This window comes from Bradyrhizobium sp. SZCCHNS3016 (assembly GCF_032484535.1).
GTDB lineage: Bacteria > Pseudomonadota > Alphaproteobacteria > Rhizobiales > Xanthobacteraceae > Bradyrhizobium.
This window is the reverse complement of sequence record NZ_JAUETE010000001.1, coordinates 341038-456380: the sequence shown is the minus strand read 5'-3', so window position 1 is coordinate 456380 and position 115343 is coordinate 341038. Positions and strand designations below refer to the sequence as shown.

The 115343-nt window shown below is 66.4% G+C and carries 98 protein-coding genes and 1 other RNA gene (2 of these 99 only partly in view); 32 read left to right on the top strand and 67 right to left on the bottom strand.

The annotated features are described in order from the left end of the window. Positions 1 to 472, bottom strand: the 5' portion of a protein-coding gene (locus QW881_RS02110; RefSeq protein WP_315755115.1) for a helix-turn-helix domain-containing protein. 1067 nt of this gene lie to the left of the window's left edge; only the first 472 of its 1539 coding nucleotides appear in the window; the start codon lies at positions 470 to 472; its stop codon lies off the left edge, out of view. Positions 473 to 631: 159 nt separating this feature from the next. On the opposite strand from QW881_RS02110, the gene QW881_RS02105 reads away from it, so the two are divergent. Next, positions 632 to 1471 (top strand): class I SAM-dependent methyltransferase, encoded by an 840-nt coding sequence (locus QW881_RS02105; protein WP_315755114.1) that lies wholly within the window; start codon positions 632 to 634, stop codon positions 1469 to 1471. A 5-nt stretch (positions 1472 to 1476) separates the two neighbouring features. Here the strand turns inward: QW881_RS02105 and QW881_RS02100 are convergent, their stop codons facing one another. Next, positions 1477 to 2976, bottom strand: coding sequence for an amidase (locus QW881_RS02100; protein WP_315755113.1), 1500 nt, complete (start codon positions 2974 to 2976; stop codon positions 1477 to 1479). 262 nt (positions 2977 to 3238) lie between these two features. Between QW881_RS02100 and QW881_RS02095 the strand changes: the two genes are divergently transcribed. Genes QW881_RS02095 through QW881_RS02080 form a run of 4 tightly spaced genes read left to right on the top strand, consistent with a single transcriptional unit; the run spans position 3239 to position 6310 of the window. After that, positions 3239 to 4081, top strand: coding sequence for a roadblock/LC7 domain-containing protein (locus QW881_RS02095; RefSeq protein ID WP_315755112.1), 843 nt, complete (start codon positions 3239 to 3241; stop codon positions 4079 to 4081). Positions 4082 to 4141: 60 nt separating this feature from the next. Continuing rightward, positions 4142 to 4903 carry an MBL fold metallo-hydrolase gene (locus tag QW881_RS02090; RefSeq protein ID WP_315736828.1) on the top strand — a complete coding sequence of 254 codons (762 nt, stop codon included), beginning with the start codon at positions 4142 to 4144 and terminating at the stop codon, positions 4901 to 4903. A 1-nt stretch (position 4904) separates the two neighbouring features. After that, on the top strand, positions 4905 to 5669 hold the full coding sequence (locus tag QW881_RS02085; protein WP_315755111.1) for an OmpA family protein: 765 nt from the start codon (positions 4905 to 4907) through the stop codon (positions 5667 to 5669). Continuing rightward, positions 5666 to 6310: a hypothetical protein gene (locus QW881_RS02080; RefSeq protein WP_315713402.1), complete on the top strand. Its 645-nt coding sequence runs from the start codon at positions 5666 to 5668 to the stop codon at positions 6308 to 6310. Before QW881_RS02085 ends, QW881_RS02080 begins: the two co-directional genes overlap by 4 nt. A gap of 84 nt (positions 6311 to 6394) precedes the next feature. Here QW881_RS02080 and QW881_RS02075 read toward each other — a convergent pair whose 3' ends face one another. Then, positions 6395 to 6568 (bottom strand): DUF1328 domain-containing protein, encoded by a 174-nt coding sequence (locus QW881_RS02075; protein WP_006614063.1) that lies wholly within the window; start codon positions 6566 to 6568, stop codon positions 6395 to 6397. Positions 6569 to 6859: 291 nt separating this feature from the next. Here QW881_RS02075 and QW881_RS02070 point away from each other — a divergent pair, with 291 nt between their 5' ends. The 6 genes from QW881_RS02070 to QW881_RS02045 all read left to right on the top strand — a co-directional run bounded on the left by QW881_RS02070 (position 6860) and on the right by QW881_RS02045 (position 13121). After that, positions 6860 to 9430: an ATP-dependent helicase gene (locus QW881_RS02070; RefSeq protein WP_315755110.1), complete on the top strand. Its 2571-nt coding sequence runs from the start codon at positions 6860 to 6862 to the stop codon at positions 9428 to 9430. Positions 9431 to 9544: 114 nt separating this feature from the next. After that, positions 9545 to 9961, top strand: coding sequence for a hypothetical protein (locus tag QW881_RS02065; protein WP_315736821.1), 417 nt, complete (start codon positions 9545 to 9547; stop codon positions 9959 to 9961). Then, the gene (locus QW881_RS02060) at positions 9961 to 10632 is read left to right on the top strand and encodes an OmpA family protein (RefSeq protein ID WP_315755109.1); all 672 of its coding nucleotides are present in this window, start codon (positions 9961 to 9963) and stop codon (positions 10630 to 10632) included. Before QW881_RS02065 ends, QW881_RS02060 begins: the two co-directional genes overlap by 1 nt. A 244-nt stretch (positions 10633 to 10876) precedes the next feature. Then, on the top strand, positions 10877 to 11428 hold the full coding sequence (locus QW881_RS02055) for an Mpo1-like protein (protein WP_315755155.1): 552 nt from the start codon (positions 10877 to 10879) through the stop codon (positions 11426 to 11428). After that, a complete protein-coding gene (locus QW881_RS02050) occupies positions 11428 to 12456 on the top strand; it encodes an NAD-dependent epimerase/dehydratase family protein (RefSeq protein ID WP_315755108.1) in 1029 nt (342 codons plus the stop codon). Before QW881_RS02055 ends, QW881_RS02050 begins: the two co-directional genes overlap by 1 nt. Positions 12457 to 12497: 41 nt before the next feature. Further along, complete coding sequence (locus QW881_RS02045; RefSeq protein WP_315755106.1) at positions 12498 to 13121, top strand: isoprenylcysteine carboxylmethyltransferase family protein; 624 nt, start codon at positions 12498 to 12500, stop codon at positions 13119 to 13121. A gap of 5 nt (positions 13122 to 13126) precedes the next feature. On the opposite strand, the gene QW881_RS02040 is transcribed toward QW881_RS02045, so the two are convergent. Then, the gene (locus QW881_RS02040; protein ID WP_315755105.1) at positions 13127 to 14173 is read right to left on the bottom strand and encodes an alpha/beta fold hydrolase; all 1047 of its coding nucleotides are present in this window, start codon (positions 14171 to 14173) and stop codon (positions 13127 to 13129) included. Positions 14174 to 14293: 120 nt separating this feature from the next. Beyond that, entirely contained in the window at positions 14294 to 15028 is a 735-nt protein-coding gene (locus QW881_RS02035; protein WP_315755103.1) for a hypothetical protein, read from the bottom strand. A gap of 290 nt (positions 15029 to 15318) precedes the next feature. On the opposite strand from QW881_RS02035, the gene QW881_RS02030 reads away from it, so the two are divergent. Beyond that, complete coding sequence (locus QW881_RS02030; RefSeq protein WP_315755102.1) at positions 15319 to 16239, top strand: ABC transporter ATP-binding protein; 921 nt, start codon at positions 15319 to 15321, stop codon at positions 16237 to 16239. Next, positions 16236 to 16997: an ABC transporter permease gene (locus QW881_RS02025; RefSeq protein ID WP_315736810.1), complete on the top strand. Its 762-nt coding sequence runs from the start codon at positions 16236 to 16238 to the stop codon at positions 16995 to 16997. The genes QW881_RS02030 and QW881_RS02025 overlap by 4 nt, the downstream gene beginning before the upstream one ends. 26 nt (positions 16998 to 17023) lie before the next feature. Here QW881_RS02025 and QW881_RS02020 read toward each other — a convergent pair whose 3' ends face one another. Further along, positions 17024 to 17374: a hypothetical protein gene (locus QW881_RS02020; RefSeq protein WP_315755101.1), complete on the bottom strand. Its 351-nt coding sequence runs from the start codon at positions 17372 to 17374 to the stop codon at positions 17024 to 17026. A gap of 320 nt (positions 17375 to 17694) precedes the next feature. On the opposite strand from QW881_RS02020, the gene QW881_RS02015 reads away from it, so the two are divergent. Continuing rightward, positions 17695 to 18483, top strand: coding sequence for a L,D-transpeptidase (locus tag QW881_RS02015; protein ID WP_315755100.1), 789 nt, complete (start codon positions 17695 to 17697; stop codon positions 18481 to 18483). Positions 18484 to 18536: 53 nt separating this feature from the next. Here the strand turns inward: QW881_RS02015 and QW881_RS02010 are convergent, their stop codons facing one another. From QW881_RS02010 to QW881_RS01995, 4 genes are all read right to left on the bottom strand, one after another. Continuing rightward, positions 18537 to 19562, bottom strand: coding sequence for an ABC transporter permease (locus QW881_RS02010; RefSeq protein ID WP_315755099.1), 1026 nt, complete (start codon positions 19560 to 19562; stop codon positions 18537 to 18539). A gap of 12 nt (positions 19563 to 19574) precedes the next feature. Beyond that, entirely contained in the window at positions 19575 to 21077 is a 1503-nt protein-coding gene (locus tag QW881_RS02005) for a sugar ABC transporter ATP-binding protein (RefSeq protein ID WP_315755098.1), read from the bottom strand. A gap of 13 nt (positions 21078 to 21090) precedes the next feature. Beyond that, the gene (locus QW881_RS02000; RefSeq protein WP_316178606.1) at positions 21091 to 22044 is read right to left on the bottom strand and encodes a sugar-binding protein; all 954 of its coding nucleotides are present in this window, start codon (positions 22042 to 22044) and stop codon (positions 21091 to 21093) included. A gap of 517 nt (positions 22045 to 22561) precedes the next feature. Then, on the bottom strand, positions 22562 to 24841 hold the full coding sequence (locus QW881_RS01995) for a fused MFS/spermidine synthase (protein WP_315755097.1): 2280 nt from the start codon (positions 24839 to 24841) through the stop codon (positions 22562 to 22564). 200 nt (positions 24842 to 25041) lie between these two features. Here QW881_RS01995 and QW881_RS01990 point away from each other — a divergent pair, with 200 nt between their 5' ends. Further along, positions 25042 to 26643 (top strand): NAD(P)/FAD-dependent oxidoreductase, encoded by a 1602-nt coding sequence (locus tag QW881_RS01990; RefSeq protein ID WP_315755096.1) that lies wholly within the window; start codon positions 25042 to 25044, stop codon positions 26641 to 26643. 189 nt (positions 26644 to 26832) lie between these two features. On the opposite strand, the gene QW881_RS01985 is transcribed toward QW881_RS01990, so the two are convergent. Continuing rightward, positions 26833 to 26997 carry a Flp family type IVb pilin gene (locus tag QW881_RS01985; protein ID WP_315736801.1) on the bottom strand — a complete coding sequence of 55 codons (165 nt, stop codon included), beginning with the start codon at positions 26995 to 26997 and terminating at the stop codon, positions 26833 to 26835. A 268-nt stretch (positions 26998 to 27265) separates the two neighbouring features. On the opposite strand from QW881_RS01985, the gene QW881_RS01980 reads away from it, so the two are divergent. The 3 genes from QW881_RS01980 to QW881_RS01970 all read left to right on the top strand — a co-directional run bounded on the left by QW881_RS01980 (position 27266) and on the right by QW881_RS01970 (position 31862). Continuing rightward, complete coding sequence (locus QW881_RS01980) at positions 27266 to 28162, top strand: 50S ribosomal protein L11 methyltransferase (RefSeq protein WP_315755095.1); 897 nt, start codon at positions 27266 to 27268, stop codon at positions 28160 to 28162. A gap of 479 nt (positions 28163 to 28641) precedes the next feature. Then, positions 28642 to 30465: an aminopeptidase P family protein gene (locus QW881_RS01975; protein ID WP_315755094.1), complete on the top strand. Its 1824-nt coding sequence runs from the start codon at positions 28642 to 28644 to the stop codon at positions 30463 to 30465. 119 nt (positions 30466 to 30584) lie between these two features. Continuing rightward, entirely contained in the window at positions 30585 to 31862 is a 1278-nt protein-coding gene (locus tag QW881_RS01970) for a multidrug effflux MFS transporter (protein ID WP_315755093.1), read from the top strand. Positions 31863 to 32060: 198 nt separating this feature from the next. Here QW881_RS01970 and ligA read toward each other — a convergent pair whose 3' ends face one another. From ligA to murC, 10 genes are all read right to left on the bottom strand, one after another. Then, positions 32061 to 34208 (bottom strand): NAD-dependent DNA ligase LigA, encoded by a 2148-nt coding sequence (gene ligA, locus QW881_RS01965; RefSeq protein ID WP_315755092.1) that lies wholly within the window; start codon positions 34206 to 34208, stop codon positions 32061 to 32063. 109 nt (positions 34209 to 34317) lie between these two features. After that, complete coding sequence (gene recN, locus QW881_RS01960; protein WP_315755091.1) at positions 34318 to 35991, bottom strand: DNA repair protein RecN; 1674 nt, start codon at positions 35989 to 35991, stop codon at positions 34318 to 34320. Between the two features lie 125 nt (positions 35992 to 36116). Further along, positions 36117 to 37007, bottom strand: a complete 891-nt coding sequence (locus QW881_RS01955; protein WP_315755090.1) for an outer membrane protein assembly factor BamD — start codon at positions 37005 to 37007, stop codon at positions 36117 to 36119. Between the two features lie 400 nt (positions 37008 to 37407). Continuing rightward, entirely contained in the window at positions 37408 to 38367 is a 960-nt protein-coding gene (gene lpxC / locus QW881_RS01950; RefSeq protein WP_315755089.1) for a UDP-3-O-acyl-N-acetylglucosamine deacetylase, read from the bottom strand. A 345-nt stretch (positions 38368 to 38712) separates the two neighbouring features. Beyond that, positions 38713 to 40551, bottom strand: a complete 1839-nt coding sequence (ftsZ, locus tag QW881_RS01945) for a cell division protein FtsZ (RefSeq protein WP_315755088.1) — start codon at positions 40549 to 40551, stop codon at positions 38713 to 38715. Between the two features lie 90 nt (positions 40552 to 40641). Further along, positions 40642 to 41961, bottom strand: a complete 1320-nt coding sequence (ftsA, locus tag QW881_RS01940) for a cell division protein FtsA (protein WP_315713429.1) — start codon at positions 41959 to 41961, stop codon at positions 40642 to 40644. Next, on the bottom strand, positions 41958 to 43013 hold the full coding sequence (locus QW881_RS01935; RefSeq protein WP_315755087.1) for a cell division protein FtsQ/DivIB: 1056 nt from the start codon (positions 43011 to 43013) through the stop codon (positions 41958 to 41960). Before QW881_RS01935 ends, ftsA begins: the two co-directional genes overlap by 4 nt. A gap of 289 nt (positions 43014 to 43302) precedes the next feature. Continuing rightward, complete coding sequence (locus QW881_RS01930) at positions 43303 to 44304, bottom strand: D-alanine--D-alanine ligase (protein WP_315755086.1); 1002 nt, start codon at positions 44302 to 44304, stop codon at positions 43303 to 43305. A gap of 70 nt (positions 44305 to 44374) precedes the next feature. Continuing rightward, complete coding sequence (gene murB, locus QW881_RS01925; RefSeq protein WP_315755085.1) at positions 44375 to 45298, bottom strand: UDP-N-acetylmuramate dehydrogenase; 924 nt, start codon at positions 45296 to 45298, stop codon at positions 44375 to 44377. Positions 45299 to 45502: 204 nt separating this feature from the next. Continuing rightward, positions 45503 to 46909: a UDP-N-acetylmuramate--L-alanine ligase gene (gene murC, locus QW881_RS01920; protein WP_315755084.1), complete on the bottom strand. Its 1407-nt coding sequence runs from the start codon at positions 46907 to 46909 to the stop codon at positions 45503 to 45505. A 76-nt stretch (positions 46910 to 46985) separates the two neighbouring features. Between murC and QW881_RS01915 the strand changes: the two genes are divergently transcribed. Beyond that, positions 46986 to 47210: a hypothetical protein gene (locus QW881_RS01915; RefSeq protein WP_315755083.1), complete on the top strand. Its 225-nt coding sequence runs from the start codon at positions 46986 to 46988 to the stop codon at positions 47208 to 47210. Positions 47211 to 47268: 58 nt separating this feature from the next. Further along, the gene (locus QW881_RS01910; RefSeq protein ID WP_315755081.1) at positions 47269 to 48006 is read left to right on the top strand and encodes a carbonic anhydrase; all 738 of its coding nucleotides are present in this window, start codon (positions 47269 to 47271) and stop codon (positions 48004 to 48006) included. A gap of 4 nt (positions 48007 to 48010) precedes the next feature. Here the strand turns inward: QW881_RS01910 and QW881_RS01905 are convergent, their stop codons facing one another. The 10 genes from QW881_RS01905 to rsmH form a co-directional block, all read right to left on the bottom strand. Continuing rightward, entirely contained in the window at positions 48011 to 48871 is an 861-nt protein-coding gene (locus tag QW881_RS01905) for a helix-turn-helix domain-containing protein (RefSeq protein ID WP_315755080.1), read from the bottom strand. Positions 48872 to 48894: 23 nt separating this feature from the next. Next, entirely contained in the window at positions 48895 to 49998 is a 1104-nt protein-coding gene (gene murG / locus QW881_RS01900) for an undecaprenyldiphospho-muramoylpentapeptide beta-N-acetylglucosaminyltransferase (RefSeq protein WP_315755079.1), read from the bottom strand. 44 nt (positions 49999 to 50042) lie between these two features. After that, the gene (ftsW, locus tag QW881_RS01895; protein WP_315736776.1) at positions 50043 to 51194 is read right to left on the bottom strand and encodes a putative lipid II flippase FtsW; all 1152 of its coding nucleotides are present in this window, start codon (positions 51192 to 51194) and stop codon (positions 50043 to 50045) included. 346 nt (positions 51195 to 51540) lie between these two features. Beyond that, positions 51541 to 52941 carry a UDP-N-acetylmuramoyl-L-alanine--D-glutamate ligase gene (gene murD, locus QW881_RS01890; RefSeq protein ID WP_315755077.1) on the bottom strand — a complete coding sequence of 467 codons (1401 nt, stop codon included), beginning with the start codon at positions 52939 to 52941 and terminating at the stop codon, positions 51541 to 51543. A gap of 109 nt (positions 52942 to 53050) precedes the next feature. Beyond that, entirely contained in the window at positions 53051 to 54157 is a 1107-nt protein-coding gene (gene mraY / locus QW881_RS01885) for a phospho-N-acetylmuramoyl-pentapeptide-transferase (protein WP_315755076.1), read from the bottom strand. A 196-nt stretch (positions 54158 to 54353) separates the two neighbouring features. Then, entirely contained in the window at positions 54354 to 55730 is a 1377-nt protein-coding gene (gene murF / locus QW881_RS01880) for a UDP-N-acetylmuramoyl-tripeptide--D-alanyl-D-alanine ligase (RefSeq protein ID WP_315755074.1), read from the bottom strand. Beyond that, positions 55727 to 57187 (bottom strand): UDP-N-acetylmuramoyl-L-alanyl-D-glutamate--2,6-diaminopimelate ligase, encoded by a 1461-nt coding sequence (locus QW881_RS01875; protein WP_315755073.1) that lies wholly within the window; start codon positions 57185 to 57187, stop codon positions 55727 to 55729. Before QW881_RS01875 ends, murF begins: the two co-directional genes overlap by 4 nt. A gap of 70 nt (positions 57188 to 57257) precedes the next feature. Continuing rightward, the gene (locus QW881_RS01870) at positions 57258 to 59006 is read right to left on the bottom strand and encodes a penicillin-binding protein 2 (RefSeq protein WP_315755072.1); all 1749 of its coding nucleotides are present in this window, start codon (positions 59004 to 59006) and stop codon (positions 57258 to 57260) included. Next, a complete protein-coding gene (locus QW881_RS01865; RefSeq protein ID WP_315713444.1) occupies positions 59003 to 59395 on the bottom strand; it encodes a hypothetical protein in 393 nt (130 codons plus the stop codon). The genes QW881_RS01870 and QW881_RS01865 overlap by 4 nt, the downstream gene beginning before the upstream one ends. A 3-nt stretch (positions 59396 to 59398) precedes the next feature. Further along, entirely contained in the window at positions 59399 to 60394 is a 996-nt protein-coding gene (gene rsmH, locus QW881_RS01860) for a 16S rRNA (cytosine(1402)-N(4))-methyltransferase RsmH (protein ID WP_315755071.1), read from the bottom strand. A 554-nt stretch (positions 60395 to 60948) separates the two neighbouring features. Between rsmH and QW881_RS01855 the strand changes: the two genes are divergently transcribed. Further along, positions 60949 to 61800, top strand: a complete 852-nt coding sequence (locus QW881_RS01855; protein WP_315736768.1) for an N-acetylmuramoyl-L-alanine amidase — start codon at positions 60949 to 60951, stop codon at positions 61798 to 61800. Positions 61801 to 61804: 4 nt separating this feature from the next. On the opposite strand, the gene QW881_RS01850 is transcribed toward QW881_RS01855, so the two are convergent. Beyond that, on the bottom strand, positions 61805 to 63049 hold the full coding sequence (locus tag QW881_RS01850; protein WP_315755070.1) for an RNA polymerase sigma factor: 1245 nt from the start codon (positions 63047 to 63049) through the stop codon (positions 61805 to 61807). 33 nt (positions 63050 to 63082) lie between these two features. After that, the gene (locus QW881_RS01845; RefSeq protein WP_315755069.1) at positions 63083 to 63436 is read right to left on the bottom strand and encodes a YciI family protein; all 354 of its coding nucleotides are present in this window, start codon (positions 63434 to 63436) and stop codon (positions 63083 to 63085) included. Between the two features lie 139 nt (positions 63437 to 63575). Between QW881_RS01845 and rnpB the strand changes: the two genes are divergently transcribed. Further along, an RNA gene (rnpB, locus tag QW881_RS01840) (RNase P RNA component class A) lies at positions 63576 to 64016 on the top strand. A gap of 48 nt (positions 64017 to 64064) precedes the next feature. On the opposite strand, the gene QW881_RS01835 is transcribed toward rnpB, so the two are convergent. From QW881_RS01835 to QW881_RS01825, 3 genes are all read right to left on the bottom strand, one after another. Continuing rightward, positions 64065 to 65882: an ABC transporter ATP-binding protein gene (locus QW881_RS01835; protein ID WP_315755068.1), complete on the bottom strand. Its 1818-nt coding sequence runs from the start codon at positions 65880 to 65882 to the stop codon at positions 64065 to 64067. A gap of 275 nt (positions 65883 to 66157) precedes the next feature. Further along, positions 66158 to 67738 (bottom strand): DHA2 family efflux MFS transporter permease subunit, encoded by a 1581-nt coding sequence (locus QW881_RS01830; protein WP_315755066.1) that lies wholly within the window; start codon positions 67736 to 67738, stop codon positions 66158 to 66160. Positions 67739 to 67944: 206 nt separating this feature from the next. Beyond that, entirely contained in the window at positions 67945 to 69276 is a 1332-nt protein-coding gene (locus tag QW881_RS01825; RefSeq protein ID WP_315755065.1) for an HlyD family efflux transporter periplasmic adaptor subunit, read from the bottom strand. Between the two features lie 194 nt (positions 69277 to 69470). Here QW881_RS01825 and QW881_RS01820 point away from each other — a divergent pair, with 194 nt between their 5' ends. Next, positions 69471 to 70109 (top strand): TetR/AcrR family transcriptional regulator, encoded by a 639-nt coding sequence (locus QW881_RS01820; RefSeq protein WP_315755063.1) that lies wholly within the window; start codon positions 69471 to 69473, stop codon positions 70107 to 70109. Positions 70110 to 71017: 908 nt separating this feature from the next. Here the strand turns inward: QW881_RS01820 and QW881_RS01815 are convergent. Further along, complete coding sequence (locus QW881_RS01815) at positions 71018 to 71317, bottom strand: hypothetical protein (RefSeq protein WP_315755061.1); 300 nt, start codon at positions 71315 to 71317, stop codon at positions 71018 to 71020. Positions 71318 to 72401: 1084 nt separating this feature from the next. After that, on the bottom strand, positions 72402 to 72893 hold the full coding sequence (nikR, locus tag QW881_RS01810; protein WP_315755059.1) for a nickel-responsive transcriptional regulator NikR: 492 nt from the start codon (positions 72891 to 72893) through the stop codon (positions 72402 to 72404). 198 nt (positions 72894 to 73091) lie between these two features. On the opposite strand from nikR, the gene QW881_RS01805 reads away from it, so the two are divergent. Together QW881_RS01805 and QW881_RS01800 are read left to right on the top strand one after the other, a co-directional pair. Further along, positions 73092 to 75434, top strand: coding sequence for a TonB-dependent receptor (locus QW881_RS01805; RefSeq protein WP_315755057.1), 2343 nt, complete (start codon positions 73092 to 73094; stop codon positions 75432 to 75434). A 347-nt stretch (positions 75435 to 75781) separates the two neighbouring features. Next, entirely contained in the window at positions 75782 to 76396 is a 615-nt protein-coding gene (locus QW881_RS01800; protein WP_315755055.1) for a class I SAM-dependent methyltransferase, read from the top strand. Here the strand turns inward: QW881_RS01800 and QW881_RS01795 are convergent, their stop codons facing one another. Both QW881_RS01795 and QW881_RS01790 read right to left on the bottom strand, forming a co-directional pair. Beyond that, entirely contained in the window at positions 76397 to 76663 is a 267-nt protein-coding gene (locus QW881_RS01795; protein WP_315755053.1) for a hypothetical protein, read from the bottom strand. A 280-nt stretch (positions 76664 to 76943) separates the two neighbouring features. After that, a complete protein-coding gene (locus tag QW881_RS01790) occupies positions 76944 to 78128 on the bottom strand; it encodes an extensin family protein (RefSeq protein WP_315755051.1) in 1185 nt (394 codons plus the stop codon). A 489-nt stretch (positions 78129 to 78617) separates the two neighbouring features. Here QW881_RS01790 and QW881_RS01785 point away from each other — a divergent pair, with 489 nt between their 5' ends. After that, entirely contained in the window at positions 78618 to 79364 is a 747-nt protein-coding gene (locus tag QW881_RS01785; RefSeq protein ID WP_315755049.1) for a DUF2147 domain-containing protein, read from the top strand. Between the two features lie 78 nt (positions 79365 to 79442). Here the strand turns inward: QW881_RS01785 and QW881_RS01780 are convergent, their stop codons facing one another. Together QW881_RS01780 and QW881_RS01775 are read right to left on the bottom strand one after the other, a co-directional pair. Next, positions 79443 to 80810, bottom strand: a complete 1368-nt coding sequence (locus QW881_RS01780) for an ATP-binding protein (protein WP_315755047.1) — start codon at positions 80808 to 80810, stop codon at positions 79443 to 79445. Next, a complete protein-coding gene (locus QW881_RS01775) occupies positions 80800 to 81567 on the bottom strand; it encodes a response regulator (RefSeq protein ID WP_315736751.1) in 768 nt (255 codons plus the stop codon). Before QW881_RS01775 ends, QW881_RS01780 begins: the two co-directional genes overlap by 11 nt. Before the next feature lie 230 nt (positions 81568 to 81797). Between QW881_RS01775 and QW881_RS01770 the strand changes: the two genes are divergently transcribed. The 3 genes from QW881_RS01770 to QW881_RS01760 are packed head-to-tail and all read left to right on the top strand — an operon-like array spanning position 81798 to position 86559. Continuing rightward, the gene (locus tag QW881_RS01770; protein WP_316158053.1) at positions 81798 to 83273 is read left to right on the top strand and encodes an efflux transporter outer membrane subunit; all 1476 of its coding nucleotides are present in this window, start codon (positions 81798 to 81800) and stop codon (positions 83271 to 83273) included. A gap of 41 nt (positions 83274 to 83314) precedes the next feature. Further along, the gene (locus QW881_RS01765; protein ID WP_316158054.1) at positions 83315 to 84598 is read left to right on the top strand and encodes an efflux RND transporter periplasmic adaptor subunit; all 1284 of its coding nucleotides are present in this window, start codon (positions 83315 to 83317) and stop codon (positions 84596 to 84598) included. Continuing rightward, the gene (locus QW881_RS01760; RefSeq protein WP_315755041.1) at positions 84598 to 86559 is read left to right on the top strand and encodes a MacB family efflux pump subunit; all 1962 of its coding nucleotides are present in this window, start codon (positions 84598 to 84600) and stop codon (positions 86557 to 86559) included. Before QW881_RS01765 ends, QW881_RS01760 begins: the two co-directional genes overlap by 1 nt. A gap of 46 nt (positions 86560 to 86605) precedes the next feature. Here QW881_RS01760 and QW881_RS01755 read toward each other — a convergent pair whose 3' ends face one another. The 7 genes from QW881_RS01755 to cyoA are packed head-to-tail and all read right to left on the bottom strand — an operon-like array spanning position 86606 to position 93544. After that, positions 86606 to 87139, bottom strand: a complete 534-nt coding sequence (locus QW881_RS01755; RefSeq protein WP_315713466.1) for a response regulator transcription factor — start codon at positions 87137 to 87139, stop codon at positions 86606 to 86608. Continuing rightward, positions 87129 to 88481 (bottom strand): ATP-binding protein, encoded by a 1353-nt coding sequence (locus QW881_RS01750; RefSeq protein ID WP_315755039.1) that lies wholly within the window; start codon positions 88479 to 88481, stop codon positions 87129 to 87131. The genes QW881_RS01755 and QW881_RS01750 overlap by 11 nt, the downstream gene beginning before the upstream one ends. Positions 88482 to 88527: 46 nt before the next feature. After that, positions 88528 to 89361, bottom strand: coding sequence for an SURF1 family protein (locus tag QW881_RS01745; protein ID WP_315755037.1), 834 nt, complete (start codon positions 89359 to 89361; stop codon positions 88528 to 88530). Beyond that, a complete protein-coding gene (cyoD, locus tag QW881_RS01740; RefSeq protein ID WP_315755034.1) occupies positions 89361 to 89726 on the bottom strand; it encodes a cytochrome o ubiquinol oxidase subunit IV in 366 nt (121 codons plus the stop codon). Before cyoD ends, QW881_RS01745 begins: the two co-directional genes overlap by 1 nt. Continuing rightward, positions 89723 to 90352 (bottom strand): cytochrome o ubiquinol oxidase subunit III, encoded by a 630-nt coding sequence (cyoC, locus tag QW881_RS01735; RefSeq protein ID WP_315755030.1) that lies wholly within the window; start codon positions 90350 to 90352, stop codon positions 89723 to 89725. The genes cyoD and cyoC overlap by 4 nt, the downstream gene beginning before the upstream one ends. Beyond that, a complete protein-coding gene (cyoB, locus tag QW881_RS01730) occupies positions 90349 to 92358 on the bottom strand; it encodes a cytochrome o ubiquinol oxidase subunit I (protein WP_316158055.1) in 2010 nt (669 codons plus the stop codon). The genes cyoC and cyoB overlap by 4 nt, the downstream gene beginning before the upstream one ends. Before the next feature lie 10 nt (positions 92359 to 92368). Continuing rightward, complete coding sequence (gene cyoA / locus QW881_RS01725; protein WP_316158056.1) at positions 92369 to 93544, bottom strand: ubiquinol oxidase subunit II; 1176 nt, start codon at positions 93542 to 93544, stop codon at positions 92369 to 92371. Between the two features lie 153 nt (positions 93545 to 93697). Here cyoA and QW881_RS01720 point away from each other — a divergent pair, with 153 nt between their 5' ends. Beyond that, entirely contained in the window at positions 93698 to 95008 is a 1311-nt protein-coding gene (locus tag QW881_RS01720; RefSeq protein ID WP_316158057.1) for an MFS transporter, read from the top strand. Positions 95009 to 95012: 4 nt separating this feature from the next. On the opposite strand, the gene QW881_RS01715 is transcribed toward QW881_RS01720, so the two are convergent. From QW881_RS01715 to QW881_RS01685, 7 genes are all read right to left on the bottom strand, one after another. Next, entirely contained in the window at positions 95013 to 96725 is a 1713-nt protein-coding gene (locus QW881_RS01715; protein WP_316158058.1) for a thiamine pyrophosphate-binding protein, read from the bottom strand. A gap of 28 nt (positions 96726 to 96753) precedes the next feature. Beyond that, entirely contained in the window at positions 96754 to 97692 is a 939-nt protein-coding gene (locus QW881_RS01710) for an AEC family transporter (protein ID WP_315755020.1), read from the bottom strand. A 37-nt stretch (positions 97693 to 97729) separates the two neighbouring features. Next, positions 97730 to 99283: an AMP-binding protein gene (locus QW881_RS01705; RefSeq protein WP_316158059.1), complete on the bottom strand. Its 1554-nt coding sequence runs from the start codon at positions 99281 to 99283 to the stop codon at positions 97730 to 97732. Positions 99284 to 99364: 81 nt separating this feature from the next. After that, positions 99365 to 99997 (bottom strand): hypothetical protein, encoded by a 633-nt coding sequence (locus QW881_RS01700; protein ID WP_316158060.1) that lies wholly within the window; start codon positions 99995 to 99997, stop codon positions 99365 to 99367. Next, a complete protein-coding gene (locus QW881_RS01695; RefSeq protein ID WP_315755013.1) occupies positions 99994 to 100524 on the bottom strand; it encodes a c-type cytochrome in 531 nt (176 codons plus the stop codon). The genes QW881_RS01700 and QW881_RS01695 overlap by 4 nt, the downstream gene beginning before the upstream one ends. A gap of 66 nt (positions 100525 to 100590) precedes the next feature. Further along, on the bottom strand, positions 100591 to 102369 hold the full coding sequence (locus QW881_RS01690; RefSeq protein ID WP_315755011.1) for a PQQ-dependent dehydrogenase, methanol/ethanol family: 1779 nt from the start codon (positions 102367 to 102369) through the stop codon (positions 100591 to 100593). A 91-nt stretch (positions 102370 to 102460) separates the two neighbouring features. Beyond that, entirely contained in the window at positions 102461 to 102985 is a 525-nt protein-coding gene (locus QW881_RS01685; RefSeq protein ID WP_315755009.1) for a copper chaperone PCu(A)C, read from the bottom strand. Positions 102986 to 103121: 136 nt separating this feature from the next. Between QW881_RS01685 and QW881_RS01680 the strand changes: the two genes are divergently transcribed. Both QW881_RS01680 and QW881_RS01675 read left to right on the top strand, forming a co-directional pair. Beyond that, positions 103122 to 103835 carry a GntR family transcriptional regulator gene (locus QW881_RS01680; protein ID WP_316158061.1) on the top strand — a complete coding sequence of 238 codons (714 nt, stop codon included), beginning with the start codon at positions 103122 to 103124 and terminating at the stop codon, positions 103833 to 103835. A 100-nt stretch (positions 103836 to 103935) separates the two neighbouring features. After that, positions 103936 to 104622, top strand: coding sequence for a GntR family transcriptional regulator (locus tag QW881_RS01675; protein ID WP_315755005.1), 687 nt, complete (start codon positions 103936 to 103938; stop codon positions 104620 to 104622). A 121-nt stretch (positions 104623 to 104743) separates the two neighbouring features. Here the strand turns inward: QW881_RS01675 and QW881_RS01670 are convergent, their stop codons facing one another. The 11 genes in view from QW881_RS01670 to QW881_RS01620 are tightly spaced (at most 8 nt apart) and all read right to left on the bottom strand, a layout consistent with a single transcriptional unit that may run on beyond the window. Further along, positions 104744 to 106111, bottom strand: a complete 1368-nt coding sequence (locus QW881_RS01670) for a sensor histidine kinase (RefSeq protein WP_316158062.1) — start codon at positions 106109 to 106111, stop codon at positions 104744 to 104746. Further along, complete coding sequence (locus tag QW881_RS01665; protein ID WP_316158063.1) at positions 106086 to 107543, bottom strand: sigma-54 dependent transcriptional regulator; 1458 nt, start codon at positions 107541 to 107543, stop codon at positions 106086 to 106088. Before QW881_RS01665 ends, QW881_RS01670 begins: the two co-directional genes overlap by 26 nt. Before the next feature lie 8 nt (positions 107544 to 107551). After that, positions 107552 to 108592, bottom strand: coding sequence for a hydrogenase expression/formation protein HypE (hypE, locus tag QW881_RS01660; RefSeq protein ID WP_315754999.1), 1041 nt, complete (start codon positions 108590 to 108592; stop codon positions 107552 to 107554). Then, positions 108589 to 109716 carry a hydrogenase formation protein HypD gene (gene hypD, locus QW881_RS01655; RefSeq protein WP_315754996.1) on the bottom strand — a complete coding sequence of 376 codons (1128 nt, stop codon included), beginning with the start codon at positions 109714 to 109716 and terminating at the stop codon, positions 108589 to 108591. The genes hypE and hypD overlap by 4 nt, the downstream gene beginning before the upstream one ends. After that, positions 109713 to 109949, bottom strand: coding sequence for a HypC/HybG/HupF family hydrogenase formation chaperone (locus tag QW881_RS01650; RefSeq protein ID WP_315754994.1), 237 nt, complete (start codon positions 109947 to 109949; stop codon positions 109713 to 109715). The genes hypD and QW881_RS01650 overlap by 4 nt, the downstream gene beginning before the upstream one ends. Then, a complete protein-coding gene (gene hypF, locus QW881_RS01645; protein WP_315754992.1) occupies positions 109949 to 112216 on the bottom strand; it encodes a carbamoyltransferase HypF in 2268 nt (755 codons plus the stop codon). Before hypF ends, QW881_RS01650 begins: the two co-directional genes overlap by 1 nt. Beyond that, positions 112213 to 113199 (bottom strand): hydrogenase nickel incorporation protein HypB, encoded by a 987-nt coding sequence (gene hypB, locus QW881_RS01640; protein WP_315754990.1) that lies wholly within the window; start codon positions 113197 to 113199, stop codon positions 112213 to 112215. Before hypB ends, hypF begins: the two co-directional genes overlap by 4 nt. Continuing rightward, complete coding sequence (gene hypA / locus QW881_RS01635; protein ID WP_315754988.1) at positions 113199 to 113540, bottom strand: hydrogenase maturation nickel metallochaperone HypA; 342 nt, start codon at positions 113538 to 113540, stop codon at positions 113199 to 113201. The genes hypB and hypA overlap by 1 nt, the downstream gene beginning before the upstream one ends. Then, positions 113533 to 114639, bottom strand: coding sequence for a nickel-dependent hydrogenase large subunit (locus QW881_RS01630; RefSeq protein ID WP_315754987.1), 1107 nt, complete (start codon positions 114637 to 114639; stop codon positions 113533 to 113535). Before QW881_RS01630 ends, hypA begins: the two co-directional genes overlap by 8 nt. Further along, complete coding sequence (gene hybE / locus QW881_RS01625; protein WP_315754984.1) at positions 114636 to 115139, bottom strand: [NiFe]-hydrogenase assembly chaperone HybE; 504 nt, start codon at positions 115137 to 115139, stop codon at positions 114636 to 114638. The genes QW881_RS01630 and hybE overlap by 4 nt, the downstream gene beginning before the upstream one ends. Continuing rightward, a protein-coding gene (locus QW881_RS01620) for a rubredoxin (RefSeq protein WP_315754982.1) crosses the window boundary here: on the bottom strand, positions 115136 to 115343 show its 3' portion. The gene runs 5 nt beyond the window's last position; only the last 208 of its 213 coding nucleotides appear in the window; its start codon lies beyond the right edge, outside the window; the stop codon is at positions 115136 to 115138. The genes hybE and QW881_RS01620 overlap by 4 nt, the downstream gene beginning before the upstream one ends.

The window sequence follows — 115343 nt, the reverse complement described above, 5'->3', positions numbered from 1 at the left end:
GCTCGCGCGCGCTCGGATCGGTGGCGATCATGGCGAAGGCGATGGTCGGCCGGTCGCGTACCTGCGCAATGGTGGTGCGCGACGCGGCGAGCTGCGCCATCAAGACCGCCTGCCGCCTCAGGGTTTCCGACGGCGTCTCGCCGTGGCAGCGACGATAGCCGGCGGCGAAGCGGCCGTAATGCGGGAAGCCGCAGCGCAGCGCGACGTCCATCACCTTCTCGCCGGCGCGCCCCTGCAGAAACTCGACACGGGCGCGCGCGTAGCCGAGCTCCTGCCGGACCATTTGCGGCGACCGGCCGATCGACCTGACGAACTGGCGCTGCAAGGTCCGTCCGGAAACGCCGGCAATCTTCGCCAGATCGGCCAGCGTCCAGCGCCGCCCGAGGTCGTCATGCATCGCTTCGAGCGCGCGGCGTACGCTACGTGGCAAAGGCTGCCGCGCCGCCAGGGGAACCTGATCTCCGTCCATCATGCGACGATGTCCAATTGCCTATGGGTCATCGGCGGCGCTCGAAAAGTTCATGATCCGGATGGCCGTGTCGCGATCTGGATAGCGCTGCCCGAAGCCTGCCGCGTACGTCTCCACACACCAGCGCGCGCAACAGCGCTGCATTCTCCGGAGGAGACCATCATGACCGCATCAGCTGCAATTCAGGCCGGCGTGACCGCAGAGCCCGATTTCACCGCGCTCAAGGCACGCCAGCACAGCGCGTGGTCGTCCGGCGACTACGCCATCGTCGGCAACACGCTGCAGATCGTCGGCGAGGAACTCTGCGAGGCGCTTGACATCCGCGCCGGCCAGAAGGTGCTCGACGTGGCCGCCGGCAACGGCAACGTCACATTGGCTGCGGCGCGGCGCTGGTGTAACGTCGTCTCGACCGACTACGTGCCTGCCCTGCTCGACCGCGGTCGCCAGCGTGCCGCCGCCGACGGCCTGTCCGTGCAGTTCCAAGAGGCCGATGCCGAGGCGCTTCCATTCGGCGATGGCACTTTCGACGTGGTGGTCTCGACATTCGGCGTGATGTTCACGCCCCGGCAGGAGCGCGCCGCCGCCGAACTCACCCGGGTGTGCCGCAGCGGCGGCAAGATCGGCCTGGCCAATTGGACCCCCGACGGCTTCATCGGCCAGTTGTTCAAGACGCTCGGCAAACATCTGCCGCCGCCCGCCGGCGCCAAATCGCCGGCGCTCTGGGGCACCGAGGCACGCATCCGAGAGATGTTCGCCGATGCCGCCGACATTCGCTGCCATCGGCGTCATTTCGCGATGCGCTACCGCTCGCCTGAGCATTTCGTCGACGTGTTCAAGACCTACTATGGTCCGGTGCTCAAGGCCTTCGCTGCGCTTGATGGCGACCGGCAGGCCGATCTCAAGCGCGACATGCTGGCCCTGATCGGGACGCTCAATCGCGCCGAGGACGGCACGATGGTGGTGCCGTCGGAGTATCTCGAAGTGGTCATCATCAAACGCTGAGATCGTCAGCTCTGCACCACCCAGTCGGGCAAGCGGTCGAACCAGGGCTGCACCTGCTCGAGCTGGCGGGCAAGTTGCAACAGCCGTGTCTCGTCGCCGAGCCGGCCCGTGAACTGCACGCCGAGCGGCAGGCCGTCGGCGGTCCAGTGCAGCGGCACGCTCATCGCCGGCGTGCCCGTGAGATTGGCGAGCTGCGTGAACGGGACGTATTGCAGGCTGTCGCGGGCGATCTTGTCGATCATGCCGTCGAGCACGCCCCAGCGCGTCAACAGCCCGAGCAGGCCGATGCGGTCGAGCATGTCGAGCAAGGTCTGCTCGGCGGTCGAGGGATCGCCCTGGCCGTGCCGGATCGGCGGATGCGCGAGCGTCGGCGTCAGCAGCAGATCGTAGCACAGATGGAAGCGGGCAAGCGCGCGCGCGAAGCCGTTCCATTTCAGCAGCTGCGCGGTCAGCGCGCCCGCCGAGATCGCGCCGCCCAGCGTCGACAGCACCCGCGTCAGCAGCTCGAACTCCTCGCGCTTCGCGCCCTTGCCGCGCGCATCGGCCACCAGCGCCGCGACCTGGCCGAAATAGATGTGCAGGAACGAGGTCGCGAGCGCGGCGCCGTCGATGTCAGGGGTGGCCTCCTCGACCTCGTGACCGAGGCCCTGCAGCAGCTTCACCGCGTTGTCGACCGCGAGCTTCGCTTCGGCATGCACCTCCGTGCCGATCGGCGACGCCGTCGTGTAGCCGATGCGCAGGCGGCCGGGATCGTGGGCAACCGCATTGGCGTAGACCACGCCGGGCTCGGCGGTGAGAAAAGGATCGCCCGGCTCACTGCCCGCGATGACGTCGAGCGCGAGCGCGGTGTCGCGCACGCTGCGCGAGAGCACGCCTTCACAGGAGGCGCCGAACCAGTACTCGCCGAAGCCCGGGCCCGACGAGACCAGGCCGCGCGACGGCTTCAGCCCGAACAGGCCACAGCAGGCGGCGGGAATGCGGATCGAACCGCCGCCGTCATTGCCGGCGGCCATCGGCACGACGCCCGAAGCGACCGCCGCCGCAGCGCCGCCGCTGGAGCCGCCCGGCGTGTGTGCGGGATTCCAGGGGTTGCTGACGCGGCCGAAGGCGCGGGAGTCGCTGACGCCCTTCAGCGCGAGCTCCGGCAGGTTGGTCTTGCCGAAGATCACGAGGCCGGCTTCGAGATACCGCCTGACGACCGAGGCATGCTCGCCGGCGACGAAACCGGACAGCGCCTTGCTGCCATAGGCCGTCGGAAGGCCCGCATAGTCCTGGGCGCAGTCCTTGATCAGGAACGGCACGCCGGTGAGCGGGCCGTTGGCAGGCTTGGCGAGCTGCGCACGGGCCTCGCGCTCCATCAGCCTGCAGACGGCGTTGGTCCTCGGCTGGGCCCGCTCGTGCTGCGCCAGCGCGAGCTGCAGCAGCTCCGCCGCATTGGTCTCGCCGCCCTTCACCGCGGCGGCAAGCGCCGTCGCATCGCGCCGCACATAGTCCCGGACGTTCACATTGCCCTCCCCCGTACTGCAATTCGCCGCCGTCATCGTAGCTGATTCTGGTTGCAACAGAGGCGCAGTTGCGCCGAACGCGGCATCAATCGGGCGCAACGGCGGCAATCGTGGCGGCACGATGGTCGACCTCGGTCGACCTGACGGCCGGATTGCGCAGCTTGGTCCCGAATTTAGTTAATTTGATTCAGATCATTCGTCGCGTCTCTTGTGCCGACCTAACCTTACGCATCGTTAGTTGCGTAGAGTTGACGAGAGAGCGATGGGACGCCTCGCAAGCCTGCTGAGCCGAGCGCACGGTCCGCATGAGGATGCGGCAGCCGTTCCTGTGACCACCGCCGACTACTTCATCCTGCTGTCGCGCGCGATGGAGAGCCTGCCGGATTCCTCCCCCGAGCGCCGCGCCGAAGTCTACCAGTCGGCACGCCAGGCGCTGGTGACCCAGTTGCAGGCGATGGATCCGCCGGTCTCGCGCTCACGCATCAAGGCCGAGCAGCGCGCGCTCGACGATGCGGTTGATACGATCGAAACGCGCGCGCTGACGGCGCCGGACGGCAGTCCGGAACAAACGACGACGTTGGTCCCGGATGACCCGCTGCATCCCTCCTCCTCCTTTACTGCACACCCCGACATTCCGACCGCTTCCGTTTCAACAGCTCAAGATGACACCCAGGATCCCGCCATGGCTCAAAGTCAGTTTCATTCCAAGTTTGCCCCGCGCGCCGTCGAGGAGAAGCCGATGTCACGACTCGATGAAATCAACCGGGTGCTGCGCAAGCTGCAGAGCGACTCGTTCGGGGTCGAGGCCTGCGCGCTGATCTCGGAGGACGGGCTGATGATCGCGAGCGTGCTCGCGGCCGACATGGAGGAGACGCGGGTCGCCGGCATGACCGCGACCTTGCTGTCGCTCGGCGGCCGCGCCGCCATGGAGCTCGGCCGCAGCCATCTGCAGGAGGTCATCATCCGCGGCGAGTCCGGCTATGCCGTACTGGTCAGCGCCGGCCGCGGCGCGCTGCTGCTCGCGCTCACCAACGAGAACAGCAAGCTCGGGCTCACCTTCTTCGACATGCGCGAAGCCGTCCGGTCGCTGCAGAAGGTGCTGTAGCGCACCGTCGTCCAATGAGCCGGCGCGCGGCGACGACGCGGCGCCGACGGGAGTAGTTTCATGGCCAATACCGTCCTCTATGACGACGGCGTTCACAAGAACATCCTGCTGGAGGATTTCGGCGCCGGCGATCTCGCGGTGCAGGCGAACCAGCATCTCATCATCCACGACCGCGTCGGCATGCTGCTCGATCCCGGCGGCCACAAGGTCTATTCGAGGGTGCTCAGCGAGACCTTCAGCCAGCTCTCGGGCGGGCGGCTGAAATATCTGTTTCTGTCGCACCAGGACCCCGACATCGTCGCGGCGATCAACGGCTGGCTGATGACGACCGATGCCGACGCCTACATCTCCGAGCTATGGACCCGCTTCGTGCCGCATTTCGGCTTCGACCACATCGTCGCCCACCGACTGAAGCCGATTCCCGACGAGGGCATGGTGTTCGATCTCGCAGGCAGCAGGCTCTACGCGCTGCCGGCGCACTTCCTGCACAGCGAGGGCAATTTCCAGCTCTACGATCCGATCTCGAAGATCCTCTACAGCGGCGACCTCGGCGCCTCGATCGGCGTCGACTACACCGTCGTGCGTGACTTCAAGGCGCATACGCGCTTCATGGAAGGCTTTCACCGGCGCTACATGGTCTCCAACCGCGTCATGAAGGCGTGGGCGCAGATGGTCAGCACGCTCGACATCGAGATCATCGCCCCGCAGCACGGCGCGCTGTTTCCGGATGCGACGATGTCGCGCCAGTTCATCGCGTGGTGCGCGGGGCTCGAATGCGGCATCGACCTGATCACGCCGAAATTCAAGGTGCCTGTGGGCTGACATGCTGGCGCCTTCCCCGAACTCCGTTCCGCCGTCGCCCGCAATGCGCGTCGATGCGTGCGCCGTGGCCGGCGAGGAGGCACCGGTCTGGCTCGCCGCGGCCTTCGCCGTCGCCGGCACCCTGATCGCCGTCATGTCCGCAGCGCTCTGGCAGCAAGGCACCGCCACGCCGCCGACCGCGACGGCCGCAATGCCGGTGACGGCCGTGCCGCAGCGCGACGACCGCATTGCCGACGCGGCGCCCAAGCGACGGGAGGCGCGGATCGTCGAACCGGCGCCGATCATCGCGCCGCCGACGCCGCCCGCAATCGCTCCCGTCGTGATCGCGCCACCAACTCCGCCAGTCGCCCCGGCAGCGCCCCCGGAGCCCCAGAGCACCGCGAAGGTCTCCGCCGAGTGCTTCGCCCCGCTGGCGGTCGGCTTCGAGCGCGGCAGCGCGCGACCGAACCCTGCCGACATGAAGCGGTCGCTGGCGATCCTGCAACGCGCGCTCGCGCGCCACGGTGAGGCGACCATCATCATCGAGGGCCATACCGACGCCAGCGGCACCGAGGATCTGAACGTGCTGCTGAGCTATTCGCGCGCCAAGGAGATCGCGGCCCAGTTGAAGCGCGAGGGGCTCTCCGCGCAGCGGATGTCGGTGCGCGCGGCCGGCGCCGGCGAGGCGCGCGGCGATGCCCAGGCGGTCGCGGGCGACCGCAAGGCCGTGCTGCGCATTGCGGGCGTCGACGATTGCAGTCAACTCACAGCGACGAAGCGACCATGACGATCTATGCCATCGTGAGCGGCCTCGGCGCCGCCATTCTGCTGCTCACCTCGGGCTATTTGTTCGGCGCCCGCCAGGGCGCGCTGTCCCGCGAGCTGTTGCGGCGGCAGGTGCAAATGCAGGCGGCCAGCCTCGACCAGTTGCAGGAGCAGAGCAGCCACGACGCCATCGAGCGGGAGACCAGCCTGCGCAGCGCGATCGAGGACGTGCTGGCGCCGCTGGTCGAGCGTGAGCGCATCTCGCTGGATCTGGCGCAGCTCGCGAGCCGGCCCGGCCGGCGCCGCGAGCTGGTGCCGCTGCTCGACCGCATCGCCGAAGTCGGCCGCTTCCAGACCGTGCTGCTCACCAACGAGGAAGGCCTGCCGCTTGCGGCCAATACGACTGCCCACCGCACCGAGCAGCTTGCGGCAGCGGCGACGCGGCTTGCGCTGGTGGCGGAGAAGATCGCCGACGAGACCCACATCGCGCCGTTGTCGGTGATGCTGCGCGACGCCTCCGAGGCGACGACGCTGTGCCGGATCTTCCGCGTGCAGGACCAGACGCTCACTCTGACTGCGCTCTCCAACGATACGCGCCTCGCCTCTGTTGCGCTCGATCCCGCGCTCGCCAAGGTGCAGGTCGCGCTGACTGCGCCGGCCTGACACCTCCCCAAAACGCAAAGGGCGCAGCACCCTCTTGCGAGGCACTGCGCCCTTCGCCGACCTCATTGTCAGGGATGAGGCCGACTACACGCGGCTGCGGCCGCGGGCGAGGCCCACGACGGCCGACACCAGAAACAGCACGATGGCGATGAAGAAGATGATCTTGGCGATCTCGATCGACGCACCGGCGATGCCGCCGAAGCCGAGGATGCCGGCGATCAATGCGATAACCAGGAAGGTGACAACCCAGCCTAACATGACACGACCTCTGTCTCTCGATTGCGGTTCAAAGCGACGCGGAGCTTGCGCCGTTGCCAGGACAATCGTGGCTCGGAACAAGGGTTCCGGGCGCGCGGGCCGCTAAAAATTCGCGATTTGCCGGAACAAACGCCCATCGAAGCTGGAGCGGCGTCCGTCTGCCCCGAATTAGGGCTGTAAAATGCCCCCGCCGGCCCCATATAGCCGTCAATCCCTGCTATGAGGGCTCCTTCCTGCAGACCTCGTGATGCCGTCGTATGATGCCATCAGAGGGACGAGACTGATTCGCTGATGACCGAGCCCAACCGCGTGAGCCCTTTTCCTGCGCCCGACCACCAGCCCGTCGCCGGCGGCATTGCCGCGCGCGCCCGCGCCGCCGCGACCGGTGGGGCGCGCTATCTGGCGGGCCTCAATCCGGAGCAGCGCGAAGCGGTCGAGACGCTCGATGGTCCCGTGCTGGTGCTCGCCGGCGCAGGCACCGGCAAGACCCGGGTGCTGACGACGCGCATCGCGCATATCCTGAGCCAGGGCCGCGCACGGCCGAGCGAGATCCTGTCGGTGACCTTCACCAACAAGGCCGCGCGCGAGATGAAGACGCGGCTTGCCGAGATGCTCGGACAGGCGGTCGAGGGCATGCCGTGGCTCGGCACTTTCCACTCGATCTCCGGCCGCATCCTGCGCAGCCATGCCGAGCTGGTGCAGCTCAAGTCCAACTTCACCGTGCTCGACGTCGACGACCAGATCCGCCTGCTCAAGCAGTTGCTGCAGGCCGAGAACGTCGACGACAAGCGCTGGCCGGCGCGCATGCTGGCCGGCCTGATCGACGGCTGGAAGAACCGCGGCCTGGCGCCGTCCCAGGTGCCTTCGGGCGAGGCCGCCGTGTTCGCCAACGGCAAGGGCGGCAAGCTCTATGCGAGCTATCAGGAACGGCTGAAGATCCTCAACGCCGCCGATTTCGGCGACCTGCTGCTGGAGAGCATCCGGCTGTTCCGCGAGAACCCGGACGTGCTGCGGCAATATCAGAGCCGGTTCAAGTTCATCCTGGTCGACGAGTATCAGGACACCAACGTCGCGCAATATCTGTGGCTGCGGCTGCTGTCGCAGGCGCCGTCGTCCCCTGGTTCGTCATTGCCGGGCTCGACCCGGCAATCCATCGCGTCTTCGGAAGAAGATGGATCACCGGGTCACGACGCTGCGCGTCGGCCCGGTGATGACGAGACGGGTGTTGCTGCGCCCAGCCCCGCGTCTCCTCCCAAAAACATTTGCTGCGTCGGCGACGACGATCAGTCGATCTATGGCTGGCGCGGCGCCGAGGTCGACAACATCCTGCGCTTCGAGCACGACTTCCCCGGCGCCAAGGTCATTCGCCTGGAGCGCAACTACCGCTCCACGGGGCACATCCTCGCCGCCGCCTCGCATCTGATCACGCACAACGAAGGCCGGCTCGGCAAGACGCTGCACACCGAGGACGTCGAGGGCGAGAAGGTCACCGTCACTGGCGCCTGGGATTCCGAGGAGGAAGCGCGGGGCATCGGCGAGGAGATCGAGGAGCTGCAGCGCCAGGGCGAGCATCTCAACGACATCGCGATCCTGGTGCGCGCCTCCTACCAGATGCGCGAGTTCGAGGACCGCTTCGTCACGCTCGGCCTGCCCTATCGCGTCATCGGCGGTCCGCGCTTCTACGAGCGCGCCGAGATCCGCGATGCGCTGGCTTACTTGCGCGTCATCAACTCGCCGGCCGACGATCTCGCCTTCGAGCGCATCGTCAACGTGCCCAAGCGCGGGCTCGGCGACGCCACCGTGCAGATGCTGCACGACCACGCGCGCAAGCGCCGCATCCCGCTGTTCGAGGCGGCGCGCGCGGTGGTCGAGACCGACGAGCTGAAGCCGAAGGCACGCGGCTCGCTGCGCGGGCTGATCCTGCAGTTCGAGCGCTGGCGCGCCCAGCGCGAGGTCACGTCGCACACCGAGCTCGCCGAGATCGTGCTCGACGAGAGCGGCTACACCGAGATGTGGCAGAAGGACCGCTCGGCCGATGCGGCCGGGCGACTGGACAACCTCAAGGAACTCGTCCGCTCGATGGAGGAGTTCGAGAACCTGCACGGCTTCCTCGAGCACATCTCGCTGGTGATGGACCGCGAGGGCGCCGCCGACGAGGAAGCGGTGTCGCTGATGACCTTGCACTCGGCCAAGGGGCTGGAGTTCGACAACGTGTTCCTGCCGGGCTGGGAGGAAGGGCTATTCCCGAGCCAGCGCACGCTCGACGAGCAGGGCCGCGCCGGGCTGGAAGAGGAGCGCCGCCTCGCCCATGTCGGCCTGACCCGCGCGCGGCGTCGCGCCAAGATCTATTTCGCCACGAATCGCCGCATCCACGGCACCTGGACCACCACGATCCCGTCGCGCTTTCTCGACGAGCTGCCCGCGGCGAGCGTCGAGATCACCGAATCGAAGGGGGGCTCGGGCTGGGGCGGTGCGGGCGGCTACGGCCCGTCGCGCTTCGACAACGTGGAATCGTTCGGATCGAGCTATTCCACGCCGGGCTGGCAGCGCGCGCAGGCACGTCGGCCGGGCGCAGCGCGCGGTTCGTCGGAGGGCGGCTTCAAGGAAGAGCCATCGCCGTTCTCGGGCCGTGATCCGTTCGGCGGTCATTTCGGCCGCGGCAAGCGCGGACCGATGACCATCGAGGGCGAGCTGGTGGCGAAATCCACCGGCACGACGTCGGAATTCACGCTCGACGACCGCGTCTTCCATCAGAAGTTCGGCTATGGCCGCGTCGTCAAGATCGACGGCAACAAGCTGACCATCGCCTTCGACAAGGCCGGCGAGAAGCACGTCGTCGACAGCTTCGTCCAGCGGGCGTGATCTGGCGCGACGGCCGCGCCGCCGGGCGGCCGTTGCCGCGCGTCGCAATCGAGCTTCACACTTCGCCGTTGTTTGGCCTTGACCATGGCAGCGTGCATCGTATGAGATGCAATCATGGTCCGAGGATACATTCTGTTGAGTGTTGCGGTCGCGCTGTGTGTGCCCTCGCTGGCGGCGGCGCAGACGATGAGCTTTGGCGACTCCGCGGGGCTGATCGCGTCCAGTTGCGGCGCTGACATCACCGCCAATTGCCGCGGCGTCAACCTCGACTCCAACCGGCTCAAGGAATGCCTGTCGCGCAACCAGGACGTGGTCTCCGCGCAGTGCAAGGCGACCTATTTCAAGGCGTTCGAGGCGATCCAGAAGCGCATCGCCGCGCGGGTCACGGTCGCCAATGCCTGCCAACGCGAGATCGTCAAGCTGTGCGGCGGCTCCACGAAGGAGACCAGCAAATCGATCCCGTGCCTGATGACGACCAACGGTGTGAGCGCGCGGTGTCAGCAGGCGATGGGCGAAGCGGGGTATCGCTGATGCGGCGGGCAGCGAGATCACTGCTGTCAGGGCTGATCGCGGCTTCGCTGGCGGCCGCGAGCGCGCCCGTATGGTCGCAGGAGGTGAGTCGCGAGGACATCGTGCGCCAGCTCGGCCGCTTCGAAACCGCGCCCACGCTGGATCTGCCGGCGCTGAAGCAGCAGACCCAGGAGCGCTCCAGGATGCGCGGGCGCAACGAGCCGCCGCCGCAGAAGCGTCCGCCGATCGCGCCGGAGCTGATGAATCTGCCGGCCTTGAACGTCGACATCCAATTCGACGTGGACACGCCGATCGTGCGTCCGGAATCGTATCAGACCGTCGGGCGGATCGCCGATGCGATGGTGTATTCCGACCTCCTACCCTACACGTTCCTGATCGTCGGCCATGTCGAAGCCAACGGCAAGCGCGAGTCGAACGTCATCCTGAGCCAGCGCCGCGCCGACGCGATCCGCGACATCCTGGCGAACACCTTCAAGATCTCGGTCAAGCGGCTGCAGTCGATCGGACTTGGCGAGGAGCAGTTGCTCGACCCGTCCAAGCCGACCGCTGCCGTCAATCAGCAGATCCAGATCATCCCGATCGCAAGAACCGTCGAAGAGGCCGCAGCGCCGCCTCCGCCCCCTGCTCCGGCGACGCCCAGCAGGCAGGGCCCCCGCAAGCATCGCAATTGATGCAATTGGGCCCTGCGCGGAGGCCATGAACCCGGAGCGCTGCCGGTGCGACTGTTGTTTCAGCAGGTTGCCGATGCGCTCTCCGGCCGGCGCGAATGGAACCCGTTTTCAAGTCGGCGCTCTGCCCGGCGATGCGGCCGGGCCGCGATTGCCGGGTTTGTCGATGCAGCCGCTTGATGGTATAGCCCCATCTTTGCGGCCGTCGATTGAGCGGCGGTCGATCTCATTGACGAGCGAGCCAGCCATGAACGCCATGTTCCGACGCCAGATGGTCGACTACGTCGAATATCATCGCGATCCGCGCAACGGCCTGATGCATGTGTTCGGGATCATCCTGTTGTTCATGGGCGCCGTGTTGCCCCTGAGCTTGTGGCATTTCGACGCGTTCGGCATCCGGATCGGCCTCGGCGCCGTGCTGGCACTGCCCGTCCTGCTTTACTGGCTGCTGCTCGATGCCGCACTCGGGGCCGGCATCCTGGCCTTCGCCGTGCTGTTCCTTGCTGCAGCCATGATGATCGCTGATCACGTCCATGGTGTCGCCTTCTGGGCGCTGTTTGCCGCGCTCATCATCTTCGGCTTCGTCTCGCAGACCGTGGGGCACAAGGTGTTCGAGCGCAACAATCCGTCTCTGCTGGATCATCCGGCGCATCTCTTTCTCGGTCCGATGTTCGTGATGGCGAAATTGTATATGGCGTTGGGTCTGCGGCCTTCGGTGGCCGACCTCATCGCGCCGAACTGGTCGCCGGATCGGCTCGCATCGGACCGGCTTCAAGGCGATCAGCACCCGCGTCCCTAATGAAAGTCCTCGTCACCGGCGGCAGCGGTTTCATCGGCCATCACCTCGTCTCTGCGCTCGCGACGCGGGGCGCCGAGGTGCGTGTGCTCGATATTCGCTGCCCCAGCCACATGATCGCTGACGTCGAGTACATCGAAGGCTCGGTGCTCGATGCGGGCCTGGTGAAGCAGGCGGTCGCCGGCGTCGATCAGGTCTATCATCTGGCCGGACTGCCCGGCATGTGGATGCCGGACCGCGAGGACTTCTATCGCGTCAACTGCATCGGCACGGAAACGGTGCTGGCGGCCGCGCGTGCCGGCCGGGTGCGCCGGTTCCTGCACTGCTCGACGGAATCCATCCTGTTCGACTATCCGGGCTCGATCGGCGCCGCATCGGCGCCGACCGCACCGCCGGCCGAGGCTATGCCGGGCGCCTATACGCGTTCCAAGGCGCTGGCGGAGGCCCGCGCCATGGCGGCCGCCGCGGACGGCTTCCCCGTCGTGGTGGGCACGCCGACAATGCCGATCGGGTCGCACGACAGCAATCTGACACCACCGTCGCAGATGCTGCGGCACTTCCTGGACAGCCGGGTCCAGCTCTATCTCGACTTCATCGTCAACCTGGTCGACGTTCGCGACGTCGCGGCGGGCCTGATCCTGGCCATGGAGCGCGGCAAGGTCGGCGGCCGCTACGTGTTCGGCGGCGAGAGCCTGCGCCTCAGCCGCATCCTCGATCTGATGGCGGCGATCAGCGGCCGCAAGCATGTCGCGGTCGCCGTGCCCGGCCGGCTGGCCGAGCTGTCGGCGGGCATGCTCGAATTCGTCTCCGATCACCTCACCAAGCGCTGCCCGTCCGGCACCGCCGAGGGGGTGCGGATCGCCCGCGCGGCCTCGGATCTGTCGATCGACGACAGGGCCAAGCGCGAGCTCGGCTACGTCCCGCGCCCGATCGAGCCGACCTTGCGCGAGACGATCGTCTTTCTGCTCGATTCCGAGCCGGGAAAGCGGCTCCACGACAAACAACGCCCTTTTCGCACCGCGGCCGAATAGCTAAGAGCAGCCGGTCCCAGGTCTCATAACGGTTCCAAGACATGTCCGGCGATGCCAGCCCCATCTCGTCGTTTGCGTTCAGCGGATGGACCACCACCTGGCCCACTTCGCTGCTGGCCATCATCTGGCTGATCTGGCTCGCGAGCTGGGTCGGCGCCTCGTTCTGGTCGGGGCAGACCCGCAAGCATGTGACGGTGATCAAGACCAGCCGCTATCACGCGCTGATCGTGCTCGGCGGCATCCTGTTCACGCCGTGGACCTCGCGCCTGCTCGGCGAGAAGCCGTTCTGGAATCCCGGCGAGACCGGCGTCTACCTGCTGACCGTCGTGACCCTGGCCGGCATCGCCTTCACCTGGTGGGCGCGCATCCACCTCGGCCGCTTCTGGTCCAACGCGATCACCCACAAGGAAGGCCACAAGGTGATCGATACCGGCCCCTACGGCATGGTCCGTCACCCCATCTATACCGGGCTGATCCTCGGCATGATCGCCACCGGCATCGCGGTGGGCACGGTGACCGCCGTGCTCGGCGCCGTCCTGATCTCGCTTGGGATGGCCTGGAAGGCGAAGATGGAAGAGGTCTTCCTCGCTCAGGAGCTCGGGCCGGATTACGTCACCTACCGGCAGCGCGTGCCGATGATCATTCCGTTCCTGCCGCCGGGCTGAAGCGCTCAGCGCCTGACCTGGGCTTCTGACGGCAGCTGCGGCGGCTGGCTTGCCACCTGCGGCAGCAGATGGCGCGGCAGGATGATGCGCTGGCCGGGGATCAGCGGCTGGGCGGCGAGGCCGCGATTGGACTGCTGCAGCGCCCAGAGCGGAACGCGATAATTGGTGGCGATCTGGTCCAGGGTCTCGCCCGGCCGCACTGCCAGTGCAGTGCCGCTGTCCCACAACTCCACGGAGGCTTTCGGCGGCACCAAGTAGCGCAGCGGCACCGGGTCGGCCTCGGCAGTGGCCGAGGTCTGCGACAACTGGCTGATCATGGTGACCAATTGGGCGTGCACGTCCTCCATCTTGTCGATGTTGATGTGCGTGACCTCGTCATGATCCTTCATGTCGAAGCTCGCATAATGACCGCGAAAGCCGGGCTCGGGCTTGACGTCGCCGCCGCCGAGAATGTTGTCGGACAGGAACAGGTTGATGAAGCGATGCACGTTGGGCGGCACACTCTTGGTCGCATGCGCCGGATCGACGGTGACGACGAGGGCAACCGGGATGTTCTGCTCCTGCAGCGTGATCGCGATGCGGACGCTGCACAGCCCGCCCATCGAATGGCCAATCAGCACGATCGGGCCCGGCTCCTGGCGGTAGTTCTTGGCCACCTGGAGCGCGATCAGGTCGCACAGCGTGAATTCATAGACACTGGCCCGGTAGCCGGCCTGCTCGATCTTTTCGGCCAGACGGTCCATCCCGGTCGAGAACAGCGGCCCGAGCGCGCCGCGGAACAGGTACACCCGCGGCGGCGGCAGCGGCTGGCTGATCTCGGGCGGCGCGGTGGGTACGGCGCGGATCGCCGCGGGGGTTGCTGCCGGGGATGCCTTGGCTGATCTGGTCGGCGCGGGGGCGGAAGCAGCGCCGGGCTGGGCGGCCTGCGAGATGCTCGGGGCGGCAAGCCCGGCAAGGAGAGGTGCGGTGACGAGGAACGCGAGCAGTCTCCTGCCGGCTGCCGCCTTGGCTGGGCCGAGCCACCGCCTCGCGATTCGCGCCACGCTGGTCATTCGCGCTCCCGGGAAAGCTCTCAAGCTCAGATCAAGCAGGGTCATCTCCCCCCTGCCATACCGCTTGTCGCCGCCGAATGGGAGCATTTTGGGGCGCGCGCCCAGTGGCGCGGCCGCCGATTACCGGTAACCGGTAACGTTGGCTGCGCGCTGCGGGGCGGCCATGCGGGTCGGCGGCGCCGCCGCCGGGCGGCCCCGACCGCCGAACACCACCGCGTCGATGGCGCCGATCACCTTCTGCTGCATGACCTGGTTCTTTTCGATCGTGACGTGGCCGACACCAGGAACCGACTGAACGTCGACATTCTCGAGCTTGCCGCGGAAGCCATCGTCACGGCGGACCGGCTCGCCAGCACCGCTGGCGATGTAGAAATTGATGTACCGCTCGGCGTTGCCGCCGACGAGCTTGGTCTTGAACACCGAGTCGAGCCCGATCGCGAGCTTCACGGGCACGCCGAGCTGGCCGAGCTTGTTGATCATGTCAGGCAGCGCCGTCGCGCCCGAGGAATGGCCCACCAGGATGATGGTCTTGATCCGGCCGGCGCGATAGGCGGCCGCCGCCTCGTCGGCGAGCGACGACCACGACACGAAATTGGCGACCGTGTTCGGAATGCCCTGCGAATCCAGCTTGGCGGCGATGTCGTCCAGCCCGAGCGAAAAGATGTTGAGCACGCCGCGCAGCAGATAGACATGCGTGGTGCTGGCGGCACTCGCGGCCGCCGGGCTCGGCGCCGCCCGGACCGATCCGGTGCCGAGCGGCAGAGCCAGCGCAACGGCCAGCGCCACCATGCCAAAGCAGCGCGCCGAGAGGCTGCGCTTGCAGGTGGGTCGAACGGTGCTGGCGCGTGGCGTCATCGGTCCTTCTCCGCAGCGGAAATGTCGAGACGGCGCGACCGTACCCAAGATGCTCGCGGACGCAACATCGTCGGACATTGCGGGGCGCGTTCCTCCCCCAGACGTGGCTGCGCAGCAACACTCACCGGCGTCGGCCACGGAAAAGCCCAACAAGCGACACGATCGAGAGCGGCGCGCGCGATTGCGGTAACGCACCGCCGTTCCTATCTGAGCGCTTCGCCCGCGCCTGCGCCCCCTCCTTCGCGCAGCTCCCTGCTCTTTTCGAATCCCCCGGATCGAATTCCCTCGTGATGCCTCCCGTCATTTCCGTTACCGGCCTGTCGAAGACCTATTCCTCGGGCTTCACCTCACTCAACAATGTCGATCTCGCGATCGAGCGGGGCGAAATCTTCGCGCTGCTCGGGCCCAACGGCGCCGGCAAGACGACGCTGATCAGCATCATCTGCGGCATCGTCAATGCGTCTACGGGCAAGGTCGCGGTCGGCGGCCACGACATCAACCGCGACTATCGCGCCGCCCGGGCGCTGATCGGGCTGGTGCCGCAGGAGCTGCACACCGATTCGTTCGAGACCGTATGGGCCACGGTCAGCTTCAGCCGCGGACTGTTCGGCAAGCCGAACAACCCTGCCCTGATCGAGAAGATCCTCAAGGACCTGTCGCTCTGGGACAAGAAAGACGCCAAGATCATCACGCTGTCCGGCGGCATGAAGCGCCGCGTGATGATCGCGAAAGCGCTGTCGCACGAGCCGCAGGTGCTGTTCCTGGACGAGCCGACCGCGGGCGTCGACGTCGAACTGCGCAAGGGCATGTGGGACGTCGTGCGCGAGCTCAAGGCCGCTGGCGTCACCATCATTCTCACCACGCACTATATCGAGGAAGCCGAGGAGATGGCCGATCGCGTCGGCGTCATCAACAAGGGCGAGATCGTCCTGGTCGAGGACAAGGCCAAGCTGATGGCGAAGCTCGGCCGGAAGCGGCTGAGCCTGCATCTGCAGCACCGGATCGAGGCCGTCCCCGAGGCGCTCGCGCCCTATGATCTCGCGCTGTCGGACGACGGCTGGCGGCTCGCCTATGACTACGATACCAAGGGCGAGCGCACCGGCATCACCAGCCTGCTCGGCGATCTCAGGACCGCCGGCATTCGCTTCGTCGATCTCGAGACCAAGCAATCATCCCTGGAAGACATCTTCGTGAGCCTGGTGCGGCAATGAATTTTCGCGCGGTCGCGGCAATCTACAAGTTCGAAATGGCACGCACCTGGCGCACGCTGCTGCAGAGCATCGTGTCGCCCGTCGTGTCGACCTCACTCTACTTCGTCGTGTTCGGCGCCGCGATCGGCTCGCGCATCAGCCAGGTCGAGGGCGTCAGCTACGGCACCTTCATCGTGCCCGGCCTCGTGATGCTGTCGGTGCTGACCCAGAGCATCTCCAACGCCTCGTTCGGAATCTACTTCCCGAAATTCATCGGCACGATCTACGAGATCCTCTCGGCGCCGATCTCGCATTTCGAGATCGTGCTCGGCTATGTCGGCGCGGCCGCGACGAAATCCATCATTCTCGGGCTGATCATCCTCGCCACCGCCGGCCTGTTCGTACCGCTGCACATCCAGCACCCGGTGTGGATGCTGGCGTTCCTGGTGCTGACGGCCGTGACCTTCAGCCTGTTCGGCTTCATCATCGGCATCTGGGCCGACGGCTTCGAGAAGCTGCAGATGGTCCCGATGCTGGTGGTGACGCCGCTGACCTTCCTCGGCGGCAGCTTCTACTCGGTGAACATGCTGCCGCCGACATGGCATTCGATCGCGCTGCTCAACCCGGTGGTCTACCTGATCTCCGGCTTTCGCTGGAGCTTCTACGAGATCGCCGACGTCAGGGTGGAAATCAGCGTCGGCGTGACGCTGCTGTTCCTGGCGATCTGCATGGCGATCATCTGGTGGATCTTCAAGACCGGATACCGGCTCAAGCATTGAGCCGGCATCGGGGGCGGCGTTCCAGCTCAGCGGTAGCAGTGGAAGCGGCCGTAGCCATCGCGGTATCCCCGGCAGTGATAGTGCCGGTGGTAATAGGAGCGGTGTGGAATGCCGAGCACGCCCTCGACGGCGCCCACGGCTCCGCCGACACCCGCACCGACCGCGCCTCCGACGACGCCGCCGACCGGGCCTCCGATGCGGTTGCCTTCGTGGGCCCCTTCATGGGCGCCACGGATGATGCCCTGGGCATGGGCGAATTGCGGCAGCGCCAGCCAGGCCAGCGCCAGGATGACCAGCGCGAGCGCGGCGAGCAGATAGGTCAGCTTCTGCGGCGCGCGATCGTCGAGCACCGCCGTCTTGGCCTTCATTGTCAGCATTTTGAATCCTGGAAACCGCATGGAGGAATCCTTGAAACGCGGATGCGGCCAAAAAGTTGCGCGGTCGTGACGAATTGGACCGATTAGAGAGGTCCTAAGCGCCGGAATGAAAGGCCATCCGCGGGTCGCGAAAATGTCAGCGCCGATGAACGCCGGGGAGCCTTTGTCCGGTCCCTGCCCGCCATTAAGGTTGAGGGTGCCCTCGGCTGGAACAAAGCCCGCAATTCCGACATAGTGCAGGCCGAGGCGATGACCTGGGCGTTGTCGAAGTCCCGTTTGAGGTCTCTCCACAGTCGAGGGCCCTGGAGGCCAGAGGTTAGATGCGTACCATCCTTTTTGCAGTTGCCGGCTTCGCCTTTCTGTCGGCCACGCCAGCTCTGGCCAAGATCGACATCACCGTCGACAAGAACAACCAGATCATGACGGTCGCGGTCGATGGCGTCGAGCGCTACCGGTGGCCGGTCTCGACCGGCATTCCCTCGCGCGAAACGCCCAATGGCTCGTTCCGCGCATTCCGCATGGAAGCCGATCATTTTTCCAAGGAGTTCGACGACGCGCCGATGCCGCACTCGATCTTCTTCACCAAGGTCGGCCACGCCATTCACGGCACCGATTCGGAGGGCCGGCTCGGCACCCCCGCGTCTCACGGCTGCGTCCGGCTGTCGAAGGCGAATGCCACGACGCTCTACGACCTGGTGCAAAAGGACGGCGTGCTCAACACCACGGTGACCCTGACCGGCTCGGCCGAGGTGGCGCTGGCGCGCAATCCACGCCGCGGCACCGCTGTTGCCCGCCGCGACGTGCCGCAGCAGTATGACGACAGTGGCGAGCCGGTCGTGCTGACGCCGCAGCCACAGATGCTGCCGGGACGCCAGGTCGTTCCGCAGCAGCGGCCCGATGACGGCTACATCTATCCCGCCGACGGCAGCGACAACGGCGTGCGCTATCCGGCGCCGCGCGGCACGGCCCGGCGCGTCTACGACGCGCAGGCCTATCCGCAGCAGCAGCAGTACGATTACCAAAACGGCAATCCGAGCTATGCGCAGCCGCGCTATTACCAGCCGCGCTCTTATTATCAGCCGCGCGGCTACTACACCTATCAGGACTGATTGCGCATTGATCCTCGCGGCCGGGCGCTGTTACGCAGCGCATCGGCGCCTCCTCACTCGGCGTTGACCCGCTCGAGCGAGGCGGACGCGCGATCGGCGCTGGCCTGCCCGCGGGCCGTCGGCATGCGCGTGCGCCGCTGCACGAAATACTGATCGGCCAGCACGCCGATCAGGATCACCGTGCCCATCACGGCGAAATTGAGCGAGCTCGGGATGCCCAGCAGATTGACCAGGTTCTGCAGCATCTGCAGCAGGATCGTGCCGAGCACGACGCCGATGACCGAGCCCTCGCCGCCGCGCAGCGAACAGCCCCCGAGCACCGCCGCGGCGATCGCATAGAGCTCGTAGAACGAGCCGTGTACCGCCGGCGAGATCGAGCGGGTGTACATCGCGAGCAGGACCGCGGCCAGCGCTGTCAGCCCGCCGCAGATCACATAGGCCGCGATCGTGACCCGATCGGACCGGATGCCGGAGTAGCGCGCCGCCTCCTCGTTCTTGCCGACCGCGTAGAAATAACGGCCGTACACCGAGCGGTGCAGCACCAGCCAGGCGATGCCGGCCACGATGACGAGCGCCACGACGCTATGCGGCAGCGGAAAGCCGAGGACATCGGTGCGGCCGGCGGCCAGCCATTCCAGCGCCGGGAAGCTTGCGCCATAGCCGAAGCCGGCGGTGGCATCCTCGGTGTAGTAGCGCGCCGCGCCGCGATAGATCAGCAGCCCGCACAGGGTCACCACGAAGGGCTGGATGCGCATCTTGGTGACCAGCGTGCCATGGACCAAGCCGATGGCGATGCCGCCGGCGAGGATGAGGAACAAGGCGGCGATCCAGTCGACGTCCCGGTTGACGATGAGGTCGATGAACAGCACGCCGAGCAACGCGATCACCGAGCCGACGGCGAGCTCGATGCCGCCGACGATGATCACGAAGGCCTCCGCGATCGAGAAGATCCCGAACATGCCGACCTGGTTGGCGGTATTGGAGAGGTTGCCGACCAGCAGGAAGCGCGGGTTGATGAAGGCCACGACGGCGCCGACCACCAGGATCAGGATCAGCAGGCTGAGATCTTTCTTCTGCACGGGCGCCCTCGCTCAGACGGTATGGCCGACGGCGAGCTGAAGCACGTTGTGCTCGCTGAACTCGTTGCGGGCCAGGAAGCCCGAAATCATGCCTTCGTGCATTACGGCGATCCGGTCGCTCACCCCGATCACCTCCTCCATGTCGCTCGAGATCATCAGGATCGCGACTCCGGAATCCGCCAGACGCCGCAGCATGTCGTAGATCTCCTGCTTCGCGCCGACATCGATGCCCCGGGTCGGCTCGTCGAAGATCAGGACCTTTGGCCGCATCGACAGCCATTTGGCGAGCACGACCTTCTGCTGGTTGCCGCCGGACAAGGTGCCGACCGAGACCTTGACGTCGGACGCCCGGATATTGAGCCGTTCGCGCTGCCGATCGGCATTCTCGGTCTCACGCCTGATGTCGACAAGTCCAAAGCTGAGATAGGAGGCGAGATCCGGCAGCGAGATGTTCTCGGCGATCGACAGGTCGAGCAGCAGGCCGCAGGCCTTGCGGTCCTCCGGAATGAGATAGATGCCGCGATCGATCGCCGAGCGCGGCGTCGAGATGCGGATCGGCTCGCCCTCCAGGCTGATGCCCCCGGCCAGCAGCAGCTCGACGCCGAAGATGGCGCGCGCGAGTTCGGTGCGGCCGGAGCCGACGAGACCTGCAAGCCCGAGGATCTCGCCGCGCCGGAGCTGCAGGCTGACGGCCCGGTTGGGATAGGTCGCGGTCACGGCCTCCACCACGTCGAGCACGGCTTCGCCGGGCGGCGCGGCCGGCGGCACGTAGAGCGACCGCAGGTCCCGGCCTATCATCAGCCGGATCATCGCGGCAGGACTGAGCTCGTCTCGCGTCAGCGCGCCGACCATGCGGCCGTCGCGCAGCACGATGGCGCGATCGGCGCATTGCATGACTTCGTTCAGGCGATGCGTGATGAAGATGACGCTGACCCCGTCCGCCTTCAGGCCGGCGATGACCTGCATCAGCCGCTCGGTTTCCGACAGCGTCAGGCTGGAGGTCGGCTCGTCCATGATGACGCAGCGCGCGTCGAGCGACAAAGCCTTGATGATCTCGACCAGCTGGCGCTGCGCCAAGGACAGCTCGGCGAGCGGCGTATCCGGCTCGAAATCAGCGGCGAGGCGCGCGATCAGCGGACGCACCTTGGCCCGCAGCGTCTTGCGGTCGATCAGCCGCAGCGGGCCGCCATAGACCGGCTCGCGGCCGATGAAGACGTTGCCTGCGACATCGAGATTGTCGAACAGGTTCAGCTCCTGGTGGACGAAGGCGATGCCGGACGCCATCGCGTCCGCCACCGTGTAGCTGGTCCGCGCCACGCCATCGATCCGGATCGTGCCGCTGCTCGGCTCCACCACGCCGCCGAGCACGCGCATCAAGGTCGACTTGCCGGCGCCGTTCTCGCCGACCAGCGCGATCACCTCGCCGGGCGCGACCGACAGGCTGGCGTGGTCGAGCGCGACCACGCCAGGATAGGTCTTGCCGATGTCGATCAGCTCGAGGAAGGGCTCGCGCACGCCGGCCGTCGCGTCACTTCTTCAGCATCTGCTTCATCTGCGCCATGAAGTCGTCGACGTTGGACTTCTCGATCACCTTGCCGGGCACGATGATGATGCCGTTGGCCGGAACGCCGGACTTGTCGCCCTGCACGACCTTCGCCATCAGCTTCATGCCCTGATAGCCCCACTCGAACGGCTGCTGCACCACCGTGCCCTCGATCGCGCCGTCCTTCACGCCGCCGAGCGTGATCGGATCCTCGTCGAAGCCGATGACCTTGATCTTGCCGAGCTTGCCGGCCTCCTTCAGCACCTCGTAGATGCGCGGCGTGTTGTAGGAATAGAAGCCGACCAGGCAGCTGACGTCCGGCATCGCTGCCAGGATGTCCTCGACATTGCGCTTGGCCCGGGTCTGGTCGATCTCGTCGCCGCGTACGTCGACCAGTTCGACCTTCGATCCCTTGATGGTCGCCTTCACGCCTTCGATGCGCTCGCGGGCGTTGTCAGCCCCGAGCAGGCCGACGAAACCGACGCACTTGCCGCCATTCGGCAGTGCCTTCAGCATCAGCTTGCCGGCATCCTTGCCGAGCTCGGTATTGGAGGAGCCGATATAGGCGATGCGCTTCGATTGCGGAGCGTCGCTGTCGGTGGTGAAGAGCACCGTCTGTGCGGCAATCTTGTTGAGGTGCTCAGTCTGGTTCTTCGGATCGACGGCGCTCACCATGATTCCGGCGGCCCCGGCCGCGACGAGGTCATCCAGCATCCGCTGCTGCACGGCGGCTGCCGCCTGCTCGGGATATTTGAGCTGCAGGTTGTAATTGGGCAGCTCGCCTTGCGCCTTCTTGACGCCGGCTTCGGCGATCTTCCAGAAGTCGGACGCGCCGTTGACGACGAAGGCGAGGACCTTCTTGTCCGCGGCTCCCGCGGAGCCGAGACCGAGCGCCATCGACAACAAGGCAGACGCGCCGGCAATCCAAAGACGCTTCATTGAACCCCTCCCATGTGAAGCCGGCCTGCTTTGATGCGGCCGCCATTTTGTAGTCGAACGATATCTAGTCGCGAACAATCATCTCTCGTCCGAACCGCTGGCTCCGCCCGGACGAACAGCACCTCGATCTGGACAGCGTCCGCACGATCGTTCGCTCAGGGCGAGACGACCAGACCGGTCCCTCACCGCTCAGTTTGCGATCCAGCTCGACTGCGCGTGCGTGCCCCAACCCACCCATTCGAAGACGCGCAAAGTACCGACTTCAAATGAGGGGCGCACCTCAAGGTAGCATGGTCATGACGGGCACGCAACAGAGGCTCGCGCAGAAAGCGATAAAGCGCTGCGTTTTGCGATGCGATACAGCAGATCTGGAGATGAGGTGCTCGGGAAATCAATGCGGCAATGCAACCAAGGTCCGCCGTTGACGAGGCACGCACCTCTTGGCACCGGGACCACTCTCACGGCGATATAGGTCATGGCCCAAACCGGACGGTATCCATCCGGTGCCCCTGCCCTGTTACTCGCCGTCGCGCAGCCGCCGATACACGGCGCCGAGAATGTTCGAGTAATCGTCGGTCCAGACCCGCTCGCCGTCGGTCGGCTCGGTTTCGGTCCACTTGTCCGAGGAGGCCAGCGTGCCGACGTCGGCGTCTTCGCGCGCGCTGATGACGACGTCGGTGGAGAAGATGTACTCGTCGTCGCGGCCGGAGTCCTCGTTGTAGACCCAGCTCTTCAGGTCGTTGGCGTCGGCGATGCCGACGACGACGCTCTCCAGCTCCAGATGCCGATTGGAGACGTGCATCACGACGGCGCCCTGCGGCGCCAGCTTGGCCTTGTAGATCGCCATCGCCTCCTCCGTCGCCAGATGGATTGGAATCGCATCCGAGGAATAGGCATCGACGATGATGAGATCGTAGGCGCCGTCCGGCTCCTTGGCGAAGGTCAGCCTGGCATCGCCGATGACAGGCTTGAAGTCCGGCGCGCAGTTCCTGATGTAGCTGAAATATTTCGGGTCGCTGGCCGTATCGACCATGGTCTGGTCGATCTCGAAGAATTTCCAGCTCTCGCCGGGCTCGGCTGCGCAAGTGAGCGTGCCGGCGCCAACGCCGATCACGGCGACCTTGAGCGGCGCGCCCTTGCGCTCCCGGATCGCGGTGATGGCGCGGCCGATGCCGCCGTCCTTGTGATAGTAGGTGATCGGCTCGGGCCGCCCCGTCACCTTGGAGCCGTCGGCGTTGAGATATTTCTGCGCGCCGTGGATGGTCGTGCCATGCATCAGCACGTGATAGTGCCCGTCCGAGGTCACCACGATCTTGTGCACGCCGAAGAAGCTGCGCACCGTCTCGACGCGGCCGTCATCGGCCGGATAGGCGCGGATCAGGACGAGCGCGAGCGCGGCCGTCGCGAACACCTTCCAGCGGCCCCCGTTCAGCAGCAGAGCGAGCAGCACGGCGAGCACGCCCACGGCGCCCGCGACATAGACGCGATGGTCCTCGAGATAGGTCGTGAGCTTGCCGGTCATTCCGGCGGGCACCAGCAGCGCGAGGGCAATGACCGCGAGCAGGAGCCAGTACCAGCGCGTGATCCGTGGCAAGCGCTCATTGGCCGCCGGCCGGCACAGCGCCGCCAGCGCCAGCAGGATCGGATATTCGGCGACCCATGAGAAGGTGAAGGGGGCGATCAGGCCGGCGAACAGGCCGCCGACCATGCCGCCGAACGACAGCGCGACGTAGAAGCCGGTGAGATACCTGGCGGGCGGGCGCGTGCGCGCGAGCTCGCCATGGCAGGCCATGGCGATGATGAGGAAGCAGAGCTGATGGCCGCCGAGCGTGAGCGCGAGATTCTGCTCGCCGCCAAAAGCGAGCAGGACGACGACGCCGGCGATCGCAAGCGGCTGCAGCGCCAGCATCCATTTGTGCGGCAGCAGCGGCCGCGACTGGAACACCAGCACCCAGGTCAGCAGATAGAGCGACAGCGGCAGCACCCACAGCAAGGGCGCGGCCGCGACATCGGTGGAGATATGCGCAGTCACCGCAATCAGCAGGCCGGAGGGCACCGCGGCGAGGAAGATCCAGCGCAGACGCAGCAGCCAGCGTGGCGCCGGGGCATTGCTGTCCCCGGTGTGCAGCAGGCTCGTGACGATCACCGGCGACCGCAGCAGCAGGACGCCGCAGCCGGCGATCAGCGCGATCAGGACGCCATAGCCGCCGGTCCAGATCAGGTTCTGCACGCGCAGGCTGAAGATCGGCTCGATCAGCAGAGGATAGGACAACAGCGCCAGGAAGCTGCCGATGTTCGACGATGCATAGAGGAAATACGGGTCGGGCGCGGCCGGATGACCTGAGCGCACGAACCACGCCTGCAGCAGCGGATTGTTGGCAGCGAGCGCGAAGAACGGCAGGCCGATCGACACGGTGAACAGGCCGAGCAGCCAAAGCCCGTAACCGGAGCTGGGCGGGTCGCCCCAGCTGCTCGCGATCGACAGCGGCAACGTCAGGATGGCGAAACCGAGCAGCAGCAGATGAATCGCGATCGGGAGCACCCGGCTGGGCAACTGGGTAAGAAAATGTGCATAGGCATAACCCGCGAGCAGCAAGGTCTGGAAGAACACCATTGCCACCGACCACACCGCCGGCGAGCCGCCGAGCCGCGGCAGCACCATCTTGGTGAACAGCGGCTGCACCGAGAACAGCAGCAGCGCGCTGACGAAAATTGCGGCGGTATAGACGACGAGCACCAGCCGGTTGCGTGCGGCAGAGGGCTGAGCGACGGCGGCGGGCGAGGCGATTGAGGTCATGACAACTCCGGCAGCGGCGCGGCCGGCATCAGATGCCAAGACCGGACCGCGATGAGCAGACGAGACATAGCGGATCGCAGGGCGGTATGGCGAGGAGCTGAGGCAAAATGGAGTTCCCCTTGACGTCGCAGCCGTCCGGCGCGACAGCACCAGCCGAGGTTCCCGGTGCGGGTCATTAAACAGGGCTTTTTGAAGCTGACATGAATGAAACCGAGGTCATCATCATCGGTGCTGGCCATAATGGCCTGACCTGTGCGGCCTACCTCGCGATGGCGGGCCTGCGCGTGCATGTGGTCGAGCGCCGCAAGGTGGTCGGCGGCGCCGCGGTCACCGAGGAGTTTCATCCGGGCTTCCGCAACTCCGTCGCGTCCTACACCGTGAGCCTGCTCAATTCGCGCGTCATCTCCGACCTGAAGCTTCACGAGCACGGGCTGGAGATCGTCGAACGCCGGGCGCAGAACTTTCTGCCCTCGCCCGACGGTCGCTATCTGCTGACGGGCGAGGGTCGCACGCTGGCTTCGGTTGCGCGACTGAGCCAGCGCGACGCCGACGCGATCGGCCCGTTCTCGGCACGGCTCGAGGCCATCGCGGACGTGCTGCGCAGCCTCGTGCTGCGGGCGCCACCAAACCTGGTCGCCCAGTTCGGGCTGTCGGCGATCCGCGAGGCCTTCAACGCGCTCGGCACGGCCAACACCCTGCGCGCGCTGTCGCTGGAGCAGCAGCGCGATCTGCTCGACCTGTTCACGCGCTCCGCCGGCGAGATGCTCGACGAGATCTTCGAGACCGACCTGGTGAAGGCGCTGTTCGGCTTCGATGCCATCGTCGGCAACTATGCCAGCCCCTACGCCGCCGGCTCGGCCTATGTGATGCTGCATCACGCCTTCGGCGAGGTGAACGGCAAGAAGGGCGTCTGGGGCCATGCGATCGGCGGCATGGGGGCGATCACGCAGGCGATGGCCGGGTACCTGAAGGAGCTGGGCACGCTGATCGAGGTCGAGGCCGGCGTGCGCGAGGTGATCGTCGAGCGCGACCGCGCGGTCGGCGTCGTGCTCGAGGATGGCCGCACCATCCGCGCCCGCCATGTCGTCGCCAACGTGAACCCGAAGCTGCTCTATACGCGCCTGGTGCCGGCCGGCGCCGTGCCCGCGTCGTTCCTGAGCCGCATCAGGAACTGGCGCTGCGGTTCGGGCACGTTCCGCATGAACGTGGCGCTCGACCGGCTGCCCTCGTTCAGCGCGCTGCCGGGCGACGGCGATCATCTGTCCGCCGGGATCATCCTCGGCCCGAGCCTCGGCTACATGGACCAGGCCTATCTCGACGCGCGGGCGCATGGCTGGAGCCGCGATCCCGTGGTCGAGCTGCTGATTCCCTCCACCCTCGACCCGACGCTGGCGCCCGCAGGGCAGCACGTCGCCAGCCTGTTCTGCCAGCATGTCGCGCCCGAGCTGCCGGACGGCCGTTCCTGGGACAATCATCGCGACGAGGTCGCCGACCTCATGATCGCGACCGTGGACCGTTATGCACCGGGCTTTGCGGCCAGCGTGCTCGGCCGGCAAGTGCTGTCACCGCTCGACCTCGAGCGCCAGTTCGGGCTGATCGGGGGCGACATCTTCCACGGCGCGCTGACCCTGAACCAGTTGTTCTCGGCCCGCCCCATGCTCGGTCACGCCGATTATCGCTCGCCGCTGAAAGGGCTCTACCATTGCGGCTCGGGCAGCCACCCCGGCGGCGGCGTCACCGGCGCCCCCGGCCACAATGCGGCCCAGGCGATCCTGTCCGACCATCGCGCCCTGTTCGGCTGAGGATAAGGGGTGGAAAGGCGGGTGGGCGTCCGTGTGGACAAGCTGTGGACCCGCAGTGGATCAACGGCCCAATAAGCAGTGCACGGCCGTGTGGGTATGCTGTGGACCTGCTTTCGAGATTCCCCCACCCCAAAAGCAGAAAAACCGGGCGCTGAGGCCCGGTTCTTCGAGAACGCCGTGTCAGGCGGATTACTTCAGCGACGTGTTGATCGACTCGAACTTGCTGCTGAGCGAGCTGCCCAGGCCGTTGACTGCGGCAATGATGGCCAGCGAGATGCCGGCTGCGATCAGGCCGTATTCGATGGCGGTGGCGCCAGATTCATCACGCAAGAACTTCAGCAGAGTGGTCTTCATCTGAACCTCGTTTCCCAACCCAGGAACCGAGGATCATCCGGTTCCCATGACGAGAAAATTAGGCGGCCAGAACCTAAAGTTGAGATAAGGCGCTCTGTTCAAGTTGCAGAGATTCTTTGCGGCAATTGAATCACAACTTTCACGCCGCCCCGCCAGCGGCAAGATACAACCGTTGAATGTTCCAACCTGGCAGATTTCCGGTCCTATCGCTTGCGTTGGCAGACAAATCCCTTAACCACGCCGTCAAATCTCGCCAGGATCCACCTTGATGACCTCAACGACCACGCCCGCCACCCACAAGGCCAGCTTCACCGTTGCCGATGAAGCGACCGCGCGCCCGGCCGTCGATGTCCTGACCGAGGTGTTCTTCGAAGGTGATGCCGCGGTCGCGGCCTTCGAGCGGCCGGACGGCCGCTGGGACGTGACGGTTCATTTCGCCGATCCGCCGGATCAGGCGCTGGTGCGGGAGCTCGTCGGCGGGGCGGCGGGCTCCGACGTAGCCCAGACCCTGGCATTCGAAGTCGTCGAGGCCAAGGACTGGGTCAAGGCCAGCCTGGACGACCTCGTCCCGGTGCCGGCCGGCCGCTTCATGGTCCATGGCAGCCATGACCGGCAGCGGGTGCCCGGCAACAAGCTCGGGATCGAGATCGAGGCGGCGCTCGCCTTCGGCACCGGTCACCACGGCACCACGCGCGGCTGCCTGCTGCTGCTCGATCACGTGCTCAAGACCCGCGCGCCGCGACGGGTGCTCGACCTCGGCACCGGCACCGGCGTGCTCGCGATTGCCACCGCCAAGGCGACGCACCTGTCCGTGCTGGCGAGCGACATCGATGCGCCCTCGGTCATGGTGGCGCGGGAGAACGCCCGGCTCAACGGCGCAGGCCCCCTGGTCCGGGTCATCCGTGCTACCGGCTTCGCCGCCGCGGACTTTGCCCGGTGCGGCCCCTTCGACCTGGTGCTGGCGAATATCCTGGCCAACCCGCTGCGCCAGCTGGCTGCGCCGATGCTGCGCCACCTCGCGCCCGGAGCCTTCGTGATCCTCTCGGGCCTGTTGACCCCGCAGGCACGCGCCGTCTGCGCCGCCTATCGTGCCCGCGGCCTGGTTCCGGTCCGGCATTTGAGAATCGAGGGGTGGAGCAGCCTGTTGCTGCAAAAGCTGCAGTGAGGCGGATCAGCTCATGGCATGGATCGAACCTGCACGCTGTATGCGGCAAGCTCGCGATTACGTCTTCGGCTGGCTCTGCTGGGAGGTGGAGTCGGACTGACTACGAGAGGCACGTCGAACGCGCGGCGCGACGAGACGATTGACGAGGTCCGCCAGCGCGCTGCGCGGCTTCTCGACCGGTGCGGGCGCCGGTCCACTTGGCGCGGGCGCCGATAGTTTTTCGAAGGTAAAAGCAGGCATCGTGCATCCCCTCGCCGTTGAGTTGAGGCACTCCCCGGATCATGCGACCGTGGATGATCTTTACGATCGTGGTCGTCACGTCCATACGTTTCCTCGCCGCATCTCTTTCGGATGACCGGCATGCGACAGCAAATCTTTTTGCACAGGCGAATGCAAGGAGATTCTTCGTGCACTGCACTGTCTGCTGGAGGAGTATTCGTCGCCGACGCGGCAAGATCCACTTCTAAAGTATGAGACCGATGTTCGAAGCTCTGTTCCAGACGTTCGAAGAACCCGAAACCGGCGTGGCGCTGACCGCGCGGCTGGCTGCTCTCCGCGAGGAGCTGGCACGGCGCAAGCTGACCGGCTTCATCGTGCCGCGCGCCGACCAGCAGCAGAACGAGTATGTGCCACCGTCGGAGGAAAGGCTGGCGTGGCTCACCGGCTTCACCGGATCGGCCGGCTTTGCGATCGTGCTGCCGCAGGCCGCCGCGATCTTCGTCGACGGCCGCTATACGCTGCAGGCCGGCAAGCAGGTCGACGGCAAGGCCTGGACCGTGGAATCGCTGATCGAGCCGCCGCCCGAGAGTTGGCTGACGCGACACCTGCAGAGCGGTGACCGCGTCGGCTTCGATCCGTGGCTGCATACGACGGCCGCGGCCGAACGCCTGGCCGCCGCCTGTGCCAAGGCCGGCGCGGAGCTGGTGCCGGTCGAGCGCAACCCGGTCGACAGCATCTGGACCGAACGCCCGCTGCCGCCGCTCGGCGCCGTCTCCATCCACGGCGCCGAATTATCCGGCGAGAGCGAGGCGGACAAGCTCGGCCGGATCCGCCAGGAGATCGAGCGGCTCGGCGTCGAGGCGCTGGTGCTGTCCGATTCCCACAACGTCGCCTGGACCTTCAACATCCGCGGCGCCGACGTCTCGCACACGCCGCTGCCGCTGTCCTATGCGCTGGTGCCGAAGACCGGACGTCCGACCATCTTCATTGATTCCCGCAAGCTCTCGAACCTGACACGCGATCATCTCGAGCAGAGCGCCGAGGTGGCGGAGGCGGACGTGCTGACACCGCGCCTGACCGAGCTCGCGCAATCCGGCGCAGCCATCGCGCTCGACAGCGCCACGGCAGCCGATGCCCTGACGCGCCTGATCCAGGGCGCCGGCGGCAAGGCGGTGCGCGGCGCCGATCCGGTCAGCCTGCTCAAGGCCGCCAAGAACGCGGTGGAGATCGACGGCACGCGGCGCGCCCATCAGCGCGATGCGGTCGCGCTGGCGCGCTTTCTGGCCTTCATCGATCGCGAGGCGCCGAAGGGCACGTTGACGGAGATCGATGCGGTCGAGGCGTTGGAGAGCTTTCGCCGCGACACCGGCGCGCTCAAGGACGTGTCGTTCCCGACCATCTCGGGCACCGGTCCGAACGGCGCGATCGTGCATTATCGCGTCACCCGCAAGAGCAACCGCCGCATCATGCCGGGCGATCTGCTGCTGATCGATTCCGGCGCGCAATATCAGGACGGCACCACCGACGTCACCCGCACGATCGCCGTGGGCGTGCCGACTGAGGAGATGCGCGACCGCTTCACCCGCGTGCTGCGCGGCCACCTCGCGATCGCACGTGCGATCTTCCCCGATGGCACCACCGGCGCCCAGCTCGACACCCTGGCGCGGCAGTTCCTCTGGCAGGCGGGCATCGATTTCGAGCACGGCACCGGTCACGGCGTCGGCAGTTATCTGTCGGTGCACGAGGGACCCGCGCGCATCTCGAAGCTCGGCACGACACCGCTGAAGCGCGGCATGATCCTGTCCAACGAGCCCGGCTACTACAAGACCGACGCGTTCGGCATCCGCATCGAGAACCTCGAGCTCGTGGTGGCGAAGGACGTCGCGGGCGCGGAGAAGCCGATGAACGGCTTCGAGGCGCTGACCCTGGCGCCGATCGACCGCCGCCTGATCGACGTCGCCATGCTGACCGCCGAGGAACGGGCGTGGCTCGACGCCTATCATGCCCGGGTCAGGGAAACCGTCCGTGCAGCGCTCGACGAGAACGACCAGCGCTGGCTCGATCAGGCGACTGCGCCACTGTAGCGATCCGCGCGCCCTGCTACCAACTGTCCCGCTGCCCGCATGGGCGCATGCCGAAACAGGCATTTCCGCGAAGCGGAAGGCCGCTACAGTCAGGGCGTTCACCTGATTTGAGCGGCACCATGCATGGAATGATCAGCAGACCGCCCGGGGCGGCGCCACCGCGCGCCGTCCCCTCGCGCACCGTGCTGGTCCTCCTGGTCGTCATGACCGGGCTGGCGCCGATCTCGCTTTACCTGCTGGTGCCGGCGCTGCCGATGCTCGCGACCACGTTCGGGCGCGACGCCTCCGTGGTGCAGATGACGGTGTCGTTCTACATGGCCGGCATCGCGATCTCGCAGCTGCTGCTCGGGCCGCTCTCCGACCGCTTCGGCCGCCGCCCCGTGATGCTTGCGGGGCTCGCGCTCTCGATCGTCGCGAGCGTCAGCTGCATCTTCGCCGACACCCTGCCCCAACTGATCGCGGCGCGCTTCTTCCAGGCGCTCGGCGGCGCCAGCGGCATGGTGATCAGCCGCGCCATCATCCGCGATCTCTATCCGCGCGAGCGCATCGGCGCGATGATCAGCCTCGTCGTCGCGGTCATGATGATCGCGCAGATGCTGTCGCCGCTGACCGGCGGCCTGATCGAGATCGCGTTCGGCTGGCACGCCATCTTCTACGTCGTTGCCGCGCTGTCGATCGTGATCGCGATCGCCGTGACCTTGACCCTGCCGGAAACGCGCCCTGCCCGCATCGAAGGCGCGAGCTTCCGCCACGACGTCGCCATGCTCGTCAGGAGCCGCGCCTTCCTCGGCTACATGCTGTGCCAAGTGCTGGCGTCGCAGATCATCTTCGCCTTCGCCGGCGGCGGGCCGTACATCGTCGAGGTGCAGATGGGCCGCTCATCGGCGGAGTATGGCGCGTGGTTTGCGACCACGGGCTTCGCCTATTTCGTCGGCAACCTGTTCTGCGTGCGCTACGCGCCGCGCCATTCGCTCGATCGGCTGATCTGGTTCGGATTGGGACTGCAGCTCACCAGTGCCGCGCTGAACTTCACGTGGAGCCTGTTCGGTTTCAACCAGGTGCCATCAGTGCTGTTCGGCACGCAGATGCTGCTGATGTTCGCCAATGCCGCCGTGATGGCGAATTCCGCAGCCGGTGCCATCAGCGTCCGGCCGGGCGCAGCCGGCACCGCTTCCGGCGCGATGGGATTCCTGCAAATGGGCGTGGGCGCGCTGACGTCGCAGCTCGGCGCCTGGCTCGGCGGCCATTTCAGCAGTACGCTGCCGCTGACATCAGCGATGCTCACCCTGTCCCTCGCCTGCGCCTGCAGCATGATCTTCCTGGTCCCGCGCACGCAGATGAAGGTGACGAAGGAGCTGATCGAGACGGCGGAAGAGGACGAAGCCGGGGTAATGTGAGGGAGGTGCGAGAGCGACTGCACGACCGCGCCCGCGCGTCACTCTCGGCGTCGTACCCGCGCAGGCGGGTATCCGGTAGGCCGAGGCGTCCCGGCCCTATGACAAATGCCTCAGGAATACTGGATCATCCGCTTTCGCGGATGATGACAACTGTTGGTGTCGCATCCAGCGTCTGTCGCAACCAACACTGCGGAGCTGCTATTCCCCGATCAGCTGCAGCCACTCGTCCTCGGTGAGCACCTGCACGCCGTGCTTTTGCGCGTCCTTCAGCTTTGAGCCTGCCCCCGGACCGGCGACGACGTAGTCTGTCTTCTTCGACACCGATCCCGACACTTTCGCACCGAGCCGCTCGGCAGTCGCCTTGGCCTCATCGCGCGTCATCTTTTCCAGCGTGCCCGTGAACACGACAGTCTTGGCGGCGATCGGCGAATTGCGCTTCGGCCTCTCTGCGTCGAGGATCTTGACCTCTTTCGTCAGCCGCTCGACGATGCCGCGGTTGTGGTCCTCGCCGAAATAGGCGGCGACGCTCTTGATCACGGTGTCGCCGATCTGGTCGAGCGCATCCATCTCCGCGATCGCCTCCTCGTCGCCATTGGCGACCTTGAGACAGGCCTCATGGAACGCCTCCCATGAGCCATAGCCCCGCGCCAGCGCCAGCGCCGTGGTCTCGCCGACATGGCGCATGCCGAGCGCAAAGATGAAGCGCTCCAGCGCGATCTCGCGCCGCGCGTCGATGGCATTGAAGAGATTGCGCACCGAGGTCTCGCCATAGCCCTCGATCTCCTCGAGCTTCAGCTTGCTGTTGCGTGCGGCCAGCGTGAAGATGTCGGCGGGCTCCTTGACCCAGCCCTGGTCGAAGAAGAATTGGATCTGCTTCTCGCCGAGACCATCGATGTCGAAAGCGCGGCGCGAGGCGAACAGCTTGAGGTGCTCGATCTTCTGGAATGGACAGGCGAACTCGCCGGTGCAGCGGGCGCGCGAGCCCTCCTCGCCGGTCGCAATCTCCTCACGCACGACGTCGGTATGCAGCGGACAAGGGCACGTCTTCGGGAAGTGGAATTCCTTGGCGTGGTCCGGCCGTTTGTCGATGAGGACGTCGACCACCTGTGGGATGACGTCGCCGGCGCGCTGGATCACGACGGTGTCGCCGATCCGGATGTCACGGCCCTCGCGCAGAACCTCGCCCTTGTTGCCGATCCCCTTGATGTAGTCCTCGTTGTGCAGCGTCACGTTCTGCACGATGACGCCGCCGACACCGACCGGCTCAAGCTTGCCGACCGGCGTGAACGAGCCGGTGCGGCCGACCTGGATCTCGATGTCCTTGAGCACGGTCATGGCGCGCTCGGCCGGAAACTTATGCGCGATGCCCCAGCGCGGCGTGCGCGACACGAATCCGAGCCGCTCCTGCCAGTCGATGCGGTCGACCTTGTAGACGACGCCGTCGATATCGTAGTCGAGCTCAGCGCGCTGCTCCTCGATGTGATGATGGAACGCGATCAGCTCCTCCACCGAGTGGCAGAGCCTGGTGAGCGGATTGGTGGTGAAGCCGCAGCGCTCGAACCATTTGATCATGCCGGTCTGCGTGTCGGCCGGCATCGCGCTCATCTCGCCCCAGGCGTAGGCGAAGAAGCCGAGGGGACGCGAGGCCGTGATGGTCGGGTCCTTCTGGCGCAGTGAGCCGGCGGCGGAGTTGCGCGGGTTGGCGAAGATGGTGTCGCCCGCTTCCTTCTGGCGCTCGTTGAGCGCGAGGAAGGCCTGCTTGGTCATGTAGACCTCGCCGCGCACTTCGCAGATCTCGGGCAGGTTGCGGCCGTGCAGCTTGTGCGGCACGTCCTTCAGGGTGCGGATGTTGGCGGTGACGTCCTCGCCCTCGGCGCCGTCACCGCGGGTCGCGGCAGTGACCAGTTCGCCGCCTTCATAGCGTAGCGACATCGAGAGCCCGTCGATCTTCGGTTCGGCCGAGAAATCGATGCGATCGTCGGCAAGCTTGAGGAAGCGCGCGATGCGGCCGACGAAGTCGCGCACGTCCTCCTCGGCGAAGGCGTTGTCGAGCGACAGCATCGGCACCGCATGCCGCACTTTCTTGAACCGGCCGGAGGGCGCCGCGCCGACCTTCTGTGACGGAGACTCGCTGCTGACGAGCTCAGGGAAACGCTTCTCGATCGCAGTGAAGCGGCGACGCAGCTCGTCATAGGCGGCGTCCGAGATCTTCGGCGCGTCATCCTGATAATAGAGCCTGTCGTGGGTCTCGAGCTCCAGCGCAAGCCGCTTCCATTCCACCTTGGCCTGGGCCTTGGTGAGATCGGCAACGTCGACGGGCTGCTTCGGTTTTGCTGTCTTGGGCATGCTGCGTACTGTCTGCTCGTCATGGCGGGACGGCCCGAAGGCCGCCCCGAAACGACGGTTTACACAATGCGCACGCCGGAGCCAAAAGCGTTCGGCCCGATCCCTCGGCTTATGCCGCCGCAGCCTCCAGCAGCCGGTCGGCGGCGGCGCGGGCTTCGGCGGTGACCTCGGCGCCGGCCAGCATGCGGGCGATCTCCTCGCGGCGGTGCAGGGTGGCGAGCGTGTTGACCCGAGTGACGACACGCTTGCCGCGATCCAGCGCATCCTTGGAAATCAGGAGATGCTGGTCCGCCCTGGCCGCGACCTGCGGCGCATGGGTCACGGCCATCACCTGAACCCCGTGCGCGAGCCGCGCCAGCCGGGCGCCGATGGCATCGGCGACCGCGCCGCCAACGCCCGTGTCGATCTCGTCGAACACCAAGGTCGGCGCCGAGCCGCGGTCGGACAGCACGACCTTGAGCGCCAGCAGGAACCGCGACAGCTCGCCGCCCGAGGCGACCTTCATCATCGGGCCCGGCCGCGTGCCCGGATTGGTCTGGACCCAGAACTCAACCCGGTCGATGCCCTCCGGCCCCGGCGCTTCGGCGTCGCTGTCGACCTGGGTCATGAACTTGGCGCGTTCGAGCTTGAGCGGGGCGAGCTCGGCATGGACGGCCCGGTTCAGCTTCTCCGCCGACTTGGTCCGCGCCGCCGACAGCTTGGCCGCCGCCGCGGCATAGCGCGCATCAGCCGCCGCCGCCGCCGCTTCCAGCTTCTTCAACTGCTCGGCGCCGGCATCGATCATGATCACATCGGCGGCATATTTGGCAGCCAAAGCAGCCAGACCGTCCACCGGCGTCGAATATTTGCGCGCGGCCGCGCGCAGCGCGAACAGCCGCTCCTCGATGCGCTCCAGCTCCAGCGGATCGAAATCGGTGGCCGCGAGCGCCACCGTCAGATGCTGATCGGCCTCCTCCAGGGCGTTGATCGCCGAATCGATCGCCTTCACCGCTGGATCGACCAGCGCGGGCGAGCTGACCGCGCGTCGCTCCAGCCGGCGGACTGCCGCGGCCAGCGCGGCAATCGGCGACTGGTTGCCGCTGACGGCATCCTGCGCGTCACGCAGATCGCCTGCGATTTTCTCGCCCTGCATCATGGCGGTGCGGCGGGCGGCGAGCTGCGTCTCCTCGCCCTCCTTTGGCGCCAGCTTCTTCAGCTCGTCCGAGGCATGCCGCAGATAATCGGCCTCGCGGGCCGCGCGCTCCATGCTCGCACGATGCTCATCGAGCGCCGTGACCGCGGTCCGGCGGGCCGCCCAGAGCGCCTCAACCGCGGCGACATCCTTCTCCAGGCCCGCAAAGGCATCCAGCAGCCGGCGGTGGGTAGCGGCATCGACCAGCGCACGTTCGTCATGCTGGCCGTGGATCTCGACCAGGGTGGCGCCGATCGCTTTCAGCGTCTGCACGCTGACCGACTGGTCGTTGATGAAGGCGCGGGTGCGGCCGTCGCCGTATTGAACGCGGCGCAGGATCATCTCGCCATCGGCATCCAGGCCGTTGGCGGCGAGGATCCTGGCGGCGGGATGATCCTTGCCGATCTCGAACACGGCCGTGACCTGCCCCTGGTCGGCGCCGTGGCGCACCAGGCTGGCGTCGCCGCGGCCGCCGAGAGCGAGAGCAAAGGCGTCGAGCAGGATCGACTTGCCGGCACCGGTCTCGCCGGTCAGCACCGCAAGTCCATGAGAAAATTCGAGATCGAGTCGTTCGATCAGGACGATGTCACGGATCGACAGTCGCGCCAGCATGGAACCGAAGTCCTTCGTAACGGGGCGGAACGCCCCTGAGCGAACGACTCGATGCTAGCAGCAAATAGAGAACAAAACAAGAATACAGAACAAAACCAGACCGACCAGCCGATCTTGCCGACCGCTCAGCCCAGGCCCAGCTTCTTGAAGGCCCGGGAGATGTAGGAGCCCTTGTTCTCCTCGGGCTCGACGCCGCCCGACTTCACGAGATTGTAGGCGTCCTTATACCACTTGCTGTCGGGGAAATTGTGCCCGAGCACAGCCGCCGCCGTCTGGGCTTCGCCGACGATGCCGATCGTCATGTAGGCCTCGGTCAGGCGATACAGCGCTTCCTCGACGTGCCGCGTGGTCTGATACTGCGTCACCACCGCCTTGAAGCGGTTGATGGCGGCCGTGTAGTCGCGCTTCTGCATGTAATAGCGGCCGACATCCATCTCCTTGCCGGCGAGCTGGTCGCGGGCGCCCTCCATCTTGGCCTTGGCATTGGTGGCGTATTCGGAGGTCGGATATTTGCGTACCACCTCTTCGAGTGAGGCAATGGCCTTCTCGGTGCGGCCCTGATCGCGGCTGATGTCCGGGATCTGGTCGTAATGCGACGCGGCGATCAGGTATTGCGCATAGGCCGCGTCCGGGCTGCCCGGATGCAACGTCACGTAACGGGTGGCAGCGCCGATGCAGCCGTCGTAGTCGCCGGCCTGATAGGACGCGTAGGCCGACATCAGCAGCGATTTGCGGGCCCAGTCGGAATAAGGATGCTGGCGATCGACCTCCTCGAACTTCTTGGTCGCGCCTTTGACGTCCTTCTTTTCGTTCATCAGGAACAAGCCCTCATTGTAGAGCTTGTCCGCGGGCTCATCGACGAAGGTGTCGTCCTTGGCCAGGAATTTGTCCCAGAGTCCGCCGGTGCCGCAGCCGCTCAACGGCAACGCCAGCAGGATCAGCGACGCGGCGAGGCGGAGCCGGCCGATGCTTGCTGCGGGATGACGGAGGTCGCGCGTGAGACGCTGTATCGACATGCTTCTTTGGAACCCGATGCCTGTGATCTGATCTACGCCGCGCACCATGAAGGTCGCTTCATGACCGCGAAGGAAGAGCCCGCCAGTGGCACGCATCACGCGGCCCCGGCCTCTCTAGCCGAAAACACTTCATCAACCAACCGCATAGGAAGCCAATCCGCCCGGATTAAGGCAACATCGAGGCTGCCGCCGTGCATCATGGTTACCGCTGAAGAAGCCGTGGGAAAACCTGGAAACGCCGACAGCCCGTCCACGAGGAAGGATGCGGTCGGCAACAATCAATGACAAAAAATTCAGCGTACGAGATCTGCAGCCGAGCAAATACCGACAGCAGAATCGTGTTGCCCCATCGCGCCCCACGAGGGACGCTATCCGTTCGCTCGAGCCTCGCAGCAGGCGCTCAGGACACGTCCGGACCGTAGGCCGGGGCGACCATGCCACCGACCATGCCACCGACGGCGTCCGCGGCCACGCGGGGACGCCGCACGGTCTCGCCTTCGACGATCCGCCAGGCGGTGCGATCGGCCATCAGGGCGGTCAGGACCGCGTGGTTGAGCTTGTGACCGCCACGGACCGAACGATAGGTTCCGAGCATCGGCAGGCCGGCCAGCGCCAGATCACCGATCGCGTCCAGCACCTTGTGGCGGACGCATTCGTCCGCGTAGCGCAGACCTTCGGGATTGAGCAGACGGTCCTCGTCGAACACCAGCGTGTTGTCGAAGGAGGAGCCGAGCGCGAAACCGGCGCTCCACAGCCGCGACACGTCGCTCATGCAGCCGAAGGTACGGGCGCGGGCGATCTCGCGGCGGAAGCGCTCGGGATTGAGTTCGAAATGATAGGCTTGGCGGCCGATCACGGGATTGGTGAAATCGATCTCGGCTTCGACCCGGAAGCCGGAGTTGTTGGGACGCAGCTCGCCCGTCGAGGCGCCCATGGTCACCTGGACCGGCTTGAGCACCTGAATGTAACGCCGTGGAGCCGACTGATTGACGATCCCGGCCTGGTCGATGGCAGCGACGAACGGCGCAGCGCTCCCGTCCATGATCGGTACCTCGGGGCCATCGACCTCGATCAGCGCGTTGTCGACACCCATGCCGCGCAGTGCGGCGAGAACATGCTCGGCGGTGGACACCAGCGGGCCGCTGCGGTCACCGAGCACCGTCGCCAGCTCGGTCGCGATCACCGAGCCGAAGGAGGCCTGGACCTCGCGGTCGGCCCCATCGAGGCCGGTGCGGAGGAACACGATCCCCGCGTCGATCGGCGCCGGGCCAATCGTCAGGCTGACGGGCGTACCGGAGTGGACGCCTACACCGGTGACGGTGGCTTGCGAACGAAGCGTTGTTTGCCGGCTGAATTTCATCGACGATCGCCCAAGACCCCGCCTGACCCTTCATCGGTCGCCCCTCGCGAACCGACTCACTTTCAGGCATCCCCAAGTCACGGCAGAACTTAACGAGAGCCCCAAAGAGCGCCAACTCACGCTTCTTTACGGATTGTTACCCCATCTCTGCCGTATTCGCGCCAACCCTTAACCAAACTGGAACGTGGCCTTAACCCTCCTGGTTCCCGATCTAAACACCGAAAGAATAATTAATCATTTAAAATCAGTTAGTTGAAGGGCGATCGGCGCGCGCCGGGAGGCCAAGGAAAAGGCCCGGCTCTCGCGAGCCGGGCCTGTTCAGCACCGTCAGGGCTGTAACAATTCTCAGGTTGCCTGCCGGCGGAGGAAGGCCGGGATATCCAAATGGTCGTCTCCCTGTGGCGCCGGGGACACAGGCGCGGGACGGCCATGAACGTCCAGCCCCTGCGGCGCGGGACGGCGGGCATACTCCGAGACGGGCGATTCGTGGCTCGCAACCTGCTGAGCAACGTTCCGCTGCGGCTTCCGTTCCGGCAGCGGCGGCATCTGCGGCATGGCAGGACCCGCGGTCCGCACCGGCAGCGGCGGCTCGGCGTCCTCGTCCCGGCGGCCGAGACCGACATTGGCGAGACGCTGCAGCAGCGACATCCGGGTCTTCTGCGGATGCTCGTCGCCCTCGTCGCCCCTCGCCTGACGAATCTCGGCCTGGGCCGGCATCGGCAGGTCCTCGAACTTCGGCATGCGCGGCGCGCGGACCGGAACCCGCTCGGCGGCCTGCGGAATGAAGGTCTCGGGCAAGGCCGCCGGCTCGATCGGAGCCGCGCGCTGCGCCTCGGGCTCCGGGAACAGCGACGGCTTCTGTGCAATCGGGCGCACCGTCACATCGCCATAGGACGCCGCCGGCGCCGGGGCAGCCGACGGACCGGGCTCGCTTGCCATTGCGGCGGCAACGGCGGCCAGCGTATCGCGCTCGAGATTCGGCGCCGGACGCGGCGCAGGCGCCATCGGCGCGGGTGCCGGAGCGGCGACGGCCGGAGCCTGCGACGCCTGCTGCTCGAGCTTGGCGGCGCGTTCGGCCAGCCGCTGATTGTCGGCGCGCAGCCGCGCGGTCAGATCGGCGAGGCGGCTTTCAGGAAGACCCGCAACGGCGGTCGGGGCGGCGGCAATCGGAGCGACAGCCGCCGCCGGCTGTGAGGTCGTAACGTTCCGGTTGAACTGCGCCTGCTCGATGCCGGTGGCCACCACCGACACCCGGATCAGGCCGTCCAGCGATTCGTCGAAGGTGGCGCCGACGATAATGTTGGCGTCCTGGTCGACCTCCTCGCGGATGCGGGTCGCGGCTTCGTCGACCTCGAACAGCGTGAGGTCCTTGCCGCCGGTGATCGAGATCAGGAGGCCGCGCGCGCCCTTCATCGAGGAATCGTCGATCAGCGGGTTGGCGATCGCGGCCTCGGCCGCGGTCAGCGCGCGCTTGTCGCCGGAGGCCTCGCCGGTGCCCATCATCGCCTTGCCCATCTCACGCATGACGGCGCGGACGTCGGCGAAGTCGAGGTTGATCAGGCCTTCCTTGACCATCAGGTCGGTGATGCAGGCGACGCCGGAATAGAGCACCTGGTCGGCCATCGCGAAGGCGTCCGCGAAGGTGGTCTTCTCGTTGGCGACCCGGAACAGGTTCTGGTTCGGGATGATCAGCAGCGTGTCGACGACCTTGTGCAGCTCCGAGATGCCCGATTCTGCGGTGCGCATGCGGCGCGCGCCTTCGAAGTGGAACGGCTTGGTGACGACGCCCACGGTGAGGATGTTCATCTCGCGCGCGGTCTTGGCGATGACCGGAGCTGCGCCGGTGCCGGTTCCGCCGCCCATGCCGGCGGTCACGAACACCATGTTGGCGCCCGAGAGGTGATCGCGGATCTCGTCGATCACCTCCTGTGCGGCGGCGGCGCCGACATCCGGCTGCGAGCCGGCGCCGAGGCCCTGGGTCACCTGCGTGCCCATCTGGATGATGCGCTGCGCCTTGGACATGGTCAGCGCCTGCGCGTCAGTATTGGCGACGACGAAGTCGACGCCCTGAAGGCCGGCCGTGATCATGTTGTTGACGGCGTTGCCGCCCGCGCCGCCGACCCCGAACACGGTGATCCGGGGCTTCAGCTCGTGGATATCAGGAGGGGTAATAGTGAGTGCCATGATTGCCTCTCGATCACGCGCGGGTGGGTTCGCCCCGGCCGCCGGCCGCGGTTGGTGTTGTTGGAAATCGCATGGGATGGAAACCGGTCATCAGAAGCCCTCGCGTAGCCATCGTCCGACCTTTCCGAAGTAGCCGTCGGTTCCTGTCCCGACCTGCCGCGTATGCCGCGGTTCGACATGTTCGAGGTGCGCGTATTGCGGATAGACCAGCAGCCCGGTGGGCACCGCGAAGGCGGCGTTCTTGGCCTCGTTGGGAAGACGGCCGAAGCCAAGCGGGCGGCCGACACGCACCGGGCGGTCGAGGATCCGGGTCGCAAGCTCGACCAGCCCCGTCAGCTGGGAGGCGCCTCCGCTGAGGACGACGCGCGCCTTGGGTTCTGCCGCAAAGGGCGAATCCTTCAGCCGGTCGCGGACCATTTCAAAAATCTCCTCTGCGCGGTGCCTGACGATGTTCGCGATGGTGGCGCGGGACACGATCTGCGGAACATCCCGCTCGTTGTCACCGGCCGTCGGAACAGACATCAACTCACGCGCGTCGGACCCGCCAGTCAGCACCGTGCCATATAACGTCTTGATTCGCTCGGCATCTGCAATGCACGCTGATAGTCCGCGCGCAAGATCCATGGTCACGTGGTGCCCGCCGAGCGCAAAACCGGAGGCATGGACGAAGCGGCCGCCGGAATAGATCGCGATCGTCGTGGTGCCCGCCCCCATCTCGACCACGGCAGCGCCGAGATCGGCCTCGTCGTCGGTCAGCACCGACAACCCGGCAACATACGGGCTTGCCGCCATGGCCTCGACGTTGAGATGGCAACGCTCCACCACGAGCATCAGGTTCTTGGCCACGGTGGCGTCGGTCGTGACCACGTTCATGTCGACGCCGAACTGCCGCGCCAGCATGCCGCGGGGGTCGCGGATGCCCTTCACGCCATCGAGCGTGTAGCCGACGGGCAAGGCATGCAGCACCGCGCGCCCGTCGCCGGTGGCGTGATGCATGCCGGTTGAGGTCACGCGGCTGACATCGGCCTGGGTCACGGCGCCGCCGCGAATGTCCGAGGTGGCCTCGATCAGATGGCCCATGACGCGGCCGCCGGCGACCGGCAGCAGCACGGACTCGACCCGCACCTTGGCCATGCGCTCGGCCAGCGCGACCGCCTGCCGCACGGCCTGCTCGCATTCGACGGGATCGACGACGGCGCCGGCCTTGACGCCGCGCGACTGGATCTGGCTGTAGCCGATCAGCTCGACCGTGTGGGTGCGGCCGCGCAGCGCGTCGCTCGGCGGCGCCGGCTTCAGCCGCGCGATCATGCAGGCGATCTTGCTGGTGCCGACATCGAGAGAGGCCACAAGCGCGGTGCGCTTCTGGCCCATCGGGCGCGTCTTCGGAGTCTGGCGATCGAAGCCGGTCATGCGTCACCGGCCTTCTTCTTGGACTTCTTGTCCTTGAACAGCTCGTCGCGCGCCTTCGCCGCGTCCTCGGACAGTTGCACCGTCAGGCGGTCCGACAGCCGCAAGTCGATGGCGACGATGTCGCGCGAGAACAGCCGATCGTCCTGATCGAGCTGGGTCAGGGTGGCGAGCGCGTTGCCGACATCGTGCTCGGGCAGGCGAATGTCGAGGCCGTCCTTAGTACGCAGGTTCCAGCGCCGCTCGCCGACGAACACGGCGGCCTTGGTGACGGCGCGCACCTGCGGGTAGCGGGCGAGCAGCGCCAGGAAATCGCGCGCGCGGCTCTCGGCCCCCTTGCCGACCACCAACGGCAGCGTCAGGAAACGGCGCGAGACATATTGCTCGAGCACGGCGCCGTCATCGGCGATGACCGAGAGGCGGCCCTCCTGCTGCCAGAGCGCGAACGCCTTGCGCTCGACGACGTCGATCTGCAGCTGGTTCGGAAAGAACTTCTGCACCGTGGCGTCGGCGATCCAGGGGTTGGCCTTGAGCCTGTCGCGCACGGCGGCGGCATCGAGGAACAGCAACGAGGAGCGGCCGGTGACGCCGCCGACGGCGAGGATCTCGTCCTGGGTGAGCTGCTTGCGGCCATTGATCGCCACGGCCGTGATGCGAAAGCCGGCCGCATTGGCCAGGGCATTGCGGGTATCGGACAGGGCCGCGCTGACGTCATGGGCGTGGCCGCCCTTGACGATGCCGAGCCAGACGCTGCCGAACAAGAGCACCACGGTCGCCACGGTGCCGAGCCGGCGCGGCAAATAGCGCTCGACGAGCTCGACCACGCGCGGCGGCGCCTCACGCTCGACCATCGGCGCGAGCGCGGCCTGCATCGGCACAAGATCTGTTCGGGTCGACCGCCGGCCCAAAGGTTGCTTGGTGCCTGCCCGCGCGAAGCGGACACGCGGAAGTCGGGCCGAGACATACTCGCGCAGCAGGATTGCCGCGCCAAGGGCAGCGGCTTTCAGGTTCGCTTGAGGCCTCTGCGATCGAGCGAGGCGTCCTGCACCATCCATTGCACGAGCTCATCAAACTGTTGCGCCCGCAGATACTCGCGGACCCGCGCCTGCGCTCCCGGCCGGCCGGACGCTGGTGACGTCGCGATGCGTGACGTCACGACCCGGCAGCCGAGCACCACTGAGGCGCCAGCGTTAACCTTCGGACGTCCTGGTAAACAAAAAGTAAAATCGGTCCGGGGAGACGATTTTTTTCTCCGATTTATGAGGACCTTGCCCGGAATTCTTAAGCATTTTACAGGTTACAGGAACCATCGGGGGACGCCGGGCCGGGGGACATTCGGTGCGTCTACCGCACGTTTGATCGGCGACTGCGCCCCTCGGCCAAGGCGATCTGCTGATTGAGGAAATCGACGAAGGCGATGCCCTGTGCCGCGAGCGCCTTGGGATAGAGCGAGGCGGCGGTCAGCCCCGGCAGCGTGTTGGTCTCGAGATAGACGGGGCCATTGGCCGAGACGATGAAGTCGGTTCGCGAATAGCCGCCGCAGGACAGCGCGCGATGCGCCTTGATCGCCTCCGTCTGCAGCGCGGCCGTCACCTCCGGACTGAAGCGGCCGGGACAGATCTCCTTCGTCGCCGCGGCGAGGTACTTCGCGAAATAGTCGAAGGCGCCGTCTGCGGGGAGGATCTCGATCGGCGGCAGCGCGATCAGCGCGCCATCGGATTGTTCGAGCACGCCGCAGGTCGCCTCCGTCCCGGTGACGAAGGGCTCGATCAGATACTCCTCGGTCGCGGCCGCCGCTTTGACGGCAACGAGGTCCTGGCTGGCGTTGACGAAGATCAGCCCAAAACTCGATCCGTCCTTCACCGGCTTGGCGATCAGCCTGCCGTAACGCGCCAGCGCCGCTTCGGCGTCATCGAGCGCGACGCCCTCGGCCGCCGTCACCCCGCCGAGCACGGCGAAGCGCTTCGCCGCGACCTTGTCGAAGGCGAGGTGCGAGGCGGCCGAGCTCGAGCCGGTAAACGGCACGCCGCGAAGCTCGCACATCAGTTGAAGCTCGCCATTCTCCGCCCGGCCACCGTGGAGACCGAGCACCAGAACCCGATCCTCGGCCCTGGCGCGATCGAGAGCCTCGGCGAGCGTGCCGATCCTGGCGCCATCGGCGGTGAACGGCTCCTCGAACGGCTTCGCATGCGCGACCAGCGCCGTGCCGCTCGCCTGATGCACCGTGTCGTCGGCCTCCCAGAACCAGAGGTCAGCCTCAGGCAGCGCGGCATGCAGCGCCTTGGTGCTGGCGACCGAGACGAGGCGCTCCTTGTTGGAGCCGCCGAACAAAATCGTGGTGCGCATCAATGTCTTCTCGGTTGATCTCACAACCGCGGTCGCGATTGCGCTGACGTCACGTGAGCAGGCGGGGCGATCAGCTCGCCTTGATTCCAATCCGCTTGATCTCCCACTGCAGCTCGATGCCCGAACTCGCCTTGACCCGCGCACGCACGGCCTCGCCGAGCGTCTCGATGTCCTCGGCCGTGGCATCGCCGGTGTTGATCAGGAAGTTGCAGTGCATTTCGGAAACCTGGGCGCCGCCGACCTCGAGGCCGCGGCAGCCCGCGGAATCGACCAGCTTCCAGGCGGAATGTCCCGGCGGATTCTTGAAGGTCGAGCCGCCGGTCTTCTCGCGGATCGGCTGGGCGGTCTCGCGATGCGCCTGCACCTCGGCCATGCGCGCCCGGATCGCCTCCGGCGCCGACGGCGTGCCGCGGAAGCGCGCTGCCGTGAAGATCAGCGACGGATCGGCGCCGCTCGCGCGGTAGGTGAACTTCATCTCGGCATTGTTGAAGAGACGGGTCTCCCCGCTGCGGTCGATCGCAATCGCCTCGACCAGGATGTCCTTGGTCTCGCCGCCATTGGCGCCGGCATTCATCCGCAACGCGCCGCCGATCGTGCCGGGGATGCCGGACAGGAATTCGAGGCCGGCGAGATTGGCGGAGGCTGCGACCTCGGCCACGCGCTTATCGAGCGCAGCCGTCCCGGCCGTGACGATGTCGCCTTCCGCCTTGACCTCACCGAACGCGCGCGGCGCCAAGCGGATGACGATGCCGGGCACCCCGCCGTCGCGCACGATGAGGTTGGAGCCGACGCCGATGACGGTGACCGGCAGATCGGCTGGAAGCCGCCTCAGGAAATAAGCGAGGTCGTTGGCATCGGCCGGCGTGAACAACACCTGCGCCGGACCGCCGACGCGAAACCATGTGAGCGGCGCCAGGCTCTCATTGGCCAGCAGCCGCCCGCGCAGCTCCGGCATTGCGGCTTTGAGGTCGGGGGTGATGTCGGGGAAGGTCATGCGGCCGCTCTCGCATCGTGCCCCGACATCGTCAGGGTCGGCACGCACTCTCCGTTCCCTCCTCCCTTGTGGGGGAGGGTCAGGGAGGGAGGTGAGCCCCAGGCGCCGGCGTGCGTGGTACGCCCCTCTCCACCTCTCCCCCACAAGGGGAGAGAGAGCAGAGCGTGCCGTGTGGCAGGGACCCGCTTCGTCAAGCTCACCTGGTCACCCCAGCGCCTTGAGCTCGTTGGGCAGCGCGTAGGCCCATTGTGTGATGTTGTTGCCGGCGCCGAGGCAGACGACGAGATCGCCCGGCTTGGCGAGGCCCTTGACGATGCCGGCGAGGTCCGCGGCCTTCGGCAGCGGCACCACGTCGCGATGGCCGTGGGCGCGCAGGCCGAGCACGAAATGGTCGCGATCGATGCCCTCGATCGGCGCCTCGCCAGCCGGATAGACATCGGCGACGACGACTGCGTCGGCGTCGTTGAAGCAGGTGCAGAACTCCTCGAACAGCGACTGCAGCCTTGTGTAGCGATGCGGCTGCACCACGGCGATGATCTTGCCGTTGGTCGATTCGCGCGCTGCCTTCAGCACGGCCGCGATCTCGACCGGGTGATGGCCGTAATCGTCGATCACGGTCACGCCGTTCCACTCGCCGGTGCGGGTGAAGCGGCGCTTGACGCCGCCGAAGCCGGCAATCGCCTTGCGGATCGCCTCGTCGGACAGGCCGAGCTCGCGCGCGACCGCGATCGCCGCTGTTGCGTTCGAGGCGTTGTGCCGGCCGGGCATCGGCAGCTCGATGTCGGGAATCTCGTGCGTCGCGCCGCTCTTGCGATCGCGGAACACCACCTTGAAGCGGGAGCCGCCGCCCATCGGCGTGAGATCGACGAGGCGCACATCGGCCTGCGGGTTGACGCCGTAGGTGATGATCCGGCGGTCCTCGATCTTGCCGACCAGCGTTTGCACCACCGGGTGATCGATGCACATCACGGCAAAGCCGTAGAACGGCACGTTCTCGACGAAGGTGCGGAACGCCTCCTGCACGGCGTCGAAGGTCTTGAAGTGATCGAGATGCTCGGGATCGACATTGGTGACGATGGCGACATCCGCCGGCAGCTTCAGGAAGGTGCCGTCGCTCTCGTCCGCCTCGACCACCATCCACTCGCCGCCGCCGAGCCGCGCATTGGTGCCGTAGGCATTGATGATGCCGCCATTGATGACGGTGGGATCGAGCCCGCCGGCATCAAGCAGCGCCGCGACCATCGAGGTGGTCGTAGTCTTGCCATGGGTGCCGGCGATGGCGACGCAGCTCTTCAGCCGCATCAACTCGGCCAGCATCTCGGCGCGGCGGACCACGGGGATGCGCTGGGCGCGCGCGGCCATCAGCTCGGGATTGTCGCGCTTGATCGCGGTCGAGACGACGACGACGTCGGCACCGGCGATGTTCTCGGCCTTGTGGCCGACGCTGACGGTGATGCCCTTGTCGCGCAGGCGTGCGACGTTGGCATTGTCCGAGGCGTCCGAACCCTGCACCGTGTAGCCGAGATTGCACAGCACCTCGGCGATGCCGCTCATGCCGATGCCGCCGATCCCGACGAAGTGGATGGGTCCGATCTCGCGCGGCAGTCTCATGGGGCGTCTCGTCTCAAGGGTTCCGGGCGCCCGGCGGAGGGGCGCGACCGCGAATCATCAGCCCTTCTTGCAAGACATGACCGGCCTGGACAAGTCCGCTCCAGCCGTAAACATCGCCAAATTCGCAGGCGTCCGCCCGGTTTTGGCCGATTTTGGCAGCTTCGCGGCCGCGATGGGCGAGCAGTTCCCGCCGGGGATGCCCGCTTCACAAATTGTTAAGCGCGATCCCACGCAAACCCGTCCCAACGGGATACCTGCAATTTTTGCGCGTTCACCGCGTCAGTTCGCGTGGCATGGGTAGTGCTGCGGCCGGCGTGCCGGTCGCGCATCTTTCAACTCTTGATGGAGAATCCCCGCCGATGTGCTCGCTGTGTGAAACGCACCCTCCCGTATTGTCCCGCCGTCGGCTGCTCGGCGGCGGCGCAGTGCTGGCTGCCGCGGCGCTCGGCGCGCTTCCGGCGCTTGCGAAGGAAGCCAAGCAGACCAGCGACAGCGCGACGCGCCCCAACGCCATCTCTCCGGATGACGCGATGAAGCGCATCGTCGATGGCAACGCGCGCTATGTCGCCGGCAATCTCGACAACAAGGATTTCTCGGCCGGCCGGGCAGCGCGCGCCGCGGCCCAATACCCGATCGCCGCGATCGTGAGCTGCGCAGATTCCCGGGTCGCGCCGGAGCTGGTGTTCGATCAGGCGCCTGGTGAGCTGTTCGTGGTCCGGGTTGCCGGCAATTTCGTCAACGACGACGGTCTCGCCAGCCTCGAATATGGCGTCAAGTTCCTCGGTACGCCTCTCGTGCTGGTGCTTGGTCACAGCGGCTGCGGCGCCATCGATGCCACGATCAAGGTGCTCAAGGACGGCACCAAGCTGCCAGGCCACCTGCCCGCTCTGATCAATGCGCTCAAACCCGGCGTCGAGGCTGCGATCGCGAAGAAGCCACAGGATCTGCTGGCCGAAGCCACCGCGGAGAACGTGCGCAACAACGTCCGGCGCCTGTCGACCGCCAAGCCGATCGTCGGCCGCATGGTCGCCGAGGGCAAGGTGAAGATCGTCGGCGGCATCTATGACATCGGCACCGGCCGGGTCACGATGATCTGACGCATCAAGCTGGCTGCAGCGCGCGATCCGCACGCGCGGCTGCGGCCGCGAGCCAGCACACCTGGTGGCAGAACCAGGCCTCCACGGAAGCCACGAAACCCGGCATCAGCGTCAGATGCCGGCGTCCGTCGCCAAAGCGCAACAGACCGCGCTCCTCCATTGTCGCCAGCAGATTGCGGATATGGGAGCGCGAGACGCCCAGCGAGGTCGCGAGCTCCGCCGTCGAAATCTCGACGGCCTCGCGCCCAGCGGCGGAACGGGCGACGAGTGTCAGCGCCAGATGGATGCCGCTGTCGTGCTCGTCGGTCCAGGCGAGATCGGGAAATCCCGTCAGGGGCCGGTTGTCGCGGCAGAGCCAGCTCGCACATTGCCGGATCGTCTCCGCGTAGAACGCGGCGTCGTCCTGCAGACGAAGGCTCAGTCCGTCGGCATGCGTCAACCGCGCGTGGCAATCCAGATGCATGGCAAGCCAGCCTCGCAGACCCTCGAGGATGACGGCGCCTGGCACCAGATAGCGGATGCGGGCGTCCCCGGGATCGCGCTCGACGGTCACCAGCGACAGACCGCGCAACAGCGCGACGAACGCCGCCGTCTGCCGCGGTCCCGGCAGCCGCATCTGCAGGCGCGTCAGGGTCGGCCGCTCGGCCGACTTGCGCGCCGACATGTGCATCATCACGATGTGTGCGACGATCTCCGTCGGGGCGCGCTGACCGAACAGTTTGATCATCAGGCGCTGGCCACGCAGGGGCGCAATCAGCTGATCGCAAAATCCGACGAACACGGACACGAAGGACGGATGGCGTCGCAAACGCATCGGATGATCATCCGCCGCGATGGCGCCCTGGTCATCGCTCTGGTTCGTCATCGCATCACCGCGCACTCGATCAACTAGAGCGCCGCCGTCCTGATCACGAGGTCGGCCAGCCGCTCGGCGGCATCGAGCCGCCCGGCCGCGCGCGCAGCCTGGGCCATCGCAGCAAGCCGCGCAGGCTCGGCGGCCAACGCCGAGATCTCCGACGCCAGCCGGGCGGGTGTGAATTCGGACTGCACGATCCGGATCGCGGCATTCGCGTCCGAGAGCACGCCGGCATTGGCGAACTGGTCCTGGTCGATGGCGCCGGGCAGCGGCACCAGGATCGAAGGACGGCCGATCGCGGCGAGCTCGGCCACCGTGCCGGCGCCGGAACGCGAGATCACGAGATGATTGGCGGCAAGCCGCGCCGGCAGGTCGGTGAAGAAGGGTTGCAGGTCGGCATTGATCTTGAGCCGGTCATAGACCGCGCGCACCCGCGCCATGTCCTCCTGCCGCACCTGCTGGGTCAGCACCAGTCGGCCCCAGAGGGCCGGCTCCAGCCGCTCGATCGCGCCGGGCACGATGTCGCTCATGATGCGCGCGCCCTGGCTGCCGCCGACGACGAGCAGCCGCAACGGGCCCGAAGTCTCCGGCGCCACATAGGGCACGGCCGCCGCTTCGAGGATGGCGGGACGCATCGGCGTGCCGACCGTGGTGGTCTTCGCCGAAAGCGCGGGATCGCGGTCGAGCACGCCAGGCAGCGAGGTCGCGATCGCCTTCACATGCGCGGACAGGAAACGGTTGGCGCGGCCGAGCACAGCGTTGGCGTCGTGGATCAGGCTGGGCACGCCGGCGAGCCGCGCCGCCAGCAGCGGCGGCACGGTCGGATAGCCGCCGAAGCCGATCACGGCCGCGGGCTTGAGCCGCCGCATCAGGTTGAAGGCCGCGATGGTGCCGCTGCCGAGCAGCAGCGCGGTGCGGGCCAGCGCCAACGGCGAACGGCTGCGCACGGTCTCGCTCGGCACCACGTCGATCATGTCCGGGGTGAACAGGCCGCTGTATCGCAGCGCGCGCTCATCGGTGACGAGACGGACGCGATAGCCGCGCCTGATCAGCTCGACGCCGAGCGCTTCAGCAGGAAACAGATGGCCGCCGGTGCCGCCGGCCGCGAGCAGAATGAGAGGCGCGGTTGAGGTCATGCGCTTGTTTACAGGCAATGTGCGGTCATTGCGAGCCAGGCGGCCTAGGCGTAATTGCGCAGCGCGCCGGCTGCGTCGCCGGCCTCGACCTCCATCCGCGGCCGCTGTCGGGTCAGCGCCAGCATCATGCCGACGCCATAGGCCAGCGACACGATCGAGGAGCCACCGTAGGAGATGAAGGGCAAGGTCATGCCCTTGGCCGGGATCAGCTGCAGGTTGACGGAGATGTTGATGGCGGCCTGGATGCCGAACAGGATCGCCAGACCCGAGGCCGCGAAGCGCGCAAAGCCGTCCTCGGTCGCATAGGCGCGCGACAGCGTGCGGATCACGATGAAGGCGAACAGCGCGACCAGCGCCAGGCACAGGATGATGCCGAACTCCTCGGCGGCGACCGCGAACACGAAATCGGTGTGGCTGTCCGGCAGGCTGCGCTTGGCGATGCCCTCGCCCGGCCCCAGCCCGAACCAGCCGCCGTTGGAGAACGCCTCCATCGCGGTGTCGACCTGGAAGGTGTCGCCCGATGCCGGGTTCATGAAGCGCTTGATGCGGCCGGCGACGTGCGGGACCAGCAGATAGGCGCCGAACAGACCAGCGGCCGCGGCGCCGGCGAGGCCCGCGACCCAGATCATGCGCATGCCGGCGATGAAGAACAGCGAGCCCCAGACCATCAGGACCAGCATGGTCTGGCCGAAATCCGGCTCCATCACCAAGAGCGACACGAGCATCATCAGCAGCACCAGCGCCATCGTGGTCGCCGGCATGTCGGGCCGCCGCGCCGATTCCGAGAACAGCCAGGCGGAAACCACGACGAAGGCCGGCTTCGCGGCCTCGGACGCCTGGATGTTGACGCCGATCAGCGTGATCCAGCGCCGCGAGCCTTTCACCTCCGGCCCGATCGCGAGCGTCAGCACGATCAGCACGATGGCGACCGCGAACACCACCAGCGCGCTGCGCCGGATCTGGCGCGGCGACAGGAACGACACGCCGATCAGCACGATGAAGGACGGCAGCAGGAACAGGACGTGGCGGTTGAAGAAGTGGAACGGATCGAGCCCGATCCGGGTCGCGACCGGAGGGCTGGCCGCCAGCGACAGGATCACCCCGCACAGCATCAAGGCGAGGATGGCGCCGAGCAGCGGGCGGTCCACCGTCCACCACCAGTCGGACAGCGGATTGCGTTCTTCACGGGAGAGCATCGGGCGTCCACCTGAGGCCTTATGAAATCAGCCCATTGGCGCCCAGGATGGTTATTGAAGGGTTAAGGATTCCTCCGCTGTCGTCCCGGACAAGCCGTGACGCGCCAGCGCGTCGCGGCGCCGATCCGGGACCCATACGCCGCGGCCATCGTGAACGGACAAAATGCCAACGACCCGCGTGCCTCAAACCGCTTCATGGGGGTATGGGTCCCGGCGTTCGCCGGGACGACACCGGTGTGTGCTGCTGCAGATGCGCGTCGTATCGTTCAAGCGTCCGGCCTGCTGAGCAAACACCGTCATCCTCCGCGCAGAGGAGAATCCAACACACCGTACCGTCGCGATGAAGCTACGCCACCGGCTTCACGCCCGGCAGAGCCTGCACCAGCTCGCGGAAGCGCGTGCCGCGGATCTCGAAATTGCGGAATTGGTCGAACGAAGCGCAGGCCGGCGACAGCAGGACCACGGCCTCCTTCAGGCCGGAGGCTTCAGCGTCTGCAGCCGCCTGCGCCACCGCGACCTCGAGCGTGCCGGACATCTCGTGCGCCACTTTGTCACCGAGCGTGCCGGCGAACTCCGCGGCCGCCTCGCCGATCAGATAGGCCTTGCGGATGCGCGGGAAGAAGCCCGCGAGGCTGGTGATGCCGCCGGCCTTCGGCTTGCCGCCGGCGATCCAGAAGATGTCGGCGAAGGACGACAGCGCATGCGCGGTCGCATCCGCATTGGTGCCCTTGGAGTCGTTGACGAACAGCACGTTGGCTCGGCGGCCGACCTGCTCCATGCGATGCGCCAGGCCGGGAAAGCTGCGCAACCCCTGCTGCAGGACGTCCTCCTTGACACCGAGCGCGAGCGCAGTCGCCGCCGCGCAGGCCGCATTCTGCGCATTGTGCTGGCCGCGCAGCGAGCCGATGCCGCCGAGCCGCACAACCTCGCTGCGCGCCCCGCCAGCGCTGCGCAGGATGGTCTCGTGCTCGACATACAGCCCGTCAGCCAGCGGATTCTTGACCGAGATGCGCACGACGCGCTTGCCGGCCTGGTCGAGCCGGTCGGCGATCGCGCGCGAAAAACCGTCGTCGACGCCGACAATCGCGGTGCCTTGCGGCTTCACGCCGGCGACAAGGCGCTCCTTCACGGCCGCGTAGTTCTCGATCGTGCCGTGACGGTCCAGATGGTCCTCGCTGACGTTGATGAGGATGCCGACGCTCGGATCGAGCGAGGGCGTGAGGTCGATCTGGTAGGACGACATCTCGATGACGTGGACGCGGCCCATGCGCGGCGGCTCGAGGGACAGGATCGCGGTGCCGATATTGCCGCCCATCTGGGTGTCGTAGCCGGCGACGCGCATCAGATGCGCGATCAGCGCGGTCGTGGTCGACTTGCCGTTGGTGCCGGTGATGGCGACGAACGGCGCATCCGGCGCGTGCCGCCTGCGCTCGCGACAGAACAGCTCGATGTCGCCGATCACCTCGACGCCGGCCTCGCGTGCCCTGAGCACGCTCCAATGCGGCACGGGATGGGTCAGCGGCACGCCCGGCGCCAACACCAGCGCGGCGAAGTTCGCCCAGGAGACGGTGCGCAGATCGGCGGTGATGAAACCCGCCTTCGCCGCTGCCGTCATCCGATCGGCGCCGTCGTCGGCCGCGATCACTTCGGCGCCGCCGGCCCGCAGGGCATGACACGAAGCCAGCCCCGAGCCGCCGAGTCCGAACACGGCGACGGTCTTGCCGGCGAATGAGGTGACGGGGATCATGGGAAGAACTCCGTCGTTCCGGACACCGCGCAGCGCTGATCCGCAATCTCGGGATTCCGGGTTCGCGCTGCGCGCGCCCCGGAATGACAATCCATGGCATACGGACCCATCAGCGCAGCTTCAACGTCGAGAGACCGACCAGCGCCAGCATCACCGAGATGATCCAGAACCGGATCACGATCTGCGGCTCGGTCCAGCCGAGCTGTTCGAAATGGTGATGGATCGGCGCCATCTTGAAGATGCGCTTCCCGGTCAGCTTGAACGAGGCCACCTGCACGATCACCGACACGGCCTCCAGCACGAACAGGCCGCCGATGACAGCCAGCACGATCTCGTGCTTCACCGCGACCGCGATCGAGCCGAGCATGCCGCCAAGTGCCAATGAGCCGGTGTCGCCCATGAAGATCGAGGCCGGCGGAGCGTTGAACCAGAGGAAGCCGAGCCCGGCGCCGAGCACCGCGCCGCACAGCACGGCAAGCTCGCCGGTGCCCGCGACATAATGGATCTGCAGATAGTCGGAGAACACGGCATTGCCGACGAGGTAGGCGATCAGACCGAAGCTCGCCGAGGCAATCATCACCGGCACGATCGCAAGGCCGTCGAGGCCATCGGTCAGGTTGACGGCATTGCCTGCGCCGACGATGACGAAGGCGCCAAAGATGACATAGAGCCAGCCGAACTTGAAGACGAGGTCCTTGAAGAAGGGAATCGCCAGCCCTGTCGAGGATGGATCGCGGCCGAGGCGAACCAGCGCATAACAGGCGACCAGCGCGATTGCAGCCTCGATCAGCAACCTGAGGCGGCCAGCGAAGCCCGAATGCGACTGCTTGGTGACCTTCAGATAGTCGTCATAGAAGCCGACGAAGCCGAAGCCGAGCGTGACCGCGAGCACGATCCAGACATAGGGATTGAGCGGATTGGCCCACAGCACGGTGGAGACGACGAGCCCCGAGAGGATCATCAGCCCGCCCATCGTGGGCGTGCCCTTCTTGCTGATGATATGCGATTGCGGGCCGTCGGTGCGGATCGGCTGGCCTTTGCCTTGACGCAGCCTGAGATGATCGATGATCCAGGGGCCGAACAGGAACACGAACAGCGCGCCGGTGACGACGGCGCCGCCGGTCCGGAAGGTGATGTAACGGAACACGTTCAAGAGCCCGCGAAACACCGAAAGGCTCGGAAACGTATTCGTCAGCTCGATCAACCAGTAGAACATCCAACCCGCCTATGCCGCCTCACCGAGACTAAGCCACGCCAACACGGTTGCTCGCGCCCGAATCCGGTCCAGTCTCTTTTAACCATGAACGGGGCCGGGTGCGAATCGTAGCCCGACGGGAATGATCCGTCCGGCATGACCGCTTCGGCCACCAGTGGAAAACTATCCTTCTTCCGCGCCGCGATATCGCCCGATTTCAACCGACGCCCTGCAGCGCCGCGGCGAGCTTCGACACGAACTTGTTGACCCAGAAGATCTTCTTGCTGCCCTTGATGACGACGACGTCGCCCGGCGCAAGCAGCGCCGCGACCCGACCGGGATCCAACGTCACCGGATCCTCGTGCCAGCCGAGCCGCTTCGCTTGCGGCAGGCTGTCGAACAGGTGACGCATCAGCGGACCGACGCAATAGACACCGTCGATACCAGCGAGATGGCCAAGCATTCCGGCGTGATAGGCTGGCGCCTCGTCGCCGAGCTCAAGCATGTCGCCGATGATGGCAATGCGCCGCCCCCGCACCGGCCTTGCCTGCAGGCTGTCGAGCGCAGCCGCCATGCTGGCCGGATTGCCGTTGAAGCTGTCGTCGATCAGAACGATGTCGCCGATGGTCTGCTCGACGCCGCGGCCCGTCATGATGCCGACCTGGCCGAGCGTCGGCGCGAGCAGCGCCGGATCGAGCCCGGCTGCTGCGATGGAGGCGAGCGCCGCCAGCGCATTGTGCAGGCGATGCGGCGCCCCCGGCGTCACCGTGAAGGCGACGCCGCGACCGGCGATGTCTGCCGACACATCCCAGCTGTCGCCGCGCGAGGTGTGCGCGAGCTCGCGCACGTCAGTGCCGCCACCGAAGCGGATCACTTTGCCCGTCCATTCCGGCGCAGCGAGATCGGCCGGCAGCACGAGAACGCCGTCAGCCGGCAGCCCGCACGCGATCGAGACTTTCTCTTTCCTGATCGCTTCCAGGCTGCCGAGCTTCTCCAGGTGCACCGGCTGCACGTTGACGACGAGAGCCACCGTCGGCTGCGACAGCTCCGTCAGCCGCGCGATCTCGCCTTTTTGATTCATGCCCATCTCGACGACCCAGACCGAAGCGCCCGGATCGGCATTGCACAGCGTCAGCGGCACGCCCCAGAAATTGTTGAAGCTCGACGGGCTGGCTGACGCTCCGGGATAGGCGGCGATGAACTCCTTGGTCGAGGTCTTGCCGGCGCTGCCGGTGAGCCCGATCACCGGGCCATGAAAGCGCGCCCTTGCAGCGCGCGCGAGCGTCCACAATCCATCGATCAGCGTGTCCTGCACCACGAGCTGCGGCACGGTGATGCCGTCGATCCTGTGCGGCACGATCATCGCGACGGCGCCGGCCGCTTCGGCGTTGGCCGCAAACTCCCAGCCGTCGCGGCTGGAGGCGAAGCTCGACACGAAGCCACCGCTCGGCGTGCCGCTCAGCGCAACGAACAGGCTGCCTCGCTTCACGGCACGGCTGTCCTGCGTCACGAAATCGATCGGGCTCTCCGGATAGTCACCGGCGAGGCCGAGCGCGCGCGCCGCCTCCGCCACGGTCCACAGCGCCTTCGTCATGATGTCCTCGATGCCAACGCGTCCGCGACCGCTTCGTGATCGCTGAAATGCAGAACATTGCTGCCGATGATCTGTCCGGTCTCGTGGCCCTTGCCGGCGATCACGAGCGCATCGCCGGGCTGCAGCTCGCCAATCGCGAGCTGGATCGCCTCCGCCCGATCGCCGATCTCGCGCGCACCGGGTGCGGCGGCCAGGATCGCGGCGCGGATCGCAGCCGGATCCTCGCTGCGCGGATTGTCGTCGGTGACGATGACGCTGTCGGCCCCTTCAGCGGCGATCGCGCCCATCAAGGGGCGCTTGCCAGTGTCACGGTCGCCGCCGGCGCCGAACACGACGACGAGTTTTCGCGCAGCATAGGGCCGCAGCGCGTGCAGCGCCTTGGCAAGCGCGTCCGGCTTGTGCGCGTAGTCGATGAAGATGGGTGCACCATTGTGCTCGCCGACCAGCTCGAGCCGGCCCCTGGCGCCCTCGAGCTGCTCGAGAGATTCGAACACGGCTTGCGGATCGCTGCCGGTGCCGATCGCAAGGCCCGCCGCGACCAGCGCATTCTCGATCTGAAACGCGCCGACCAGCGGCAGGCGGACCGCATGCATGCGGCCGCAATGCTGGATCTGGAGCTGCTGAGCAAAGCCGTCGATTGCAGTGGCCACCAGCCGGATGCCCTCTCCAGCGCCGTCCCCATGCGTTCCCACCGTCATCAGGCGAAGACCGCGTGTCTGCGCCGCGGCGATGACCTCCGGCGAGCACTCATGATCAGCCGAGATCACGGCAGGGCCGCCCGGCGGCACGAGATCGCGGAACAGCCTCAGCTTGGCGTTGAGGTAGTGAGTGATGTCCGGATGATAGTCCATGTGGTCGCGCGACAGGTTCGTGAACCCGCCGGCCGAGACCCTGACACCATCGAGCCTGAATTGATCGAGCCCATGCGACGAGGCCTCGAACGCCAGATGGGTGACGCCATCCTGCGTGATCTCGTCGATCTGCCGATGCAGCGCGATCGGATCCGGCGTCGTCAGCGAGCCGTAGACGGTGCGCTTGTCCGACACCAGCCCGACGGTGCCGATGCTGGCCGAACTGTGGCCGAGGCGCTGCCAGATCTGGCGCGTGAAGGCGGCGACCGACGTCTTGCCGCTGGTGCCGGTGACGGCGGCAATGGTCGCCGGCTGGCGCGGATAGAACCGAGATGAAGCGAGCGCGAGCGCCCGCCGAGGGTTTGGCAGCGCGATGAATGGCACGGCCAGCTCCGTTCCAGGGCCCGCCGCGCCGGCCACGGCGACCGCGCCGGCCGAGATCGCCGCCGCGATGAAGCGGGTGCCATCGGTCTTGGTGCCGGACAGAGCAAAAAACAGGTCGCCGGGCCGCACGGCGCGGCTGTCCACCGCGAGGCCGGAGATCTCGACAGCGGCGATGCGGGCGTCGAGCGTCGCCTGATCGCCCAGGAGGTCCTGAAGTTTCATCCTGGTTCCGTGCCAGTCCTGGCCCCGCCCCGGGCGGCGGCAGCTCCAAAGCCCGCGATTCGACGACGGCTTACTGTGTCAGCCGCGATGCTGCAAGAATTTGGCGGTCGGACGGCGGCAGATCGAAACGGGGCTCAATTCCCAGCAGCGGCCCGATCCGGGAGATCACGTTGCCAGCGGTCGGCACCGCGTTCCAGCCCGAGGTGATGAAGCCATAGGTTTCCTTCAATGGCTGCGGCTCGTCCAGCATGATCAGGAGCTGGTATTTTGGCTTGTCTGCCGGGATCACGGCGGTGAAGAGGGTCAGCACCTTCTTCTTGGCATAGCGGCCGTTGATGACCTTCTCGGCGGTGCCGGTCTTGCCGCCGATGTAATAGCCCTTCACGTCGGCCTTGCGCGCGGTGCCGACCTCGGCGTTCAGACGCATCAGGTAGCGCATCTTCTCCGAGGTCTCCGGCTTGATCACGCGCTTGGCAACCTGCATCGCCTCTGCCTCGGTGCGCTTTATGAAAGTCGGCGGGATCAGATAGCCACCATTGACCAGCGCGCTGACACCCATCACGCCCTGCAGCGGCGCCACCGCCATGCCGTGACCGAACGCGATCGTGACCGTGTTCAACTCGGCCCAGCGCTTGGGCAGGATCGGCGAGGCGCTCTCCGGCAACTCGGTGCGCAACCGGTCGAACTGGCCCATCTTGCGCAGGAACGCCTTGTGCGCGTCCACGCCCTGCGCCAACGCGATCCTGGCAGCACCGACGTTGGACGAGAAGTAGAACACTTCCCGCATGTTGAGGAAGCGGCCCTTTGGTTCGTCGTCGTGAATCGTAAACTTGCCGTAGTGCAGCGGTCCGCGCGCATCCCACAGCGAGTTGAGATCATACTTGCCGCTGTCGAGCGCCATCGCCAGGGTGAAGGCCTTGAAGGTCGAACCCATTTCGTACACGCCCGTGGTCAGGCGGTTGATCCGATCGGGATCGTGCGCTTCCTTCGGGTTGTTCGGATCAAAATCCGGCAGCGAGACCATGGCGATGATCTCGCCGGTCCTGACATTGACGACGAGACCGGAAGCCGCCTTGGCCTTGAACTTGTCCTTGGCCTTGAGCAGCTCATCGCGCAGCGCGTGCTCGACGCGCAGATCGACCGAGAGCTCGATCGGGCGCTGCAGGCGATCGGTGGCGAAGCCGGCGCGATGGAGGTCGGCGAGGCCCTGATTGTCGAGCCACTTCTCCATACCGGCGATGCCCTGGTTGTCGATGTTCACCAGGCCGATCAGATGGGCCACCTCGTTGCCGGTCGGATAGACGCGCTTGTTCTCGCGCAGGAAGCCGATGCCCGGCAGGCCGAGGCGATGAATGTCCTGCTGCTGCTTCGGCGTCATTTCGCGCTTGAGCCAGACGAAGCCCTTGCGCGACAGCAGTCGGTCGCGGACCTCGCCCGTATCGAGATCCGGCAAGGTCGCCGTCAGAAGCTCGATCGCCTCGTCCTTGTCGATGAGGCGGCGCGGCTCGGCGAACAGGCTCGGCGTCTTGACGTCGGTTGCGAGTACGGCGCCATGACGGTCGACGATGTCCGGCCGCGCGGTGGCGATGGCGTCCTGCTGCGCGGCACGCCGCGCGCTCGGACCATCCGAGCCGATCGCGAACATCACGAGGCGGCCGCCGATGATCGCGTAGACCGCGGCAAAGGCGACGATCGCGAGGCCGACGCGCACGCGCGCCTTGGCAGTGCGATCGACATCGCGCCCATACAGCAGCGTGCGCACCAGTCGCTGCCGCCAGGGCTCCTGCGGCTTGACGTGAGGCCGAGGCTGATCGCTCATTGCTGATCCTCCGGGCGACGCACCGATCCGGTCACAGGGGGCTCTTCGTTGATCGCGTCGATCGCATCGATCATCGATCCGATCGGATCCGGATTGTCCGGTCGCGCAAATCGCGGCGGCCGCTCCGGCAGATTCTTCAGGCTGTCGTATTGTGTGGCGTTGAGCGGCTTCAGCGGCAGATGCCGTTCGACCAGCCCTTGCAGCCGCAGCGGCGCGTCGAGCTTGGCCCATTCCGCGCGCAACACTGCGATGGCCTCGCGCTGCTCGCGGATCTCAGCGCGCAATTGCAGCACGCGCTCGACCCGTGCCGTCGAGTCCATCTTGATGCGATAGACATAGGCCGCCGCGAAGATCAGCGAGCAGATCACGACGAGGTGCAGGAGGCGCATCGGTCACCCTCCTCGCAGGACGTCGGCCAGACGCGGCCAGGGGGATGATGATGCCGAGGCGTGCGCCGGCGCGGCCGTGCGTTCGGCGCCGCGCAGCTTGGCGGACCGTGCCCGGGGATTGGCTTCGGTCTCGGCCTCCGCGGCCACCACCGGCTTGCGGTTGAGCAGTTGGAAGCTCGGTACCTCCTGGGCCACCTCGGGCCGATGGCGGGAGCCGCCGCCAGTCCTGCTGCGCTCGGCCAGGAACGTCTTGACGATGCGGTCCTCGAGCGAATGGAACGAGACGACCGCGAGGCGGCCGCCCGGCGCCAGCACGCGCTCCGCAGCCGCCAGCGCCTGTTCGAGCTCGTCCAGCTCCTCGTTGACGAGAATGCGCAACGCCTGGAACGTGCGCGTCGCCGGATGGATGTCGCCAGGCTTCGATCTCACCACGCGCGCGACGATGTCGGCGAGCTGCCGCGTCATCGTGATCGGCTGCTCCTTGCGCGCGGCGACGATGGCCCGCGCCACGGCGCGGGAGTGCCGCTCCTCGCCAAAGATGTAGATGACGTCGGCCAGATCGCGCTCGGCAGCGTGCGCAACGACATCGGCAGCCGTCGGCCCCGTGCCGCCCATCCGCATGTCGAGCGGGCCGTCGAACCTGAACGAGAAGCCGCGCGCGGCGGAGTCGAGCTGCATCGAGGATACGCCGACGTCCATCACGACGCCGTCGACATATGTGAGGTCTTGCGATGCACAGATGTCGGCCAATGCCGAGAAACGGTTCTCGACCAGTGTCAGACGACCGCCCGCTTCGGCGAGGAGACTCGCGCCGCCGGCGATTGCGGTGCTGTCGCGATCGATCCCGATCACACGTGTTCCCGCCGTCGCCAGGATCAGGCGTGTATAGCCACCCGCGCCAAAGGTCGCATCGACATAGGTTCCGCCGGCGCGCGGCGCCAGCATCTCGACCGCTTCGGGGCCGAGCACCGGGACGTGTCGCTGGTCAGCCGTGCTCACGCGGCCGCTCCGCAAGCGCGCCGTTGCTTCAGACTGACTTTGTTCGGCAGCGAGCCCATCGCGCCTTCGATCCTCGCGCCCGTCAATTCGCCAAGCCATCTCCCGGGACGGTCGGTCATCCGTCGAGCCGTCCCCACATCAGCGGCACGATCCGGCCTCGTCGAGACCCTCGATCCGACAGCGATCGCCCGGCGCCGGAGCGCCCCGGAACCGCTTTCGATCGTGATCTGCCGTGCAGGACCTTGCATCGTGGCGGCTTGCCGTCCCGAAAGCCGGCTTGGCTCTTCACCACTCAGTAACGGCGTTTAGCGTTAACAAACAGTTGACGGTCTGTGGCGGATGTTGGGCACTTGGACCGCGAGGCGGAGCGGCCCGGTAGACCGTTCGTCCTGCACGCCGTCGCGCCGTTCGGCGGACTGGCAATCGCCATACAACGGTCCGCTCAATAGCGAGGGCTCGCATGCGATTTCGATTGCGGCTGGGACATGTAAAAGAGTAGTGCCTGCCCATATTCGGTTTGAGCCATCGCCGCCGCCGTCCGCTTCGAGTCGTTCATGCCAAATCCATCCGACAAGCCGGAATCGAAGCGTCCCCGTGCGCTGCCGATCCCCAAGGGCGTTTCCGACCTGCCGGTCTTCACGCCGGACTCGTCGATCGCCTCCGACGTGATCCCGTCGGCCAATTTCGGCGAGCGCAAGGGTGGGCGCCAGCCGGACATGATCATTCTTCATTACACCGGAATGCCGGATGTCGAAGGGGCGATCACCAAGCTTTGCACCGCCGGCAGCGAGGTGTCCGCCCATTACGTCGTGCTCGAGGACGGACGCATCGTCCAGTGCGTACCGGAGGCCTTCCGCGCTTGGCACGCGGGTCTCTCGTCCTGGGGCGGCGACGAGGACATCAATTCCTGCTCGATCGGTGTCGAGATCGTCAATCGCGGCCACGATTGGGGCTATCCGGATTTCCCACCGCGGCAAATCGCGGCGGTCATCGCGCTGTGCCGAGGAATCATGCTTCGCCGCAATGTGCCGGCGCATCGCGTGCTCGGGCATTCCGACGTGGCGCCCGCGCGCAAGAAGGATCCCGGCGAGAAATTCCCGTGGCATTCGCTGGCGAATTCGGGCGTGGGCCACTGGGTGCAGCCGGCGGCGATCACCAAGGGCGAGACGCTGAAGCTCGGCAGCATCGGCGATGACGTCAAGGGCTTGCAGAAGGCGCTCGCCAAATACGGCTATGGCGTGCCGATCACGGGCAAATTCGACGGCATCACCATGGATGTCGTCACCGCGTTCCAACGGCACTTCCGCCCCGAAAAGATCGACGGCATCGCCGACCGCTCGACCTTGTGGACGTTGCATGCGCTGCTGACGAGCCTGCCTGCCGAGGATCAGGCGCCGCGCGTCTGACACGTCAGGCCTCCACATCGAGCTCCCCCAGCCGGCGAGCATAGAGACGCCTGAGCGGCGCTAGCTGCGTGGCCCCGCTCGCCTCGCGGTAGGCAGCGCGTGCCTCGTCGCGCCGACCGAGCCGCCGCAGGAGGTCCGCCCGCACCGCCGGTAGAAGATCGTACTGCTTCAATCCGCCGCGCGCGGCCAGCGCATCGACCAGCGCCAGTGCCCGCGCCGGGCCATCGACCATCGATACGGCGGCTGCATGATTGAGCTCGATCACGGGCGATGGCGCGATCCGCAGCAGAACCTCGTAGAGCCCCACAATCTGCCGCCAATCCGTTTCAGCGTAGCTGGAGGCCTGAGCATGAAGCGCGGCAATCGCCGCCTGGACCGTATAGGGCTGCGGCAGCCCCTTCATGCCCAGGGCCTGTTCGACCAGCCCCAGCCCTTCGGCGATCTGCTCGCGATTCCACAGCGTGCGGTCCTGCTCCTCCAGCAGGACGATGTCGCCCGCCGCATTGGTACGGCCGGCGCGCCGCGCATCGTGCAGCAGCATCAACGCGAGCAGGCCGTTGATGTCGCGCGCCTCCGGCATCAAGCCAAGCAGCAGGCGACCCAGCCGGATCGCCTCACGCGCGAGATCCTCTCGAATCAGCTCGGTGCCTGAGGTCGCGAGATAGCCCTCCGTGAACACCAGATAGATCACGGTCAGGACGCCGCGCAGTCGCTCCTCGAGCGCGTCGCGTCCCGGCACCTCATAGGGAATGCCGGCGAGGCGGATCTTCTGCTTGGCGCGCACGAGGCGCTGCGCCATCGCCTCCTCACCGGCGACAAAGGCGCGGGCGACCTCGGCGGTGGTGAGGCCGCAGACCGTGCGCAGCGTCAGCGCCACCTGAACCTCCGTCGCGAACGACGGATGGCAGCAGGTGAAGATCAGCCGCAGCATGTCATCGTCGAGATCGGCCGGCGCGTCGGCGTCGTCGTTGGCGGCGTCACGCTCGATCGCATGAACGATCTCCGCCTCCTTGTCGCGAAAATTGCTCCGCCGCCGGATCCGGTCGATCGCCTTGTTGCGGGCGACGTTGACCAGCCACGCCCGCGGGTTGGCGGGGGCGTCGGACCCCCGCCATTTGAGCAGCGCCGCAGCAAACGCATCCTGCAGCACGTCCTCAGCCAGATCGAAGTCACCGACGAGCCGGATCAAGGTCGCGAGTGCGCGGCCGGCCTCATCACGGAACACCTTGTCGATCGCATCAAGCGTCATCGGTGACCTTCTCGGCAGCGAGCAGCACCGGTCTCAATGATTGTATTGCCAGACCGGCCGCACCTCGATCGAGCCGAGACGGGCGCCGGGAATCCGCGCGGCAATCCCGATCGCTTCGTCGAGATTCTTGGCCTCGATCATGTAGTAGCCGCCGAGCTGCTCGCGGGTCTCGGCGAACGGACCGTCGGTGGTGAGGATCTTCCCGTCGCGCACCCGCACGGTCGTCGACGTCGTGGTCGGCTGCAGCCGGTCGCCACCCTTGTAATTTCCGCTCGAGATGATCGATTGTGTGAACGTCTGGTACTCCGCCAGCATCTTGCCTTCGGCCTCCTTCTCGATCTTCGCGTATTCGGCCTCGTTCAGGTAGATCATCAACAGATACTGCATCGGACTTGCTCCTCTCTTCGGCTGGATCGCCGACATCCAGTCGAACGGCGTCGACGCGGAACGACACGCGAAGGATAATATTTTCCGCCGGCATGGCGATGGCTTGACGTGCTGGTCGAGAAGCCCCATTCAAGCTGCATCAGTCGGCCGGACGGCCGCTCCGGCAGGTGCCGAAAGGCCGCCGGGGAGGAAAGTCCGGGCTCCATCGACATGCGGTGCCGGATAACGTCCGGCGGGGGCGACCCCAGGGATAGTGCCACAGAGAACGAACCGCTTCCTCCCGCGAGGGAGGCAGTAAGGGTGAAAAGGTGCGGTAAGAGCGCACCGCGGGGCCGGCAACGGAACCGGCATGGTAAACCCCACCGGGAGCAAAACCGAATAGGGACGGCCACGCGGAGACAATCGCCAAGGCAGATGATGCCAAAGCGATGACGTCCGCGGGAGCGATGTCAGGCTCGCCGTCCGGGTAGGTTGCCCGAGGTCACGCGCAAGCGCGATCCCAGAGGAATGGCCGTCACGTATCGTCATGCGCAAGCTTGACGGTGCCCTACAGAACCCGGCTTACAGGCCGGCTGATATGTTCATGAGGGGCTCGGCGCCGACAGCGCCGGGCCCCTCACCATTTTGATCATCCGGCCGCCGAGAGCTGGCCGAACTCGGTGGCCTGGCGCTCGAACAGGCTGCGGTAGAGCCCGCCGGGTCTGCCGACCAGCGCGGCGTGGTTGCCCTGCTCGACGATGCGGCCGCGGTCGAACACCAGGATGCGGTCGAGGCTTCGCACGGTCGCCAGCCGATGCGCGATCACGATCGCGGTCCTGCCCTTCATCAGCCGCTCCATCGCCTCCTGGATCAGCGCCTCCGATTCCGAATCGAGGCTCGAGGTCGCCTCGTCCAGGATCAGCACGCGCGCGTCCGCCAGGAACGCCCGCGCCAGCGCCACCCGCTGCCGCTCGCCGCCCGACAGCTTGACGCCGCGCTCGCCCACCAGCGTGCCGTAGCCCTTGGCCAGCCGCGTGATGAACTCATGCGCGTTGGCGAGCCGCGCCGCCTGCTCGATCTCGGCCTGGCTGGCGCCGGGCCGGCCATAGGCGATGTTCTCGGCGAGCGAGCGGTGGAACAGGATCGGCTCCTGCTGCACGATCGCGATCTGGCTGCGCAGCGAGTCCTGCTTGGCGTGGGCGATGTCCTGGCCGTCGATCAGGATCCGCCCGCCGCTGACGTCGTAGAGCCGCTGCACCAGCTTGACGAAGGTCGTCTTGCCGGAGCCCGAGCGCCCGACAAGGCCGATCCGCTCGCCCGACCGGATGTCCACCGACAGCCTGTCGTAGAGGGAGTTGCGATGGCCGCCATAGTGGAACGTCACCGCATCGAACACGATGTGCCCGCCGGTCACCGCGATCGGCTTCGCGTCCGCCGCATCGACGATGCCGATCGGCTCGCCATGGATCGCCACCAGCTCGTCCATGTCGTTGACCGCCCGCTGCAGATTGTTGATGTGCATGCCGACGTCGCGCAGATAGGCATGGATCACGTAATAGCTGGTGAGCACATAAGTGACGTCGCCCGGCGAGGCCTTGTCCGCCATCCATAGCAGCACGGCGCCGCCGATCACCGACGAGCGCAGGCACAAGAGCACGCCGAGCTGCACCGCAGCCGTGGTGTTGTAGCGCAGCCAGGTGCGATTGACCCGCCGGGACCAGCGGCTGACGACGCGCATCAACCGGCCGTCCTCGCGCGCCTCGGCGCCGAACGACTTCACCACCGCGTTGCAACTCAACGCGTCGGCCAGCGTGCCGCCGACCTTGGTGTCCCAAGCGTTGGAGATCCGTGCGGCAGGGGCGATGTAGCGGGTCGAGAACGCGACGGTCATCGCGACATACAGCACCGCGCCGACGGCGATCACGCCGCCCAGCGCACCCCAGTGCAGGCCGAGCAGCACCATCGAGCCCAGCAGCACCGAGAGCGAGGGCAGCAGCGCCAGCAGGATGGTGTCGTTGTAGAGGTCGAGCGCCCACATGCCCCGGGTGATCTTGCGCACGGTCGAGCCGGCGAAGCTGTTGGCGTGCCAGTCGGTCGAGAAGCGCTGCACGCGCACGAAGGCGTCGCGCGCGACATCGGACATGATGCGGAGCGTGAACGGCACGATCAGCTGCAGGCCCGACAATCGCAGCACGATCGAGGCGAAGCCGAGGCCTACGATGGCGGCGAACGCCACCAGCGCGCTGTGCCGTGCATCGGCATTGCCTGGGCCCAGAGTGAGCGCATCGACCAGCCGGCCGGAGAACAGCGGCATGAACAGGTCGGCAGCGGTGGCGCCCAGCAGCGCGCACGCAATGCCGAGGGTCATGCGCGGCTGCTTCAGCCAGTGGCGGAACACGAACGGCATCACGACGCGGATGGCGGCGGGACGCTTGTCGGCCTTCAGGCCGGAGACGTCGACGGTCATGGCATCATCCGGCCGCGCTCGTCGCGCCAGGCCGGCTCCAAATGAGGCAGACGGACGCGGCAGGCGCGGTCTGCGGATAAGTAATCAGGCGTTGGGAAGTTAAGCGATGGTGCTCAAAGCGAGCGGCCGAACACCAAGACAGGCATCGAGCGGGTGCATGCGATCTGCAGATGCGATGAGGTCATGCAAATCTCCCCGGTTCGAGCGACAATTCCTGCTCCATACCATCGACGGTATGATTTGGCAACCCGCGGCACGCGCAGGAGCCGCTCACGTCAATGTGCGTCGCCGCCGCCCGCCATCGGCGAGCTCGGCTTCTTGAGCAGCATCACCATGAAGCTGAGCGCGATGTAGAAGCAGGTCAGCATGAAGAAGGCATCGCCATAGCCCATCACCACGGCCTGTCGGTGCACGATCTGCGAGAGCTGCTTCATCGCCATCAGCGCCGAGTCGCCCATGCCCTGCAGCTTCTGCTGCAGCATGTTGAGGGTCTCGACCGCGGTCGCATTGCCCCAGGTCACCCGCTCATGCAGGCGCGAGATGTGCAGATCAGTGCGATCGTTCAGCACCTGGTTGATCACGGCGAGTCCGACCGCGCCGCCGAGATTGCGCATCAGGTTGAACAGGCCCGAAGCGTTCTTGACGCGGTCCGGCGCCAGAGTGCCGAGCGCGATGTTGTTGGTCGGCACCATCGCGCACATCATGCCGACGCCACGCAGCACCTGCGGCACGAACAGCTCCCAGAAATCGTAGTCGCGGGTGATCCCGGTCATCTGGTAGGAGCCGATGGCGAAGATGACGAGGCCGAAGGCGATGATCAGGCGCATGTCGATCTTCACCAGCAACCGGCCGACCACGGGCGCCATCAGGAACATGGTCACGCCCGACACGAACATCGTCTCGCCGATCATCAGCGCGCTGTAGCCCCGCACCTCGGCGAGATAGCGCGGATAGATGTAGGTCAGGCCGTAGAGGCCGATGCCGATGCAGAACTGCAGCAGGCAGCCGACCGTGAAGTTGCGGTCGCCGAACGCATAGAGGTCGACGATCGGCTCGTCGACCGTCAGCACGCGCCAGAAGAAGCACACCGCCGAGACGGCGCAGACCGCGGCGAAGATCGCCACCGACGTGTCCTGCAGCCACTCATATTGCGGCCCTTCCTCCAGCACGTATTCGAGTGAGCCGAGGAATCCGGCCATGAACAGCAGGCCCCACCAGTCGAAGCGGTCGAGCAGCTCGAAATGCGGCTCGTCGAAATCGACCAAGGCGAGCACGCCGACCGTGATGAGGATGCCCGGCGGGATGTTGACGAAGAACAGCCAATGCCAGGACATCGCGTCGGTGATGTAGCCGCCGACCGTCGGGCCGACCGTCGGCGCAAGGGTGGCGACGAGCCCGATGATCGGGCCGACGACGTTGAACTTGGAGCGCGGGAACACCGTGTAGGCCGAGGCGAACACGGTCGGGATCATGCCGGCGCCGAGAAAGCCCTGGAGCGCGCGCCATACAATCATCTGCTCGATCGAGGACGCGAAGCCGCACAGGAAGCTGGAGATGGTGAATCCCGCGGCCGAGATCGCGAACAACAGCCGCGTGCCGAGCGCGCGCGACAGAAAGCCGGACAAGGGAATCGCGATCACCTCGGCAATCAGATAGGCGGTCTGCACCCAGGACACTTCGCTGGAGCTCGCCGACAGTCCGGCCTGGATCTCGCTGAGCGACGCCGACACGATCTGAATGTCCAGGATCGACATGAACATGCCGAACACCATGATCAGGAACGCGATCAGCCGCCGCGGCGCGATGCGATCGGCCGGCGCGCTCATGGTGGGATTGGCTGTGGTGGCGGTGGCCATGGTCTAACTAGTCCGCTGGAGTCGATGACCGCGCCGCGTCACAGGTGCGCTCCCCTCCCCCTTTGCGGGGAGGGGTCGGGGGGTGGGGGTCCCCAACGGCGGTCTCGCCCGGAGACCCCCCACCCCAACCCTCCCCCGCAAGGGGGGAGGGAGCTGACTTCCGATGACGCGACAGCGAATGCAATCGCGCCGGTTAGATCAACTTGCTACTTCCCCTGCACCGTCGCCGGCGCGTCGAGATCTCCGTCACTGTCGGCATCCTTGGCGCCGTCGGTGGTGTCCACGGTGACGTAGACCGACATGCCGGCGCGCAGCAGGTTCTGCCGCGCCACGTCCTTTGGCACGCGGATGCGCACCGGCAGGCGCTGCACGATCTTGGTGAAGTTGCCGGTCGCGTTGTCCGGTGGCAGCAGGGTGAACACCGAACCCGCGGCCGGCGAGATGCTGTCGACCACGCCCTTGAAGCCGCGCGCGCCGTAAGCATCGACCTTGATGGTCACCGGCTGGCCCGGACGGATACGCCTGAGCTGGGTTTCCTTGAAGTTGGCGTCGATGAACACGTCGTCGAGCGGCACGACATTGCCGAGCCGCTGGCCGACCGCGACGAAATCGCCGGTGTTGACGAGGCGGTTGGAGAAGGTGCCGTCGACCGGTGCGCGCACGGTGGCGAATTCGAGATCGCGCTCGGCCTTGGCGAGCGAGGTCTTGAGCTCGGCGAGCTGCGCCTGGGCCTCGACCTGCTGCGCCTTCGTCACCTCGACATTGTCGCGCGCGGCGTCGAACGCGGCGCGCGCGGCGCGCACCCCGGCCATGCCCTGATCGCGCGTGGCTTCCGACTGCTCGAAGGTCGCATGCGAGGCAAAACCCTTGCTGCTCAGCGCCTGCTGGCGCTCATAGTCGAGCCCGGCGCGCTTCATCGCGGCTTCGGATGAGGTGAGATTGGCCTGCGCCTGCTCGACGGCGCTCTGCTGCGCGGCGACTTGGCGGCCGATGCGCGCGATGGTCGCCTCCTGGGTGGCGATCTTGCTGCGCGCGGCGTCGACTGCGATCTTGTAGTCGCCGTCATCGATGCGGAAGATCACGTCGCCCTTGCGGACCACCGAATTGTCCCGCGGCACGATCTCCTGGATGTGCCCGGAGACGCGCGCGCCCAGCATGGTGTTGTTGGCGCGGACATAGGAATCGTCGGTCGAAACCATAAAGCGGCCGACCAGATAATAGTGCGTGGCATAACCGGCGGCGGCGAGCGCGAACAGCACGCCGATGCTGGCCAGCACGCGCTTGCGCTTGCCGGATTTCGGCGCGGCGGCGGACTCGGGTTGCGGCTTCGCGCCCGTGGGAGCGCCGGCCGGCGCCGGCCGTTCAAGCGGCGCCTCGGTGCTGACGTCGGCCTTCGGGTCAGCCGGCTTGGCATCAACCGGCTTGCGCTGTGCCGCGTCGCTGGCCTGCGGCCGGACCGGCTCAGACCTCGTCTGTTCCAGCGTTTCCTCAGCGTCCGGACGGCGCGCCCGCACAGCCTGATCTCTCGCAGCGGCCATCAGAGACTCCCACCCATGACAGCGGGGCCGCTCAGGCCCCGAAAATCGAAAATCCCGACCGAACCGTTCGGTCAATCCACATCTACCATTGACCGAACCGTTCGGTCAATCTATATCTTCGCTACCGCAACATATCCGCGCAGATGCTTTTGTGACGTTGGCACCGGCCAAATCTTCGGGAACAGCCTAAACCAATGATTGAGCCGTACCAAAACACCACCCAGGCGACGACGGACGACGATTCCTCGAAGCGTCGGCAAATCCTCGAGGGCGCCCGCAAGGTGTTCATGGACATGGGCTTCGACGGCGCCAGCATGGGCGAGATCGCGCGCGTCGCCGGCGTCTCCAAGGGCACGCTGTACGTCTACTTCGCCGACAAATTCCGCCTGTTCGAGGCGATCGTCGCAGAGGAGAGCGTGCATCGGGGCGCCTCGAATTTCAGCTTCGACCCGGATCGCGATGCCGCGACCGTGCTCAGCGAGTTCGGCAAGGCCTGGATCGCGGTGGTCTGCCGGCCGGGCGGCGGATCGGCGATCCGTACCGTAATGGCGATCGCCGAGCGCATGCCGGACGTCGGCCGCCGCTACTACGAGTGCGTGCTCAACGGCACGATCAGCCGGCTCGCCGCCTATCTGCAGGCCCGTGTCGACGCCGGCGAGCTCGCCATCGACGACTGCCATCTGGCGGCCTCGCAATTCCAGCAGATGTGCCAGGCCACGCTGTTCCTGCCCTTCATCTTCCAGGCCGAGCCGGCCCCCTCGCCCGACCGCGTTCACAAGGTCATCGCCAGCGCCGTAGGCATGTTCCTCGCCCACTATGGCGTCAAGAACTGAGGACGGGCCGCGGATGGCGGCATCTGCGGCTCTGTTCTCACCAGCATCGGGCATGCGCTTTCCTTCTCGCGACGGATGACGTCCGAGCTTGGCGTCCGGATCACCCTCGAATCGATCGGAGGGTGCAGGGAAGGCCGGGCGCTGGCCGCGCCCGTGGCGCGCCTGCTCAAAAAAATGCAGGCGGCAGGTACCACAGGTTCAGCCGAGATCACCCGGCCCTCCCTGCGCGATGGGCTTACGACTTATACGTAGTCTCCCCGGTGTCCGGGCTTGTAGCCACCGTCATCAGCGCGATGCGCTGGGCATCGTCGCCAACTTGGCGCCAGCATCGGGGCGCCAGGACCATACGACTTCATCGTCCTGCCGGTCGCGTTCGTCCGCTCGCGATTTCAGCGCGCTGCGCGCCGACAGGCCACCGCTCCCCGCCTCCAACGCTCGTGACGACCGCGAAACGTCCCTCTTCGATCGAGGCGGGATGGCGGTAGACAACCATGAAATTCGGAAAAATGGAAGATCAAAATTTTTGCGCGAGGGACTGGACAGGGCAAATCAGTTTGATGGGACTGACAAATTTAGTTTTTGCGCGCACATGGTCTTTAAGGCGCGCGACCGCAGCAGCCGGCGTCATCGCGAGCGAAGCGACGCGATCCAGGGGCCGCACCAACAGTCTGGATTGCTTCCGCCTACGCCCGATCGGCTTCGGCGGACACGTCGGCGCAAGGGCGCCTTGCAATGACGTGGACGATGCAAGGCGCGCAGGGTGGACAAACGGCGCCTTGCTCCGCTGCAGCCGCGGGTGACGATGCAACGGCGCTGCCCACCCTTCCAAAACCGATGCACCTGCCTGAACTGGACAGCCGGCCGGAGCCTAAAGTCCGAGAAGGGCCAGATCCGGACTTTTGCGCCGATCATGGGCTTTCTGTCATTCGCCAATCAGCCGTGGCCAATTCGGCCGATGTTGAACTGCGCCGCTCCTCCCCCGCAGCGTAGCGCGGCAGATCGGAGATTGCCCCTTCGAAAGCTGCCCTGATTTCGCTTTGGCCGAAGTTCCTGTCCCAAAGCTCAGTCATAAAGCAGTTGATGATGAAATCTAACGGCGCGGTCACGTTGTGAGGCTTTCCGGCGACCAACTTTGCGCACTGCAGACCGAACTGATAGGCGGCATCGGTGCACTGACCTTCCCAAGGTACTTCATGCCGTTCAGTCATAGTCCTTCGTCCTCCGAACGCGCGACTCGTAACTCATGCCCTCTCGAGTTGGTAGTGGCAAGGTCTGCAACGGGCCAATTGCTGAGACTGTTGACTAAGCCGCTGCTTAACGAGAACTGTCGTCGCCAACAACGTCTCGCTGCTGGTCCAAAATGCGCCTCAGCTCCGACGAGGGTCGACGAATTGCTCGCTTGGCACGTCGGCCAATCGATCTGCTGTGTCGGAAAAACGCATAACCAGCGAGCAGAATTGCAGTGACGCCAGAAATCACGTGACCAGCCGCTAGAGTCGCAAAGCAGAGCGGCCCACCGACGCAGATCACACCGGTCCATAGTAGACAGAATCCAAGGTAAGTCTTGCCTGTCGGGATGCCGCTGCTCATGGTCACAACCGTAGCGCCTTTATCATCTCTCGGCCCGGCAAAATCGTCCGCGCCGCATCCGCACGTGGCCGATGGTGAATCTAGGATTGACGCTATCTGCCATTGTCCCGGTCGGACCAGGCGCTAGGTGTTTCGCCGACGGCATCCGCAGGCGCATGACGGGGCGCTGGCCCGCCGGCTCTGGGAGCGCTCGGAGCAGTTGCTCGACGCAGCCCCGACGATGTCACGCGCAGCCGTGCGGGCCATCTGATGGGTGTCGGAAACATCAGTCGTAGGGTGGGCAAAGTAGCCGCCTGCAGGTCGGTCGCGTGCCCACCATCGCTCCGCGCACGAGAAAGCGGAATGGTGGGCACCGCGCGCGACGCATCACGTATGATCAGCGGCATCGGGGCGCGCCTTTGCCCACCCTACCCTGTCGCCAACACAAGCGAAGCAATCAGGGGCGCGGGAAGAGTCTGGATTGCTTCGGCGCAAGAGCGCCTCGCATTGACAGAGAGTGGGCAGGCTCCGCGCCAAAACCTCAACTGTCGTCGCCCGGCTCGACCGGGCGATCCAGTATTCCGCGGCGGCTGTGATGACACGCGACGTCACGGCGTACTGGATGCCCGCCGGAGCCTGCCCTCGGGCTCGCCAAAGGCGAGACCCGGGGGCGGGCATGACATTGGAGGATTTGGCCGGCAGCGTGCCAAATCTCTTTCTGCTCTACTTCTTCCCGCTCTTGGTCGTGTGGGAATGCGAATGGCTGTGACTATGGGCGTGGCTATGCGAATGCGCGTGCCCGTGGTCATGCGCCGGATCGACCGGCATCATCGCGACGTGGCCGTGGCGGACGCCGCGTTCGGCGATGACGTGGTCGGCGAACGCCTTGACCTCGCGGCGCTCGCCCTTGAGCACTGTGACCTCGAGGCAGCTCTCCTGGTCGATGTGGACGTGCAGGGTCGCCTGGGCGAGGCCGGAATGGTCGTGCGCCTCCTGGGTGAGTCGCTTCGGCAGTTCGCGCGCGGCATGGTCGTAGACGTAGCTGAGCGTCGCGATGCAGTGGCGGCTGTCGCCGGCCGCCCCGTCAGCCGTCTCTAAGCCGCTGCGCAGCAGATCGCGAAACGCCTCCGAGCGGTTGTCGTAGCCGCGCCGGGCCATGAAGGCGTCGACCTCGGCGAGCAGATCGTCGTCGATCGTGATCGTCAGGCGCTGCATGTCCCGTCTCCCTGAGCTGCGCGGCAAGCGCCTATCCACCGCATGAGTATGATGTATTCACGTTGACATCATACCGGTGTCACCTTAGCGTTCTTTAACATTCGACAGTAGGGCGATCCAAGCGAGCATGTCGCGGGCCAACGAAGGCGCGCGGCAGTTGACGATGCATGCCCTGTGGCGAGCTCTAGGGGCGTGACGATGCGGTGGCGTGGGGCGAGTGTTTGCGTGCTGATGGCGGCATTGGCGCAGCAGGCAAACGCCCATCCGGAACGGGCCCCTGCCGAGTTGCCGACGGTCGACGTGGATGCCCCCCGACGCACGGCCAAGCCGAAGCCGCAGGTCCGGCGCGCGGCGCAGCGGCCGAAGCCGGGCGCGGCCGGTGCGGCTGCGCATATGATGCCGGCCGCCACAGCGGCGGCTGCACCGTCCGGCGCGCCCAATGTCGGCTCCGGCCCCGCGCGGCCGCAGGGTATGGCGAGCGAGGTCGTGATATCCGGCGAGGAGATCAACGCCCGCCCGGCCACGCGGCCCGGCGAAGTGCTCGAAGCAGTGCCCGGCCTGATCGTCACGCAGCATTCCGGTGAAGGCAAAGCCAACCAGTATTTTCTGCGGGGCTATAATCTCGACCACGGCACCGACCTCGCGCTCCATGTCGACGACGTGCCGGTCAACATGCGCACCCATGCCCACGGCCAGGGCTATGCCGATCTCAACTGGCTGATGCCGGAGACGATCGGCCGTGTCGACGTGCGCAAGGGGCCCTACTTCGCCGACGAAGGCGACTTCGCCTCGGTCGGCAGCGTCCATATCGGCCTGGTCGACAGCGTGCCGAAGGCGATCGCGCAGATGACGGCGGGCAGCTTCGGCTATCGCCGCTTCTTCGGCATGGACTCGGTGCATGTCGGCGACGGCCATCTGCTGATCGCCGGCGAGGCAGGCCGCTACGACGGACCGTGGACCACGCCCGATGATGCCAAGAAGCTGAACGGCCTGATGCGGTATTCGCAGGGCACCGCGACCGACGGCTTCTCGATCACCGGCATGGCCTATGCGAACCGCTGGACCTCGACCGACCAGGTGCCGGAGCGCGCCATCACCTCCGGCCTGCTCGGCCGCTATGATGCGATCGATCCGACCGACGGCGGCAAGACCAACCGCTTCGCGCTGTCCGGCCGCATCGCCGGGTCAGACGAGGCCGGCTCTTGGAAGGCCAACGCCTATGTGGTGAAGAGCCAGCTCGATCTCTACAACAACTTCACCTATGCGCTCAGCAACCCCACCTATGGCGACCAGTTCCACCAGCACGACGATCGGCTGATGCTCGGCGCCAACGCATCGCGCACCTTGAACGGCAGCTTTGCCGGCTGGCCAATGGAGACGACCGTCGGCATCCAGACGCGCTACGACGACATCGCGCTGGCGCTGACCAACACGCGTCAGCGGGTGCTGCTCTCCGACATCGATGCCAACAGCACCGGCGTCGTTCGCGCCGACAAGGTCGGCGAAGGCAGCGTCGGGCTCTATGTCGAAAACACCGTGCGCTGGACCGACTGGCTGCGCACCACGGTCGGCTATCGCGGCGACTATTATCAGACCCACGTGTATTCGCTGACCAACGGCAACAACACCGGCGATGCCGCAGCCAGCCTCGGCAGCCCGAAATTCCGCATGGTGATCGGGCCGTTCGACAAGACCGAATTCTTCCTTGGCGCCGGCTATGGCATGCACAGCAACGACGCCCGCGGCGCGACTACCACGGACGATCCGAATGCGCCGGGCAACCGGATCGAGTCGTCGCCGCTGCTGGTGCGGACCAAGGGCGCCGAGGTCGGCGTGCGCACGCGCATCATTCCGGGACTCGACTCGTCGCTGAGCGTGTTCATGCTCGACCAGGATTCCGAGATCCTGTTCTCCGGCGATGCCGGCAACACCGAGGCGAGCCGGCCGAGCCGGCGCTATGGCTTCGAGCTGACCAACCATTACCGCCCGGCGTCGTGGATCGACATCGATGCTGATCTGGCGATGACGCATGCGCGTTTCGTCGGCGCCGACGCCGACCAGGCCGATGCCTATAATCAGCTCGTCGCGGCCGGCGCGCCCGCCGAGGTGTTGCGCGGCAATGCGCCGGGCAACTACATCCCCAACGCGCCGTCGATGATCGCCTCGGCCGGCATCACGCTCGGCGAGAAGACCGGCTGGTTCGGCGGCCTGCGCTGGCGCTATCTCGGATCGACGCCACTGACCGAGGACAACTACTTCCGCTCGACCGCGACCAGCGTGTTCAACGGCCGCATCGGCTTCCGCGACGCCAATGGCTGGCGCATCCAGCTCGACGTGCTGAACCTGCTCAACACCAAGGCCAGCCAGATCTCCTACGGTTACGGCTCGCTGCTGCCGACCGACCAGCTCTACAAGGACTGCTACGTGTCGCCGCCCGCGACGCCGGTTCCGGCGCAGGTCTGCCAGACCGGCGTGATGGACCGCGTGCTGCACCCGATCGAGCCGCTGACGTTCCGGGTGACGGTGGCGGGGACGTTTTGAGGACTTGATCGTCGTAGCGGCATGACCGTTCCGGCAGCTCGTTCAACGCACGCTATCGCCGCGCAGGCGGTGCGCTCCCCTCCCCTTGCGGGGAGGGGTTGGGGGTTGGTATTCACGGGTCCCGCCGTTGATGAGAGCCAGCGCGCCGACAGGCACGACGCTTCGTTGCGTATCGCGTTACGCACCCCATGAGTTCTCGACAGATGGTGGGGATCTCACCTCGTTCAGCGCGTGGGGACCCCCACCCCCGCCCCCTCCCCGCAAGGGGGAGGGGAGCTCACCACCACCTGGGTAAGAGTTCGAGCCGTCGCGTGCTATAATGTGTGCCTCTCCTCGGGACCGAAACCATGTCCGACCGCACCACCCATTGGCAGAGCGTCTACACCACCAAGGCCGAGACCGAGGTCAGCTGGTACCAGGACGATCCGGCGACCTCGCTGCGGCTGATCCGCGAGGCCGGCGCGACGCCGACATCGCGGATCATCGATATCGGCGGCGGCGCCTCGCGGCTGGTCGATGCGCTGCTCGCGGCCGGCTACAGCGCGCTCGCCGTGCTCGACATCTCCGATGCGGCACTGGCGACGGCCCGCCGCAGGCTCGGCGCGGCGGCAGCCGGGGTCACGTGGATCGCCTCCGACGTCACCATCTGGACGCCGGACGCGCGCTACGACGTCTGGCACGACCGGGCCGCCTTCCATTTCCTCACCGCGCCGGAGGACCGGGCCGCCTACGTCGACCGCCTGCGCGCGGCGGTGGTGCCCGGCGGGGCCGTCATCATCGGCACGTTCGCGCCCGATGGTCCGGAGAGGTGCAGCGGACTGCCGGTCGTCCGCTACGACGCCCACAGCCTGGCCGCAACGCTGGGTCCTGCTTTCACGCTGGAGGACAGTTGCACCGAGGCGCATCGCACGCCATGGGACTCGACGCAGCAGTTCCAGTTCTGCCGCTTCCGCGCCGGTTAGTCAGCAGCACAGAGGCGGGCCATCCGACACTTCGAGAACCTCGATGTCGGTATCCTCTCTGCGCGCGGCATCGTCCGCTCCGCCAGCGGAGGTCTCACTCTGCGGCGGCGTGCGCCAGGGAATCGGCTTCGGCGGCATCCGCTCCAGGCGCTGCGCGTCGGCGACGGCGCGGCGGGCGATCTTCAGCGAACGGCAGACCAGCACGGCCTGCTCGGCGGTGCCGACCTCGAAGCCCGCCCCAATCGCCTTGATGCGATACGATACCATCTCCGCCTCTCCCAATCCGGCAGCAACCAGAACCCCGCGCGCCTTGTTCCTGGCGACTGTGGCAGGTCTAGTGTCGGCCAATGGCGGACGGCAAAACTGGTCAACGGACTCCTAATGCTCAGCGCGTGACATCGGCGTTTCCGTTTCGCGGCGGGACAGAGTGCCTTCACGCGCGGCTGACGGCGGGAGAAATCCACAGCCGCGCACAGGCGCGAGCGAATGGCGACCAGGCGATCGTCCCGATCCCGATTCGCTGCTCGCTATTCCCTATTTGCTCCTCTCAATAGTCCCGGAATTCGTCTTCCTCGTTGATCAGCTGGCCGATGCTGCGCGGCTGCTTGCGCGAGGGGATCGAGCTGGTCACGTCGGGTTCGCGCTGGCCATAGCCATAACGCCGCTGCTGCGCGCGCGCCGCCACCGCCTCGCCGGATTGCGCGGCCGGCTGGCAGATCAGGCGGCGGCTGGCGCGGCGCATCAGGTCCACATGGATGTGATCGTAGTGATAGACGTTGGAGCCCGGCGCCAGCACCGTGGTGAACTGCTGGCAGGCGCCCCCCTGGATGTCGCGCAGAAAGCCCTGCTCCTCCGGCAGGCCGATCCAGCCATCCTTGACGCTGATGCGACGGCCGTCGGCGAGCGTGAAGGCGGCAATGTCGAGCGCGTTGCCGAAGGCATGCTCGGAAATGTGCGCGCTCGGATTGCCGTTCATGCCGCGGCAGGAATAGGCCGAGATCTGCTTGATCTCGACGACCTTGGTGCCGAACCAGCGCTGGGCCGCCGGCTGCACCGATTCCGCAAGCCAGCGGTCCAGCGCCGAGACGATCGGACAGGCGAGCGTCGCGGTCGGCTTCACCGCCACCGGGCCGACGGTGCCGACCGGATCGCGCGACGGTCCGAGCCGCGGCGGCGGTTCCTGCGGCGGATCGACGGTGCGAGCGGCCGGCTGACCGCGATAGGGCGAATAGGCCGCGTCGGCCGGCTGATCGACGTCGTCCTCGCCGACCGGCGGCTCGAGCTGCAGTGGCGCGCCGGGAGGAGCGCCATAGGACGGCGATGCCGAATTCGGATAGGCCGCGCTCGACGCGGGATAGGCCGGCTGCGGCGCGGCCTGCGGCTGATAGGTCGCGGGCGGGGCGTAGCGTTGCGGCGGCTGGTTGATCGGCCAGCGCGGCTGGCCGCCGATCGCGGCCGGTGGACGCAGGCTTTCATCGGCGAAGCCATAGCTCGTGGTCGCTTCGCCGAGCGCTGCCACCTTCAGCGGATAGTCGGCGCCGCACATGCCGGGGCCGGAGATCGGATTGATGCGGACGATATCCGCGCTCTCCTTCACCGCGCCCGATTTCAGGCAGGCGATCTCGGCCTCGGCCCGCCACGGCTCGCGCTCCTGGAAGAATCCACGGCCGCAACCCGCAAGCGAGACAAGGACGATGGAGCCGACGAGATACAAACGAACTCCGCGCGTCATATGCAGAGGTTTGCGGCAATTTGCTTAAGGACCTGTCAATGCCGTCCATTTACGGCGTGCAAACCATCGTGACGTGAAAGGCAGTCCATTTGCGGGGAAGCGACAACCGCGCTGTCTTTTTTGCCGATGCCGATCGGATATGTGTGGCGCGCGCTCCGCGGAACGCCTGCGTCAGGAGCGACGCGCACGAGAGATACGAAAACGGGAGCCGTCCCATGAGCCCTGCCGATCGGCTGAGCATGGTGGTCACGTGTATCGTGTTTGCATTCGTCGGCGCCATCGTCGTCGGGATGATCTGATCGCTGAGATCCGACCTCGATCAATCGACGGGCGGCTGTCGGCCGGCGGCGTGCCATCGCCCACCTTCCCGCGCGGAGTTGTCGTCGTCAGACACGCATCCGTCGGCTGTGATCTCTGTCACAGATCGCGCCGGCGCCCGCGTTTAACAGGTCCCTCAGGTTCACGACGCCGTCCCGAGGGAGCTCATCCATGAAGACCGTCTTTCTGGCCGCAGCGGCCGTTCTGATCGCGAGCAGCGCCGCGCAGGCCGGCAGCTCGATCGCGTTCAATTTCGACGGACACAAGATCCGCGTCACCGTGCCGCGCAACTGCCAGTCGCTGTCCTGCCTGCAGGTGTCCGGCATCGACCTCAGCGGGCTGACATCGTCCAAGCTCGACGATGATGCGCCGGCGAGCAGCGCGCCTGCGGCCAGCGCTCCGGCCCCCGCCGTCGCGGCGCCCGCTGCGCCGGTCGTGAATGCGCCAGCGCCCGTCGCCGCCGCGCCAGCCCCCGCAGCGCCCGCTTCCGCCGCGCCATCCACGACGGGGCAGATGCCGGTGCCGCCGGCACCGGTCGCGGCGACCGCGCCTGCTCCCCAACCTGCTCCGGCACCCGCGTCGGTCACCGTCGCCGCGGCGCCTGCCGCGGTTCAGCCGGCGCCGGCAGCCGATCCGAACTCGCCGCTCGGCCTTTGGGCCACCGAAGGCGGCAAGGGCAACGTCGTGATCGAGCCGTGCGGCGCCAACATCTGCGGCTTTGCCGAGAAGACGCGCGAGAAGATCCTGATCAACATGAAGCCGAAGGACAGCAAATGGGTCGGCCGGATCCATGATCCGGACGGCGGCGGCAATTACGACTCCACCGTGGTGCTCAAGAATCCGAACACGCTGCGGGTCCAGGGCTGCGCCTTTGGCGGCCTGTTCTGCGGCGGCCAGACCTGGAAGCGCGTGAGCTGATCGCCGTCCCTCGACATCGGCAAACGCAAAGGCCCCGCCGGGATCAGCACCGGCGGGGTTTCCTTCTCGTGGCGTCTGCTACGCCACCTTGGCGGGGATCGCCGAGGGCATCGCGATGCGCAGCGGCAGCGACAGCCGCACCCGCAGACCGCGCGGGGCATTGGGCATCAGCGCGATGCCGCCGTCATGCTTCTTCATGATCTCCTGCGCGATCGACAGGCCGAGGCCGAAGCCGCCGGCGGAGCGGGCCTGGTCGAGCTTGACGAACGGCTCCAGCGCGCGCGCCTGCAGCGCCTGAGGGATGCCCGGGCCGTCATCGGCGACCTCGATCGCGATCATGCCGTCGGCCAGGGTCGACAGGCTGACCACGACCTGGCTGCCATGCTTGACCGCGTTCTCGACCACGTTGGTGACGGCGCGCGACAGCGCCCGCGCCCGGCCCTCGCAGACCAGCCGCGACGGTCCATCGAAGCTGACGGCGTGGCCGACATCGGCGAAGTCGCAGCAGATCGTCTCCAAGAGGCTCGACAGCTCGATCCGCGCCGGCTGCTCGGCCTTGGTGTCGTCACGCAGATAGTCCAGCGTCTCGTCGAGCATGCGGCTGACCTGGTCGATGTCGCGCAGCATCGCGCTGCGCATCTCGCCCTGAGCGATGCGCTCCGAGCGCAGCCGCAGCCGCGTCAGCGGCGTGCGCAGATCGTGGCTGATCGCGGCCAGCATGCGCGTGCGGTCGTCGAGCAGCGCGCGGATGCGCGCCTGCATCTCGTTCAGCGCCTCGGCGACCTGGGCGATCTCCCGGGGCCCGCGCCGGCTCAGCGGCTCCTGCGCTCCCGGCGAGCGGCCGAACGCCGCCGCCGCGCGCGCCATCTCCGACAGCGGCCGGATGATCGCCCGCGCCGCGTAGATCGACAGCAGCACGCCCAGGATCAGGATGAGGAAGAGGAACACCGCCGTCGGCTTCAGCACCATCGACCAGAATTCGAGGCGTGGCACGTCGTCGAACACCAGCGCACGCTCGCCGTCGACCTGGACGATGATCTGGGTCGGCGGCGACGCGCCATAGCCGACGCCGTGGAGCAAGGTGATGTCACGCAGCACGCTGAGCTGACGGCGGGCCAGCCGCGAGGTCCATGGCACGTCCCTGACCGGCTTGGCGAGCAGCGAGAGCGAGGTCAGCGGCACCAGCTCGACCTGGATGCCGGAGCTGCGCAGGCTCGACAGGCTGCTGTCGACGGCCACGGGGTCGTTCGCGGCGCGGACGAAGTGCACCGCCTCGGCCACGCGCGCGATGCCGTAGGCCGGCGATTCCTGCTCGTCGGGCGGATCGAGGAACAGCAGCGCCGCCGCGATCATCAGGACCATGCCGAACAGCACCGACAGCGACGCCAAGGTCACGATCTGCGTGGTGAGGCCGAGGCGCGGGCACGGCTTGCTATCAGGCGTCATCGATGGTCTCGACTCTTGGCGTGAAGACGTAGCCGCCGAGGCGCACCGTCTTGATCAGGGTCCAGCTCCTGGCGCCGGGCTCGATCTTCTGGCGGATGCGGCTGATGTGAACGTCGATGCTGCGCTCGACCGGCCCGGCCTGCCCGCCATGCGCCAGCTCGATCAGTTGCTCGCGCGACAGCACCCGGCCGGCGTTGCGGCAGAACGCCAGGAGAATGTCGAACTCGGCGCTCGTCAGCGTGATCTTGACGCGGTCGGGATCGAACAGCGTGCGCGTCGCCGGCTCGATGCGCCAGCCGTCGAAAGTCATCGGTGCCTGCCGCGCCGCGATCACGGCGGGATGCAATTGCGAGCGGCGCAGCAGCGCGCGGATCCGCGCCACCAGCTCGCGCGGATTGAACGGCTTGACGACATAGTCGTCGGCGCCGAGCTCGAGACCTAGGATGCGGTCGATGTCCTCGCCCTTCGCCGTCACCATGATGATCGGCACGGTCGAGATCTGGCGAAGGCGGCGGCAGATGCTCATGCCGTCGTCGTCCGGCAGCATCACGTCGAGCATGATGAGGTCGACCTGCTCGCGCTGCAGGAGGTCGTTCATCGCGGCCGCGGAGGACACGAAGCGCGGCGCGAAGCCGTGCTCCTGCAACAGCTCGGTGAGCAGCGCCGCAATCTCCCGGTCATCTTCGACGCAGAGAATGCGCGCGGCTGCCGGTATGTTTGCGTCTGCGGCCACGGCGGTATTGTGTGACGACATCATGCGCGGAACATGGTCGATTTGAGTCCAAAAGAACAGCCCGAAGCGAGGTCCGATCGTGGCGAAAGTAAGCTGTATTGTTAAGGCGGAAACATTTCTTCATGCGACTTAATCCTGCGAAATTGGTATCACGCCTAGGCTTTACGCATCAAACAAGCATCAACAGGGAAGTCCTGCGGCATGGCAGACCGGCCGACGCGGCCCTCTTCCGAACCGCGATCGTCTCAGCCACCGTGAAGCCTCTCCTGCTCGCACTCTGCCTCGCCACACCGCTGCTCGCCGGCTGCGCCGTCGGGCCCGACTACGTGAAGCCGGATTTCGGCATGCCCCAGAGCTGGAGCAGCGACCGTAACAAGCCCACGCAAGCGCTGAAGCTCGCACAGTGGTGGCGCAATCTCGGCGATGTCATGCTCGATCAGCTGATCGCAGACGCCGTCAGCGGCAATCTCGACGTCGCCGCCGCCAAGGCGCGCATCCGCGAGGCGCGGGCGACGCAGCGCCAGGCCATCGGCGCGCTGTTTCCCACAGTGAGCGGCACCGGCACGGCGACGGAGACCCGCAGCGCCGCCAGCTCGACGAGCGGCATCGCGATCGCTCCTACCACCTACAGCCAGTACCAGGCCGGCTTCGATTCGAGCTGGGAGCTCGATCTGTTCGGCGCCAACCGCCGCGCGGTCGAGGCGGCAACCTACGGCGTCGACGCCACCGAGGACGATCTCCGCGCGACATTGCTGACGCTGGTCGGCGACGTCGCCTCCAACTACATCGATGCGCGCGCCTACCAGGCACGGGCGGCGCTGGCGCGGCGCACCGCCGCCTCGCAGCGCGAGACCGCGGCGCTGACCGAGCGCAAGCAGACTGCCGGCTCGGCCTCGGCCGTCGACACCGCCAAGGCGAGCGCGCTGGCCGCCAGCACGGAAGCCACGATCCCGACCTATGAGAGCAGCTATCAGCAGGCCGTGCATCGGCTCGGCGTCCTGCTCGGCCGCGACCCGACGGCACTGAATCTCCGCCTGTCGCGCGCGGCGCCGATCCCATCGCCGCGCCTGCCGCTGCCGAAGGGCATCCCGGCCGACGTCCTGGTCATGCGCCCCGACGTCCGCAAGGCCGAACGGCAGCTCGCGCAGTTCACCGCGAAGATCGGCCAAGCCACCGCCGCGCTGTACCCGGATGTCAGCCTGACCGGCACGGTCTCGACCACGGCGCTGAAGCTCGGCGATCTCGGCAAGAGCTCGACGATCGGCTGGTCGATCGGACCGAGCGTCTCGGTGCCGATCTTCAATGGCGGCAAGCTGCAGGCCGCGGTCGAAGTCGCGGAGGCGCAGCGTGACGAATACCACGTGGCTTGGCGCAGCGCGGTGCTGAGCGCGCTCGAAGACGTCGAAAACGCCATCGTCGGCCTCGGCCAGGAGCGCATCCGCATCCGCAGCCTGAGCGAGTCGGCCCGGCGCTATGGCGAAGCCGCGCGGCTGTCGCGCTCGCTCTACCAGACCGGCTCCAGCACCTTCCTCGACGTGCTCGATGCCGAGCGCTCGCAGTTCACCGCGGAGGACAACCTGCTCGCCAGCCGCGCGACGTTGGCAAAAAATTACGTCGCACTGGCCAAGGCTTTGGGCGGCGGTTGGACCGGCGCGATCGACAGCTCGCGGCCCGAGGTCGTCGACAGCGGCACCGGGCCGCATCTCGCGCAGTCCGTCGACCCCAAATAATCCACGTCCTGAATTCCAAAACGTGCTTCCGAAGTGATCAGATGAACGCACCCCTGCCCCACATGCCCCGACCGGTCGCGGTCGATGGCGGCCTCGCGCCGGCGCCGAAGCCGAAGCGGCCACGCCGCTGGCCGCTGCTGATCGCCGGAGCGCTCGTCGTTCTGGCCGCCGCGATCGTGCTGGTCATGAGGCTGACCAGCAATCCCAACGCCAATCTCGTCACCGCACCCGTCACGACCGGCGACATCGAGCAGACCGTGCTCGCCACCGGCACGCTGAAGCCGGTCAAGCTCGTCGCGGTCGGTGCCCAGGCCTCGGGGCGCCTCGTCGCGCTCAACGTCAAGCTCGGCCAGAAGGTCAAGGCCGGCGACCTCATCGCCGAGATCGACTCGCTGACGCAGCAGAACACGCTGCGCACCAACGAGGCGAGCCTGCGGAGCGTGCGGGCGCAGCGTGACGAGAAGGTCGCCACCCTGGCGCTGGCCGAGGCGAACCTGGCGCGGCAGCAGGTTACGCTGGCGCAGAAGGCCTCGTCGCGCGCCGACTACGACAGCGCCGAGGCGACCGCGAAGCAGACCCAGGCCCAGATCGCGCAGCTCGATGCGCAGATCACCGAGGCCGAGGTCGCGATCGAGACCGCGCGTGTCAGTCTCGGCTACACAAAGATCACGGCGCCGATCGACGGCACCGTGCTGTCGATCGTGGCCCAGCAGGGCCAGACCGTGAATGCGGTACAGTCGGCGCCGACCATCGTCGTGCTCGGCCAGGTCGAGACGATGACCGTGCGGGTGGAGATTTCCGAGGCCGATGTCGTCAAGGTCAGGCCCGGACAGAACGTCTACTTCACCGTGCTGGGCGAGCCCGATCATCGCTACGAAGGCACGCTCGGGTCGATCGAGCCGGCGCCCGAATCGATCAAGAGCGATTCGAGCTTCTCGTCGAGCACGACGACCACGTCGAGCAGCAGCTCCTCCTCGTCCACCACGTCCTCCGCGATCTACTACAATGGCGTGTTCGATATCGCCAATCCGGACGGGCGGCTGATGACCTACATGACGGCCGAGGTCCACATCCTGCTCGGCGAGGCCCGCAAGGTCCCGACCATTCCGTCGTCCGCGCTTGGCAACGCCAATCCCGATGGCAGCTACACGGTGCGCGTGCTGACCGGCGCAGGAACGCTGGAGAAGCGCACCATTCGCGTCGGCCTCAACAACAAGATCCGGGCCGAGGTGCAGTCCGGCCTGCGCGAGGGCGAGCGGGTCGTGATCTCGGCGCCCGAGGAGGGCACGAAGCGAACCGTGATGCCCCCGCCCGGAGGCGCGTGATGACGGAGGTCCTGATCGACCTGCAGAATGTCGGGAGGCGCTACGCGTCCGGCGAAGGCACGGTCCATGCTTTGCGTGGCGTCGACCTCCAGATCGCGCGCGGGGAGATGGTGGCGATCATCGGCCAGTCGGGCTCCGGCAAGTCGACGCTGATGAACATTCTGGGCTGCCTCGACCGCCCGACATCCGGCAGCTACCGGATCGCCGGCCGCGAGATGGGCTCGCTCGATCCGGACGAACTGGCGGCGTTGCGGCGCGAGCATTTCGGCTTCATCTTCCAGCGCTACCATCTGCTGGGCGAGCTCAGCGCCGCCGACAATGCCGAGGTGCCTGCGGTCTATGCCGGGCTCGGCTCGGCGGCACGCCACCGCAAGGCCAAGGCGCTGCTGCAGCGGCTCGGCATGGGCAGCCGTACCGACCACAAGCCGGGTCAGCTCTCGGGCGGCCAGCAGCAGCGGGTCTCGATCGCCCGCGCTCTGGTCAACGATCCCGACGTGATCCTGGCCGACGAGCCGACCGGCGCGCTCGACCGCGCCAGCGGCGAGGAGGTGCTGCGCATCCTCGACGAGATCAGCGCCTCCGGGCGCACCGTCATCATCGTCACGCACGATCCGAGCGTCGCGCAGCGCGCCCGGCGCATCATCGAGATCGAGGACGGCCGCGTCATCTCCGACCGGCTCAACCCGCAGACTTCCGGTCCCGCGCCAGCCGCAACGACCGAAGACCACGCAGCGCAGCCGGTGTCGTGGTGGCGCAGCCATCTCGACCGTTTCCGCGAGGCCGCGCGGATGGCGCTGCTCGCCATGAATGCGCACCGGATGCGCGCGTTCCTCACCATGCTCGGCATCATCATCGGCGTTGCCTCGGTCGTCCTGGTGCTGGCGCTCGGCAAGGGGTCGCAGGCCAAGGTGCTGAAGGACATCAACCGGCTCGGCACCAACACGCTGGAATTCTTTCCCGGCAAGGATTTCGGCGACACGCGCTCCAGCAAGATCAGGACGCTGGTGCTCGCCGATGCCAAGGTCATGGCGCAGCAGCCCTATGTCGATGCGATCTCGCCGACGGTCTCGACCACCAGCACGTTGCGGTTCGGCGCGATAGAGGTCAGCGCCCAGATCTCTGGCGTCGGTGAGCAGTATTTCCGGGTCAAGAACACCGAGCTGGCCGAAGGCAGCTATCTCGACGCTGATACCGTGCGCTCCTATGCCCAGGACGCCGTGATCGACGACAATGCGCGCAAGGCGCTGTTTCCCGATCCCGACGTCAGCCCGCTCGGCAGCGTGGTCCTGATCGGCAAGGTGCCCTGCCGCGTCGTCGGCGTCACCAAGCAGCAGCAGGCCGGGTTCGGCTCCAGCTCCACCCCGATCGTCTATCTGCCCTACACCACTGTGCAGGCGCGCTTCCTCGGCAACCAGGTGCTGCGCAGCATCAGCGTCCGCGTCGACGAGGCGACGCCGATGGCGTCGGCCGAGCGTGCCGCAACGGCGCTGCTCACGGAGCGGCACAACGCCAAGGACTTCTTCGTGCTCAACACCGACGACATCCGCAAGACCGTCGAGAGCACGACGCAGGTGCTGACCCTGCTGGTGGCAGCCATCGCCGTGATCTCGCTGCTGGTCGGCGGCATCGGCGTCATGAACATCATGCTTGTGTCGGTGTCCGAGCGCGTCGGCGAGATCGGCGTGCGCATGGCCGTCGGCGCGCGGCGCAGCGACATCCTGATGCAGTTCCTGATCGAGGCCGTGCTGGTCTGCCTGCTCGGCGGCGCGCTGGGCCTTGCGCTCGCGGTCGGCTTCGGCACGGTCTTCAACGCGCTCGACGTCGGCTTCCAGCTGATCTATTCGCCGCTTGCAATGGTCGGCGCCGCCGTCACGTCGATGGCGATCGGCATCGGCTTCGGCTACATGCCCGCCCGCAGCGCCTCGCGGCTCGATCCGGCAACGGCTCTGGCAAGGGAGTAGGTCGGAAAGAATGAGCTCCACTCCTCCGGACAACAACCGGATCGATCTACTTCACCGGGCGCTTCTCCAGCTTGCGCGCGAGCGTCCGGCGATGCATGCCGAGCCTTCTTGCAGCTTCGGAGATGTTGAAGTCGGTCTCGATCAGGGTCTGGTGGATGCGCTCCCATTCCAGGGTCTTGATCGAGGTGGAGCGCTCGGCCAGCGCCACTTGCGCATTGCCCTGCGCCTTGCGGAACGCCTCCTCGATGTCGTCGGTGTTCGACGGCTTGGCCAGATAGTGACAGGCGCCAAGCTTGATCGCCTCGACCGCCGTCGCGATGCTCGCGAAGCCGGTGAGCACCACGATCAGCATCTCCGGATCATGCGCATGCAGCTTCTCGACGCAGACGAGACCTGAGGCGCCGCCGAGCTTGAGATCGACGACGGCATAGCCGAACGTCTTTTCTTTGAGGATCTCGTCGACGTCCTCGAGCGAGCCGGCGACGACGGCCTCGTAGCCGCGCCGTTCGAACGAGCGCTTCAGGGTGCGTGCAAAACCGTCATCGTCCTCGACGATCAAGAGGGACAGGTCATTCGCCATCGCGCCCTCCAATGACAAGCGTGGACAACGGCAGTGACAGCCGCACGGTCGCCCCACGTCCCCGGTGGTTCCAGGCCGAAACGCTGCCGCCCAGCTTGCGGATCACGTTGACCACCAGGAAAAGGCCGAGGCCGCGGCCCGGGCGGCCCTTGCTCGACTGATAGGGACGTCCGAGTTGACCCAGCATCGACGGATCAAAGCCCGGCCCGCGATCGCTGACGCTGAGCAGCAGCTGATCACCATCTCGTTCGGCCACGAACTCCACCCACTCGCGCGAGACTTCGAACGCATTGTCGAGCACGTTGACGATCGCCTGCTTGAGCGCGACGTCGGAGACGATCGCCGGGTCCGAGCCGAACTCGTTGCGGAACATCAGATTGCGCGCCGAGCGCGCCGCGCTCCATTCGGCGACCAGCGTCGTCAGGAACGCCTTCAACGTCGTCGGCGCCGAGCCTTCACCACGCGCCTGACCGGCCGAGACCAGGATGTCGGTGACGATCGACTTGCAGCGCTGCACCGCCGCTTCCATTTCGGTGAAATCCTCTGCGAGCGCCGGATCGGCAGAGATCGCGGTCATGCGGTGCCAATCGTTCAGGATCACCGAGATCGACGCCAGCGGCGTGCCGAGCTCATGCGCGGCGCCTGAGGCGAGCAGGCCCATGCGAATGATGTGATCCTGCTCGACAGCGTGCTGGCGCAGATCGGCAAGCTTGGCGTCGCGCTGGCGCAGGTTCCGGTTGATGCGGGTGACGAAGACGACGAGCAGCACGGCGTCGAGCACGAAGCCGACGAACATGCCGGTGATGTGCAGGGTGAATGCATCGCTGACGTGATGCTGCGGCAGTTGCAGGGGACGGTACTCGATGGTGAGCCAGATGAAGCTGAGCACCGTCAGCGCGACCAGCGACCAGGACGAGCGCGCATCGAGCAGCACGGCCCCCAGCGTGACCTGCAGCAGATAGAGGCACGTGAACGGATTCGACGCGCCGCCGGTGAGATAGAGCTCCGATGTCAACGCCACGACGTCGAGCATCAGGGCGATCAGCAGGTGACGATTGCCGACGTCGTCATGCGTGCGCAGCCAGATATGGCTGGCGATATTGAGCGCCACCAGCGCGCAGATGATCGCCGCCATCGGCAGCAGCGGCAGCGCAATGCCGAACCAGGTGGTCACGAAGCCGATGGTGACGATCTGACCGACCACGGCGATCCAGCGCAGCTGGATCAGCAGCACCATGTTCTTGCGGTTGGTCGCGTCCTTGGTCGGCAGCGGCGCGTTGATCTCGGGTGTGGCGATCGCGGCCACGGCTCCGAACGGCAGATTAGGGGCCTCGCTTCTCATGAGGCCACGTCCGATCTCCGCCGGCAGAACGGCGAGCTTCGATCCCTCAAGACGCCGCCCCGCATCCACCCATGTCCTGCCGCCGCTGATCCCATTCCACATCCTGCGCCGCCGGCGCTTCGCGCTCACTCTGCCCGCGGCGGAGCCGCTGCAGCCCGGCGCCGGCCAGCATGAGGGCCAATGTAAACCAGGTCAGCGAGTAAACCAGATGGTTGTTCGGAAACGAGATCACCGTGAGTCCCCCGATCGGAAGCCCGCCGGGATTCGGGGTCGCATAGGCATCGACGAAGAACGGTGCGACGTCGGACAGACCGCGCGCCGCCGCGATCGCCACGACGTCACGTGAATACCAGCGATTGCCCGCGGGATCGTTGTGGCGCAGGAAGCCGCCGCCCGGCTCGGAGATCCGCAGCAATCCGGTCACGCCGACCGTGCCATCGGGGTTCCCGGCGCTGCGGCTCGCCGGCGCACGGCGGTCCGCGGGCACGAAGCCGCGATTGACGAGCACGGTGCCGGCGGCGGTCTGCAGCGGCGTCACCACCCAATAGCCGGAGCCCTCGACCGTCAGCGCCTGGACCAGCGTCTCGCGGTCGTTGAGGAAGCGGCCGCTCAACGTTATCAGCTTGTACTCGTCGTCGCTGCGATCGATGGCCGGCCAATCCGCCGGGCTCGGCGCCGGCACGGGCGCGGCACGAACGCGGCGCTCGACGCGATCGATCAGGTCGAGCTTCCAGGCCCGCCGCTCGATCTGCCAGACGCCCAGCGCCAGCAGCATCGCGACGCAGGCGACCCACGCCGCGCCGATCGCGAGCCGCAGCGCGACGGATCGCCCGCGGCTGGCCTCGTCGCGTTCCCCTGCCCCGTCGGCAGGAGCTGACATCACGGCGTCTGGCCCATCTCGTGCACCGGCATCATGTTCGTGGTCAGGTGATGCATGACCCAGAGCGAGCCGCTAAGCGCGATCACCACCATGATGATCGTGAAGATCAGCGCCATCATGGTCCAGCCACCCTCGGCCTTGGTGTTCATGTGCAGGAAGAAGACCATGTGAACGACGACCTGCACGGCCGCGAACGCCATGATGATCAGCGCCGTAGCCTGCTTGTCGAGCGAGCCGGTCATGACCAGCAGGAACGGGATGGCGGTGAGGACGACCGAGGCGCCGAAGCCGATCAGTTGGCCCGAGCGCGTGCCGGCATGGTCGTCGGAGGAACCGTGCGCGTGAGCATGGACATCAGAGCTCATCGAAGCATTCCCATCAAGTAGACGAAGGTGAAGACACCGATCCAGATCACGTCGAGGAAGTGCCAGAACATGCTGAGGCAGACCAGCCGGCGGCGGTTGGCCTCGATCAGGCCGTGGGTCCGGACCTGCACCATCAAGGTGGCGAGCCAGACCAGACCGAACGTCACGTGCAGGCCGTGGGTTCCAACCAGCGTGAAGAACGACGACAGGAAGGCGCTGCGCTGCGGCGTCGCGCCCTCATGGATCATGTGGGCGAACTCGGTCAGTTCGATGCCGAGGAAGGCGAGGCCGAACAGCCCGGTCACCACGAGCCAGGCCTGCATCGCTCCGACCCGGTTCTGCTGCATCGACAGCATCGCGAAGCCATAGGTGAGCGACGACAGCAGCAGGAACGAGGTGTTGACCGCGACCAGCGACAGGTCGAACAGGTCCTTCGGCGCGGGACCTGCCGCATATTTGGCGCCGAGCACGCCATAGACGGCGAACAGGATCGCAAAGATGAGACAGTCGCTCATCAGATAGATCCAGAAGCCGAGCATCGTGCTGCTGCCTTCGGGATGCTCGTGCTCGTCAACGACATAGAAGACCGGTTCGCCGGCCTTCAGAGTGCCCATCGCAACGGTCATGACTTGGCTCCTGCGGCGAGCAGCTCGGTGCGCGCACGCTCGGCGCTGACGACCTCATCGGCCGGGATGTGGAAGCTGCGGTGATAGTTGAAGGTGTGGCCGATCGCGACCGCGAGCAGCGCGACGAAGCTGCCGGCGGCCATCCACCACATGTACCAGATCAGGCCGAACGCCATGGTCGTGCTCAGGCCGGCCAGGATCACGCCGGTGCCGGTGTTGCTCGGCATGTGGATCGCCTTGAAGCCGGCGAGCGGACGCGTATAGCCGCGGCGCTTCATGTCCCACCAGGCGTCATTGTCGTGCACCACAGACGTGAAGGCAAAATTGTAGGCCGGCGGCGGCGACGACGTCGCCCACTCCAGGGTGCGCGCATTCCAGGGATCGCCGGAGACGTCGGCGAGCTGCTCACGCCTGAGGATGCTGACCGCGATCTGGATCAGGAAGCTGGCGATACCCAGGAGGATCAGGAAGGCACCGATGCCGGCGACGACGAACCAGATCTGCAAGCTCGGATCGTCGAAGGTGCGCAGCCGACGGGTCACGCCCATCAGGCCGAGCACGTAGAGCGGCATGAAGGCGAAGTAGAAGCCCACCGTCCAGAACCAGAACGACATCTTGCCCCAGAACGGGTCGAGCCTGAAGCCGAACGCCTTCGGGAACCAGTAGGCGATGCCGGCGAACAGGCCGAACAGCACGCCGCCGATGATCACGTTGTGGAAATGCGCGACCAGGAACAGACTGTTGTGGAGCACGAAGTCGGCCGGCGGCACCGCGAGCAGCACGCCGGTCATGCCGCCGATCACGAAGGTCAGCATGAAGGCGACCGTCCACATCATCGGCAGCTCGAAGCGGATGCGGCCGCGATACATCGTGAACAGCCAGTTGAACATCTTCGCGCCCGTCGGGATCGAGATGATCATCGTGGTGATGCCGAAGAAGGAGTTCACGCTGGCGCCGGAGCCCATCGTGAAGAAATGGTGCAGCCAGACGAGGTACGACAGGATCGTGATCACGACCGTGGCGTAGACCATCGAGGTGTAGCCGAACAGCCGCTTGCCCGAGAAGGTCGAGGTCACCTCGGAGAAGATGCCGAAGGCCGGCAGGATGAGGATGTAGACCTCCGGATGGCCCCAGATCCAGATGAGGTTGACATACATCATCGGATCGCCACCGAAATCATTGGTGAAGAAGTTGGTGCCGACGTAGCGGTCGAGCGACAGCAGCGCCAGCACCGCCGTCAGCACCGGGAAGGAGGCGACGATCAGCACGTTGGTGCACAGCGAGGTCCAGGTGAAGACCGGCATCTTCATCATGGTCATGCCGGGCGCACGCATCTTGACGATGGTGCAAATCAGGTTGACGCCGGATAGCAGCGTGCCGACGCCGGCGACCTGCAGGGCCCAGATGTAGTAGTCGACGCCGACATCCGGACTGTAGGAGAGGTTCGACAGCGGCGGATAGGCCAGCCAACCGGTGCGCGCGAACTCGCCCACGAACAGCGAGCACATCACCAGCACGGCGCCCGACGTGGTCATCCAGAAGCTGAAATTGTTGAGGAACGGAAACGAGACGTCGCGGGCGCCGATCTGCAGCGGCACGACGTAGTTCATCAGACCGGTAACCAGCGGCATCGCCACGAAGAAGATCATGATCACGCCGTGCGCCGTGAACACCTGATCATAATGGTGCGAGTTCAGGTAGCCTTCGGAGCCGTTGAACGCGATCGCCTGCTGCAGCCGCATCATCAGCGCGTCGGCGAAGCCGCGCAGCAGCATGACGATGCCGAGCACCATGTACATGATGCCGATGCGCTTGTGGTCGACGGTGGTGAACCACTCCTTCCACAGATAGCCCCACAGCCGGAAATAGGTGATAGCGCCGAAAAGCGCGATGCCGCCGAGCGCGACCATCGCGAAGGTGCCGATGATGATCGGCTCGTGCAGCGGCAGCGACTCCAGCGTGAGCCGGCCGAAGATCAATCGGGTGAGATCTGACGTGTCGAACATGATGTGACCCTCACGAATCCGACTTGGAGGCTGGCCCCGTGATGAAAGACGCCTTCGACGGCCGCAGCAGGCTGGGCCGTTCAAGGCCGCGGCCCTGCAGCGGCGTCCAATCGAGCGGCGCGAGAACGGTCGGCGACGATTCCGCAGCCATGCGCGTGACCTGGTCGCCCGGCAGGCAGACGCCGCCGGCGACGTAGCTCGGCTCGCCACCGAACACCGTGCCGCGGCCGGCGAACTTGTCGTAGGCGAGCGGCAGCGTGTTGCGGACGCCGGCCAGGCCCATGCCGCCTCTCGCGTCGATCGCCATCATCTCGCTCATGCACATCTTGCCCGGTTCGACGCACATGTTGAGGATGGCGCGGAACAGGTCAGCATCGACCGAGGCGAAATGGCGGACCGGCTCGTCGGTGCTGGGACGCTCAAGCACGAGATAATCCGGCTTGCCGAGGTGATTGCCACTGGCCTTCGCCTTCTCGATCCAGCCGGAAAACTCCACATCCGACAGACCATGAAAGGCAAAGCGCATGCTGGAAAAGCCGGCACCACTATAGTTGGCTGAGAAGCCGCGATAGACGCCGGGCTTGTTGATGACGGCGTGCAGCCGGCTCTGCATGCCCGGCATCGCATAGATCTGGCCGGCCAGAGCGGGGATGTAGAACGAGTTCATCACCGAGGACGAGGTGATCTTGAAATCCAGCGGCCGGTTCACCGGTGCGGCGAGCTCGTTGACGGTGGCGATGCCGTATTCGGGATAGATGAACAGCCACTTCCAATCGAGCGCGACAACGTTGACCTCGAGCGGCTTGTCCTGCGGCGTCACCGGACGATCGGCCGAGATGCGGCCCAGGGTGCGATAGGGATCGAGCAGATGGGTGCCCATCCAGGTGACCGCGCCGAGGCAGATGATGATGAGCAGCGGCGCCGCCCAGATCAGAAGCTCGAGCTGGGTGGAGTGATCCCAATCCGGCGTATACGCCGCCGCCTGGTTCGACTGGCGGTAGCGCCAGGCCACGATCGCCGTCGTCGCCATGACGGGCACCACGATCAGGAGCATCAGCACGGTCGCGATGATCACGAGATCGCGCTGCTGGGCGGCGACGTCGCCCGAGGGCGCGAGCACCACCAGATTGCAGCCGCCGAGCGCGAGCCCCAGCGGCAGCAGAGCCAAGGATTTCCAGTAACGCACGCTTAACCTCGTCGCACGGCGGTTCTCTGAACGAGGCCTCACCTAGCGACCGGACGACACGGCCGACATTGGACAATTTGTCCAATACCGGAGCGCCCGCAGTGCAGACAATTACGGGCATAGATAGAGTGCTCAGGGATTGCAGGCAGCGCGATGACACAGGCAGCGGCGACCGCCGACGGCGAAACCCATCTCTCCCGCACGCATGAGGCGCATCCGGGCGAGATCGCGATCGGCGTGATCATCGGGCGCACGTCGGAGTTCTTCGACTTCTTCGTCTATGCCATCGCCTCGGTGATCGTGTTTCCGCGCTTGGTGTTTCCGTTCGCCGACGAGCTGACGCAAACCCTGTATTCGTTCGCGCTGTTCGCGCTCGCCTTCATCGCGCGTCCGTTCGGCAGCGTGATCTTCATGGCGATCGACCGCCGCTACGGCAAGAGCGCCAAGCTGATCACCGCGCTGTTCCTGCTCGGCACCTCGACGGTCGCGATCGCCTTCCTGCCGAGCTATCACACCGTCGGCGCCGCCGCGATCTGGCTGCTGGCGCTGGCGCGAATCGGCCAGGGCCTCGCCTGGGGCGGCGCATGGGACGGGCTCGCCTCGCTGCTCGCGATGAATGCGCCGGAGCACCAGCGCGGCTGGTATGCGATGATCCCGCAGCTCGGCGCGCCGCTCGGGCTGATCGTCGCCAGCGTGCTGTTCGCGTTCTTCGTCGGTTATCTCTCCGCGGCCGACTTCTTCGACTGGGGCTGGCGGTACCCGTTCTTCGTGGCGTTTGCCATCAACGTCGTGGCGCTGTTCGCGCGGCTGCGCATGGTCGTGACGCCGGAGTATGATGAGCTGTTCCAGTCGCGCGAATTGCAGCCGGCACGCGTCATCACCACGATTCGGCACGAGGGCCGCAACATCGTGATCGGCGCCTTCGCGCCGCTGGCGAGCTTCGCGCTGTTCCACATGGTGACGGTGTTTCCGCTGTCCTGGGTGTTCCTGTTCACCAAGGAGACGCCGGCGCGCTTCCTGCTCATCGAGGCCGTCGGTGCGGTGTTCGGCGTCGTCGCCATTGTCGCGTCTGGCATGCTGGCCGACCGTATCGGTCGCAAGTCGCTCTTGATCGGCTCGGCGATCGCAATCGCGGTGTTCTCGGGCTTCGCGCCGCAACTGCTCGACGCCGGCCCGGTCGGCGAGACCATCTACATGGTGCTCGGCTTCATCCTGCTCGGCCTCTCATTCGGCCAGTCCTCGGGCGCGATCGCCGCCAACTTCGCGCGCACCTATCGCTACACGGCCTCGGCCCTGACCGCCGACCTCGCTTGGCTGTTCGGCGCCGGCTTCGCGCCGCTCGCCGCCCTGCTGCTGGCCGCCTATCTCGGCCTGATTTCGGCCGGCGGTTATCTCTTGTCCGGCGCCGTCTGCACCCTGCTCGCGCTGTGGCTCAGCGCGCCGCGGCAGATCCAGCAGGTGTAGGGCGCTACGAGCCCCGCCACTTGCGTTCGGCCTCGTCCCACGCCGCGAGCGGCTGCAGGTCCGGCACCCAGGCGAGTCCTGTCTTGGCGTCGGACGAGACCGCCTCCGGCGTCACCACCATGTCGAGCAGCGCCGGGCGGTTGGCCAGCGCGCGTTGGATCGCGGGGCCGAGTTGCTCCTCGGTCTCGACGCGCTCGGCATGCATGCCGAAGGCGCGCGCCATGGCGGCGTGATCGGCGAATTGCAGCTTCGTGCCGACGACCTTGCCGTGTGTCACCGCCTGGTCGTGCACCTCGATCTGCCAGGCGCCGTTGTTGGCGACGACGATCAGCACCGGCGCCTTGTGGCGCACCGCGGTGTCGACCTCGATCGCATTGAAGCCGAACGCACCGTCGCCGGTCGCGACCACCACCGGTTTGTCGGGAAAGGCGAGGCTCGCAGCGATGCCATAGGGCACGCCGATGCCGATGCAGCCGAACGGGCCGGGATCGAGCATCAAGGGCGCGCTGAGGCCAACGCGGGCAAAGGACAGGAAATCGCCACCGTCAGTGATGACCACGGCGTCATTGCCGATCGCCTCCTGCAGCGCCGACAGCACGCGATTCGGATGCAGCCGCCCGTCCGAGCCGGCCGGCGCCGTCGCCATGCTCTGCTTCAGCTTGGCCGCGCGCTCCTGATGCGCGGCCCGCAGTTTTGCGGCCCACTGCCGATCGACGGCCGATTCGCGGTTGCCCGCCAGCGCCACCATCGCGCGCAAGGTCTCCGCTGGTGTCGCCAGGATCTCGGCCCCACCGCGCCGATTGTCGCGCAGCTCGCTCGCGGTGTCGCTGATGCGGACGAACTTAGCGTCCTTGAACACGGCCGGCGAGCCGTAGGCGAGCTGAAAGTCGAGCTTTCGGCCGACGGTCAGCACCACATCGGCATCGCCCATCACGGCGCCGCGCATCGCGCCGACAACAGACGGATGATCATCGGGTACCAGCCCCCTGCTCTCGCCGGTGTCGAGATAGACCGCACCGAGCCGGTCGAGCAGCGCGATCAGCTCGGGCCCGGCGCCGCGCGCGCCGCGGCCGGAGATGACGAGCACGCGGCGCGCCGACCACAGCAGCTCGACCGCCTTCTCGACCTCGGCCGGATCAGGCCGTGTCGCCGCCCGCGGCTTCGGCGCGAGATGCTCCTCGAGTTGCAGCGCCTTCGGCACGACGCCGCGCAGCGTATCGACGGGAAAATCGATGAAGACCGGCCCGGGCTCGCCGCCGTCGCCGACGGCGCGGGAGATCGCCTCGTCGAGCTCCTGCAGCACCAGCGACGGCTCGCGCACGGTGCGCGCATAGCGCGTGATGGAGCGCACGAGCTGGGTGTGATCCATGTCCTGCAGGCCGCCGCGATTCTCCTGCGGCCGCGGATTGCCGCCCGACATCACCAGCACCGGCGCGCGCGAGACGTGGGCATTGGCGATGCCGGTGATCGCGTTGGTCACGCCCGGCCCCGCGGTGACCAGCGCGACGCCGAGCTCGCCGGTGAGCTCGGCATGCGCCTGCGCCATGTGCACGGCGGCGCGCTCGTCGCGCACGTCGATGATGCGGATGCCTTCCGCATCGAGCCGCATCCAGATCGGCATGATGTGGCCGCCGCACAGCGCGAACACGCGGCTGACGCCGCGGCGCTTGAGCAGGCGGGCGATCAGATCGGCGGCACTGTCGGGAGAGATCTTCATCTGACGACTCCTGCGGATGGTGACGTGATCAGCCCGGCGCGAGCCAGGCCACGAGCAGCGAGACGGTGAGAACGGCAAAGATGTGCGAGACGAGAATCGAGCCCGAGGTGACGCCGGCCTCCAGACCATAGAGCTTGGCGATCGTGAACGGCCCGGAGCCGATCGGCAGCGCGCTCAGGATCACGGCGGAATGCGACCACAGCGGCGGCATCGAGAACACGTGAAAGGCAAGCAGCGCGGTGACCGCCGGCTGCATCACGAGCTTCAGCGATACGAGAATGCCGATCGAAGCCGCATCGTGCGTCACCACCCGCTCCTGCGCCAGGAACAGGCCGATGCACACGAGCGCCGCCGGCGATGCTGCTCCACCAAGCAAAGTCGTGAAGCTCAGGAACGGCGCCGGCAATGCAAAGCCGCTGAGGCCGACCGCCAGGCCGGCGACGGGAGCAATGAACAACGGGCTGGTCAAGAGCGAACGCGCGACCTTGGCGACCGTCGCCCCGAGCGTGGCGCCCTTCTGAAGATCCATCTCGACGACCACGATCGCGAACAGGAACAGCACGCAGGCCGTGAACAAGGTGGCGATGATCGAGGCCGGTGCGCTGTCCGGGCCGAACACCAAGAGGCACATCGGAATGCCCATGAAGCCGACATTGCTGTAGCCGGCGTCCAGTCCCTCGATGCTGGCGTTGGCAACGCGACGGCCGCGCAGACGGCTGATCACGAAACCGGTCGCGAACGTCGCGGCAATGCCGCCGCAAAAGGCGCCGATGAAGCCGAACTGGCTGACCTGCTCGACGCCGATCCTGGACATCGCCGTGAAGATCAGCGCCGGCAGCGCCAGATAGACCGCGAAGCGATTGAGATTGTCGGTCGCGGTGCGGTCGAACACACCGAACCAGCCGCACAGGAATCCGGTCAGGATCAGCGCGAAGATCGGAAGAGCGGAATTGAGGACGGCCTGCATCGCAGCTACATATCAGACCGTACGGCATTGCAGCGACTCACTGCGTAAATCTCTTCTTCAATTCGCGATGCAGGATCTTGCCTGTCGCGTTGCGCGGCATCTCGCCGTCGGTGATGAAGGCGTAAGAGCGCGGCCGCTTGAAGCCGGCGAGCCGTTCTTTCGCCCATTCGGCCAGATCGCCCTCCTTCACCGCCATGCCGTCGCGGGGCACGATCACGGCATGGACGCGCTCGCCCCATTTGTCGTCGGGCAGGCCGATCACCGCGATGTCCTTGACACCAGGATGCGCGCCGACCTGCGCTTCGACCTCAGAGGGATAGATGTTCTCGCCGCCCGAGATGATCATGTTGCTCTTGCGGTCGGCGAGATGGATGTAGCCGTCGGCATCGCGACGGGCCATGTCGCCGACCGAGCAGTAGTCGCCGCGGAACGCCTCCTTGGTCTTCTCCGGCAGACGCCAATAGCAGTCGAAGGTGTAAGCGTTCGAGGAATAGAGCTCGCCTGCCTCGCCGTCTGGCACCTCATGTCCCGCATCATCCAAGATGCGGATGGGCGCGGCGCCGACGCACTCGCGCCCGACCGAGCCGGGCTTGGTGAACTGCTCATGCGGATGCAGCATGGTGACCCAGCCAGTCTCGGTCGCGCCATACAGCTCGTAGAGGCCGGACTTCGGAAACATCTCCATCACCTCGCGCTTGGTCTCCGGGCGCGCCGGCGCCGAGGAGATCATCAGCTTGGTGACGGCGCTGAAATCATGCTGCGCGCGCACCGCGCGCGGCAGATCCAGCATCATGATGTAGTGCGTCGGGACCAGCGAGGTGAACGTGGAGCCGCCGTCTGCAAGCGTCGTCACGGCGTGCTCGGGATCGAAACTCTTGCGCGAATAGATCGAGTTGACGCCGCCGATATAGCCGAACGCGCCGAAGAAATTCAGCGAGTTGGCGTGGCACATCGGCATCACCAGCAGCGCGCCGTCATTGCGGCTCAGCTTCAGCTCGATCTCGGTGACCATCGACAGGAGGACAGCACTGCGATGGCTGCGCAGCACGCCCTTCGGCTTGCCGGTGGTGCCGGAGGTGTACATCAAGGTCCAGGGATCGGACAGCGCGACCTGCTGGTCGGGCTCCCGATCCGCGGCCATCGCAATGATGTCCTCATAGCCGCGATAGCCTGCCGGACGCGGCTTCGCGCCGAAATGGATGAAGCGGTCATCGGCGATGCCGAGATCCGTGCGCGCCTCCTCGACCAGGCCGACGAGTTCGTCCTGCACGATCATCGCCGCCGCTTCGGCGTTCTGGACGATGAACTGCACCTCGGACGCGGTGAGGCGGAAGTTGATCGGCAGCGCCACCAACCCGGCTTTGGCTGTGGCCGCATAGATCTCGCACCATTCGACGCAATTGTAGGCAAGGATCGCAACGCGATCGCCCTTGGCAAGGCCGAGCCCGAGCAGCGCGTTGGCGAGCCGGCACGTGCGCTCATTCCACAACGCAAAGCTCATCGCACGTTCGAGATCGCGGGCACCGGTGCGCTCCGGCGACATGCGCGCATGGGCCGACAGCATCTGCCCGAAATTTAAGAGATCCCTCATCGTCGTTTCCTCCCGACAACCGGGTTCACGACGCCGACTGGCGCGCGCCTCCAGCGGAGCGCGATGAAGGTCGGCGGCGGGCTAGTTGATGTCCTTGGTGATCCGCACCAGCGTCTGATCGACGAAGCTCTTGGCATCTTGATCCGGCTTGCGGAACAGCTCGCGCTCGACCGTCAGCGTCCGACCGGGCACCGTCTTCTTGCAGACCTCGCGCAGGAACACGCCGCCAACCGGCTGCTCGCCCGCCGTCGGCTCCAGCTCCTTGCAGTCCCAACCCTCGGCGCCATAGCGCGACTTCACCTGGTTGCCGAGCAGGAACGCCTTCTTGCGAATGTAGAGCCGCGCCTTCGGATCGGTCTCGATCGTCAGGCCGGTGACAGTGCCCTTGTCGTCGACCAGGACCGTCAGCAGCACGGGATGACCGGCCACCTTGGTGCCGTCCTGGCTGGTCTCCGGATCGAAATCGAAACGCACCGCATGCCGCGCCTGCTCGTCCGCGGGACAATCGCGCCACGCCGACCACGCACTGAGCTTGCGGTTTGGGTCCTTGGCGCAGGTCAGATTGACATAGCCCTCACTCGGCAGGTCGCCGACCGGCATGCCGACGGTGACGTCACGCAGATCGTAGTTCGGCACGGCCTGCGCGGAGGCCGCATGCATCAAGAACGGCAGCATGAACGTGGCGAAGATCGCAGCGCAGGTTGACCGTTTCATTTCGATGGCTCGCTTGCAGGCTTGCTGGCATTCGCCTTGTAGATATCGCAGACCCGGGACGTGTTGCCGAAGAAGGCGGTACACTCGTCGTAGCTCGGCTCGCCGCGTCCCTTGATGTGCGCGAGCACGTAGTCCGCGACCGCCTCGATATCGTTGGGCCGCAGGAACACGCCGCCTTCGGGCGGCATGCGCTCGCCGACATCCTGGCGGCTCATGTCGTAGCACTTCGCCGTGTCATAGGAGCCGCGCGCAAAGTACGGCATGCCCGTGCCGGGACGGCCGCAGGTGACGGTCTCGACGATGTGCTGGCGGTCGAGCTCGGTCTTGCGCAGCGACAGCGCGTCGCCGCCGTAGCCGCCGCCGCCATTGCCGTGCCATTTGTGGCAACCGACGCAGTTCGCACGCTTGAACACGGCTTTGCCGGCATCGGTCGGATCTGCCGGCGCCGCGGACTGCGCCAATGCGAGCGAAGCGGAGCCGAGGACGAGAGCCGACGCCACAGCGAACGTGATCGCACTGAGTTTCATCTGTTTTTCTTGTCGAACAGGGGGTGAGGACGGAGCGGAGGCTATGCCTCCGCTCCGCAATCGACTTCACAGCGAGAAGACGTAGAGCATCGAGCCGGGCTGGATCTTCTTCAGCTCGGGCGTGGATTCGATGAACCACTTGTCCCAGGCGCCGCCGAGACCGACCAGGATCGCGACATACTGCTTGCCGTCGACCGAGAACGTCACGGGAGGCGCATTGACGCCGCCGCCGGTGTTGAACTCCCACAGCTTCTGCAGCGTCTTGGCATCGAGCGCCATCACCTCGCCCGAGGGCTGGCCGGTGAAGACGAGATCGGGCGTCGACAGCATGCCACCGAGATTCGGGAACGGCGTCTCCATCTTGCCGGCGATCTTGCCGGTGGTGACGTCGATCGCGGTCACGCTGCCCGTGATCTTGAACGGCTGGCTCGGTCCGCCGCCGGTCCAGAATTCGCGCGGCTTCAGCTTGTCCTTGGTGGCTTCTTCCACCGTGATCCGGTTGCAGCTCTCGATGACAGGGATGTACCAGAGCTTCAGGTCCGGATTGTAGGAGGTCGGCGGCCAGTTCTTGCCGCCCATGTTGCCCGGGCAGATGTCCGCGACCTTGTTCTCACGATGCGGCGTCACCGACGCATTGTAGCGCTGCACCGGGTTCTTCGGATCATACTCGATCGGCTTGCCGGTCTCGGCATCGAGCCCCTTGGTCCAGGTGACCTTCTTGACGAAGGGCAGACCCCAGATGAACTTGCCGCTGGTGCGGTCGATCGCATAGGCGAAGCCGTTGCGGTCGGCTTCGAGCGCGAGCTTCAGGGTCGAGCCGTTCGGCGCGGGCACATCGACCAGGACGTTCTCGGCGACGCTATCGTAGTCGTAGGGATCGTTCGGCGTGTGCTGATAGTGCCACTTGATCTTGCCGGTGTTGGCATCGAGCGCCAGCGAGCTGTCGGTGTAGAGGTTGTCGCCGGGACGATAGGCGTTGTCCCAGTCCGGACCGGGATTGCCGACGCCCCAGATGATGGTGTCGGTCGCCGGGTCATAGGTGCCCGTGACCCAGGTCGAGCCGCCGCCGGCCGCCGCCGCGTCGTTGCTGTCCTTCCAGGTCTCGCTGCCGGGCTCGCCCTTCCCCGGAATGGTGTGGGTGCGCCAGACCTCCTTCTGCGTGCCGAGATCGGTCGCCGCGATCCAGCCGCGGATGCCGTATTCGGCGCCGGCCACGCCCGAGATCGCCATGTTCTTCACGATCAGCGGCGCGCCGGTGATCACCTCGCCCTTGTCGGGATCGGCAACCTGGCGCTGCCAGGCGACCTGGCCGGTTTCCTTGTTGGTCGCAATCAGGCGGCCGTCGAGCGTGTGCGAGACGACCAGATCGCCCCACAGCGCGACGCCGCGATTGTCGACGCCGCAGCAGGCGATGGCGCCGGCCCAGTCGTGATCCGTCTTAGGATCCATCTTCCAGACCAATTGGCCTTTGCCACCGCGCGCGTCGATCTTGTAGACTGAGCCCCAGCCGTCGGTGACGTAGATCATGCCGTTCTCGACGATCGGCGTGCCTTCGAGACCGCCGTGGCTCCAGATGCCGCCGCCCTCGACGCCGCCGAGATGCATCGTCCAGGCGACCTTCAGGTTCTTGACGTTATCCTTGTTGATCTCCTTCAGCGCCGAGAACCGCGTGCCCGAATAGTTCTTATGATGGTGGAGCCAGTTGCCGGCTTCCTTGTCGGCGTTGAGCAGCCGCTCGGGGGTCATCTCGTCGGCGGCCTGCGCCGGCGATGCAAGCTGGAAACAGGCGAAGGCTGCGCTGGCCAGCAGCACCGCCCGCAGGGTCGACCTGACGTTAGTCCTCATCGTTTCCTTCTCCCATTATATTGATTATGAGTTGGAGCGAATAACACTCCGCCAAGCCCGAAGGCGGAGGGCAGCAGGCGACAAACACGCTTCAAGGCGACTTGCGAACCTCGACCTCCGTTTCGATGGATCCTGCTTTCTGGAATACGATCGTGCAGGTGAAGCGCTTGCCTGGCTCGAGCGGCTCCCGCGTCTGCAGCAGCATCACGTGATAGGCGGTCGGCAGCAGCACCAGGGTGCTGCCCGCGGCGATTGGAATGTTGGGAATGGAGCGCATCGCCGGCGCGCCTTCGCCGCGGTCGACGGTGTGCCGCTCCGAGAAATTGGCGATCGGACAACGCACGCGCATCAAGGCTTCCGGCGCGGTCGTGTCATTCTTGATCGTGATCAGCAACGGGATGTCGCGTCCCACCTCGGGCGCCGCCGGCACCCAGGCATCGGACAAGGTCAAGCCTTCACCGGCCACCCCAAGCGCAGGCGCCATCGCGGCAAATGACGCGACCGAGGCCGCCAGCAATGCGCGCGACAGCACCGGCATCATGCCGGCGCGCACGCCGCCCTCCGAGCGCGCCGACCAAACCTGATCGCGCTCCAGACTGGTCGGATCTTCCGACAACGGAGTCCCTCCCTATTTGGCCGCTTTTTAACTTGCCTTAACGCAGCGTTTTTTTGAATTCGTACTCTGAATTCGAATACCTCGCAAATGGATTTTCGGACTTGACATGCTAATGTGCGGCAAAATGTGATGACCCATGCGAATCGTGCCCGCCGCTCCCTCTCTGGTCGACCAGGTCGTCGAAGCGATCACTGACGAGATCGTCAGCGGCGTTCTCACGCCGGGCTCGCGGCTGATCCAGGACGATCTGGCCCAGGCTTACGGGGTATCGCGCCAGCCGGTTCAGCAGGCGCTGATCCTGCTACGCGGCTGCGGGCTGGTGCAGAGCGCGCCCGGCCGCGGCCTGATCGTGGCGCCGCTCGACCCCGGCTTCGTTCGGGACCTCTATGAGATGCGCGCGGTGCTCGAAGGCCTCGCGGCGCGGCTGGCCGCCGAGCGCGCGAGCGATCGCGCCGCGCGCGAAGGTCCGGCGTACATCGCGGCCGGCCACGAGGCGGTGAAGAGCGGGCTCGTCAACCGCAAGATCGAGACCGACATCGCCTTCCATTGCTTCCTCGGCGACCTCTCCGGCAACGCGCTGATCGGCGAGACGATGGCACCACATTGGCCGTGCCTGAAGCGGGTGATGTCCGACGTGCTGCAGAAGGAGCAGAGCATGTCCCGGGCGGTCTGGGACGAGCATGAGGACATTCTTGCAGCCGTGATCGAGGGCCGCAGCGACGAGGCCGAACGGCTGAGCCGCGAGCACATTTCACGCGCGGCCAGTGTGTTCATCCATCACCTCGAAATCCAGCAGGACAGCAAGCCCAAGCAGCGGCGAACGCTCACTGCGCGGAAATTCTCGCTATGACCCCGTTCAGACCGACATCGGCCGCAATGCGAGCGCCGGGCTCCGGCACGGCAGCTCCACATTCGCGATCGGACATCACACCTGATCCCGTGGAGGCCGTGTGCCGCCGCTGAAGACACAGCCGAGCCTGACCGAACGCGTCTACGAGCGCATTCTCTCCGACATCGTCGGGGGCGAACTGCCGGAATCGGCCCGCCTCATTCAGGACGATCTGGCCCGCGACCTCGGCGTATCGCGCCAGCCGGTGCAGCAGGCGCTGCTGCTGCTGCGCAATCAGGGCTTTGTGCGCGAGGCGCCGGGCCGCGGCCTGGAAGTCGCGCCGATCGACACCGACTTCATCCGCAACCTCTATGAAATACGCGCCGTCGCCGAGGGCCTCGCCTGCCGGCTCGCGGCGACCCGCGGCGCCAAGCGAGCCGCCGAGGAAGGCCCGAATTTGATCGAGCAGGGCCGGAGCGCCGAGCGCGAGCATTCGGTCGAGAAGCTGATCGAGGCCGACGTCAAGTTTCATGAATTCCTCTACGAGATCTCCGGCAACTCCGTCATCCAGGACACCACCCTGCCGCATTGGCTGCATCTGCGCCGGCTGATGGGCGAGGTGCTGATGCGCGACGAGACGCCGCGGCGGATCTGGGATCAGCATGAGGACATCCTGCGGGCGGTGATCGCGGGCGATGCGCAGAAGGCCGAGGATCTTGCCAGGCAGCACATCACGCGAACCGCAACCGTGCTGCTGGCGCGGTTGACCAATCAGCGCGAGCGCGTGCCGGTCGCGACGGCGTCCTGATCACCTCGGGCTTGGCTTCTGCCCGCAACATCCGACGGCACCGCCGTCAGGAACCCCAGCATCGTTTCGAAGGGATACCCAGCAATCCACTTCAGCGTCGGTAGCAGCACCGCCGCTATGGTCAAGCCGCCGGCAAGCTGAAAGAGAACGTGGCGCCGCCCTGCGGCTCGTTGGTCGCGGACAGCTCGCCGCCGTGCTCGCGGACGATGCCGTAGCTGATCCACAGCCCGAGCCCCGTCCCCTCCCCGACGCGCTTGGTCGTGAAGAACGGCTCGAAGATGTGGGTCAGGTGATCCTTGTCGATGCCGGGGCCGTTATCGGTGATGCGAAAGGCGATCTCGTTGCCCTGGCGCGCTACCGCGACCAGAAGGCGCGGCAGGTCGGTCGATCGCATCGCGTCGATCGCGTTCTCCACGAGGTTGACGATCACCTGATGCAGCTGGCCTTCGTTGCCGGAGATCCACAGATCCGGCTCGACCTCGATCTGGATGTCGACACGATGCTGCTTGGTGCGCCCTGCCCACAGCACGGCGGTATTGATCAGCCGTTCGATGTTGACGCGCTCGACCTCGCCGAGCTTCGAGAACGACAGGCGGCGCAGGTTCTTGACGATCTCGCTGATGCGCACCGCGCCTTCCAGCGTGCCCTCGATCAGCGGCCCGAAATCCTCGAGGATGGCGTCGATCCTCAGATCCGAGCGAAGCGCAGCGATGTCCTCGCTGACCGGCTGCTCATGGATGGCATCGAGATAGCCGACCAGCGAGGTGCGATAGCGCATCAAGGTGTGGATGTTGCCATAGACGAAGCTGATCGGATTGTTCAGTTCGTGGGCCACGCCGGCGACGAGCCGGCCGAGGCTCGCCATCTTCTCCTGCTCGACCAATTGCCGCTGCGCCCGCTGCAGCTCCTGATGCGCCTTGTGCAGGGCCTCATAGGCGCGGCGCAGCTCGCCGATCGGACGGCCCGTCAGCACGACGCCGATGAAGCGGCCGCGATGGTCATGCCGCGGCGAGCTGTTGATCGCGAACAGATCGGAGCTGACGCCGGCCGCCGCGGCAAAGCGCAATTCACCGTCGACCACTTCGGCGCTGCTGCGCGGCTTCAGCAGCGAGACAAGTTTGGGCCGATGATCGGGATCAATCATCTCGGCGATATCGCGACCGGCGATGTCAGCCAAGGCCCGTCCCGATGTCTGCAGAAAGGCGGAGTTGGCCTGCTGCACCGTGCCCCTGGCGTCACAGACGACCAGGATGTCGGAGACGGACTCGATGACGTTGGTGACGAACGCCTGGGCTTCCTCGAGCTCGGCGTTCTTGTGCTCGAGATCGACCTCGTAGCGCAGCAGGTCGGAATAGACCTCGTCCATCTTGCGGATCACTTCGATCCACACGCCTTCGCGCTCGCTGTCGAGTTCGAGCGTGCTGCTGCTCGCGATCAGCTTGAGCAGCGTGTCAGCCCCGGACTCAGGAGAGTGAGTGGCCTTTGCCATGTTTCTTCAGATCGTATCTCGACAATTTGTTCCGGAGCCCCACCCGTGACAGGCCGAGCTCGCTGGCGACGCGACTGATGTTACCATCATATTTCTCCAGACAGTGAACGATGATGGACTTTTCGAGATCCTCGACCCTGTCCTTCAGGCTCCCGGAACCATTGAGCTTGCCATTGGGGATCGCGGGCGCGGCGCGGCGTGCGCTGCGCCGGGCGGCGAACGGCGGACAGCGCAGCTCGTCGGCATCGGCCAGCACAGCCATGCGCTGGATCTCGTTCTGCAGCTCGCGGACATTGCCGGGCCAGTGATAGCGGGAGAACTCCTCCAGCGCCGCCGATGCGAAACGCAGATGCGGCCGGTTGAACGAGGTCTTCACCGCCGACAGCACACCCTCGGCGATCAGCGGAATGTCCATCGGCCGCTCGCGTAGCGACGGCATGTGGACCGGAAACGCGGCCAGTCGGTAGTAGAGGTCGCGGCGGAAGCGGCCCGCCTCGACCTCGGCCTCGAGATCCCTGTTGGTGGCGGCGACCACGCGCACGTCGACCTGACGCACGCGCTGCGCGCCGAGCGGCCGGATCTCGCTCTCCTGCAGTACGCGCAGGAGCTTGACCTGAAATGCCGGCGAGGTCTCGCCGATCTCGTCGAGAAATATGGTGCCGCCATCGGCGACTTCGAACAGGCCGATGCGGTCCTGATAGGCGCCGGTGAAGGCGCCCTTCTTGCAGCCGAACAGCTCGCTTTCCAGCAGCTCATCCGGCAGCGCGCCGCAGTTCTCGACGACGAAGGCCTTGGTGGCCCGCGCGGAGCCGTAGTGAATCGCGCGCGCCAAGAGCTCCTTGCCGGTGCCGGATTCGCCGGTGATCAAGACCGAGATGTCGTAGTCGGCGGCGCGCCGGCCGAGCTCGATCACGTTGCGCATCGGGCTCGCGGCCGAATGCACGATGCGGTCGAAATCATAGAGCTGCTTGGCGGCGCCGCGCTTGACCGACACCACCTTCTTGATGTGGGCCGGCGTGGCCTTCACGTCGACGCCGGCGGTCTCCGTCTCCTTCTGCAGCCGGTACAGCTGCACGGCCTCGCGGACGATCTCGATCAGTCGATCCGGCTGCCAGGGCTTTGTGATATACTGATAGATGCCGGCCTCGTTGAGGCCGGCGATGATGTCCTCGGAGTCCGAATAGCCGGAGATGATCATCCGTACAGGGTCGGGCCACATCTCGCGTACGCGCTTCAGGAAGCTGACGCCGGACTCCTGCGGCATGCGCTGGTCGCAGATCACGGCATGCACGATCTCGCCTTCGAGCAGTTTCTCGGCATCGTTCGTGTTGCCGGCACACAAGACCTCGAAGTCCTGGTTGAGGACGCGGCGCAGCGCCTCCTGCGACCGGACCTCGTCATCCACGACCAGTATCGTTCCTTGGATGCCCATCGCGTGTCTCAGCAGATCCGCGGCAACTGCTCGCCGGACAGCCAGTCGACGATGCGGCCGCCGCCGAAGCTCGTCGCCATCTGGACGAAGCGGTGATCATCGGCTACGGCTTCGCCGATCTCGGCGGCATCGCGGCCGAGCGGATGCGCCCGCATGGCGGCGAGCACTGCGCCGGCCACCTCGGGCGCGACCACCGCGACGAGCTTGCCTTCGTTGGCGACATGCAGCGGATCGAGCCCCAGCAGCTCGCAGGCGGCTGCGACCGCAGGCTTCACCGGAATCGATTCCTCGTGCAGGCGGAAGCCGAGATTGGACTGCTGGGCGATCTCGTTCATCGTGGCCGCAACCCCGCCGCGCGTGGGATCGCGCATCAGCCGGATGCCGGCGCCGCCGGCCGCAACCATGTCGGCGACGAGACCGTGCAGCGAGGCCGAGTCCGAGATGATCTCGGTGTCGAAGGTGAGATTCTGCCGCCTCGACATGATGGCGACGCCGTGGTCGCCGAGGCTGCCGGACAGCAGCACGCGATCGCCGGGCCTGGCTTTGTCGGCCGACAAATCGAGGCCTTCAGGCACGACGCCGACACCGGCCGTCGAAATGAACACGCCATCCGCCTTGCCGCGCTCGACCACCTTGGTATCGCCGGTGATGATCGCGATGCCCGCCTCGCGCGCCGCCTCGCCCATCGCATCGGCGATCCGCTTCAGGTCGGCAAACGGAAACCCCTCCTCGATGATGAAGCTCGCCGACAGATACAGCGGCCTGGCACCGGCCATGGCGATGTCGTTGACCGTGCCGTGCACCGCCAGCGAGCCGATATTGCCGCCGGGGAAGAACAGCGGCGAGACCACATAGCCGTCGGTCGTCATCACCATGCGGCCGGCGGCGACGTCGAACGCCGACTGGTCGTTGCCGCGCGCCAGCCACTCATTGCCGAACGCCTCGTGGAACAGGCCGGCAATCAGTTGCGCCATCGCGCGACCGCCGGCGCCATGCGAGAGATCGACGCAGCCGTTCTTCATGTCGAGCCGGCGCTGATGCATGCTCATGATGCAAGCCTCCGCTGATGGTCGCGGAAGCGGCCATAGGTCCAATGCGCCGCGCAGGCGCCTTCCGACGACACCATGCAGGAGCCGATCGGCGTCTCCGGCGTGCAGGCGGTGCCGAACAGCCGGCAGTCCACCGGCTTCTTCAGGCCGCGCAGAATGGCCGGACATTCGCAGGCCGGATTGTCGGCCACCACCAGCTCGGACATGGCAAAGCGCAGCTCGGCATCGAGATGCGCAAAGCCGGGCCGCAATTTCAATGCGCTCGCCGGAATGCTGCCGAGGCCGCGCCATTCGAACTGGTCGCGCAGTTCGAAGATCTCGGCGACCTCGCGGATGGCGCGCTGGTTGCCGCTGCCGGTGACCGCGCGACGGTACTGGTTCTCCACCTCGTGGCGGCCGTCATTGACCTGGTCGATCAGCATCAGGATCGCCTGCATCATGTCCAGCGGCTCGAAGCCCGCGATCACGACGGGCTTGCCGTCATCGCGCGCGAACGGCGCGTAGGGCTCGGTGCCGATCACGGTCGAGACATGCGCCGGCCCGACGAAGCCGTCGATCTCGACCGTGTCGTCGCTGTCGAGGATCGCGCGCATCGCCGGCGGTGTGAGCACGTGATTGCAGAACACGGTGAAGTTCGACAACTGCTTCTTCTCGGCGGCCCGGATCATCACGGCCGTCGGCGGCGTCGTGGTCTCGAAGCCGATGGCGAAGAACACCACCTCGCGGCCAGGATTCTGCTCGGCCAGCGCGATCGCATCCAGCGTCGAATACACCATGCGGATGTCGGCGCCGCGCGCTTTCGCCTTGAGCAGCGAGGACCCGCGCGAGCCCGGCACGCGCATCAGGTCGCCGTAGACGCAGAGGATGACCTCGGGCCGTTCGGCCAGCGCGGTCGCCATGTCGATGCGCCCGGCGGGCAGCACGCAGACCGGACAGCCGGGGCCATGGATCATGCGCACATTGTCGGGCAGCATGTCCTCGAGGCCATAGCGCGCGATCGCATGGGTATGTCCGCCGCAGAACTCCATGAAGCGATAGGCGCGCGCCGGATCGGCCTTGGCGCGGATGGCGCGCGCAAGACCTGTCGCCAACTCCTTGTCGCGAAACTCGTCGGCATATTTCATGGCCTGACCTCCGCCACAGCCTCGCCCATCTGCCGGAGCAGGTCGAGCGTTTCGCGCGCCTCCTCCGGATCGATCTTGGCCAGCGCATGGCCGACATGGAGAATGACGTAGTCGCCGACGGCGATCTCCTCGATCAGCGCGACCGAGACCTCCTTGCTGACGCCGTCGATCGAGACGATCGCCATGTCGTCGGCCAAGAGCTTGATCACCTCGGCAGGAATGGCCAGGCACATCAGACGGTCCCTCCAGACATCACATTGTTTTGTGTGAGATGCAGACCAGCCACCCAGGCCTGCCCGAGGCTGAGGCCGCCGTCATTGGGCGGCAGCCGGCGCGGCAGCAGCGGATCGAGGCCTGCGGAACGGCAGCCGCGCACGACCTGCTCGGCCAGATGCGCATTGAGGAAACAGCCGCCGCTCAGCACGATCGTACCGATGCCGGTCGCGCGCGAAGCTCTCACGATCCAGTCGACGCAGGCCGCGGCCAACGTGCCGTGAAACAGCCCGGCCGCTTCGACGGCGTCGAGATCACGCGCGATCAGATGCGCGAGCAGCGGCCGCAGCGACAGCACGCCATGGGCAATGGTCCAGCCGCGCTCAAGCGTCGCCGGTTCACGCACCAGCGCCTCCAACTTCATGGCCGCCTCGCCTTCATAGCTCTGCACCGTGCTGACACCGAGCAAACCAACTACGGCATCGAACAGCCGGCCGGCGCTGGTGGTGACCGCGGTATCGGCAAGGTCCAGCAGCGTGGCTATGTTGCGCGACTGTGGCAGGGCCGCGAAACGCCGCCCGATCTCCTCACCGCGACCGATCTCGTGCAGCACAGAAGCCGCCATCCGCCACGGCTCCCGTGCGGCCCTGTCGCCGCCCGGCATCTTCAACGGAGCGAGATGACCGAGGCGCTGGAAGCCCGCTCCGTCGCACGACAGCAACTCACCGCCCCAGGCGCCGCCGTCGCTGCCATAGCCGTAGCCATCCAGCACCAGCGCGAGGGCGGGGCTGGTCACGCCATGCTCGGCCATGACGGAGGCGGCATGCGCATGGTGATGTTGCACCGGCAGCGTCGGCAGACCGTGTGCCTGCGCGAACCGCGTCGACGCCATGTCCGGATGCAGGTCATGGGCGATCGCGACCGGCTCGACGTCCAGGATGGCGGTGAGATGTTCTATCGTCTCCTCGAAGAAGCGGATCGCCGCCGCCGTGTCGAGATCGCCGATATGCTGCGACACGAAAGCCTCGTCGCCGCGCGTCACCGTCACCGTTGCTTTCAGCTGAGCGCCGACCGCGAGCACCGGCGGCATGGCGCGCGCGAGCCGGATCGGCTCCGGAACATAGCCGCGCGCGCGCCTGACGAAGCGCGGAACGCCGGTCACGACGGCAAGCACGGAATCGTCGGCGCGGATGACGATGTCCCGGTCGTGGGTGACGATCAGGTCGGCAATGTCGGCAAGATCCGCGAGCGCCTCGGCGTTGTTGGTCAGCAGCGGCTCCCCGCTCGGATTGGCGCTGGTGCAGACCAGCGCCCATGGTCCGTCGGCAGCCGCGCGGCGGCCCGCCTCCAGCACATGGAAGATCAGATGATGCAGCGGAGCGACCGGCAGCATCACCCCGATCTTTGCGAGGCCTGGTGCGACCGGAGACGCAACACGCTGGCGTGAGCGCAAGAGCACGATCGGCCGCGCCACCCGCTCCAACAGCGCGCGCTCAGGCGCATCGATCTCGGCAATCTCATTTGCGGCGTCGGCCGTGGCCAACATCACGGCGAACGGCTTGCCGTCGCGCTGCTTACGGGCACGCAGCCGCTGGACGGCCTGCTCGTCTCGCGCATCACAGAGCAACTGATAGCCGCCGAGCCCCTTGACGGCGACGATCCTACCATTCGCGAGCGCGGCCGCGATCTCATCGATGCCGTGGCTGAGCCGCGGCCCGCAGCTTGGACACGAGATCGCCTCGGCATGAAAGCGGCGCCCTGCGGGATCGTCGTAGTCGGACCGGCACGCCTCACACATCGGAAAGTGCTTCATCGCCGTGGACGCGCGATCGTAAGGCAGGCGCTCGGCGATGGTGAAGCGCGGGCCGCAATGGGTGCAGTTGACAAAAGGATAGAGATGGAAGCGGCTACCGGGATCGAACAGCTCGGCCAGGCATGCGGCACAGGTGGCGGCGTCCGGCACGATCCGCGTCGTGACGCGCCCGCCCACGCTCCCGGCGATCCGGAAGCCCGTGCTGGTACCGGCCGCGATCGGCTCGACGGCGATGTCGTCGATGCGCGCCAGCGGCGGTGTCTGCCGCGGCAGAGCCTCGACGAACTCAGCGACCTCGTCGCCCTCGACCTCGATCAGCACGCCATCAGCATCGTTGGCGACGAAGCCGCCGAGCCGATGGCGGGTTGCCAGACCATGGACATAGGGACGAAAGCCGACGCCCTGCACGGCCCCGCGGACGCGGAGCCGGAGGCGCGTATGGTTCGCCGCCGATGTCCGGCCGGGCGTGCTCATCCCCGCACCGCGTTCGCTGCGCCCGCCCGCATCCGCTCAGACTGCTTCCTGATCCAGGCGTAGAACGCCGAAAGGCCCTCGCCTGTCTTCGCGGAGATCGTCAGCACCTCGATCTTCGGATTGACGCGGCGGGCATATTCGATCGTCTGCGCAAGATCGAAATCGAGCACCGGCGCCAGATCGATCTTGTTGATCAGCATCAGCGATGACGCTGCAAACATGTCGGGATATTTGAGCGGCTTGTCCTCGCCCTCGGTGGTCGAGAACACGACGATCTTGCAGGCCTCGCCGAGATCAAAGGCGGCCGGACATACGAGGTTGCCGACATTCTCGATGAACAGCAGCCCGCCGCGCAGCGACGGCAGCCGGCCAAAGGCTTCGCCGACCATGGCCGCGTCGAGATGACAGCCCTTGCCGGTGTTGATCTGGATCGCCGGCACGCCGGTGGCGCGGATGCGCTCGGCATCGTTGGAGGTCTGCTGGTCGCCCTCGATCACCGCGACGGGCCGACTCTGCTTGAGATCGGAGACGGCGCGGACCAGCAGCGAGGTCTTGCCGGCGCCCGGGCTGGAAACGAAGTTGAATGCCAGCACGTCATGCGCGGCGAAGCGCGCGCGGTTTTCTGCCGCGAGCCGGTTGTTCTTGCCGAGAATGTCGCGTTCGATCTGGATGATGCGCCCGCTGGAGAGACCGGCAACCTCCTGCCCGGCCGGATTGGCCGAACAGTCGACGTGGTCGGCAGCATGATCATGTTGATGATCGTGCGCGCGACCGTGATCATGCGGGTCATCATCGTGATGGTGACCATGCTCGTAATCGTAATCGTGATCATGATCATGATGATGGCCGTGATGGTGATGATGTCCGGACTGATCATGGCTGTGATCGTGTCCATGAGCCTGATGATGCTTACCGTGATCGTGATGATGATCACCGGATTCGACGGAGGGCTTGCCGTCGCTGCAGCCACACACCGTACACATTACTCGACCTCCAGCTCCTTGACCCGCATGTCCTCACCGCCCGTGACCTGCAGCTGATGACTGCCGCAGGCCGGACAAGACTGATAGCGTAGACTGATCTCGACGCCGCGCGAGCAGCCCAGGCACCATGCCGTGCCCGGCTGTTCGATGATCTCGAGCGCTGCCCCCTGCAACAGGGTCTTCGCGGTCACCGCCTCGAAACAGAATCGCAGCGCCTCCGGCGCGACATGGCTGAGCGCACCGATCTCCAACCACACGGTCTTCACCGTGGAGAAGGCGCCCTTACGTGCCTCCTGCTCGACGATCTCGACAATGCCTTCGCACAGCGCCATCTCATGCATCGGCCACCCCCCGGAACGCCAGGTGATAGCCGACGCAGGGATCGAACGATCCGACCATCGTATGGATGGCCTGGCGATCGACGGTGCCGCGCAGCGCAACCCCCGTGAGGCTCCTCACGACAGGACCGCGCGGATGAAAATTCCATTCCGTCGGCGCCAGATACTCGAAACGCGAGACCGCGCCGTGCGCATCCAGCTCGATCGCGTGATGCAGCCGGCCGCGCGCGCATTCGACTGCGGCGGCGCCGCGCCGCGACCCGAGCGCGTAGCTTGCGACGGCATGCGGGTCGGCCGCCTGGTCCTCCGCGTCGCCGGTCTCGATCCAGCGGAACAGCTCAGCAATCTCAGCGATCTTGGCTGAGAGGCGTTCGACGGGACCAGCCGATGCCAATTGATGGTGCTCCGCATAGCGGGCCCAGACTCCGGTCTCCGGAACGCGGCCGTCGAGCTCGGGAGCCTCAGCAAAGGCAGATCCCACGTCGATCAATTGCGTGACGATGGCGCCATCATCGGCGGCCGACAGGATGTCGTGCTCGGCCGGCATGTGCCTCCATCCTCCATCATCGGCGGCCTTCCGGGCCGCGTCCATCATCGATGCAAGCGGAGTTCCCGGCAGAACCGGTTCCGCTGGCAAGCCTATGCCCAGAGCCACCATGCCCGTCTTGATCTGAGACAAGGTTGCAGCGCGAGATTGCTGCGGGGCATCAGCGCCGGAATGCATCTGCAGCGACGCAACCGCTTGCAACAACCGTTGTGTCAGCGGGGCCGCATTGCGATTGTCCGCCATTGAAGCGATCAGCAGACCGCGCATGAGTTCGGCGAAGCGTTCCGCCAGCACCGTCTGGATCCGACGATGACGCGTCGACGGCGTGGCCTCCTCACCGCGCGCCGCTTCCAACGCCGAGAGGAGCGCGACCTGATGCGCACCGGCGCACAGCGAGAACAGCCGCGGCAGGGCCGCAAGCAGCATCTCGGCCGGCTTGCCGGCGAACAGCCGTCCCAGCGGCGGCCGCGTGCGCGGCTGAATGTCGACGCCTGTAATCCGCCGATCGGCGACCGACAGCGTCACGTCGATGCGGTTGCGAAAGCCGAGGGTCATGCGCGGCCCTCGGAGAGGGTGCCGCGCAGGAACGCGCGGCGATCGATCGTGCTCGACGCCTTCGCGGCGCGTTCGGACAACGCCTCGTCCTCAGGTGCCGCCATCAGCGCGGCCAGCGCGGCCTCCGCCGCCGCACGCGCCGCGGCCATGTCCGCGAACTCGAACATCGGCGAGAACAGCGAGCAGCTCGCGATCCGCCCGATCCCGGCGATATCGCCGATCGTGAACTCGAACGAGCCGGCCGGAAGCACGATCTTGACGACGGATCCCGCGGAGCCCTGGGCGGCCGGAGTGACCACGTTCATGAACCAGGGCGTGACGACGATGCCGAGGATACGGCCGTCGACCACTGAAAATCCGATCGCCTCGACGTCGAGCGCGTCGTGATAGATCGGCAGCTCGCGCATCGCACGAGCGCCGATCTCACGATAGACGCCGGCGAGACGCTCGCCCCACGCGACCGGCGTGACGTCAGACGTGCCCTGCGCGTCCGCGCTCATTGCTCGACCACCATGAACTTGGTCTTCGGCGCGTCGCAGTTCGGGCAATGCCAGTCGTCCGGCAGCGCCGCGAACGGCGTGCCCGGCGGAATCTGCGCGACGCCGTCACCTTCGGCCGGGTCGTAGCGCGTCCAGCAGATGCCGCACTCCAACAGCGCGTCATCAGCGAGATCGCTGCGGACACCGTAATTCTCGAAGCCACCG

What these genes read in the sequence shown, in the direction of transcription:
- ftsW (WP_315736776.1), bottom strand. Translation starts at nt 51,194, where the DNA reads ATGCTCTCCCGTGAAGAACGCAATCCGCTGTCCGACTGGTGGTGGACG.
- QW881_RS02095 (WP_315755112.1), top strand. Translation starts at nt 3,239, where the DNA reads ATGGGACGCCTCGCAAGCCTGCTGAGCCGAGCGCACGGTCCGCATGAG.
- QW881_RS01980 (WP_315755095.1), top strand. Translation starts at nt 27,266, where the DNA reads ATGACCTCAACGACCACGCCCGCCACCCACAAGGCCAGCTTCACCGTT.
- ftsA (WP_315713429.1), bottom strand. Translation starts at nt 41,961, where the DNA reads ATGACCGGCTTCGATCGCCAGACTCCGAAGACGCGCCCGATGGGCCAG.
- lpxC (WP_315755089.1), bottom strand. Translation starts at nt 38,367, where the DNA reads ATGAAATTCAGCCGGCAAACAACGCTTCGTTCGCAAGCCACCGTCACC.
- QW881_RS02050 (WP_315755108.1), top strand. Translation starts at nt 11,428, where the DNA reads ATGAAAGTCCTCGTCACCGGCGGCAGCGGTTTCATCGGCCATCACCTC.
- QW881_RS01750 (WP_315755039.1), bottom strand. Translation starts at nt 88,481, where the DNA reads ATGAGAAGCGAGGCCCCTAATCTGCCGTTCGGAGCCGTGGCCGCGATC.
- QW881_RS01805 (WP_315755057.1), top strand. Translation starts at nt 73,092, where the DNA reads ATGCGGTGGCGTGGGGCGAGTGTTTGCGTGCTGATGGCGGCATTGGCG.
- QW881_RS01970 (WP_315755093.1), top strand. Translation starts at nt 30,585, where the DNA reads ATGCATGGAATGATCAGCAGACCGCCCGGGGCGGCGCCACCGCGCGCC.
- QW881_RS01875 (WP_315755073.1), bottom strand. Translation starts at nt 57,187, where the DNA reads ATGAAACTTCAGGACCTCCTGGGCGATCAGGCGACGCTCGACGCCCGC.
- QW881_RS01755 (WP_315713466.1), bottom strand. Translation starts at nt 87,139, where the DNA reads ATGGCGAATGACCTGTCCCTCTTGATCGTCGAGGACGATGACGGTTTT.
- QW881_RS01910 (WP_315755081.1), top strand. Translation starts at nt 47,269, where the DNA reads ATGTGCTCGCTGTGTGAAACGCACCCTCCCGTATTGTCCCGCCGTCGG.
- QW881_RS01705 (WP_316158059.1), bottom strand. Translation starts at nt 99,283, where the DNA reads ATGAGGGATCTCTTAAATTTCGGGCAGATGCTGTCGGCCCATGCGCGC.
- cyoC (WP_315755030.1), bottom strand. Translation starts at nt 90,352, where the DNA reads ATGACCGTTGCGATGGGCACTCTGAAGGCCGGCGAACCGGTCTTCTAT.
- QW881_RS01745 (WP_315755037.1), bottom strand. Translation starts at nt 89,361, where the DNA reads ATGTCAGCTCCTGCCGACGGGGCAGGGGAACGCGACGAGGCCAGCCGC.
- QW881_RS01700 (WP_316158060.1), bottom strand. Translation starts at nt 99,997, where the DNA reads ATGAAACGGTCAACCTGCGCTGCGATCTTCGCCACGTTCATGCTGCCG.
- hypD (WP_315754996.1), bottom strand. Translation starts at nt 109,716, where the DNA reads ATGAAATATGCCGACGAGTTTCGCGACAAGGAGTTGGCGACAGGTCTT.
- QW881_RS02060 (WP_315755109.1), top strand. Translation starts at nt 9,961, where the DNA reads ATGCGGCGGGCAGCGAGATCACTGCTGTCAGGGCTGATCGCGGCTTCG.
- QW881_RS02105 (WP_315755114.1), top strand. Translation starts at nt 632, where the DNA reads ATGACCGCATCAGCTGCAATTCAGGCCGGCGTGACCGCAGAGCCCGAT.
- QW881_RS01680 (WP_316158061.1), top strand. Translation starts at nt 103,122, where the DNA reads ATGCGAATCGTGCCCGCCGCTCCCTCTCTGGTCGACCAGGTCGTCGAA.
- QW881_RS02045 (WP_315755106.1), top strand. Translation starts at nt 12,498, where the DNA reads ATGTCCGGCGATGCCAGCCCCATCTCGTCGTTTGCGTTCAGCGGATGG.
- hypA (WP_315754988.1), bottom strand. Translation starts at nt 113,540, where the DNA reads ATGCATGAGATGGCGCTGTGCGAAGGCATTGTCGAGATCGTCGAGCAG.
- QW881_RS01825 (WP_315755065.1), bottom strand. Translation starts at nt 69,276, where the DNA reads ATGGCCGCTGCGAGAGATCAGGCTGTGCGGGCGCGCCGTCCGGACGCT.
- QW881_RS01990 (WP_315755096.1), top strand. Translation starts at nt 25,042, where the DNA reads ATGAATGAAACCGAGGTCATCATCATCGGTGCTGGCCATAATGGCCTG.
- QW881_RS02055 (WP_315755155.1), top strand. Translation starts at nt 10,877, where the DNA reads ATGAACGCCATGTTCCGACGCCAGATGGTCGACTACGTCGAATATCAT.
- QW881_RS01775 (WP_315736751.1), bottom strand. Translation starts at nt 81,567, where the DNA reads ATGATGTCGTCACACAATACCGCCGTGGCCGCAGACGCAAACATACCG.
- QW881_RS01760 (WP_315755041.1), top strand. Translation starts at nt 84,598, where the DNA reads ATGACGGAGGTCCTGATCGACCTGCAGAATGTCGGGAGGCGCTACGCG.
- QW881_RS01795 (WP_315755053.1), bottom strand. Translation starts at nt 76,663, where the DNA reads ATGGTATCGTATCGCATCAAGGCGATTGGGGCGGGCTTCGAGGTCGGC.
- hypE (WP_315754999.1), bottom strand. Translation starts at nt 108,592, where the DNA reads ATGAGCATGCATCAGCGCCGGCTCGACATGAAGAACGGCTGCGTCGAT.
- ligA (WP_315755092.1), bottom strand. Translation starts at nt 34,208, where the DNA reads ATGCCCAAGACAGCAAAACCGAAGCAGCCCGTCGACGTTGCCGATCTC.
- QW881_RS01790 (WP_315755051.1), bottom strand. Translation starts at nt 78,128, where the DNA reads ATGACGCGCGGAGTTCGTTTGTATCTCGTCGGCTCCATCGTCCTTGTC.
- QW881_RS01935 (WP_315755087.1), bottom strand. Translation starts at nt 43,013, where the DNA reads ATGGATGGTGCAGGACGCCTCGCTCGATCGCAGAGGCCTCAAGCGAAC.
- QW881_RS01855 (WP_315736768.1), top strand. Translation starts at nt 60,949, where the DNA reads ATGCCAAATCCATCCGACAAGCCGGAATCGAAGCGTCCCCGTGCGCTG.
- ftsZ (WP_315755088.1), bottom strand. Translation starts at nt 40,551, where the DNA reads ATGGCACTCACTATTACCCCTCCTGATATCCACGAGCTGAAGCCCCGG.
- QW881_RS01905 (WP_315755080.1), bottom strand. Translation starts at nt 48,871, where the DNA reads ATGACGAACCAGAGCGATGACCAGGGCGCCATCGCGGCGGATGATCAT.
- QW881_RS01830 (WP_315755066.1), bottom strand. Translation starts at nt 67,738, where the DNA reads ATGGCCACCGCCACCACAGCCAATCCCACCATGAGCGCGCCGGCCGAT.
- QW881_RS02070 (WP_315755110.1), top strand. Translation starts at nt 6,860, where the DNA reads ATGACCGAGCCCAACCGCGTGAGCCCTTTTCCTGCGCCCGACCACCAG.
- QW881_RS01850 (WP_315755070.1), bottom strand. Translation starts at nt 63,049, where the DNA reads ATGACGCTTGATGCGATCGACAAGGTGTTCCGTGATGAGGCCGGCCGC.
- QW881_RS01780 (WP_315755047.1), bottom strand. Translation starts at nt 80,810, where the DNA reads ATGACGCCTGATAGCAAGCCGTGCCCGCGCCTCGGCCTCACCACGCAG.
- QW881_RS02040 (WP_315755105.1), bottom strand. Translation starts at nt 14,173, where the DNA reads ATGACCAGCGTGGCGCGAATCGCGAGGCGGTGGCTCGGCCCAGCCAAG.
- mraY (WP_315755076.1), bottom strand. Translation starts at nt 54,157, where the DNA reads ATGTTCTACTGGTTGATCGAGCTGACGAATACGTTTCCGAGCCTTTCG.
- hypF (WP_315754992.1), bottom strand. Translation starts at nt 112,216, where the DNA reads ATGAGCACGCCCGGCCGGACATCGGCGGCGAACCATACGCGCCTCCGG.
- QW881_RS02065 (WP_315736821.1), top strand. Translation starts at nt 9,545, where the DNA reads ATGGTCCGAGGATACATTCTGTTGAGTGTTGCGGTCGCGCTGTGTGTG.
- QW881_RS01930 (WP_315755086.1), bottom strand. Translation starts at nt 44,304, where the DNA reads ATGCGCACCACGATTTTGTTCGGCGGCTCCAACAAGGAGCGCCTCGTC.
- QW881_RS01955 (WP_315755090.1), bottom strand. Translation starts at nt 37,007, where the DNA reads ATGTCGATACAGCGTCTCACGCGCGACCTCCGTCATCCCGCAGCAAGC.
- QW881_RS01975 (WP_315755094.1), top strand. Translation starts at nt 28,642, where the DNA reads ATGTTCGAAGCTCTGTTCCAGACGTTCGAAGAACCCGAAACCGGCGTG.
- QW881_RS02035 (WP_315755103.1), bottom strand. Translation starts at nt 15,028, where the DNA reads ATGACGCCACGCGCCAGCACCGTTCGACCCACCTGCAAGCGCAGCCTC.
- recN (WP_315755091.1), bottom strand. Translation starts at nt 35,991, where the DNA reads ATGCTGGCGCGACTGTCGATCCGTGACATCGTCCTGATCGAACGACTC.
- QW881_RS02020 (WP_315755101.1), bottom strand. Translation starts at nt 17,374, where the DNA reads ATGCTGACAATGAAGGCCAAGACGGCGGTGCTCGACGATCGCGCGCCG.
- QW881_RS01765 (WP_316158054.1), top strand. Translation starts at nt 83,315, where the DNA reads ATGAACGCACCCCTGCCCCACATGCCCCGACCGGTCGCGGTCGATGGC.
- murD (WP_315755077.1), bottom strand. Translation starts at nt 52,941, where the DNA reads ATGATCCCCGTCACCTCATTCGCCGGCAAGACCGTCGCCGTGTTCGGA.
- QW881_RS01650 (WP_315754994.1), bottom strand. Translation starts at nt 109,949, where the DNA reads ATGTGCCTGGCCATTCCTGCCGAGGTGATCAAGCTCTTGGCCGACGAC.
- QW881_RS01670 (WP_316158062.1), bottom strand. Translation starts at nt 106,111, where the DNA reads ATGGCAAAGGCCACTCACTCTCCTGAGTCCGGGGCTGACACGCTGCTC.
- cyoB (WP_316158055.1), bottom strand. Translation starts at nt 92,358, where the DNA reads ATGTTCGACACGTCAGATCTCACCCGATTGATCTTCGGCCGGCTCACG.
- QW881_RS01715 (WP_316158058.1), bottom strand. Translation starts at nt 96,725, where the DNA reads ATGAAGATCTCTCCCGACAGTGCCGCCGATCTGATCGCCCGCCTGCTC.
- QW881_RS02085 (WP_315755111.1), top strand. Translation starts at nt 4,905, where the DNA reads ATGCTGGCGCCTTCCCCGAACTCCGTTCCGCCGTCGCCCGCAATGCGC.
- QW881_RS01710 (WP_315755020.1), bottom strand. Translation starts at nt 97,692, where the DNA reads ATGCAGGCCGTCCTCAATTCCGCTCTTCCGATCTTCGCGCTGATCCTG.
- QW881_RS01720 (WP_316158057.1), top strand. Translation starts at nt 93,698, where the DNA reads ATGACACAGGCAGCGGCGACCGCCGACGGCGAAACCCATCTCTCCCGC.
- QW881_RS02080 (WP_315713402.1), top strand. Translation starts at nt 5,666, where the DNA reads ATGACGATCTATGCCATCGTGAGCGGCCTCGGCGCCGCCATTCTGCTG.
- QW881_RS02030 (WP_315755102.1), top strand. Translation starts at nt 15,319, where the DNA reads ATGCCTCCCGTCATTTCCGTTACCGGCCTGTCGAAGACCTATTCCTCG.
- murG (WP_315755079.1), bottom strand. Translation starts at nt 49,998, where the DNA reads ATGACCTCAACCGCGCCTCTCATTCTGCTCGCGGCCGGCGGCACCGGC.
- QW881_RS01690 (WP_315755011.1), bottom strand. Translation starts at nt 102,369, where the DNA reads ATGAGGACTAACGTCAGGTCGACCCTGCGGGCGGTGCTGCTGGCCAGC.
- QW881_RS02090 (WP_315736828.1), top strand. Translation starts at nt 4,142, where the DNA reads ATGGCCAATACCGTCCTCTATGACGACGGCGTTCACAAGAACATCCTG.
- QW881_RS01630 (WP_315754987.1), bottom strand. Translation starts at nt 114,639, where the DNA reads ATGACCCTCGGCTTTCGCAACCGCATCGACGTGACGCTGTCGGTCGCC.
- nikR (WP_315755059.1), bottom strand. Translation starts at nt 72,893, where the DNA reads ATGCAGCGCCTGACGATCACGATCGACGACGATCTGCTCGCCGAGGTC.
- murC (WP_315755084.1), bottom strand. Translation starts at nt 46,909, where the DNA reads ATGAGACTGCCGCGCGAGATCGGACCCATCCACTTCGTCGGGATCGGC.
- QW881_RS01835 (WP_315755068.1), bottom strand. Translation starts at nt 65,882, where the DNA reads ATGACCGTCGACGTCTCCGGCCTGAAGGCCGACAAGCGTCCCGCCGCC.
- QW881_RS01695 (WP_315755013.1), bottom strand. Translation starts at nt 100,524, where the DNA reads ATGAAACTCAGTGCGATCACGTTCGCTGTGGCGTCGGCTCTCGTCCTC.
- QW881_RS02025 (WP_315736810.1), top strand. Translation starts at nt 16,236, where the DNA reads ATGAATTTTCGCGCGGTCGCGGCAATCTACAAGTTCGAAATGGCACGC.
- QW881_RS01800 (WP_315755055.1), top strand. Translation starts at nt 75,782, where the DNA reads ATGTCCGACCGCACCACCCATTGGCAGAGCGTCTACACCACCAAGGCC.
- QW881_RS01870 (WP_315755072.1), bottom strand. Translation starts at nt 59,006, where the DNA reads ATGAGCGATCAGCCTCGGCCTCACGTCAAGCCGCAGGAGCCCTGGCGG.
- QW881_RS01815 (WP_315755061.1), bottom strand. Translation starts at nt 71,317, where the DNA reads ATGACTGAACGGCATGAAGTACCTTGGGAAGGTCAGTGCACCGATGCC.
- QW881_RS02075 (WP_006614063.1), bottom strand. Translation starts at nt 6,568, where the DNA reads ATGTTAGGCTGGGTTGTCACCTTCCTGGTTATCGCATTGATCGCCGGC.
- hybE (WP_315754984.1), bottom strand. Translation starts at nt 115,139, where the DNA reads ATGAGCGCGGACGCGCAGGGCACGTCTGACGTCACGCCGGTCGCGTGG.
- QW881_RS01845 (WP_315755069.1), bottom strand. Translation starts at nt 63,436, where the DNA reads ATGCAGTATCTGTTGATGATCTACCTGAACGAGGCCGAATACGCGAAG.
- QW881_RS01785 (WP_315755049.1), top strand. Translation starts at nt 78,618, where the DNA reads ATGAAGACCGTCTTTCTGGCCGCAGCGGCCGTTCTGATCGCGAGCAGC.
- murB (WP_315755085.1), bottom strand. Translation starts at nt 45,298, where the DNA reads ATGACCTTCCCCGACATCACCCCCGACCTCAAAGCCGCAATGCCGGAG.
- murF (WP_315755074.1), bottom strand. Translation starts at nt 55,730, where the DNA reads ATGACGAAGGCGCTGTGGACCGTGGCGGAGGCGGCGCGCGCGCTCGGC.
- QW881_RS01915 (WP_315755083.1), top strand. Translation starts at nt 46,986, where the DNA reads ATGACCGGCCTGGACAAGTCCGCTCCAGCCGTAAACATCGCCAAATTC.
- QW881_RS01865 (WP_315713444.1), bottom strand. Translation starts at nt 59,395, where the DNA reads ATGCGCCTCCTGCACCTCGTCGTGATCTGCTCGCTGATCTTCGCGGCG.
- hypB (WP_315754990.1), bottom strand. Translation starts at nt 113,199, where the DNA reads ATGTGTACGGTGTGTGGCTGCAGCGACGGCAAGCCCTCCGTCGAATCC.
- QW881_RS01985 (WP_315736801.1), bottom strand. Translation starts at nt 26,997, where the DNA reads ATGAAGACCACTCTGCTGAAGTTCTTGCGTGATGAATCTGGCGCCACC.
- QW881_RS02000 (WP_316178606.1), bottom strand. Translation starts at nt 22,044, where the DNA reads ATGAAGCGTCTTTGGATTGCCGGCGCGTCTGCCTTGTTGTCGATGGCG.
- QW881_RS01995 (WP_315755097.1), bottom strand. Translation starts at nt 24,841, where the DNA reads ATGACCTCAATCGCCTCGCCCGCCGCCGTCGCTCAGCCCTCTGCCGCA.
- cyoD (WP_315755034.1), bottom strand. Translation starts at nt 89,726, where the DNA reads ATGAGCTCTGATGTCCATGCTCACGCGCACGGTTCCTCCGACGACCAT.
- QW881_RS01820 (WP_315755063.1), top strand. Translation starts at nt 69,471, where the DNA reads ATGATTGAGCCGTACCAAAACACCACCCAGGCGACGACGGACGACGAT.
- QW881_RS02015 (WP_315755100.1), top strand. Translation starts at nt 17,695, where the DNA reads ATGCGTACCATCCTTTTTGCAGTTGCCGGCTTCGCCTTTCTGTCGGCC.
- QW881_RS01665 (WP_316158063.1), bottom strand. Translation starts at nt 107,543, where the DNA reads ATGGGCATCCAAGGAACGATACTGGTCGTGGATGACGAGGTCCGGTCG.